Genomic DNA, 114,137 nt, shown 5'->3' on the forward strand with positions numbered 1-114,137 from the left:
TTGACTGCCAAGGCCCGCGAACAGTTGTTCGCGGACATTCTGGCCAATGCCCATGTCGCCATCGCTTCGGTCTCGGCGAAGGAGATCGACGCCATCGATATTCGGCAGGCGACCCTCACGGCAATGACCAAAGCTCTCGCGCAACTCGTGATCCGGCCCTGCCATGCCCTCTTCGATGGGCGTGACGTCCCTCCAGCTTGGACTGCGAACGGCACTGCAATAGTGAAAGGCGATTCGATCAGTGTTTCGATCGCGGCAGCATCAATCGTCGCCAAGGTCCAGCGCGACCGTATGATGCAGCATGCCTGTGGGCTCTATCCCGGCTACGGCTTCACGACGAATGTTGGCTACGGCTGTGCCGCTCATCTGGCTGCGATTGCGGCACTCGGCCCGACCCCCATCCACCGCATGAGCTTCAAGCCTTTGCGCTTACACGACTACCGCGGAAGCGACCACGGTCGCAGGACTCACCACGTAATGAAACAATCGTCGCGCCCGAACTTCAGTCTATACCGAGACTGAGGAGACATTCATGACCCGGCTTCGCAGATCCACTGTAGCTGTTGCCGCATTCGCTGCCGCGTTCTTCGCGACATCGGCTTTCGCCGAAAGCGCCTCCGGCCGATTTACCGGCGCTGGCGGCCATGTCGCATCCGGCACGGTAACAGTCGTGACCGAGAACGGCAGAACACGCGTCGTCTTCGGTAACGACTTCAGCCTCGATAGCGCTCCCGATGCCTATGTGGCATTCGGTTCTGCCCGGAGCTACGCTGAGGGCACCGCGTTCGCCGAACTGAAGAGCCTGAGTGGCGGTCAAACCTATTCGGCTCCGGCAAGCATCGACGGCTCCGACTACGACGCAGTCTGGCTTTGGTGCCGTCGCTTCTCGGTCCCGCTCGGCGTTGCCCGCCTTCGCTGAGCGTCAAGCATGAAAAAGGGCCCGGCGAAATCGTCCGAGCCCTCACTGCTTGATAATTCGGTGTCGCCGCTCAGTTAAGACGCTGACGCACTGCCGCGATCGAATCCGACATCGACTGGCCGGTTCCTTCCCGCTGCGAGATTACCTTCGCTGCAGCAGCGACGGCAATATCGACGGCGGTCGTGCGAATGTCCTTGCGAGCATCGGCTTCGGCCTGGGCAATCTGATCTTCGGCCATCGCCGTGCGCCGCTCGACGAATTCTTTGTTCTTCTTCGCCGTCTCGGCCAGCATCTGCTGGGCTTCGCGCTTGGCCGCCTCGATGATGTCCTGGGCTTCCTGTTCGGCTTCCCGGCGACGGCGCTGGTATTCGGCCAGCTGCTGCTTGGCTTCTTCCTTCAGCTCCCGCGCTTCTTCGAGTTCCGTCCGTATGCGCTTGGACCGCTCGTCGAGTGACTGATTGATACGCCGGAAGCCTTTGACGTAGAAGACCACTCCGAAAAAGACGAGAAGGGCGATCAGTGTCCAGAATGAATTGTCCATTCTCTTCTCCTCAGCCTCGCGTCTCGGCGACGGCGGACGCCACCTCGGTGCGCGAGACATCGACCTTCACGACATCACGCAGGATCGTTTCGGCCACATCGGTCGCCATTTCATTCATCTCGCCCATCGCCGCAGTCTTCGCCGCCACGATCCGAGCACGCGATTCATCGATACGGGCATCGAGTTCGGCCTCCAGCTTCTCGCGCTGAGCGTCGGCTTCGCTGCGGGCGTCGTTGCGCGCATCCTGACCTATGCTGTGGGCACGTTCGCGAGCCTCGGCGAGTTCCTGCTCGTAAGCCGCCTGGGCCTCGTCAGCGTCCTGCTTGGCCCGCTCGGCCGCCTCCATATCAAGGGCGATCCGATCACGGCGGTTCTCAAGTATGCCGCCGACGCGTGGAACCAGAACGTTCTTCAGGACCCAGTAAAAGACCCCGAAGGTGACAGCCAGCCACAGGAGCTGGGATGGAAAATATTCGGAATTGAACGGCGGGAATCCGGCCTCATGGCCGCCCGCACCGCCCGAGGTCTCGCTGTGCGTGCCTTCGGTAGGATCGCCATGGCCTTCGCCGGCCGATCCCGCTTCCTGAGCGAAGGCTTCGGTCATGAACATCAAATCACTCCGCCGAATTCCAAAGACCGGCGGTCGATGCCGCCGGCCGTTTCATGCCTCAAATCTGCTCTTCTCGTCCGGATCAGACGGCGAAGAGGAGAAGCAGGGCGACGAGGAGCGAGAAAATGCCGAGCGCTTCCGTCACGGCGAAGCCGAAGATGAGGCGGCCGAACTGGCCGTCGGCTGCCGACGGGTTGCGCAGGGCGCCGGCCAGATACTGGCCGAAGATGGTGCCGAGGCCGATGCCCGCGCCGCCCATTCCGAGGCACGCAAGACCGGCGCCGATGAACTTCGCTGCTTCCGCTTCCATGTGAGGACTCCTTTTGAATAATGTCTCGTGTGCGGATTGTTGCGGCGGCTGACGCCGCCCGGGTTTTCCTGGATGAAGCTGTGACCCTAGTGTGCGCCCGGATGGACAGCATCATTGAGGTAGAGGCAGGTCAGCACCGCAAAGACATAAGCCTGCAGGGCGGCGACCAGGAATTCGAGAGCCGTCAGTGCGACAGCCATGAGGAAGGGCAGGATCGAGCCGATGACGCCCAGCGCGCCGAACGCGCTCAAGGAGACGACGAAGCCTGCGAACACCTTCAGCGTGATGTGACCGGCGAGCATGTTCGCGAAAAGACGAACGGAAAGCGAGACCGGCCGCGACAGAAAGGAGATAATCTCGATCAGAACGACAAGCGGCATCAGGACCGCCGGCACCCCTTCGGGCACGAAGACATTGAAGAACTTCACCCCGTGCTTCTTAATGCCGTAGCCCACGACCACCGACATCACCATCATCGCCAGGGCAAACGTGACGATGAGATGGCTCGTCACGGTAAAGAAGTACGGGAACATTCCGATCAGGTTGGCGACCAGGATGAAGGTGAAAATCGAGAACACGAAGGGGAAGAAGCGCATGCCGGCCGTGCCGGCCGCGTCCCGCAGCATGTTGGCGGTGAATTCGTAGGTCAGCTCCGTCATCGACTGCAGGCGGCTTGGAACGAGGCCCCGGCCGCGCGTCGAGTAGTAGATGAATCCCGCCGTCACGCCAGCCGTCGCCACCATGAAGAGCGCCGAGTTCGTGAACGAGAAATCAAGACCGCCGATCTGGATAGGAACCAGCGGAAAGATGTCGAATTGGTGAATCGGATCGGTCGGGTCTGTCGCCAAACTCTGGGGTCCTTATCGAAACGTCTATCGCGTCCTTGCGAGCCGGCCATGGCAATAGCCGCTGAATTTCGTCTTCGCAACACCCCATCTGGACCGATAAGGCGCGATATCTAGGAATCCTTGGCGTTTTCCGGCGGGCGTCCGGAATTCTCGCGGCCTTCCAGAGGATTGGCCGGCTTGGGCCCCACGGACCGCAGGACGTTTCGAATGCCGGCCGCGAATCCGAACATCAGGAACACGATCAGGCCGAAGGGGCTCGTTCCGGCGTATTTGTCGATAACGAAGCCTATCCCGCCGCCGACGATGATCCCCGCGGCGAATTCGCTGGCGAGCTTCAACCCCTCGGCAATCCCCTTCATGCTGGAGCCGGACCCGCTCGATCGTTTCGCCTCTAGCTCACGAGTGGCATTGCGCGCCGCGAGCTTTGCCTCAAGCGCGCTACGCCGTTCGGCCCATTCTTCCGGCGTCCTCTTTGTCGCTGGCGGCTCGTAGCCAGTCTCGTGATTCGACTTGCTGTCGTCTTCGTTCGCCGGGCTCATATCGACCTCCAGATTCTCGGGTCGCTCAATGAAGCGACTGGTCTCCCTTTTCCTTGGTGAAGCCCGAGATGCCCGTCCGCATCAAGCTGGCGGCTGTCGTTACGATGAGGATACCGATGATCACACTCAGGGAGAGCTCTGTGGTGATGTGGGGGACCCATTCGATCGGTTGGCCGCCGTTGAGGAAGGAAAGGGTGTTATCCTCCATCGCGTGGAAAACGAGCTTGAGGCCGATGAAGCCGAGGATGAGTGCGAGGCCGAACCCAAGATAAACCAGACGATCGAGAAGTCCGCCCAACAGAAAGTAAAGCTGAAGCAGGCCGAGCAGAGCGAAAGCGTTCGTCGTGAAGACGATGTAGGGTGAGTCGGTCAGTCCGTAGATTGCGGGAATTGAATCAAGCGCAAACAACAGGTCCGTCATGCCCAGCGCTACGATGACGACCATCATCGGTGTCATCAGTCGCTTGCCGTTCTCTACGATGAAGAGCGCATTTCCGTGAAATTCGGAGGTCGATGGAAAGGTCCTATCGAACCACTTCACGATGAAGTTCGGCTCGTATTTCTCGTCGGTCGACTTCTGATGCGTGAAGCTGTCGATAGCGAGCTTGACCGCCGTTGCGAGCAGGAAGAAGCCAAAGAGGTAGAAAATCCACGAGAACTGGTTGATCGCCGCAGCGCCGAGCGCAATGAAAATGCCGCGCATGATCAGAGCCAGGACGATACCGATGAGAAGCGCTTTCTGTTGGTCCTCGCGAGGCACCTGGAAGCTCTTCATGATGATGACGAAGACAAAGAGATTGTCGACCGAAAGGCTCTTCTCCGTGATGAAGCCGGCGAAGAATTCAAGCCCATGCGTGGCGTCCCAGAGGACCCAGAGAACCCCGCCGAAGATCACAGCGAGCCCCACATAGAAAGCGGACCAAATCGCCGCCTCCCTAAAGCTCGGTTCGTGTGCCTTCCGCACGTGGGTCATGAAGTCGAAGACGAAGAGTCCGGCGATGCCGGCTACAGTCGAGAGCCAGATCCAGAGAGGAATAGCGTCCCCGCCGCCTGAACCGGTCGATAGACTTTCCACTTCATCACCCCCTGGCACAATTTCCGACGTGCCGACTGAGCGTCAGCGCAATCTGTTGAAGCGATGAAGGTCCGAACGGGCAGTCGTCGCCGGAGCCGTATCTAATCGTTGATATTTCGACCGCAATGCGATGGCTGCGGAGCGAGTCGATGCAAACGAAAATGTCATCGCCTCGGAGGTCGAGCTTGACCTTCCAGTCGGTGGAAGCCCCATGTTCTGCAACGGCTCCTGATACTACGAGCGAGGTGAGGCATGGACGAGCGCATTGAAAACGCAGACGAGCACCAGCATCACGATCATCCTGAGCCCGGAGACAGCCAAGAAGTAGCCACCGTTCGTGATCCCGTCTGCGGCATGACGGTCGACCCTGAAGCCCGAAAGCCATCGAGCGAACATGACGGCCGGATCTTCCACTTCTGTTGCGAGGGCTGCCGCAAGAAGTTCGAAACCGCGCCACAGGACTATCTCACCGCCAAAGACCCGGTGTGCGGCATGAGCGTCGATCGGGCGAGCGCCGAGCATATGGCCAAGCATGAGGGCCAGCGCTTCTATTTCTGTTCGAGCCACTGCCAAGCCAAGTTCGAGGCTGATCCGGAAGCGCATCTCACCGAGACCGAAAAGCCGAAACCCGCGCCAAAGGGAACTCAGTATACCTGCCCGATGCACCCCGAGATCATTCGGGACGAGCCTGGGGACTGCCCGAAATGCGGCATGGCGCTGGAGCCTATGGGGGCACCTGATCCGAACGAGGGGCCGAATCCCGAGCTCGTCGATTTCACCCGCCGGCTTTGGGTATCCGCCGTCTGCGCGGTGCCGCTACTCGTCATTACCATGGGGCCAATGATCGGCCTGCCCGTGCGCGACTGGTTGGGCGAAAGCCTCGCGGTCTGGATCGAATTCGCGCTAGCAACGCCCGTCGTTCTCTGGGCCGCCCTTCCCTTCTTCAAGCGGGGCTGGGCTTCGATCCTCAACAAATCGCCGAACATGTGGACGCTGATCGCCATCGGCGTCGGCGCAGCCTACGCCTATTCGGTCGTCGCGACGATCCTGCCGGGCCTCTTCCCACCTTCCTTCCGCGAGAACGGCGTCGTGCCTGTCTATTTCGAGGCGGCAGCCGTCATCGTGGCACTGGTCTTCGTCGGCCAGGTGCTGGAACTGAAGGCTCGCGAGCGCACCGGCTCGGCCATCCGCGCCCTGATGGACCTCGCCCCAAAAACGGCGCGCCGGATCAAATCCGATGGCAGCGAGGAAGACGTCGAACTCGATGCCCTCAAGGAAGGCGATCACCTGCGTGTTCGGCCGGGCGAGAGCGTTCCGGTCGACGGTACTTTGATCGAGGGCGGCTCGTCGATCGACGAATCGATGATCACCGGCGAACCAATCCCGGTCGCCAAGGAAAAGGGCGACACCGTCACCGGCGGCACGCTGAACAAGTCGGGCTCCTTCGTGATGGAGGCGCACGCCGTCGGCGAGGACACGACCCTCTCGCGCATCGTCGAAATGGTGGCGGCCGCCCAGCGCTCGCGTGCACCGATTCAGGGCCTCGCGGACAAGGTGGCGAGTTACTTCGTGCCGGCCGTGGTCGGCGTCGCGGTGCTCGCGTTCATCGCATGGGGGCTACTCGGCCCGCAGCCGGCCCTTGCCCACGCGCTGGTCGCAGCCGTTTCGGTGCTCATCATCGCCTGCCCTTGCGCGCTGGGGCTCGCGACACCCATGTCGATCATGACGGCGACGGGGCGTGGCGCTTCGGCCGGCGTCCTCATCAAGGATGCCGAGGCGCTGGAGCGCTTCGAGAAGATCGACACGCTGGTCGTCGACAAGACCGGCACGCTGACGGAGGGCAAGCCGAAGCTGACCGATGTCGTGACGGCCGAAGGTGTCGAGGAGGCGAAGCTTCTCACTGCAGCGGCCTCGCTGGAACGCGGCTCCGAACATCCGCTTGCTGAGGCGATCGTTTCGGGCGCGAAAGAGCGGGACGCGCCGCTCGAGGCCGCGAGCGACTTCGACTCCGTCACCGGCAAGGGCGTGAAGGGGTCAGTCGGGATCGAGAAGGTCGTGCTCGGCAATAAGGCAATGATGGATGAAGAGGGCGTCGACATCGCGACCCTCTCCGACAAGGCCGAGGCGCTTCAGTCCGAGGGCAAGACAGCGATGTTTGTCGCGATCGGCGGAAAGCTGGCCGGTGTCATCGCCGTGGCCGATCCGGTGAAGTCGTCGAGCGCAGAGGCGATCCGCTCGCTGCATGACAGCGGCATCCGCATCGTGATGGCGACCGGCGACAACGAGCGCACGGCTAAGGCCGTCGCCAAGGAACTCGGCATCGACGAGGTCCGCGCCGGGCTCTCGCCGGAGGACAAGCAGGCGCTGGTCGAGGAATTGCGCTCGAAGGGGGGCAAGGTCGCGGTGGCCGGCGACGGCATCAACGACGCGCCCGCTCTCGCGGCGGCCGATGTAGGCATCGCCATGGGAACCGGGGCAGACGTCGCGGTGGAAAGCGCCGGCATGACGCTGGTGAAGGGCGATCTCCGCGGCATCGTTCGCGCCCGACATCTCGCCGAGGCGACGATCCGAAACATCAAGCAGAACCTTTTCTTCGCCTTCGCCTACAATGCGCTCGGCGTGCCGATCGCGGCGGGCATCCTTTACCCGGTCTTCGGCCTGCTGCTCTCCCCGATGATTGCGGCAGCGGCGATGAGCCTGTCCTCGGTCTCCGTGATCGGAAACGCACTGAGACTGCGGTCGGTGAAACTTTGAGCTTTCTGATGGAAACGCGAAGAATGCAGACGGTCGGCACGCGGTCGAAGATTAGTCCGGCGAAACCTCAGCTACAAGCCTCGCGGATCGCCTTCATGTTTGCCGCGTAGCTCTTCGGCGTGCCGCCCTTGAACACCGCCGAGCCGGCGACGAGCACGTCGGCTCCGGCCGCGACGACAAGCGGTGCCGTTTCGGTCGTAACGCCGCCGTCGATCTCGATGCGGATGTCGCGGTCGCCGATCATCCGCTTCACGCGGCGTACCTTCTCGACCACCGGATGGATGAACTTCTGTCCGCCGAAGCCGGGGTTGACGGTCATTAGGAGGATCAGGTCCACCTGATCGATCACATATTCGATGACGCTTTCCGGCGTCGACGGATTGAGCGACACGCCCGCCTTCACGCCAAGATCGCGGATCGCGGCGAGCGAGCGCGCGAGATGCGTCGTCGCTTCGGCATGCACGGTAATCACGTCGCAGCCCGCTTCGGCAAAGGCTTGGAGATACGGGTCGCAGGGCTCGATCATCAGATGGCAGTCGAACACCTTCTTGGAGGCGCCGCGCACCGCCTTGATGATCGGCGGTCCGAAGGTGATGTTCGGCACGTAGTGCCCGTCCATCACGTCGAGATGAATCCAGTCGGCGCCCGCCTCGTCGACGGCACGGATCTCCTCGCCGAGCCGCGCGAAATCAGCCGAAAGGATCGAAGGTGCAATCAGGACTTCACTCATCTCTCACCTTTCGTCCGGCTCCATGAAAAGGGGCGAACGCTTGCCGCGATCGCCCCGAATTTTGGTATGGCGCGCGCCTCAGGCGGCAGCGTCCTTCGCGGCCTGGACCACCTTGTCCGGCGTGATGCCGAAGTGCTCGAAGAGCTTCGGCCCGGGCCCGGATGCGCCAAAGCCGGTCATGCCGACGAAACGGCCGCGATCGCCGAGCCAGCGATCCCAACTCATCCGGACGCCGGCCTCGATCGCGACACGCGGCACCGAGCCCAGCACCGAGGCGCGATAGGTGTCGTCCTGTTCGGCGAAGAGCTCCATGCAGGGCATGGAGACAACGGCGGCGTTGAGCCCCTCGCCCTTCAACGCTTCAGCCGCCTTCAGGGCGACCTCGACTTCGGAGCCCGAGGCGATCAGCGTCACGTCCCGCTCGCCGGCTGCTTCCTTCAGAACGTAACCGCCCTTCAGGCTGAGGTTCTCAGAGATGTCCTCGCGCACCGTCGGCAGGCCTTGTCGCGTCAGCGCGAGAACCGAAGGCCGGTCGTGTTCGAGCAGCGCGGCCTCCCAGACCTCCACCGTCTCGATCACGTCACAGGGACGGAAGACCAGCAGATTCGGTGTTGCGCGCAGCATGGTCAGGTGTTCGACCGGCTGATGGGTCGGTCCGTCCTCGCCAAGGCCGATCGAATCGTGGGTCAGCACGTATATGACCCGCGTCCCCATTAGAGCGGAAAGTCGCATCGCTCCACGTGCATAATCGGAGAAGACCAGGAACGTGCCGCCGTAGGGGATCAGCCCGCCATAGAGCGAGAGCCCGTTCATGGCGGCCGACATACCGTGCTCGCGCACGCCATAATGGATGTAGCGGCCGGAGAAATCTTCCGCCGTTACCGGCTGCAGTCCTTTGGTCTTCGTATTGTTCGAGCCGGTGAGGTCGGCTGAGCCGCCGATCGTCGTTTCGATCACATGATTCACGACCTCTAGCGTCATCTCCGAAGCTTTGCGTGTCGCGACCTTCGGCTTGTCTTGAATAAGCGCGGCGCGGAAGTTCAGCATTTCGCCCTTGAAACCCGCCGGCAGCGTACCGGAAGAGAACACCTCGTATCGATCGCGCTCGGGATGGTCCGCGAGTTTGCGCTCCCAGGTCTCACGTGAATCTCTGCCCTTGGCCGCGACCTCGCGCCAGCCCTTTACGACCGCTTCTGGCAGTTCGAAGGGTTCAGACTTCCAGACCAGTTTCTGTCGGGCGAGCGCGATCTCGTCGTCGCCGAGTGCCTCGCCGTGCACCTTGTGGGTGCCGGCCTTGTTGGGTGCACCGTAGCCGATCACTGTCTTGCAGGCGATGAAAGCCGGCCGGTCGCTCTGGCGCGCGTCTTCGATCGCCTTTTCGACGGCGTCCGCGTCATGACCATCGACCGAGAATGTCTTCCAGCCGGCAGCTTCGAAGCGTGCGACCTGGTCGGTCTTGGAAGCGATTTCCACCTTACCGTCGATCGAGATGCCATTGTCGTCCCACAGAACGATCAGCTTTTTCAGCTTCAGCGTGCCTGCAAGATCGATCGCTTCGTGGCTGATCCCCTCCATCAGGCAACCGTCGCCGGCGATCACATAGGTGTAGTGATCGACGAGATCGTCGCCGAACCGCGCGTTCATCAGCCGTTCGCCGATCGCCATCCCGACGGAGGTCGCAAGGCCCTGTCCCAGCGGACCTGTTGTCGTCTCGATGCCGGCGGCATGTCCGTATTCCGGATGCCCGGCCGTGCGGCTCCCCAGTTGGCGGAAATTCTTGATCTGCTCGATCGGCATGTCCTCGTAACCGAGCAGGTGATGGATTGCATAAAGCAACATCGAACCATGGCCTGCCGAGAGCACAAACCGATCCCGATTGGGCCAGTTGGGCTTCGAAGGATCCACCCGCATGAACTTCTGGAATAGAACGGTCGCGACATCGGCCATACCCATGGGCATGCCGGGATGTCCGGAGTTCGCCTTCTGCACGGCGTCCATAGCGAGCGCGCGGATGGCGTTCGCCATGTCCCGCGGATTGCGATCGGTAGTCTCGGGCGATGGTTTATCCAGCATGGCGGTCAGCTTTCTCGGCAAGCGCAAAGGTCATCAGGATGCGCGTCGTTTGCGCTCCATCAGCTTGAGAATCAATGGGGTCAGGATCAATTGCATCGCGATATCGAGCTTTGCGCCCGGCGCGACGATCGAATTGGCACGGGACATGAAGCTGTGCGGGATCATCGACAACAAATAAGGGAAGTCGATGCCGCGGGGGTTTGCGAAGCGGATGACGATCATGGACTCGTCCGGCGTCGGTATCCAACGCGCGATGAAGGGGTTCGACGTATCGACGATCGGAACACGTTGGAAATTGATATCCGTCTGGCCAAATTGCGGGCAGATATATTTCACGTAATCCGGCATACGCCTGAGGATCGTGTCCATCACTGCTTCAGTCGAATACCCTCTTGTCGACTTGTCGCGGTGAATTTTCTGAATCCATTCGAGATTGATCACTGGCACGACGCCGATCTTCAAGTCCGGATATCGTGCTAGGTCGATCGTATCTGTCTTAACGCAGCCGTGAAGGCCTTCGTAGAAGAGCAAGTCCGAGTTCTCGTGCAGCGGCTTCCACTCGGTGAACTTGCCTTCTGGCAAGCCGTAGCGTTCCATTTCCCGATCGTCGTGGATGTAGTGCCGGGTGCGGCCCGTGCCCTTCCGGCCATATTCGTCGAACACGTCACGCAGGTCTTCGAGAAGGTTCGCTTCCGGCGAGAAATGCGAAAACGTCGTATTCCCGCTGGCCGTCTCGGTCGCCATCTTCACCCGCATCGCGTCACGGTCGTAGCGGTGGAACGCGTCGCCCTCGATGAAGGCGGCGTCGACATTCTCACGCCGAAAGATCTGGTCGAAGATATCTTTGACCGACGTCGTTCCGGCGCCGGACGAGCCCGTTGTCGCAATGATTGGGTGTTTGGCGGACATGGGTTACGTGGTCTTACACTTCCCGGATTAAGGCCTGAAGAGGGTTCGTTTTCCAAACAGCGGCGAGCGTTCGGCCAGCGCGTCGGGGTCGGCGATATAGCGCCCGATCCGCTCGACCTCGCGCTTGGACCCGAAGACGAGCGGCGTTCGCACATGCAGCCCTTCAGGCTCGATATCGAGAATGCGTGTCGTACCATCGGTCGCCGCACCGCCGGCTTGTTCCACCAGCATCGCTACCGGATTGGCCTCGTACATCAGCCGGAGCCGGCCGTTCTGATAGCCCTTGCGTCCGTCCGACGGATAGAGGAACACCCCGCCGCGCTGCAGGATACGATAGGCGTCCGCAACAAGTGAACCGACATAGCGCATGCCGAAGTCGCGCTCGCGCGGGCCTTCTTCGCCGGCCAGCAGGTCGTCGACATAGTTCCGAATATGCGTGTCCCAGTGTCGATAATTCGACATGTTCACCGAGAACTCTTTCGCTTTGTCAGCGATCGTCACGGACGCAGTCTGTTCGACGAAACCGCCGAACTTGGGTGAGAACAGGAAGACATGCGTGCCATCGCCGACGGTCAGAACCAGTTGAAGCTGTGGTCCGTAGACGAAGAAGCCCGCAGCCAGCTGGTTCGCGCCCTTCTGCATGAATACGGTCTTCGGGTCGGCCCGGTTCGCGTCGGAAACCGGCAGAATTGAGAAGATGGTGCCGATCGAGACATTGGTCGAGATGTTGGAAGAGCCGTCGAGCGGATCGATGGCGATGGCGAAATCGCCATTCTCGTCGAGCGTGACCGGGCCTTCCTGTTCCTCTGACCCGAAGAACATAAAGCCGGAGTCCTTCGCGGCCTGAAGGAACGCCCTGTCCGCCAGAACATCGAGCTCCTTCTGAACATCACCGTCCGTGTTGGTGTCGCCGCGCTGCTCCCCGAGATTGCTGCCGCCCTCGATGATCTGGTTCCGCACCTTCACCGACGCCGTGCAGAGGTGCCGGATCGCTTCGGCGATGCGGCGCTGGCCCTCGTCCGCATCGAGGGCGGATCTCAGGTGAGCGTCGAGCGACGATGGCATGATGGTTCCTCCCGAAGCAGCACGGACCTAGTCGAGGCCTCCATACACTATGAGGAGGGCGGGAGGGCAAGGTCCGGATAACGCTACTTGGATGATCAACCGGACGGCGCGGAACCGAGCCGAATTCGAAGATCGAATTATTTGCCGGCGAGAAAGTTCGGCGGATCGACAAGAGTCGCCGTCTTCAAAGCTTCGATGGAGGCGGACCCGGTACAGAAGCAGACGATCCGAAGCGTTCGGATCACATCCTCGAAATGGGCGATGACCGCCTCGGTTGAAGTTTCCGCAGCCTTCAGCGTCGCTGCCGCCTGCCCCGCGAGATCGGCACCGCAGCGAATCGCCTGCGCGACCTCGATTCCGTTGCGGATACCGCCAGAGGCTATGATCGGCGTTTCTGGACAGGCCAACCTCGCATCCGCCACCGCCCGCGCAGTCCCTATTCCCCAACCCGCGAAAAGTTCGGCGATCGCCTTCTGTCGAGGATCAGGTGCGCGTGCCGCTTCGACCTGCGCCCAACTCGTGCCTCCGGCCCCCGCGACGTCGATGACGGAAACGCCGGCCTCGACCAGCCTTCTCGCGACGGGGCCTGATATCCCCGCCCCGACCTCCTTCACGACGACCGGCACGGTCAGGTTCGCACAGAGACGCTCGATCGCGGAAAGGACGCCGCGCCAATCGGTGTCGCCGCCGGTCTGCACCGCCTCCTGCAACGGATTGAGATGGATGATCAGCGCGTCCGCCCCGATCATCTCGACTGCTCGCATCGCCTCGTCCTCGCCGTAGCCGAGCACGAATTGCGCCCCGCCGATATTCGACAGAATCGGCACGGACGGCGCCCGCTGGCGTAGCGTGAGATCGAGCCCTCTGCCGCCGCGCCCTTCCAGAGCGACCCGCTGGGAACCAACCGCTAATGCGATGTTCAATGCCTCGGCTGCTTCAGCAAGATGGTCATTGATGCGCGCTGACCGTTCCGGACCGCCGGTCATCGAAGAGATCAGCAGCGGCGCCCTCAGCGTGCGACCGAGAAAAGGCACGGACAGGTCGATCTCGTCTAGCGCGAGTTCGGGCAGCGCAACATGCTCAAAAATGACCCGATCGAGTCCGGTCGCCGCAAATCTCGCGCGCTCGTCCTGCGCAAGTACGATATCCAGATGGTCGATCTTGCGTGACCCGATGTCGCTCACTTGAGACTCCGCACTATCGGCTGCCAATGCTATACGCCCGGTGCTTTCGTCGGTCACTCAAGCAGGTTTTCCATTTCCCGGTCGAATTTCGCTGTAACCGTGTTAGCATTGGATTTGAACAGGCCGCCAGCAGCCAAGGCCGGAAGCTCAAGGGAACGAGATCAACTTGTCTCTGCGTATAATGGACGACGCCGCATGAGCCCGACGCGCTTGGAGGAAACTACCCGTCTTCAGAAGCGGATCGAGCAGCGCCTCGGAGAAGTTCTGCCAGCCTGCCTCGAAGGCCAGGAGCAACTGCGCGATGCCATTGCTACCAGCGTGCTGGCGCCCGGAAAGCGGCTACGTCCATTGCTCGCTGTGCTGACGGCGATCGACCTCAATGGCGATGTCGAGGCAGCGATCGAGGGCGGCTGCGCGATCGAACTCATCCACACCGCCTCGCTCGTGCTCGACGATCTGCCGTGCATGGACGATGCGACCCTTCGGCGCGGACAGCCCCCGACCCATGTCGCGTATGGCGAGGACACAGCGCTCCTTGCGGTCATCGCCATGATCTCACGCGCTTTCGAACTGCTGGCTGCGGCGCCGTCGCTCAATCCTGAGCAGCGCACGCGTTCGGTCGCCGCACTCGGCAAGGCCGTCGGGACCAGCGGCCTTGTCGCTGGTCAATTCGCCGATCTCAAGGGCGGCAGCGGCTCGACCGATGCCGCCGCCCGCACGAATGCTCTCAAGACCGGAGCTCTGTTCCTTGCGGCAGTCGAGATCGGGATGATCGGCAGCGGAGCGCCACGGGAGACCCGGCGCGAGCTCGAAGCCTTCGCACGCGAACTGGGCCTTGCCTTCCAGCTTCTCGACGATCTCCTCGATGGCAGCCAGACCGCGGTTTCCATCGGCAAGGACATCGGCCAGGACGCCGGCAAATCGACGATCGTATCGATGATCGGCCGAGCCTCGACTGAGGACCAGATCGACCGTCACATGCGCACCGCCCTCGCGCATGTCGAAGCAGGTCTCGGTCCCGACAGTCGCCTCGCAGCACTCCTTCACGTCATCTGGAAGACGGCCCGGCACCGCACCGCCGAACACAGGGCTGGCAAGGTCATTAGCGAGGGCCGCGTCGACGAACCGGCAGGCATGCAGTGATGTCGCGCGCCATCTGTTGATAGCCGCAATCTCGCAGTTCAGCAGCGGTTGATTCGCGGCGCGACTCGGCCCAAGGCTTGTTGCATGGCCGAACCGATCTACAAGATCCTGACCCACGAAGAATGGAATGCGTTCGCGTCTGCAGGGCGCTTCGAAGGCGCAGCTGTCGATCTTCGCGACGGCTATATCCATTTCTCGACTGCCGATCAGGTCCGGGAGACCGCGGCGAAACATTTTTCGGGGCAGGACGAACTCCGTCTGGTCGCCATCGATCCGAACGTGCTCGGCAATGCGCTAAAATGGGAGCCGTCACGCGGGGGTGCGCTCTTTCCACATCTCTATGCTGCGCTTTCGATTGATGCGGTTCTTTGGGAGAGGCCCCTCACCCTAGACGATAACGGCCGCCATGTCTTTCCGGTCGAATTTACCGGAACCGCCTCGTGACGACGCTTTACCGTCTCGCCCGGCCTGCGCTCTTCCGCATGGGCCCGGAACGGGCGCACGATCTGTCGATCAAGGCCCTCAAGCTCGGGCTTGCTAGAGGCGGGCGCATTCCCGTCGACGACCGCCTTCGGGTGAAGATTTCCGGCCTCTCCTTTCCCAATCCGCTCGGCCTCGCCGCCGGCTACGACAAGAACGCCGAAGTCCCGGATCGCCTTCTGCGTCTCGGCTTCGGTTTCGTCGAGGTCGGCACGCTCACACCCCAGCCCCAGGACGGCAATCCCAAACCCCGGCTCTTCCGCCTGAAGCGTCACGGCGCGGTCATCAACCGCTTCGGTTTTAACAATTGCGGCCATGCCGATGCGGTGGAGCGGCTCGCCGAGCGCCAGCGTAAGGCCGGCATCGTCGGTGCCAATATCGGCGCCAACAAGAACGCCGCGGACCGTGTCGCCGACTATGTGGAAGGCGTCGCGAGCTTCGCGCCGCTGGCCTCCTATCTCACGGTCAACGTCTCCTCGCCGAACACGCCGGGCTTGCGAGACCTGCAGGCGACGAAGGAGCTCGACCGACTGCTTGAGCATGTCATCGCTGCGCGCAACGGCGAGGCTGCGGTTTCGGCATCCGCCCGAGTTCCGGTCTTTCTCAAGGTCGCACCCGATCTCACCAAGACGCAGATCGCGGAGATCGCCGGGACCGCGAAGAAACGAAAGGTCGATGGGCTCGTCGTCTCCAACACCACCCTCTCCCGCACTGGTGTCGAAGGCCATCGGTCGGCGCACGAGACGGGTGGCCTCTCCGGCAGGCCTCTCCGCGCCCGCGCCACCAGCGTCCTTGCGCATTTTCGCAAAGCGCTCGGCCCCGAGATGGCGCTCATCGGCGTCGGCGGGGTCTCCGACACGGCGAGCTTGATCGAAAAGGTCGAGGCCGGCGCCGATCTCGTCCAGATCTACACGGCCCTCGTCTACGGCGGCCCAAATTTGCCGAGCACCATTCTCAACGGCCTCCTCGATCACCTGAAACGAAACGAGATCGAGACCATAACAGCCCTTCGCGACCGACGCGTCGAGGAACTTGCCGACAGTTTTCCGCTGGAAGACTGAAAACCGTTCGGCTGGGTTCAGTAATGGTCGCCGCTGCTGCTGAGAGCCGCTCGAGAATCGTCGGCACGAGCCAAACGCACGCAGCAGAGCCCAGGGGTGCACCAGTCTCCGCGCTAGCACCTCACGCTCGGTCGAGAAAAGCGTCCCGGCCCGACGGCTGCCACCATGGAGAACATCGTCGGGAAGGTGCGGCCAGAATTCCTATGAGCAGGCTGCCTCATAGATCGGTCGACGCTCGAGAAATGGCTTCCGCGGCCTCTCTGAGCTCGGATTCAGCAGGGTCAGACGCAACAAAGTCCAGTTTTCGGTTGTAATTGCAAAAGATTCAGCGCGGACATACCGCATTTGGGTGATGCGGCGCGTTCTCGAAAGCGCTTTGATCGACATTGCCTTCGGGCTCCCTCCCGAGGACCGGACGGATCGAACCGCGCCCAAAACGCCCCAACGGCCGCGTCTTCGAGCCATGGTACATATTGCTCTTCGGCAAGTTCACCTCGGGAGGGACCGAAGGCAGTGCTTTCGACAAAGATTTTGTTTCGAATGCATTTTCACATCTGACTTTGAGAAAGAGCCGGCGTCGCTCCCAAGGCGCCGGCTCTTTTGACTCGCCTTCGTTGGCAGTCGATCTGATGTGGATGCTGCCAGCCCCGCCACGTCCGAATCTTAAAAAGGCAGATGCGATTTGCTGCACGACCTGCGTATGCCCGGGTCAGCCGAACGCAACTTGGCTTTCTCGTGCGCGCCGCACCTCACGGCGCTTGTTCACCAACGTCGCACTCAAAACCCCGACGGTGACAATCGCGATCAGTATCGTGCAAACGGCATTGATCTCTGGCGTCACGCCGAGCCGCACCGCGCTGTAGATCTTCATGGGCAGCGTCGTCGCCGCCGGACCGGTCGTGAAGCTCGCCACCACCAGATCGTCGAGCGAAAGGGTGAAGGCCAGCAGCCAGCCGGCCGCAACGGCAGGCCAGATCACCGGCAGGGTGATCGAAAGAAACGTCTTGGCCGGCGTCGCTCCGAGGTCCATTGCCGCCTCTTCCAGCGAGCGGTCAAAGGACAACAGCTTCGACTGAACGATCACGGCGACAAAACACATCGAGAACGTGATGTGCGCCAGCGTCACGGTCCAGAAGCCCCTGTCGAAGTCGATCGCGACGAAGAGGAGAAGCAGCGAGAGACCGGTAATCACCTCTGGCATGACCAGCGGCGCGTAAACCATGCCGGTGAAGAGCACCCGACCGCGAAAGCGCGTGTAGCGGGTTAGTGCTACCGCCGCGAACGTGCCGAGCAGCGTCGCCACCGTCGCCGAGAGAACGCCGACCCGAAGCGTCACCCAGGCCGCGTCTAGCAGGCCCTGATTGTTGAAGAGCTGTACGTACCAGCGCGTGGAAAAACCGGCCCAGACAGTGACGAGCTGCGAAGCGTTGAAGGAATAGATGACAAGAAGGACGATCGGGAGATAGAGGAACGAGAAGCCGATGATCACCGAGACAATGTTGAACGCGGTCCAGCCCTGTCTCATCGCGCAGCTTCCCGGTCCTGAACGCGCTGGAAAATCACGATCGGAACGACGAGGATCAGGAGAAGAATGATCGCAACGGCTGAAGAAACGGGCCAGTCGCGATTGTTGAAGAACTCCATCCACAGCGTCTTGCCGATCATCAGCGTGCCGGAGCCGCCGAGAAGGTCGGGAATGACGAACTCGCCGACCGCCGGAATGAAGACCAGAAAGCAGCCAGCAAGCACGCCGCGGAATGAGAGTGGGAAAGTGATCGTCCAGAAGCTCTTCAGAGGTGTCGAGCCGAGATCGGCTGCCGCTTCCAACAGCCGCTTATCCATCCGATCGAGGTTGGCGAAGATCGGCAACACCATGAAGGGCAGGTACGAATAGACGATGCCGATAAAGATCGCCGTCTCGGTGTTGGTGATGATCAGCGGCTGGTCGATCAGCCCCAATGATATAAGGAACTGGTTGAGCAGCCCTTCGGGCTTCAGGATACCGATCCAAGCGTAGACGCGGATGAGGAAGCTGGTCCAGAACGGCAAAATCACCAGCATCAGAAGGAACGGCTTCCAGCGCTGGGGCGCCTGCGCCATCCCGTAGGCCAGCGGATAGCCGATCAGAAAAGTCAGGACGGTCGAAATCAGCGCGATCCTGACGCTCGTGACGTACGAATTGAAGTAGAGCGAGTCGTTCGCGATCCACAGATAGTTGTCGATCGTCAGCTGCTTGATCGACGCCCACCATGTCGCCGGATCGCCGAAGGTCGGCGTATAGGGAGGCATCGCCGTCGCGATCTGCGAGAACGACAGTTTGAGGACGATCAGGAACGGAACGAGGAAGAGGCACGCAAGCCAGACATAGGGTAGCCCGATGGTGATCGACCGAAACAACCCCTTGCGTGGTTTCGCCATCCTCGCCTCCCGTCAGTTAGCCAAAAGGAGGCCAGCATCCGGATCGAAAGAGACCCACGCGCGATCGTGCCAGGTGAGTTGAACGGGGCTCTCGCGGCTCGCATTCACCATCGAGACCCGGACGATCTTGCCGTCGTCCATCTTCAGGTGGAACGAGGTCATGTCGCCGATATAGGCGATCTCCCAGACCTCGCCGGAGAGGACGTTCGGCCCGGTGAGTTCCTTGGCCGATATTCGCAACTTCTCTGGTCGCACCGCATAGGCGGCCTTCTCTCCTGACCGAGCCCGACTGACGCTCTCCTCGTTCGCATCGACCTCAAGCAGATGGCCGGCACCGGTCTCCAGCTTGAGCCGATCACCATTGCGGGCCGTTACGGTCCCGTCGAAGATGTTCACCGTGCCGATGAAATCCGCAACGAACCGCGAGGTTGGCGCCTCGTAGATCTCCGGCGGCGTGCCGATCTGAAGGATGCGGCCATCTCCCATCACCGCGATCCTGTCCGCCATGGTCATCGCCTCCTCCTGGTCGTGCGTGACCATGATGAAGGTTATGCCGAGTTCGTATTGCAGATCGGTCAGTTCGAACTGCGTCTCCTCCCGCAGCTTCTTGTCGAGGGCTCCGAGCGGTTCGTCGAGAAGCAGAACCTTCGGCCGCTTGACCAGCGAACGCGCCAGCGCCACCCGCTGCTGCTGGCCGCCGGAAAGTTGGTGCGGTTTGCGCCGTCCATAGTTTTCCAGCTTCACAAGCTTGAGCACCTCGGCGATCCGATCGTTGCGCTCGGACTTTGCCATGCCGTCCTGCTTGAGGCCGAAGGCGATGTTCTGCTCCACATTCATATGAGGAAAGAGCGCATATGACTGGAACATCATATTGACCGGCCGCTTGTGCGGCGGAATGCCGGTCATGTCCTCGCCGTCGAGCACGATCCGACCCCTGGTCGGTGTCTCGAAGCCCGCCAGCAGGCGCAGCAGCGTCGACTTGCCGGATCCCGAGGCACCGAGCAGCGCGAAAAACTCCCTCTCATAGACATCCGCAGACAGGTCGTCGATCGCGGCGGTTCCGTCGAACGTCTTCGTCACGTTCTCGAACCGGATGAACGGCTTGGCGTCAGGATCGGTCCAGGGGGAGAAGCTCTTTCGGACGGAGCCAAGGGACTTTGTCTTCATGCGGCGTGTCCCCCGATGCGATGCGGAGGGCCCGCTTTGCGACAGACGCCTTGCCGGTAGCCACGAACGCACCCGTCACCCTCGGCTACCGCACCGAGGATCCAGTGCCGACTCGCCGTATGCGAAATGCCACGACCGTCCCTCAGGTCCGACGGGCCAAAACCCGCCGCCTTCTGGATCCTCGGGACGAGGCCCGAAGATGACGAAGTCGCGAGAACGGATGGAAATCGTCGGCTCCGAGCAATACTCGGGCCGACAACACCAGTACCATCCCGCACGCGCCGAACCACAGCCCGGTTGTCCAACGCCCTACTGGCCGGTCACGACCCGCGTCCAAAGCCTGGTTTCAAGGCGCTGTTCACGCGGCCCCTTACTCTCGACCGCGAACAGGCGTTGGCGGGTTTCCTCATCCGGATAGATGCTCGGATCATTGAGGATTTCCGGCTTGACGAATTCGTCGGCCGCCGCATTGCCGTTGGCATAGTTCACGTAGTTCGTCGCCTTCGCGATCACCTCCGGCCGCATCATGTAGTCCATGAATTCGAGCGCTGCCTCCGGATGCGGCGCGTCGGCCGGGATCGCCATGTTATCGACCCAGATCACCGCGCCTTCCTTCGGGATCACGTACTGGATCTCGACGCCCTGCCCGGCCTCCTTGGCGCGGTCGCGAGACTGGAGGATATCGCCCGACCAGCCATGGGCCATGCAGATATCGCCGTTCGCCAGCGCCGTGATGTATTCGGACGAGTTGAACTTACGGATATGCGGCTTCACCTGGAGAAGCAGGTCTTCTGCCTTCTGCAGATCGTCCGGGTTCGTCGAGTTCGGATCGAGGCCGAGATAATTGAGCGCCGCCGGCACCACCTCTTCCGAGGTGTTCAGCATATAGACGCCGCAATCGGCAAGCTTCGAGACGAGTTCTGGATCGAACAGCAGGTCGTAGGTATTGAGCGGCTGGTCCTCGCCGAGCCGTTCCTTCACCATCTTCGTATTCAGCCCGAGGCCCGTCGTGCCCCACATGTAGTTGACGGCATATTCGTTGCCGGGATCGTAGCGGGCGAGGCGCTCCATCACGTCCGGGTCGAGATTGTCCCAGTTCTCGAGCGCTTCCTTATCGAGCTTCCGGAAGACGCCGGCATTGATCTGGCGCTGTAGGAAGGTGCCCGTGGGCACCACGATGTCGTAGCCCGAACCGCCCGCAAGCAGCTTGGTCTCTAGAATCTCGTTGGAATCGAAGACGTCATAATTGACCTCGATCCCGGTTTCCTCGGTGAAATCCTGAAGGATCGATTCGTCGATATAGTCCGACCAGTTGTAGACGTTGACGACCTCGGCCTGCGCGTTCGCCGATCCGATCATCCCGGCGGTGAATGCTGCGCTTAACGCAAGAAGAAGAGTCCGTTTCATAAAACAGCTGCCCCGTGTTCGTTCACAAGTAAAGGCCCCTCGCGCGAAGACGGATCAAAGGCGCGAAGGCGTTTCTCGCCGTTTTTATATGGATTGCCCACCTGTACGTCCATGGCTGTGACTTTGAAATTATGGACGCAGGACGATCAAATCTTGTGCTGTTATGCGGTCTTAGATGGCTAGGCGAGCGACTGGACCCGCTTCGTCAACAAACCTGTCGGGGTCAAATGTGTAGAACCGCCAAGTGATCAAACTGAAACGTCCGACGCTTTGGTAGCACGTTGCCGGCGAGGTTCGCCGAATACGGCAATCGACATTGGAAAGCGATCTCCTGGCGAAAATCGGTCGAAACAGTCCAGCGGCGGGGATTCCGTCCAGGGAAGCGTCTCAAACGTTGAGCTTCGTATAAGGGGTCGGAAGTTGCTGAAGTGCTGAGCGATGTCGCTTGGACAAGGGGAAACCGTCCAGATCAACTTCGTTGCCCCTCCAGCCGGAAAGGATGCAAGCGTGAGCGTATACGCTCCGCGGCCCGTCACCACTCGCGGACCATTAGAGTTGCGTCGTCCCCATAGCTTGCGAGCTTCTCGCGAGGAACAGCATTCGCAGTCGCTTCGAACCCGTAGCGCGCCCAGAAGACCGTCGTTCCGTACACCGCGACGAGACAGGTCCGCTTCAGATGCGGCGCCCCCAAATGCAGCATGTTCAACGCTTCGCCGGCACGAGAGCGCCCCCGGGCCTCGGGCATCAGCGCGACATCGTGAACGTAGAAGGTGTCGCTATCTTCGCATAGCCGATCCAGCACGCAGCCGAGCGCCGGAAGGTTGGGGAAGCGGATCGGATGCCCGATCGCATAGCCGAGAAGCGTCCGATCACCGTCGAGTACCAGCGCTCCGGCAGGCCAGAGGGCCAATCGGTTGGCAAACACGTCCGGTGGTTCGGGAAGATCGGGGTGAATGCGGTCGGCGATCTCGAGTACGGAAGCAAGATCACCCCTTGTCATCCGTCGCCACTTGGCAGTCAGCCTCACCTCGAATTGTCAGGCACTCGAGGCTTCACTTCGCCTAGCATCAGTGCTCCTGTCCTCGCCGTTCGCAGCAGCCCGCAGGCCCATCAGCCGCTCGCGGATCGTTTCGATTTCCTTCTGCATGTATTCGGCCTCTTCAGCCGAGCGGGCTGCGGACCGGATCCGTTCGCTGAAACGACCGGTATCCGATTTCCAGTCGTCATGGCGGATCGCCACTTCCGCCTCGAGCCCTGAATGGTTATTGCGCGATACGATCGGCTCGGACGCCGGCATGTCATGCGTATCGTCTGCAACATGGTTCGCAAAGCGCCATCCACCAGTTTCGCTGCGCCCCTCTCCCGTGGAGCTCCATGCGCCGCCAGTGGCGTCGCGCCTATGCTCCGGCGTTCGGTGCGTGCCGTCGGACTCTAGCTTCGCGCGCAACGACAGAGGCTCCCGGTCTGTCGCATCGTCGGACCATGCGTAATCGTCGCCTCCACCGGAGCGCTCCGGTAGGCTAGTATCGCTCGTGCGTAGACCGGACAACGGTTCCATCTCAGGCTGCAACGTTTCTGTGCCGCGACGATCGCCAAATCTGCGCCCAGCACTGTTCTCGTCAATCATCATCTTCATCGGCTTCCATAGCGCCCAGGCGAGCGCGATGCCGAAGCCGGCTACGAAGCCAGCGAGGAAGCCGATCAGTACCGCGGAGCGACGCGACAGACTGGAAGGATTGAGCGGCGGGGTCGCCGAAGAGATCACACGGACATTCGCAGTGTTGAGCCGCTCCTGCTCGGCGATCTCGCGGGCTCTGAGAAGAAACGCTTCGTAGACCGCTCGCGACGCTTCGACCTCGCGTTCGAGTTCACGAAGCCGCACGAAGGCTTCGCTGGTTTCCAATTGCTTTGTCTTCAGTGTATCGATCTGGGCAGTCAGGTCGCTGTCGGTGCTCTCGGCACGCGAGAGCTCGGTTTCCGTTGCCGATACGATGCGTCCGACCTCCGAACGAATCGCTGCACGGGCAGAGTTCATCGCCTGCGAATTGGCGATCCGGCGCGGATGACGCGGTCCCAGCGAGGTCGATAGAATGGCTTCCTGCTGCTGCAGTTCCTGATAGGAATCGCGGAGGCGGTTGAGCGCCGTCGACGTCAGCTCCTCGGGGAATGATCCTTCGACAACGTCATCGACGCTCGCCGCGCGCATCTGCTCGACCTTGTTGCGCAGCGCTGTCACATCGCCGCGCGAACGCGCGAGCTGATCGTTGATCCTGAGAATGTAATCGTCGTCGACAAGTCGACCCCCGACGCCGACCAGCCGGTTTTCCTGCTTGTAGGCCTCGACCGCACGCTCTGCCTCGCTCACGCTTGTGCGCAATTCTTCAAGCCGGCTCGAAAGCGCGTCACTGGCGCGGCGCGCCGTCGATGACTGCACACGACCGAGTTCATTGATGAAGGTGTCGGCGAGAAGGTTCGCGAGACGTGCGGACTTCTGCGGCGAGGTCGTCTCGATGCCAAGATGAAGAACGAAGCTCTTCGACTCGCGCGAAACCGACATCTTGCGGCGGAGATTGTCGAGGGTGACAAGCTCGATCCGCGAGAGCGGTGCGCCCTCCGGTGAAGACACTTCCCTCTCGCTCAGTCCGAGATAGTCCTTGACGGTATCGAGTATCGAAAAGCCTCTGCCATTGAATTCCGGGTCGTTGATGAGGTCGGCACTTTCGATCACCGTCATCAGGACATCGTTGGAATCAATGACGGCGGTCTGGCTTTCGATCAACGCAAGCGTCGCATCGCTCGGCAGGCCGTTCGGCGTGACCTCGTTCTGCACCACCTTGATATCGCGTGGGTCGACGAGCACCTGCGTCGTCGCCTCGTAGAGCTTCGGGGTCATCAGCGCGTAGCCGGCCGCGAGCCCGGCGCCTGCGAGAGCACAGAACAGGATGAACCACTTCGCCTTGAAAAGCTTGCCTACCAAGTAGATCGGATCAACGAGTGAGGGCCCTTTGAGCGCCTGCTCTTCGAACCCTTCCCGCTGGTTCCGGGAGGGCGCCAGACTTTCACGTTGATCGGAATGCGAAGTGAACATGGTTTGCAGCACAATCATCGAATACGCCGCGCCACCCCGGACGAGCGGCACTTCCCGAGCCCGAAATCTGAACAGACATGCTCAATATTTCGTTAATTTCGTGCTGGAATGAGCGCTGACTGCCGAGGTTTCTAACGCTCCGAGCCCGTTTCCAGCGAAGGTGGTCTGCATCCTTGCATCCGACACCTACAATTCTGACCAGACATTCGCCGCTCTGAAGCGCCAAATGACTTCGACGATGCACGGTACCGTATCCGCTGGACGCCTCTTTGGCGGCGGAACAATTCATGCGATATTTTTAACATAGATGCAAAAAACGCTAGAAATATAGTGGAATTCGCAACGACGTATATTTGAGAATATTCCACGCAAAAAATTTGTTTCGCACATGCATTTTATTATTAAACTAATTATTTTGCGGATCACACGCATGTATTAAGCAGAAAGTGAGCCGGCTATATTCATCTGTGACTGTGCTTAGAAAGGCGAAGTGCACCTCAACCGAACGCGGAACCGAATTAGATTATTGCGCAGCTTGCTAAAGAATTGAACGACCGATTAGCCTCTATGGCGCCATTCGCCGCTTCAGCATCACCATCCAGTCCTTTTCCGCATAATCCCTTGTCAGCGGCAACGGGCGATGGGGTGAGCCGTCATCGCGGGGCATGACGTCCGGAATCCACGTGTACCTGTCGGTGATGCCCCAGACGACGACCATTTCTGGCCTCTTCCAGGCGAAGATGCCGTCGAGGAAATCCTTGACTATGGAATACGCCGCCTCGTCCATGATCGCGGGGTCGGTGGAGCTTTCAAGGTCGATGACGTCCAGTTCTGTTACCAGCAGCGCTACGCCCAATCGGTCGAGTTCGCGGTGAAACGCTTCAAGTCCCTCTTTGTCGATCTCGCGGCCGACATAGAGATGGCCCTGGATGCCTACGCCGCGAATATCGATGCCGCCGTCCTGGAGCTGTCGTACGAGTTGCAGCATGACCTTGCGGCGTTCGGTGTAAAGCTCTCCCTTCCATTCGAGATCGAAGTCGTTGATCACGAGCCGCGCGCTTGGGTCGGTTCGTGCCACTGTTTGATAGGCGAGCGGAATGTGCAGGGGTCCAAGCATTCGCAGCCAGTAAGTGTCACGCAGCGGTCCATCCTCGCGCGGGTCATAGGCGATCACCTCGTTGACGACATCCCAGCCAGTAAGCCGGCCGCGATAGCGATCCGTCACCCGTTCGATATGTTCGATCAGCACACTCTCGGCCTCACGGCGGCTTGAGATCTCCTCTACCCAATCCGGCATGGCGCCCCACCAGACGTGGGTGTGGCCTCGCGTCAGTTTGCCGTTCGTTGTAGCGAAATCGACCAGCCGGTCCGCAGGCTCGAAATTCCACCGATCGCGCTCGGGATGTATCATGCTGAACTTGAGTTCGTTCATCGGCATGACGAGGTCGTAGTGGTCGAGAAATGCTTTGCCGTAACGTGGATCGGAGTCGAAATAATCGCTCTGGATTGCGCCTCCGAGCGCGACACGGCCGTCCCGCGCTACGGCTCCGGTGGCGCCTCCGAACGTCGCCGCCGTGATAGCCATACCAAGCCCCGCCTTGATGGCAGAACGACGCGTTAACGGCTGACGCGTAGAATTCGCGGGACGGAACTTGCCGATCGCCATGGATCGCAGTTGCTTCTTTGCGTCCTCAGTCATCGTCGACGTATCCCGGAAACGACGGAGCGTAGAGCCCCATGAAAAGGATCTCAGTGTTGCGCCGAACTCTTAAGGCCAACCTAAGTATCCTTCGCGACTACGCCTCGCTGATCTCCGGATCACTGGGCAGGCTCGTTCTGTCGCTCGGTTATTTCGTCTGCATCGCCAACGGTCTGTCGATCGGCGATTTCGGCCTCTTCGCCACGGCCTCCGCTACTGGGGTCATGCTCTCGCGAATTGCAAGCCTCGGATTTTACTCACCGCTCTACCGGGCAGCCACGGTCAAGCCGCATCTGATCGGCACGTACACTGCAGGTTACATTGCCGCCTCTGTACTTTCCCTGCCGCTCGTCCTGTTGGCGGCTTCGATCCTGTATCTGATGATCTTCGCGGGCGAGATGAGCCTTGCCGCCTTCGGTCTGGTTATCGCTGCGGAAATTGTTGGCTGGCGTACGCTGGAGATCGTCATCATCGTCAACAACGGCATCGGTCGGTTCGGGCGAGGTGCCATCGTCACCATATTCGGAGTGGCGGTGAAGGCGCTCGCTGCGATCGGCTTCTGGTTTCTTGCCGACGGAGCGCTCCTAACTTGGGCGATCTACTATCTCGGCGCAAACATGTTCTCCGCCGCTATCGCTGCAGCAATCACCTATCCGCGCCAACGCCTGCGCTTCCAGCCGAAACTCTATGTCGCTCGCTGGCGCGATAGCGTTTCGGTCTCAGGTGCGGACATGGTTTTCTATCTCCAATCCGATCTCGACAAGCTGCTCGTCTTGGCATTCGGCGGCCCGGCCGCGGCCGGAATCTACGCCATCATCATGCGGCTCGTGGACCTCACTGCGCTACCGATGCGCTCCTTCAACACACTGATCGTCCAGAAAATCATGAAGGTGCCGGCCTTTCTCGACAGCTGGGCGCGCCGTGTCGGCATAGAAGCCGCGATTGCCTTTGTTTCGACCACTGGTCTTCTCGCCCTCGGCGGCTTTCTCTGGGTTTTCCCCACTGCCCTCGGAGAGAATGTCGCGGATGCGGCGCCCTTCATCTTGCTCGCTCTGGCCGTGCCGGCCTTTCGTAACCTCGTCGAATACCAAGCTGAACTGCTCTATGCCCGCGGCAAGACCACGATACGGGTGGCAATCCTGGCTCTCTGCGCTCTACTCAAGGCAGGACTTCTCGCGGCCGTGCTCGTCTCGTTGGAGGCAGAAATGACCTGGATTGTCATGCTCAACGGGGTCTTCGCGCTGCTTTGGCTCACCTCCGCGACAGCAAGCTACGCTGCCCTCGACTGGCGCGGTTGGCCCGGCATCGGCGAGCGCCGGACCGAACGCGAAGCGACCGCGCTCTCCTGACGCGTCGAGCGCCTGGTAGAGACAGAAGCCGTTCAGAAAAATGCCTTCTGCCTCAGTTGAGGCCGGCCACCCTTCGAAGAAGCGCGCTGTCTGTCCCGGTGAAAGACTGTATCCCAGCCGCGACGTGATGCGCCTCTAACGACGCGATGAACCGACGGAGGACCGGCTCGGTCATCGCATCGCCGGCCCAATACATCCGGCAGCGCTCAAAGCTGACGGGGTAGTGCCGGTCAGGCCGGTTCTCGATCTCGTCGACGAAGCGCCCATAGATCGTGCATTCAGAAATCAACCTTGTCCGCGCAAGGGCGTCGATCGCTGAGTGACCCGTCACGCTTTCAATCCGAGCGCTCATATCCCGGACTGAGGCGGTGTTCCAGGCTATCAGGGTCCCGATATAGCCTGTGTCCGTCACTTTCGGTTCCGGAATACCGAGGAATTCGCCCGCTTTACGTGACCAGTCGTAGTGAACCTTTTGATATTCCGCGAGAGCTGTGCGCACGCCACCGGGCTTGCGATAGAACGCGACCCGGCCTTTTTCGTCCTCGAAGTTCCCGGTCTCGAAATCGCGCAGAAACACGACGTCGGAGTCGACAGTTATCAATGCGGTCTCTTCGAGTTTCGCCCCAAGCATGATGCGGCGAAGCTGCTGGGTGTGCCAGCCGCGAAGAGGCAAGCCCACAGGTGTCAGCCAGATACGCCGTTTGCCGAGCCGTGTCGGATCAGGGAAGGCGCGAAGCCACCATGGGAACAGGTCTCGCTCATCGACCACTTCCCGCTTTGGTCCTTCAAGGACGCGAAACATCGATACGTCGCGCGACTCGACTGCCAGGATGTGCCTGGTATGCCCACGCACCCGCGCATCGATCGAATCACAGAGCAGGCGGCAACGCTCGAAATCGCCTCGATAGCTGGAAGTGACGATGGCCTGTGACAAGGACGGCCTTCTCGCTGGAATGGTCTCAACCGCTGAAAGCGCGGGGCTATCTGACTGGATACCCTGACGGTGTAAGGGTCGCTCAGATCGCCCCTGTCAAGCCTTAGTGTGCCGCGCGCCGAGCCAGCCTCTCGTGCAGGATGTCGGCGAGGAAGATGGGATTTCCCAAGATGTAACGCCGCCAAAGCCGGGAGGGCTCGAGTGTGAGCCGCCAGATCCATTCGAGCCGGAGCCGGCGTATCGCGAGCGGCGCGCGCGGCACATTCCCGGCGAGGAAGTCGAACAGGGCTCCGACGCCCACCAAGATCCCCCCGTGCCGGGCATCGAGATGCTCGGTCATGAAGCGCTCCTGCGCCGGCACCCCCATGGCGACAAGGACGACGTCAAAACGTTTCACCTCAAGACGCGTCAGCAGATCCGCCCGTCCCGCTTCGCCAAAATAGCCATCGGAGACGGCGATGAACTTGTGCCGCGGTGCGAGGGCGCCGAGCGCTTCGGCAGCCTTCTCTGCGACACCCGGAACGCCACCGACCAGGCCGACCTTCAGTGGCATCATGGCTCGCTTAAAAAAGCGCGGCACAAAATCCGTGCCGTTAAGATTCTCGACAAACATCCGACCATGGAGCAGCTGCGCGCCGAGATCGATTCCCAACCCATCGGGCAGGACGACGCACTGCTCGAGCGCGCGCCGATAAACCTTGTCGCGCCGGGCGACATTGACACAATGCGCGTTGAGAAACGCCAGCCGCAGAAATTTACCGGTCCGATGGGCCTCGCAAAGGCGCTCCATGATTTCATCGCCCGCAGCATTTTCGACGGCGACGCCGGCAAGAGTCATCTGATCCGTCGACCGCTCGACGGGCGCCTGACGCGCCGGTCCACCGCCCGCTTGGATATCTTCATAGCTCGATCGCATCATGCGCTCGCCTTCAGGCCGGTATCCCTCTGCCTCTTACGCGGAAGTTCTGGCTCGGCGGCGATATCCAACCGCGCAAGGCGCGCCAGTCCTGCCCGGACTGATTCCCTCAAAAGCGCCTTCTGGGCAGCGACGAACGCGCGGCCGTCCACGCGACCGATCGTACCGGCCCGCTCTTCTTCCACGAGCTTGATCAGCGCGCGAGCGAAGTCGGAGGCCCGGTCGGCCCGTCTGACATTGTTCGGAACGAAGGAAACGCCGCGCAAAGCCCGGCTCGTCGCGACGGCTGGCATCCCCTCCTCAAAGGTCTCCAGCGTCTTAAGCTGGATGCCCGTCCCGGCTTTCGTGGCCAGTGCAAGTACTCTCGACCCGTGCACGAAGGCCTGCGCGTCGTCCACCCGGCCCAGGAATCGGACCTTGCGCGCTGCCTTCGGCGGCTCACCGTCGAAGCGCCCGGCGATTGCGATCTCAAAGTCGAGTGGCAGGAGCGGTTGGACCTCGCTCAGGAACCAATCGAGCCCGACGCGGTTCGGTGCCCAACTCCAAGTGCCGATCATGCCGATATCCTGCGTACGGCGCCCGTCGTCCGCCAATGGTCGCCGCCCCACCACCAGCGGCAGATTGATCGCGCGCTCGTCGCGGGCGATGTCGAGCCCCACTTTGTCATCCTCGGCGAGCGTATGAATGACGTGGGCCCGAGCCGAGGCGTGCAATTCGGCCCGCTCCAGAAGGTGCGCCTCGCGCCGGTAAAGCATTCGGTCGATCGTACTCTGGGCATTTTCGGCGTTCTCGATCGCCGAGCGGTTCTCGACGTTGTGGGCGACGAAGATCGTCGGATACTCGGCAAAGAGGAAGGGATAGGCCGCAGCCATCGCGATCGAGGAGAAGACGATGCCGTCGATCTTCCCAGCGCTCTTGATTTTCGTCAGGAGATCGGAATTGGCGTAGCGTGCGACCTTTGCCGCCGTCACCGGCAGCTTACGGCGGATCGCGCCGGCAACCCAGGCAGCTTTCTGAAAACCCGATACCGCCGCGTTCTCGATCGCGAACTCGCCCAGGCAGATTGCATTATCGGGCATCGCAGCGCCGGGGCGCCGATAGCCCATGAGCGTCACCTTCACGCCCTCTTCGCGATAGGCGTCCAGGATGGCCTGATTTGCGATCTCATAGCCGGTCGACGGATTACCGTCCGGCAGGATGGAGACGATAACGAGAAGATGCATGGAGACGCCTTCAGGGTATATCGATGGGAGTTTTCCCATCACCTTGCCCTGAAACCGTTGACTGAACGCTAATCCGAAGCCGTTGAGGTTCGCCGTCCTGTTGCCTTGAAAGGCTCCGCTAGCCCTATCGCACCGGAAATTCGACGACGCCGCGATGATAAGGGAAGCGCGCCCTTTGCAACGGATCCGGCCCGGTGAAGATCAATCGCACGCGGAAGGCCGGCGGCGCGACGGCAACGAGAAAACGCCGGACTGTCGGGTCGTCCGGGTAAAACATCGGCCAGTCGAGATAACGCCGCTCCTGCCGCACCCATTCCGGAATTTCGGGCAGGTGCCAGCGCCTCGCCAGATGCTCGCCGACGCCGCCCAGGAAGGCATCGGCCCGTTCGTCATCGACGAAACCCGGATCCTCCGCGATCATCGAGAACTGCTGATCGAGATCGCCGTCGGCGCCGTAGAATTGATCGAGAAACTCCCTGAGGTGGTGATCCCAGTCCGGATCGCCCCGCGTTCGCTCGGCCACTTCTTTAAGGCTGTGTGGCCGCATCCAGTCAGCCTCCGAGAACCTGCGGTAGCCGCGACGTGATCTCGTAAGGCGGCTCTTCGTCGTGGATTGCAGAATAAAGGCCGAGCAACTCGTCTTCAGTCCGAATGTCGAGATGGAGCGCCAGTTCCCGCGCATCATCGAGATCGCGCTCGCCTCGATCGAGGCTTTTCAGCGCTGCGAGCTTCATGGCGAGCATATAACGCGGTTTGGCGACCAAGACCCGCAGTCCGGGCTGTTCGCCGATCGGATAGTTGCCTGAGAATTCGAAGAGATCGTCCGGCTCTTCCAGCGGTGTGAACATGCCTACGGCGTCGTTCAGCCAATCCGGTTGCAGCCCCATCTCTTGCGCGACGGCGGCAACGGACGATGCAAGCTTGCCCTCCCCGTGACCCGCACGCACCAGCGCATCGACATCCTGCGTCATGCGTCGCCAGTCGAATTGGAGGATGAGCGCGCTGCCGCCGTAGACGGCGAGTTCAACAAGAAGCCCGCGACGCGAGAGATCGGCTCCTAGCAAAGTCAATGCCTCGACCAGCCTACCCCTGTCCAGCATCAGCCCACAACCTCGTTCAATCTGCCGAGCAAAAACATTGCAGACGCCAACTCGCGCTGCTTCACCGAAGCTTACGCGCCCGGAGCCATACCGCCAAACCGTCCGGAGAAATCGCCGACTAGCAACTCCTCCGCATCTGAGCGCCGCCGACTTTTCGACTTCACGAGACAGGCCTCGGAGCGCAGGATCGGCTCGTCGTTCAGTACCTTCAGATGGTTGGCCTTGAGCGTCGAACCGGTGGAAGTGATGTCGACGATCACATCCGCAGAGCCCGCTGCCGGCGCCCCTTCCGTCGCGCCGAGGCTTTCGACGATCCGGTAGCTCTGGATACCATGCAGCCGGGTGAAATGGCTTTGAGTGAGCCGCCAGTATTTCGTTGCAATTCTCAAACGGCGACCGTGCCTCGCGCGGAAGGCGCCTGCGACATCGCCGAGATCGTCCATCGTCTCGACATCCACCCAGCTATCCGGCACCGCGACCACCACGTCGGCATGACCGAAGCCGAGCCTCGCAACGATCTCGACAGCCCTCCCCGGGCTCGGGATCGATTCGCGAATCAAGTCCTCGCCCGTCACCCCGAAGTCGATCGCCCCGTCTCGCAGCTCGCGTGCGATCTCGGAGGCCGAGAGAAGCAACACTTCCAGCCCGTCGAAGCCGGTCACGCTGGTGCGGTAGGATCGTGCGTTCGCCGCCGGCTCAACGGTGATCCCGGCGCCTGCCAGCGTTTCGATCGTCTTGTCCTTGAGCCGGCCTTTGGAGGGAATTCCGAGCGTAATCGTCATGCCGCCGCTCCCTCGTTAGCCACGCGAACATGCTCCTTCAACCGGGCGAGCCAAAGCGAGAAGCCGACGGCCGGTATCCGCTCCTCGGCCCCAAGCAGCGTCATCAGCCGGTCGTATCGCCCGCCGCCCGCCAGCGTCACGCCGCCGCCCTTGGGGCGCACCTCAAAGACCATGCCGGTGTAATAGTCGATCGGCCGCCCGAAGGCCGCGCGATAGGTGATCGCCGAAAGATCGACACCGGCTGCCTGAAGCGCGAGATTGCGCGTCTCGAAGAAGCCGATCGCCCGGTCGAGCACGAGGCCCGCCCCCTCGGCGAGCGCGCGCACGGCATCGGCCGCCTCTGCCAGCGGACAGTCGATCGCAAGAAACCGTTTCAGGAGATCGATCGAGCCGCCGCTCAACCGCCCTTCGGCCGTCGCCACCTTCTCAATCAGCCGTTGCGCGACCTCCTGCGGCGTGCGCCCTGAATGGGGCGGCAGACCCGCTTCCTCCATGCGGTCACGGATCGCGCGGATCAGCGCGCCCTCCTCCCGCTCGCGAGCGAGTTCCAGAAGCCCGTCCGGAACGTTATCCAGCGAGGTCGAGCCAGGATTGGCGAGCGCAGCCATCACATTGTCGAGCTGCCGGTCCTCGCCGAAGGTGCGGATCAGCCGGCGCTGCCAGCCGTCCGGCAGGCCGAGCGCCGACAGAAACGCCTCGAACAGCCCCTGATCGCCGAGCACGACATCGATGCTGTCCGCCTCGACACCCAGCACCTCACAGGAGGCGAGCGCATCGGCGAGCGCGCGCGCATCGGCCGTCGCAAGGTTCGGCTCGCCCAGATCCTCGATCCCCGCTTGCTCGAGTTCGCGCGGTCCCTCCCCACCTCGCGGCTGGCGGAAGACGAGGCCTCGATAGGAATAGCGGCAGGGCAACGGCTCGCGCCGCTCGATATGGTGCAGGCAGACGGGAATTGTGAAATCCGGCCTGAGGCAAAGATTGATGCCCGCCTCGCCGCGCGTCAGATAGATGCGCCGACGCAGCGCCTCCCCCGCCGTGTCGAGATAGGGCTCGGCCGGCTGGAGCAGATCCATGGTGATCGCGCTCGCCCCGCGGGTCTCGAAGAGCGAAGCCAGCGCCTCGGCCGATGGGCTTTGAAGGCTCATGCCGAGCGGCTCTCCGCCTGCCGGGCGAGGATCGCGGCGACGGCCGCGACCAGTTCGCTCTCGTCCACCGTCTCCTGCCCCGCGCGCGCCTCGCGCCATTCGGCATTGTCGGTGATTCCCGCCGACATCTCCTTGCCGAGCGCCAGGTCCTTCACCTGCACCTTGCCGGCCGCCTTCTCGTCCGCGCCCTGGATGACGACGCAAGGCGAGTTGCGGCGATCGGCATATTGTAGCTGATTGCCGAACTTCTTCGGATTGCCCTGGAAGACCTCGACGGGCACCGGCGGTTTGCCCGGATCGGCGTTGAGCGCGGCTCGCAGGGTGGTCGCCATCGCCTGATAATCGGCCATCCGGTCGCGATCCATCACCGTCACTACGACGGGCCCGGTCCGCTGTTCGGTCTCGAGCCGGCCGAGATTCTTGAGCGCGGTCATCAGGCGCGAGACGCCGATGGAAAAGCCCGTTGCCGGAACCGGCTGGCTCATGAAGCGCGAGACTAGCCCGTCATAGCGCCCGCCGCCGCCGACCGAGCCGAACTGCACCTTCTGGCCTTTTTCATTGACGACATCGAAGAGCAGCTCGGCTTCGAAGACCGGTCCGGTGTAGTATTCGAGGCCCCGGACGCACGAAAGATCTAGCTTAATCCGGTTTCTCTCGTATCCAGCGGCACGCCAATGCGCCGCTGCATCAAACAGTTGCCAAACGCCTTCGACGCCAACGCTGCTGCCACTGACGTATTCTAGCAGATACACGATCGCATTAAGATCGTCGTGATCTAGTGCTGCAGCTGCGTTCGCTGCGCCGATCTTACTGCTTATTACGTTAAGTGCGCGGCTTCGATGCTCGTTATCTGAAAGGACCGATTTTTCAGTCGTAAAAAGCACACCGTCACGTACACCAAATTCTACGCCGACTGCGGCCGTATTAATGAAAACCGGTATTAGCGTGTTGACTTGATCGTCAGTAAGATTTTGGCCTGGCGTAAAGTCGCCGCTCTCATCTTTACGGCCGTTTGTCACCAAACTGATGAACCCTTCAACGCCAACTCGATCCACTTTATCGATTGCTCTTAAGACACCTAATCGCCGGCCCGCATTCTCCTCGCCACCAAGCCCGATCGCCTCCAGCACCCCGTCGAGCACCTTCCGGTTGTTGACCCGGATCACGTACTGGCCGCGCGGAATGCCCAGCGCCTCCATCGTGTCGGCCATCATCATGGCCATCTCGGCATCGGCCGAAACGTTCGGCGCGCCGACGATATCGGCGTCGAACTGCATGAACTGGCGGAACCGCCCCGGCCCCGGCTTCTCGTTGCGGAATACATAGCCCGCCCGATAGGAGCGATAAGGCTTCGGCAGGCTCTCGTAATTCTCGGCGACGAAGCGTGCGAGCGGCGCGGTGAGATCGTAACGGAGCGACATCCACTGCTCGTCGTCGTCCTGCAGCGAGAAGACGCCCTCGTTCGGCCGGTCGCTGTCGGGAAGGAACTTGCCCAGCGCGTCGGTGAACTCGAAAACCGGCGTCTCGACGGGCTCGAACCCGTAAGACTCGTAGACCCGGCGAATGGTCGCCAGCATATCCTCCTGCGCCCGCAGATCCTGAGCCTCGCGATCGACGAAACCCCGCGGCAATCGCGGGGCAACGCGCTTGGGCTTCTTGTCCTTGACCATTCTCGCAGGGGTCCTGTCTCGTCTGTTCAGCGGGCGCGGCCGCGCCCTCGAACGCGCAACCTCGGTCGCTCTAGCGGATGCGTTTCAGGCGGACAAGGCGAGACGAATTCGGAGCAGAGACTCGCATCGTTTCCGTCCGAGCAAGGACCAACGGCCGCCGATGGTTTGGGCAGTTCCGAAGGAAACATCGTGGAGGGAACGCTTCTGAGAAAAACCTAGGCCGTTCAAGCTTCCATGAATCGTCGCTTCCAAGCCCCTTTAACCCTGATTTTCATAGCCGGGGAACGGCTCGCAAGGATCGGCGTTCGCAGTCCGATATCGAAAATTTGCGAAAAGGCCATCCCATGAGCAACACGACCCCGCCCAACGAACCCCGCGATCGCACGGTCATCGTCAACAATGATCGCGGCTCGGGGGGCGGTGGCGGAGGTGGTGGTGGTTGGCTGATCGCCGGCGTTCTTCTCGTGGTGATCCTGATCGGCGCATTCTTCGCCTTCGGCGGTGGCCTTTTCGGCGGCGGCTCGTCCGGCGGTGGCGGTGGAGACGTCAGCATCGAAGCGCCCGACGTGAACATAGATGCGGGCGGTGGCGGCGAGTCCGGTGGCGGTGGCGGTGGAGAAAGCTCCGGCGGCGGAGATGCGGGTGGTGGCGGTGGCGGCGAAGGCTCGTCCGGCGGCAACTGATCGATCGACGCTGTGCTCCGGGCGTGCATTTTCGCCGGGGCGCATGTCCTGGCCTGGTTCGCTGCTCGGCCAAATGGGGGCCGTGGCCAATAAGGCGGCCACAGCCTAACCCGCCTTCCATTCGAGATGATCATCGGCCATATAGCGGCCATGAGCGGAGAGACCGACCCAGACGCCAGGATGAGTGTGCCTTTCGCGAGGATGAACGGCCTTGGCAACGAGATCGTCGTCGCCGATCTGCGCGGGTCGAAGACGCGTATCTCGCCCCAGGCCGCGCGCGCGCTGGCCGGCCATGAAGCGACGCGTTTCGACCAGATCATGGCGATCCACGACCCGCGCCTCGACGGTACGGACGCGCTCATCCGCATCATCAATCGCGACGGTTCGGAGGCCGAGGCCTGCGGAAACGGTACGCGCTGCGTGGTCCAGGCCCTCGGCAGCGAGAACGGTCAGCGAGACTTCACCTTCGAGACGCGCGCAGGCATCATTATCGCGCATGAAGCCGATGATGGCATGATCACCGTCGACATGGGCCGGCCCCGCTTCGGCTGGGAAGACATCCCCCTCGCCGAGGAGTTCCGCGATACCCGCGCGATCGAACTGCAGATCGGCCCGATCGATGCGCCGGTCCTCCATTCGCCCTCGGTCGCCTCCATGGGCAATCCGCACGCCATATTCTGGGTGAAGAACGACGTCTGGAGCTATGATCTGGAGCGGTTCGGCCCAGTTCTCGAACACCATCCGATCTTTCCCGAACGCGCTAACATTTCCATCGCCCAGGTCACCGCGTCCGATTCCCTCACCCTGCGCACCTGGGAGCGCGGCGTCGGACTGACGCTCGCCTGCGGCTCGGCCGCCTGCGCCGCCGCCGTCTCCGCCGCGCGCACCGGGCGAACGGACCGCGCCGTGACCGTCACCGTGCCCGGCGGCGACCTCCTCATCCACTGGCGTGAGGACGACAAGGTGATGATGACCGGCCCCGCGACTTGGATGTGGTCCGGCCGGCTCGACCCCGCGACCGGCGATTTCGTGCGCGACGCCCAAGAGGAAGCGGAGCCCGCCTGATGGGTGTCGACGTCGTCTCCTTCGGCTGCCGCCTTAACACCTACGAGGCGGAGGTGATGAAGCGCGAGGCCAGCGCCGCCGGCCTCGGCGCTGGCGAACGCCCGGCCATCGTCTTCAATACCTGCGCGGTCACCGCCGAGGCCGTGCGTCAGGCCCGCCAGCAGATCCGCAAGGCTCGGCGCGAGAACCCGGACGCGCGCATCGTAGTCACCGGCTGCGCGGCCCAGACGGAGCCGGCGCGATTCGCCGAAATGATCGAGGTCGACGCGGTCATCGGCAACGACGAGAAGCTGAAGGCCGAAAGCTACGCTGCCCTCCCCGATTTCGGCGTCGCAGCGGAAGAAAAGGTCAAGGTCAACGACATCATGAGCGTGACCGAGACCGCCGGCCACATGGTCGATGCGATCGAGGGCCGCGCACGGGCGATCGTCCAGATCCAGAACGGCTGCGACCACCGCTGCACCTTCTGCATCATCCCCTATGGCCGGGGCAATTCGCGTTCCGTGCCCATGGGCGCCGTGGTCGAACAGGTGAAGCGGCTGGTCGCTTCGGGCTACAACGAGGTCGTTCTTTCCGGAGTCGACATGACGAGCTGGGGGGCGGACCTTCCCGGCGCGCCGAAGCTCGGCAAGCTGATCCAGTCGATCCTGAAGAACGTTCCCGACCTGCCGCGCCTCCGCCTGTCGTCGATCGACAGCGTGGAGGCCGACGAGGCGCTGATCGAGGCGATTGCCTCCGATCCCCGCGTCATGCCGCATCTGCATCTTTCGCTCCAGGCCGGGGACGACATGATTTTGAAGCGCATGAAGCGCCGGCATCTGAGGGCTGATTCCATCGCATTCTGCACCGAGATGCGTCGGAAGCGCCCCGACATCGTTTTCGGGGCTGATCTCATCGCCGGCTTCCCGACCGAGACCGAAGCGATGTTCGAGAACACGCTGAAGCTCGTCGAGGAATGCGGACTCACCTTCCTGCACGTCTTCCCGTTCAGCCCCCGCGAAGGCACGCCAGCCGCGCGCATGCCGCAGCTTGAGAAAAGCGTGATCAAGAATCGAGCGGCGCGGCTTCGCGCTGCCGGTGAGAACGCGTTCGCACGGCATCTCACGCGACAAATCGGCACGCAGCGCTCGATCCTTGTCGAGCGCGAAGGTGTCGGCCGGGCCGAGGACTTTACCCTTTGCAGGGTCGCGGACGGGCTTCCCGGATCACTGGTCGCTACTAAGATCATCGGTGCAAGCGGTGGAATGCTCGATACTGCGCCGCTTGCGTTTTGACGGCAGGTCGCCAAGTTCTGGCGCATCCGACGCCGATCGTTGAAAGGATGACGACACGCCATGGCCGAGAAGAAGGGCTTCTTCAAACGCATCTTTTCGTTCGGTTCCGCGAGCGAAGAAGAACGGACGCCTGAGAATGGCCAGATGCCGCGTCCCAACGATACCGAGGTCGGCCGGGACAGCGCGCCCGATCCAGACTTGCGGCCTGTAGCAGCTGCTCATGTCGGTGCCGACGCGGAGGCGGGAGCGGAAAACTCTGATAATGGCGGCATCACGCCGCTCAAGGAAATGGAACGTCAGAGCGAGGAAAGTTCGGCCACGGGCGGCTCTGCTCAAAAAAAAACGGCTCAGAGGAGCCGCTGGAACTAGGCGAACCGACTGAAGACGAAGAAAGCAGCGACTTCAGCTTTCTCGACAGCGACGAAACGCCGGCCGAACGCGAGGCCGACGCGCAAAGCCAAAGCGAAGAGTTCGGCTTTCTCGACGAGCCGGTCGACCCCGCTGCAGATCGTGATCCGGAAGGCGGTGAAGAAGCATCCGCCGACTGGTTGACCGATGCGCCGGAGGAAACGCCGCGCGCCGAGGAGACGCCACCGGTTTCGACGGACGAGACGGGTTCTCCCGCCCCGGTAAAGAGCGCCGGGCATCCGACCTCCGTGCCGGAGGCCGGCGAGCATCATCCGCAACCCGTCGAGAGCCCCGACGAACCCGAATTCCTGCGCAGCGACGCGGTGGAGGACGATCAGGCTGACGACAGCGACTTCTCCTGGCTCGACAGCGACCTTCCGCCGGACGAGGACGAAGATGCTCCACGCTCGAGCGCTGTCGCCCGCGACCGGCCGCTTCCAGAAGTTTCCGACGATGCTGGGTTCCGGTTGCGCGAAGAAGCGCGCCGTGAAGACCAGAGCGTGGCAGCGGCCCCGAAACTCCCGTGGCTGCAACGCCTGCGCGAGGCTCTCGGCCGATCCTCTTCGAACCTCACCGGTTCGATCACTTCGATCTTCACCAAACGCCGACTCGACGACGATGTCCTCCAGGATTTCGAGGACGTTCTGATCCAGGCCGATCTCGGTGTCGAGACCGCGATGCGCATCACCGACCGGCTTTCGGAGGGCCGCTACGGCAAGGAGATCTCAGGCAGCGAGGTGAAGCGCGTGCTCGCCGAAGAGATCGAAAAGACCCTCGATCCCGTGGCCCAGCCGCTGGAGCTCGATCTCGACAAGGTGCCCCACGTCATCCTCGTCGTCGGCGTCAACGGCACCGGCAAGACGACGACCATCGGCAAGCTCGCCGCCAAGCTGACGCGCGCGGGGATTTCCGTAACGCTCGCCGCCGGCGACACGTTTCGCGCTGCGGCCGTCGAACAGCTGAAGATCTGGGGCGAGCGCACCAATTCCGAGGTCGTCGCGCGCCAGATCGGGGCGGACGCCGCGGGGCTCGCCTTCGATGCCTACGACGTCGCGGTCAAGAACAAGTCGGACGTCCTCATCATCGACACGGCCGGCCGCCTCCAGAACAAGGCCGAGCTGATGGCCGAGCTCGAAAAGATCATCCGCGTTCTCCAGAAACGCGATCCCGACTCGCCGCACACCGTGCTACAGACGCTGGACGCGACGACCGGCCAGAACGCCATGAACCAGGTCGACATCTTCCGGAACGTCGCAGGCGTCAACGGCCTCGTCATGACAAAGCTCGACGGCACCGCGCGCGGCGGTATCCTCGTCGCGATCGGCTCCAAGCACAAACTGCCGGTCTATTTCGTCGGCGTAGGGGAAGGCATCGACGATCTCGAGCCCTTCAAGGCGAAGGATTTCGCCAACGCAATCGCAGGCATCGAAGCCGAACGACAGGGCGCAGCGGCTAGCTGAGAACAGCGAAGAAGCATGATTTGCGGCACGTCGCGAAAGGCTTCGGAAAGCCCTCACGTTTCGAGGCGAAATGCGCTTGCGGCACCGGGGGCGAGCGGTTATATGGGCGCTCATCCGGCCGCCTCGTGCGCATGGTCGGAGATGTCGGAGTGTAGCGCAGCCTGGTAGCGCACCTCGTTCGGGACGAGGGGGTCGCAGGTTCAAATCCTGCCACTCCGACCATCGTGCGGCCATCGGCTCCCTTCCGGTCGCGGAACCATCCCAAGAAATCGGTCGGAAAGCCATGGAAAAGATCAAGGTCGGAGTTCTCGGCGCGAGCGGATATACGGGTGCGGATCTCATCCGCCTCGCTTTGCGCCATCCGACGATCGAGCTCACCGTGCTCACGGCGAACGCCCATGCCGGCAAACCGGTGAAGGACGTCTTCCGCCATTTCTCGCATGTCGACCTTCCGGACCTAATTTCGATCGACGACGCCGACTGGGCCGCGGTCGACGCCGTCTTCTGCGGCCTGCCGCACGGCACCACCCAGGCGATTACCAAGCAGATCTTCGAGACCCATCCGAAGGTGAAGATCATCGACATGTCGGCCGATTTCCGGCTGCGCGATCCAGCCGCCTACAAGGAATGGTATGGGCTCGATCATATTGCGGCGGAGATCCAGCCGGAGGCCGCCTACGGCCTCACCGAACTCTACCGCGACGAGATCGAGGCAGCGCGGCTGATCGCCTGCCCGGGGTGTTATCCGACTGCGGTCCTCCTTTCGCTCGTCCCCCTCGCCATTAAGGATCTGATCGACGCGACGGACCTCGTTATCGACGCCAAATCCGGCGTCTCGGGTGCCGGCCGTGGGCTGAAGGAAAATACACTCTTCTGCGAAGCCGGCGAAGGCATCTCGCCCTATGCCGTCGGCAAGCACCGGCACATGGCCGAGATCGAGCAGGAGATCGGCAAGGCCGCCAATCTCGAAGGACTGCGCGTCAATTTCACGCCCCATCTCATCCCCATGAGCCGAGGCGAGCTGACCACCAGCTATGTGCGCATGAAGAACGGCGCGAGCGCGTCGGACCTGAAGGACGCGCTGATAGACGCTTATTCCGGCGAGCCCTTCGTCACCATCCTCGATGGCGAGACCCTGCCGCAGACTCAGATGGTGCGCGGCTCGAACTATGTGGCGATGAACGTCATCCCCGACCGTATTCCGGGCCGCGCCATTGTCATCTCGACGCTGGACAATCTGGTCAAAGGCTCAGCCGGCCAAGCGCTGCAGAACTTCAACCTCGCCTACGGCATGGACGAGACGCTCGGCCTGGAACAGCTGCCGCTGTTTCCCTGATTACGCGCGATCTTGCAAAAGGAGCGCCCTATCGAGGGCTTCGACGCAGCGCTCCCGAGCATATCGGCAGCAAGCTTTATCCCAAGTTCTCGCTCAGGAAGTCTTGGAACACGCTCCAGGATTTCTGGTCCGCGCGCTCCTGATACCGGTCCGAACCCATCACGGTGAAGGCGTGCGGGGCGCCGGAATAGACGTGGAGGCCGTAGGTGATGCCCTGCTCTTCGAGCGTTTGCACGAGATCGTAGGCCTCAGACGGCGGGGTCGAGGTGTCCGCGCCGCCCTGCAGGATGAGGATCGGAGCCGTATCGTCCGGATAGCTCTGCCCCTCCGGCGTCGTCAGGCCGCCGTGGAAGGCTGCCCAGCCGGCGATGTTGTCGGCCTTGCCCGAGCGCGCCGCCTCCATGACCGCAGCTCCCCCGAAGCAATATCCCATTACGACGGTGTTATCGGCCTTGGAGTTTTCGCGAGCCGCAGCGAGGCCGGCCATGATGCGCGTACGCATCGCGTCCCGATCGTCGTAGAGTGCGCCCGTTGCTTCGCGGCGAAGCTCGACAGTTTCGGGCCGATTGCCCGCGCCAAACAGATCGACGGCGAAGGCGTCGTAGCCCATCTCGGCCAGCATGTCGGCGCGCTGGCGTTCGTAGTCGGTAAGGCCGTCCCAGTCGTGGATGATGAGGACCATGCCGGCCGCGCCGCCCTCGCCCGAGGCCGGGGCGTAATAGCCCTCGTAATCGGCGCCGTCGGCCTGATAGGTCACGGCTTCGCCCGCGAATGCGCTGCCGGCAATAAGCGCGATCGACACGGATACGGCAGTCGTCAGAAGCTGTCTGCGGATCGTCATTGAAGTCTCCTCCGGCACGTTCAGTGCGTTTCGCGGCCAGCGTAACGCATGTGACAGGAGGGCAAAGCGCCAGACCGCACCAGGCTGGTCAAGCCGACTTCAAAGCTTCGTGCATCTGGGTGCCGTAAGCGGGTCAAGCGGTGGCGGTGACCCGTCTCGGATACTCGCCCTTTAGCCCCCGCGCGTGAATGATAGCGACAGCGAGAACAACGACCCCGCCGAACTGGTGAAGCAACGCCCAGGAGATCGGTACGACGAGAAGCAGGGTTACGATCCCGATGATCACCTGAACGACGACGGTTCCGAAGAGCAGCCAAGCCGTCCGCGAATGATGCGTGCCGGGCGCCATCATCTGCGCGGCGATTGCGTGAATTAACGTCAAGACGAATATCAGGTAGGCGGTCATCCGGTGCACGAACTGGATCGTCAGGTGATCTTCGAAAAGGCTGAGCCACGCTGGCTGAAGACCGAACAGATTGGCCGGGATGAAGGCTCCGTCTATTAGCGGCCAGGTGTTGTAGATGAGGCCTGCATTGAGGCCAGCGACGATGCCACCGAGATAGATCTGCAGGACGACCAGCGCGACGAGCCCTAGACTGACGGGCAGCGAACCGCGCGTAGGCGGCGGTGAGGCGTCGCGGCGCTTGAGACCTTCCGCAACCCACAGCGAAGCCGCCAGGATCAGAGACGCGATGGTAAGATGAGTTGCGAGGCGATACTGGCTGACATCGGTCCGGTCAACGAGGCCGGAGGCGACCATCCACCAGCCGATACCGCCCTGGATTGCACCGAGCGCCAGAATTCCGGAAAGACGCGGCTTGAGGAATGGCTCAAGACGGCCCGTGGCCCAGAAGAAGACAAGCGGGATCGCGAAGACGAGGCCGATGCCTCTTGCGAGCAGCCGGTGCGCCCATTCCCACCAGAAGATCGTCTTGAACTCGGACAGGCTCATGCCGCGGTTCAGTTCCTGATACTGGGGAATGCGCTTGTAGAGCGAGAATTCCGCTTCCCATTCCGCGGCCGAAAGCGGAGGGACAACGCCGTGGATGGGCTTCCATTCAGTGATGGAAAGGCCCGACTCGGTCAGCCGTGTTGCGCCGCCGACGGTGACAATGGCGAAAACGAAGGCGACTACGACGAGAAGCCAGAGACGCACCCAGAAGCGATTGCGCTCGGCCGAAGGTATGGCCGTTGTTTCGGCCCGATCGAATGTGGCGGTGCTCATGGGCCGTCGTTTGCCTCCGATTATGGGCGGAAACAAGCCGCCTCAGCGTCGCAGCGTCTCAAGACCGAGCAATCGAGCATGGTACAAGCTGGCGGATGCGATAGGCCGCAGCGCCAGCGGCTGGTAATCGAGGTCCAACGTTGCCATTAAGAGCCGGGAGGGCAGCCCGGATTTACGCGCGGTGTCGGGCTCTACCCAGACCGAAAAGGAGCGACATGCCGGTTCGCCTGAAGAAGTTCATCGGAACGATCATCATCATTTTTCTGGTCACCGTTTACGCGCTGATTGCGACGACCGTCGCCGTCGCTTTCTTCGCGGAATCGAGCGGCTGGGTGCACCTTGCCTACTTCTTGCTTACTGGCTTCCTCTGGGTCATTCCAGCGATGTTCGTAATAAAGTGGATGGAGACGCCACCGCGCGAGAGCCGGTAAGGGTCACACCGCTTTCCCAGGGAAGGCTTGCGGGTTCCGCTGCCAGACCGAATAGTTGAGGCAAGCCGCGGCCGTAACCCACGCAAGGTAGGGAACGAGCAGCAGGCCGGCCCACAGATCTATCGGCAGGAAGGCGAAGATGTTCGCGGCGACGAGGAACCAGAGCAAGACGACATCGGCGAATGCCAAATCGGCACGCTTCATTCCGAAGAAGATTGCCGACCACGCGGCATTTGCCAGCAGTTGTGCCGCGTAGATCGCGAATGGCACTGCAACCAAACCGGCTTCTTCGTAAACTCTCCATCCTGCGATTGCGATGAAGAGATAGAGGACCGTCCAAACGGTCGGGAATGCCCAGTCCGGCGGCGTCCAAGAAGGCTTGTTAAGGGTATCGTACCACGGGCCCGGCTTGAAGACCGCGCCGCTCATCGCGACGACGAACACGATCGCCAGAAAAACCAGAAATGTCAGCACAGAACCCGTGAGCATATAACACTCTCATCTGAAGGTCGCGGTCATCCCGCGAGACTCAATCTGTTATGATGTTACGGTCAGCGACACAATGGAGCGGATGGGCGCACGTGTGCCGCTACAGCCATCAAGTGCGACTGACGAACTTGCTGAACTGCGAATTGTCACCGGAATCATCTACGAGAAGCGCAAGATTCTGTTCTTCGAAGATCTCGAAGAAGCGCTCCCATGAGATCGGCTCCAACCCATCGTTGTCCTGACCGTGATCGAATCGTAAGAGGCCTGAACCACCATCTCCCTTCGTGTCCGAGACGACCGACGGCCTGCCTTTGTTTTCAGCAGCCCAGGCCTTGATCGCATCGTGGTCGGTCAACTGTTTGTTGCTGGCCATCTCGGTCCTCCGAATCTTGTTTTACCCGGAGAAAGACGCTCGGGAAGGCTTACCTGTTCCCTTCCGGCCGACCATCGTCAGCATGCAAATCGAGCGAAGCGTCGAGCAAAAGCGGAAGCGGCGTCCAGAACCCGGTCGTGATGCCCGCACGCCTCAACATGTCGCCGGTCCATGTATTGCATCCGAAAAGTGCCTGGAAAGAGCCTTTTGCAGGATAGAAGCGATCGAAGGCGCCGTAGCCCGCAACAGCGAGCGGGGTCGGTGCGGTGCTGTCCCCGGTTCGAAAGCTCTGGAGGATGGCGTCGAGCATGTCTCGGTAGCGGGCGTCGCTAATCGGAACCGCGCGCACGAAGGGCGCCTCCGGATCGATCGCGCCGGTGAGGCCGACGCGCAGGACGGAACGATCGCCGAGAATCGACCGGATCACCGGCATGAATTCGAGATCGCTCCAGGTCGGGGTGTTCACGTAGAACGTCTCGCCGCCCCAACCGATCATGATCCATTCGGCATCGGGGCGGGAAATTGGCAGCCCCGCGGATTCGATGAAGTCGAAAGCCTCACGGGTCATGGGATCGAGCGGCAGGGCGATGTCCGTGTGGATCGCGTTGGACAGGACAAGGACAGCGCGGGTGTGTGGCGCGTTGTGCGGCCCGGGCGCTCCGCCTCTCGGCACGAGGACCCCGAGTGCCAGGCCAAGTGCGACGAGAGCGAGGAGTGCGGCCAGCCCACTGAAACTTCGCTTCACGATTGGACCCGGCCGTCTCACGTCGTGTGCCGGTGCATGGGTCCGCAAAGGGTCGGTCCGGCGCGCACCTATTGCTCGCCGAGCTTCATCTCGGGATCGTAGGTCTTGCCCTCGACCGTCTTCGTCACCGCCTGTCCGCAGCGCATCGTCCCGCTCGCCTGATCGAAGGCATAGGTCGGCGAGCCGTGAAGCTCCCAGCCCTTCGAAAGCGCGAGAGAGACCTTGTGGCAGAATGCGGAATCGTCGGGCCCGCTCAGGAACCGATAGAGCTTCATGGCGATGGATCCTTGGAATGCCGCCGCGCCTCGATCGCGTCGCGCAGCTTTAGTATGCGATCGGCTTCGGCGAGGTGCAGCCGGTCGATGGTGCGGCCGTCCAGCGTCGCGACGCCGGCTTCGATGTCCGGCGACGTCGAAAACGCGTCGACCATTTTCTTGGCCCATTCGATCGCGGCGCGCGGTGGCGAAAAGCGCTCGTTGGCCTCGCCGACCTGCTGGGGATGGATCGTCAGCTTGCCGTCAAAACCGAGACGCTGGCCGCTGCCACATTCGCGCGAAAAACCTTCAGCGTCGTGCACATCCGGGAAGATGCTGTCGATTGCGCTCAGGCCGCGGGATTTGGCAGCGAGAACGATGGTCGCCAGCCAGGGCGTCAGTTCGGTGCGGTCCCGGTCGGGCCTCATGCCGGAAGCAATCTTGAGCGTTCCGATCCCAACGACCAGGGCGGCGAGCCGGCCTGAGCTTTCGCCGGCGATAGCGGTGGCGTTGGCGACGCCGGTCGGCGTCTCGACCATCGCCCAGAGCTTCAGTCCTTCGGGCGCATCGGTCTCGTGAAGTGCGGTGACAATCTGGCGGACCACACTGGGCTCCTCGACCCGAGGGAGGAGGATCGCGTCGACCCCCGCGCCCCGAGCCGCAAGAAAATCCTCCGTGCCCCAGATGGTGTCGAGGCCATTGATGCGGACGATCCGCTCGCCAGCGAAAGTCGAGGTCGCAAGGTGGGCACGCAATTTCTCGCGCGCGTCCGGCTTGTCGGCGGGCGCAACGGTTTCCGAGAGATCGTAGACGATACCGTCGGCCTCGACGCGGTCGGACGCTTCCAGCGCGCGGGCGTTGCTCGCAGGGACGAGGAGTAGCGATCGGCGGGGCGGAACGGTTGTCGGCATGGACGCTGTTTCGCGCGCCAGAATGCGCTTGGCAACCGCCGATTACTCGATCTTGAGCTCGGGATAGAATGCGTGAGCCACGAACGCGAAGGTGACCTCGTGGAGGGCGGGTTGGCCAGAAGCGTCTAGGACTTGGACATTGCCGACGTCTCGGCCCTCAGCGATCCGCTCGGCGTCGAGGGCCGAGGCCTGCCCGGCGCTCCAGTCGAGCCGGTATCCGGCGCGCTCGAGCGAAACGGCCTCGCGGAGCTCATTCATCGGTATGGCAGCCATCGGCTCGCCGGCTTCGTTGCGGACGAGGACGACGCGCTCCATCGCGCCAATTCCGTCTGGCATGTCGCCGTCGTAGAGGAAGGGACGCGGCGCGCTGTCGTAACGAGTATAGGGGTTGCGACCGTAGTCACGCAGCATCGTCTCTGGCGGCCGGAGCACTTGAGCATCCGGATTGCGCTCTTTGAAACCCTGCCAAGCGACCAAGCCCGTCGGGATCATCGCGAGCGTGCGTCCGGCCAGATCTCCAACCAAGGCGCGACCGGTGAACTGCTGCCACCAGGTCTCGGTCTGACGGTCGTACATGACGAGATCCGATCTTCTGAGCTTGCCGGTCGTGCCGAACTCCAGGACTCTTTGATCGAGGCGGCGATCGAAGACGATCGCTGAATTGCAGAGGGGACAATAAGTGACCGCGACCGGCACGTCCGCGATGCGGTCATTGACGATCTCATGGAACATCAGGATGCGCACCGGATAAGCGCGGGTTTCGCTTCCGATCGTCACCGGGATGACGGGCTCGCTCGCTTCAAGGTCGGTCTCTTGCGAAACGGGTATGAAGCGAGGTTCGTCGATCGAGGGGATGCCATCCTTCGGGGGGCCGCCGTCACGGACTTCCGACAGATCGATTTCCGACCGAGAAAAATCGGTCGTCCAGCCTTCGCGCTGAAATTGCTCGACACGGACAGAGGAAGCCTCCTGCGCAAGCCCTGCGGGGGCGCAGAGCATGGTGGCGAGAAGGCACATCAGGAAGAAAGGAACGTGGCGGAACACGGCGGCCTCCTTTTTATTCGTCGGCTCCGATCAATTCTTCGTCCAAGATCTTCCGCGCGTTACCTGCGCTGGAAAGCAAAGCTCGAACCGGAACCGCCGATATGTCGATCTTCTCATGGATCAGCGCGAACAGCAGCGTTCTCAGTGTCTTCATCAACGCTGCGATGCTGTGCGTTTGGGTGGTCTATCTTCAGCTGCTTCTCAACAGCTATCTCCGGCAGCGACGCTCCTCCATCCTGATCACACGGGGCGCCGGGACCGGCCTCAAGGCGCGCTGCCTCATCACGAATATGAGCCAGGAGCCGGTCTACGTGACGAGCCTCATCGCCGAACTCCAAACCGATCAGGACAAAAGCGAGATCCAGCTCACCGACATGCGCGAACTGTCGGAAGACCTCGGCATGGATCCGCGCTCTGCTATGCGTCAGGGCAGTCTGGAGCGAGGGCGGTATCTCGACATCGGCCATTTCGATGCGTTGATCGAGCAACTGGCGAACGATGCGCCGAACATCGAGCGCAAAACAGATATCAAGGCTGTCGAGATGACCGTGGTAGCCCTCTACGGTCCGGAAGAGTTGCCGGTCGGAGCGAAACGCAGGTTCACTGTCGATTGGCAGGCAGACGAGAACACGCGGATCACGCCCAACACAGTCGTCACGCAACAGATCCACAAGAACAGCGAGCGCCGCCGCCTGATGCAAGAACTGGAGCGGTTCCTATAAGTCGGCGCAGCGCAGGACACCAATTCCGTTGGCGCGATTATTCACGCACGAACCTTGCCAGCCTACCTTGAAACGGTTCTAATAAAATCCTGTTTCGGAAGAGGCTTCGCGTCATGTGCCAGATGTTTGCAGGGATCGCGCCGGAGGAAATCGAAGGCGAAACGCGCTCGGTGAGGCTGAGCGGACATTCCACTTCGATCCGACTGGAAGCCGCCTTTTGGCGCACGCTCGAACACCTTGCCGAGAGTCAGGACATGTCGCTGGCGAAGTTTCTGACGAAGCTGCATGACGAGGTTCTGGATCTGCGTGGCGAAGTAAGGAACTTCGCCTCTCACCTGCGCTGCGCCTGCCTCGTCCATCTGGAGCATCAGGGCGCGCAGGCGGCCAAGGCTTGGAATTGCGAAACGGGCAAGCGGACGATCCGTTCGATGAGTGAGAGCCAGCATTTGCCGCTGGCGAGCTGACTTAAACCGAGCCGCCTGCGACAAGTCGGGCGCGACGTAACACCATCCTACTACCTTTGCCGTTCTGCGATCGCCTAAGCTGCTCGAAACGACTTCGCGGGCGGGGACCGGTGCGCCCTCAACAACCTCTTGTCCCCAAGCGAAAGGACCACCCGGATACAAGCGGGTCCTATTGAAAAGACGACAGACGAGGAAACAGCTTGGCGAAAATGATCCATACGATGATCCGCGTTCTCGACGAGGCGCGGTCTGTCGAATTCTACGAAAAGGCCTTTGGACTGAAGGTCGCGGACCGCTTTCCGTTCGACGGGTTCACCCTCGTCTACCTTTCGAACGACGATGCGACGCACGAACTCGAACTGACGATCAACGGCGACCAAAGCGAGCCTTACGACCTTGGAAATGGCTACGGCCACATCGCCTTCTCGGTCGAGGATGTGAAGGCGGAACGCGAGCGCATGGTCGCCGCCGGCCTGTCGCCGAAAGACGTCAAGGAAATTGCTTACAACGGGGCACTGCTCGGCCGGTTCTTCTTCATCGAGGATCCGGACGGCTACAAGATCGAGGTTTTGGAGCGGGCTGGCCGTTTCCAGTAGCTTCACACATACGGTGCCTGCCGGTCTCGGGAGGACCGGGAGGCGCTTCTTTCCATCGCCATCGGGAGGAAACGATATGGCGCTCAGAGACGATACCCTGGTTCAGAACCGCCGCGGCTTTCTGAAGTCCGGCGCGGGCTTGCTGGCCATGACGATCATGCCCTCCGGCCTCATCGTCGGCAATGCCTGGGCACAGATGCCGCAGTCGACGGACCCCGACACCTTCAAGACACTCGTCCAGATGTCGCGCGACTGCTATCCGCACGCCCAGATCGAGGACAAGTACTACGCAAACGCCGTCAATATCCTGGACGAGGCGGCCCGATCCTCCGAGGAAGAACTTGCCTTCCTCGAAGACAACTGCGCCAAACTCGATAAGGCGGCGATGGACGCGCATGGGGTGCGCTATTCCGAAATTCCCTCGGACGACGATCGCACGGCGCTTCTGAAGCTCATCGAGACCGATCCGTTCTTTCAGAAGGTGCGCGGCAACCTGGTCGTCGGACTCTACAACCAGAAAGAGCTCTGGCCCGTCTTCGGCTACGAGGGTGCATCGGCAGACAAGGGCGGTTACATGGACCGCGGTTTCAACGACATCGACTGGATTTCCTGAGGCGCCAGAGCGCCCGCTCCCGGCACGGTCCGGAGTCCGTTCGATGAAACTTCACGCATGAAGAAGCGGTCCGCAGCAAGTCTCGAGGAGGAGACGCGGAAGAGAGGCTTCGGGAGGAGAAATCATGCCAGCACCTTTTGACCACAACGATTCCAATGTCGTCGTCATCGTCGGCTCGGGCGCCGGCGGCGGCACGCTCGGATCCGAACTCGCGCAGAAGGGGATCGACGTCGTCATCCTTGAAGCCGGCTCGCGTCACGAGACCTGGGACTTCATCAACGACGAATGGGATTCCTTCGGCCAGCTCGCCTGGAAGGACAAGCGGATGACCTCCGGCGATTGGCAGGTCGCCAAGGACTTCCCCAACCTGCCGGCCTGGATCGTAAAATCCGTCGGCGGATCGACGGTCCACTGGGCCGGCGCCTCGCTGCGCTTCCAGGAGCATGAATTCAAGGCGCGGACCAATTACGGCGAGGTGGAGGGCGCAAACCTTCTCGACTGGCCGATCGATCTTGCGGAAATGGAGCCATGGTACGCGAAAGCGGAAGACCGGATGGGCGTGACGCGCACCAACGGCATTCCGGGCCTGCCGGGCAACAACAATTTCAAGGTGCTCGAAGCCGGCGCGAAGAAGATCGGCTACAAGGAAGTCCACACCGGACGCATGGCCATCAATTCGGAACCGCGTGACGACCGGGCCTCCTGCATGCAGATCGGCTTTTGCTTCCAAGGCTGCAAGTCCGGCGCGAAGTGGTCGACCCTCGTCTCGGAAATCCCGAAGGGCGAGGCGACCGGGCGGCTGGAGGTTCGTCCGGACAGCCACGTCATGCGGATCGAGCACGACGACTCCGGCAAGGTCACCGGCGTCGTCTATGCGGATGCGGAAGGCCGCGAGCAGCGCCAGAAGGCCCGCGTCGTCTGCGTTGCCGGCAACTCGATCGAAAGCCCGCGCCTGCTTCTCAACTCGAACTCTTCGATGTTCCCGGACGGTCTCGCCAACTCCTCGGGCCAGGTCGGCCGCAACTACATGCGACACACTACGGGCTCGGTCTACGGGGTGTTCGACAAGCCGGTTCACATGTATCGCGGCACGACGATGGCCGGCATCGTGCAGGACGAGGCCAAGCACGACGACTCGCGCGGCTTCGTCGGTGGATACGAACTGGAGACGCTATCGCTGGGCCTGCCCTTCATGGCGGCCTTCCTCATGCCGGGCGACTGGGGCCGCGACTTCGCCGCCGACATGGAGCAGTATCGCAACATGGCCGGCCTGTGGATCGTCGGCGAGGACATGCCGCGCGAGGACAACCGCATCACGCTCGCGGACGAAACGGACGAATATGGCATGCCGATCCCGAACGTGAATTTCGACGACCACCCGAACGATACGGCGATGCGCGATCACGCCTACAAACAAGGCTCAGCGATCTACGACGCGGTGGGCGCGATGCGGACCATTCACACGCCGCCCTACCCCTCGACGCACAATCTTGGCACGAACCGCATGAGCGAGCGGCCGGAGGACGGCGTTGTCAACCGCTTCGGACAGGCGCACGATGTGCCGAACCTCTTCGTTTCGGACGGCTCGCAGTTCACGACTGGTGCTGCCGAGAACCCGACCCTTACGATCGTTTCGTTGGCGCTACGCCAAGCCGATCATATCGCGAACCGGATGGGCAAGGGCGAGCTCTGATTCGGGCTTTTACTTTAAGGAAGGAGGCCCTCGTCGATCGGCGAGGGCCTTTTCGCATGCTGGGACTAACGAGTCATGGCTCGTCCCCAAGGAATGAACATCGGCGTATAATTACCGACGCTTCTGCACACGAAACGCGCTCCTCGAGCTCCGCAAACCGAGGCAACTTCAGTCTTGCACCCCCCGCGAAATCTGTAAAACGCCTCGCGGTATTCTGACGGAGGTCTTTTTTACACCAAGTTGATTTTCGCCCGCAGTCGGCCGGAAACCTCACATTTTGACTTTTGCAGTGCCGAATGGAGGGTGCTACGCTCGCGCGAAAGCACAATCACTCTCTTCTAACGGCGCATGGCCATGGCGACTAAGCTCAGCATCAAAGCTCTCTATAAAATCTTCGGTGAACGCGGCGACGAGGCGATGCGCCTGATCGAAAGCGGCAAGACGAAGGACGAGATCCTCGCAGAGACCGGCGCGACCGTGGGTGTCAACGATGTCAGCGTCGACATCGAGGAAGGCGAGATCTTCGTCGTGATGGGGCTTTCGGGATCGGGCAAGTCGACCCTGATCAGAATGCTCAACGGCCTCATCGCGCCGACCTCCGGGACGATCACTATCGACGGCGACGACATCGCCCATTGCAGCGACGAGAAGATTCGCGAGATCCGTCGTCAGAAGATCTCGATGGTTTTTCAGCACTTCGCCCTGTTCCCCCATAAGACGATCCTCGAAAACGCGGCCTTCGGGCTGAAGATCAAGGGCGTGGGCGTTGCGGAGCGGAACGAGCGGGCACGCAAGTCTCTGGCCCAGGTCGGGCTCGAACAATACGCCGACAGCTATCCCGAACAGCTCTCGGGCGGCATGCAGCAGCGTGTCGGCCTTGCCCGTGGTCTCGCTGCGGAACCGCAGGTCCTCCTGATGGACGAACCCTTCGGCGCGCTCGATCCGCTGATCCGCCGGGACATGCAGGAGGAGCTCCTCGAACTGCAGCGCTCGCTCGGCAAGACCATCGTCTTCATCACCCACGACCTCAACGAGGCGCTCATCCTCGGCGACAAGATTGCGATCATGAAGGGCGGCCGCTTCGTGCAGGTCGGTACGGCCGAAGAGATCGTGGGCAGCCCAGCCGACGCCTATGTCGAGGCCTTCACCAAAGATATCGACCGCTCTCGCGTCTTCCCGGCCCAGCGTGTCGCAAAGCCGGCGGAGGCGCTGCAGAAGGCCGATCTCGTCGCTCCGTCTGCGTTGTCCGCAATGGAGCGTCTCGGCCGCGATGCGATCTACGTCGTAGAGAACGGCAAACCGGTGGGCGTGCTACGCTACCGGGATGCCCAGGGCGCGCTCCAGAACGCAGGCGGCGACTGCTTGTCGGCGCTGGTGACGAGCTTCCCGAAGGCCGATCGCAAGAAACCGATCTTCGAACTCTACCCGCTTGCTCGCAAAGGCCTGCCGATCGCGATCGTCGACGATGCGGACCAACTGATCGGGGTGGTCGAACCGGAGACCATCTTCGCCGAACTCGCTGGCGACGACGAAACGGTGGAAGAAGAGGCCGCGCTCAAGACCGCGGCCGAGTGACGCAAGTTTGACATTCCGACTGGCGCACTGACGGCCGGACGGCCCGGCGCCCGAACCCGCACCTGGTGACCCATAATGTACAGTCCCGCAGACATGCTCGAGATTCCCTTCGCCGACTGGGTCGACGACTTCGTTCGCGGCTTTCTAGTGCCGACCTTCAGGCCGGTGTTCCGCGCCATGCAGGAGCCCGTCGACTTCCTCATGCAGAATCTAGACGCATTCCTGAACGCGGTGCCCTGGCTGATCTTCGCTGCCGTCCTCGGCTTGATCGCCTGGCGCACCGCAGGTCGTGGTATGGCGATCTTCACGGTCCTCGCGCTCGCCTTCATCGACATGATCGGCCTGTGGTCGGAGACGATGACGACGCTCTCGATGATCATCACCGCGGTGGTCTTCTGTATCGTCCTCGGCGTGCCGCTCGGGATCGCTGCGGCGCGCAGCGACAAGTTCCTGTCGATCCTGAGGCCGATCCTCGACATCATGCAGACGATCCCGAGCTTCGTCTATCTCGTGCCGATCGTGATGCTCTTCGGCGTCGGCACGGTGCCGGGCGTCATCGCGACCATCATCTTCGCGCTTCCGCCGATCATCCGCCTCACCAATCTCGGCATTCGCAATGTCCGTGGCGATCTCATCGAAGCGGCCAAAGCGTTCGGTTCGACGCCGCGGCAGATCCTCTGGGAGGTGCAACTGCCGCTCGCGTTGCGCACCATCATGGCCGGTCTCAACCAGACCCTGATGCTCGCCCTCTCGATGGTCGTCATCGCGGCTCTGATCGGCGCGGGCGGGCTCGGGCTGACGGTGAACACCGGACTCGGACGCCTTGCGGTTGGGACGGCGACGGCCGGAGGCGTCGGCATCGTGCTCCTCGCCATCATTCTCGATCGCATCACACAGGGTCTCGGCGAGGCCAAGAAGCGGACAGACGAGTCGAAGTCGGTCAAAGGCACTGTCAGCCGACTGCTCAAGCCGATCTTCGGCGGAAGCCGTTCGACCGAGCCGGCGGAATAACCCCGATTCTCGAACGCCGCGCCGTGATTGCAGCGGCGTTCCGATATCGAGCCTCGCGCTAGATCATAAAGTGCGCGGTTTGACAGGGATGTGCCCGAGTTGCGAGACTCCGGCACGAAATAGGTGCGGCAATCCAAGTGGATCGCCACATCCTGCCAATAAGAACCAATCATAGGGAGTTTGAATACGAATGATGCATAAGTCCACGAAGGCTCTTCTCGTCGGCGCGACGGCACTGTCCATGGCTTTTGTCGGCACCTTGCCGGCCGCCGCTCAGGACGGAGCCTCGATGCCGGGTGAAGGCACCACCGTCACCATGGCCCGCCCAACTTGGGACACCGGCTGGTTCTCCACCGAAATCTATCGCCAGCTCCTGCAGGAACTCGGCTACGAAGTCGGCCAGCCGACGACGCTCGATGCGCCGGCTTTCTATCAGGCCGTCAGCCAGGGCGACGTGACCGGTTGGGTCGAGGGCTGGTTCCCGCTGCACAACACGTATGAAAGCACGTTCAGCAACGGCGCCGAGCAGATCGGCTATGTCGCTCGCGGCGGAGCCCTGCAGGGTTACCTCGTCGACAAAAAGTCGGCCGACGAACTCGGAATTACCCAGATCACCGACTTCACCAAGGATGAAGTCAAACAGGCATTCGACCGCAATGGCGACGGCAAGGCCGATCTCGTTGCGTGTCCTCCGGGCTGGGGCTGTGAGGAGACCATCACCTTCCAGCTGGACGCCTTCGAGCTGAACGATCACGTCAACGCCATCCAGGCGAACTATTCCGCCGCCATGGCCGACGCGATCGCTGCCTATCAGCAGGGCAACCCGATCTTCTTTTACACCTGGACGCCGAACTGGACCGTCAACGAGCTCTCTCCGGGTGAAGACGTCGTCTGGATCCAGACCCCTGAAGTTCGTCTGCCGGAAGAGCAGATGAACCTCGCCGACGCTGCGACTGTCGAGGGCGTCGAGGGCTGCGTTGCCGATCCCTGCGAAATGGGCTGGCCGGCCAACGACATTCGGCCTGTCGTCAACTCGGAGTTTCTTGAAGCCAATCCCGCCGCACGCGTGATCTTCGAGAATGCCTCTATCCCGCTGAAAGACATTTTCGCGCAGAACGCCGAGATGAACAACGGAGCCGACAGCGAAGAGGACATCGTCCAGCAGGCTTCGACCTGGATCGAGAACAATCAGGAGACGGTCGATCAGTGGCTGTCCGATGCCCGCTCCGCCGCTGAAGGTGGTTCGGAAGGCGAAGCTGCCAACTAAGCATCTATCGGTAAAGGCCGTACGTCGCGGCCGGCGCTGATGAAGGGGCGGGTCCGATCGGGCCCGCCTTTTTCGTTCGCGGCAAGGGAGTGCGTTCGATCCCTCCCTGTAGCGATCGCAATGGACTTAGCGGCGCTCGTTATGAGCGCGAGACTTCTTGAGCGGATCGTGGGAAACGCGGCACCGACACGGCGCTTCCTGTGCGCGTCGAAGGTCGCGATCATGCTCACATTGGAAGGGCTGCGACGCTATCCGCTTCGGGCCTTTCTGTTACCGTTTACCGGTTGAGGAAGCCGGAAATTCCACCGCTGCCGCCGATGCGGTTGCCGTTGCGGTCATAGCCAGGCCGGCGATGTTGCTCGGCGGCGTAGGCCTTTTCGCTGATCGGCTGGCCGGTCCTATAGCTGAAGGAGGATTGGGTCGCGAATTCGCTCGCGCTCATGCGCGACTTCAGTTCCTCGACCTTCACTTGATCCTGCATATGCTTGGAGATCACGAGGTCCGGAACGTTCGTCTGTGGACAGGGGCCCGTAGGCGAGAGCTGCGCGATCGTCTCGGCCGACTGGTCGAAGATGTAGCGGCGGTCGCAGACCCCTACATGCGGCGGCTTGCGGGTCTGCTCGAAATAGTCCGAACCCTTCTTCAGCATCGTCCAGAATGCGTAATGTTCCGAATTGCTGTGACGCGCCATGTTCTGCGGCGTCATGCGGAAGGGATAGGCCTGGATCTGGAAGTTTCGCTGTCCGCCCTCGAAGGAGTGGCGCGCGAGGCCGTAGATTTCCTGCACCTGCACGTCGTCCATCGCGTAGCAGCCGGAGGAGTTGCACGAACCGTGGATCATCAGATGGCTGCCGGTGCGGCCGTTCGCCCGATCATAGGTGTTCGGGTAACCCATGTTGATCGCGAGATGATAGCTGGAATTCGGGTTCAACTGGGTCGGATTGACGTTGTAGAAGCCTTCGGGAGCCTGGCGATCGCCTTCAGCGAATTTCGGCCCGAGCTTCCCGGACCAGGCGCAGATCGGATAGGTCTTGAGGTGCGCGTAGGTCCCATCCGTACGCTGCTTCCAGACCTCGAGTTCCGATTCTTCCTTGAAGAGGCGCACCAGCATCGGCGAATTGACGCCCATGCTGTTCGCCCGTATCTGCGCGACGAGTGCGGCCGGTAACGGCGCTTCCGCGGGCAACAGATCGGCGTATTTGCAACTGGTTGCTGTGAACAGCGCGGTAGCCAGGAAAGCTCCGGTCAAGAGGCGGCGGACAATCATGATCCCGTGGCTTCCCCCAATTGAGGAGCGCGGGACGACCATCCCCATAGCCGGACCCCGCGCTCTGTCTTATCCGCGACCCGGGGCGGCGTGCCCGGCGGATCGCATCACGCGGGAAGCTTGAGCCGAATGCCGAACCTTCGCGCGTTTCCCCTCATCCTCGTAGAAGCAAATTAAGGTGTCGTTAAACAGCCCTATTTTGCTTCGGCCTGCTCACTCGCCGCAAGCGCGACGGGGGCGAGCCCAGCCGAGTGTCAGATGGTCGCATAACAGCGGCGAGATTTAGGCAGAATAACCCGACGGAAGACAACTGCGCTGCGTTGCGGCAGGGCAACAACGACTAAAGATTGCGACCGATCGATAGAAACTTTTCCCGTCGCTGAGTCTTCAAGGTCGCACCATCGAGGCCGGACAGTTCCGAAAAGCCCGCACGGACGTGACTTGCGGCGGCTTCGATCGCACTGTCCGGATCGCGATGGGCGCCGCCGATCGGCTCTTCCACAATCGCGTCGATGATCCCGAACTCCTTAAGATCCTGCGCCGTAATTTTCATTGCCTGTGCAACATCTCTGGCGCGGGTCGCGTCACGCCAGAGAATCGATGCGCCTGCTTCGGGCGAAATCACCGAATAGATTGCGTGTTCGAGCATGTAGACCCGATTCGCCGTGGCGATGGCGATGGCCCCGCCGGAGCCGCCCTCGCCGAGGACCACCGATACGAGCGGCACGGTGAGATTGAGACAGGTCTCGATCGAGCGGGCGATAGCCTCGGCCTGACCGCGCTCTTCTGCACCAATGCCAGGATAGGCGCCGGCTGTATCGACAAGCGTGACAACCGGGATATCAAACCGGGCGGCCAGCTCCATTACGCGGACGGCCTTGCGGTAGCCCTCGGGCCGCGCCATGCCGAAATTGTGCTTCAGCCGCGTCTGGGTGTCGTTGCCTTTCTCCTGACCGATCACCGCGACGGACTGGCCGTCGAACCGGCCAAAGCCGGCGATCATCGCGTAATCCTCGGCGTAGTAGCGGTCGCCGGCAAGCGGCGTGAAGTCGGTGATCAAACGCTTGATGTAGTCGTTACAGTGCGGCCGGTCCGGATGGCGCGCGACCTGCGTCTTCTGCCAGGGGGTCAGCTTCTGATAGAGGCTGGCGAGCGCGTCCCGGGAGCGCGTCTCCAACCGGTCGATCTCTTCGTGCACATCGACTGCACCGTCCTCGGCCTCGATCTTCCTGAGTTCGAGAATCTGTCCCTCGAGGTCGGCGACTGGTCGTTCGAAATCCAGGTAGTTGTACATTCGTTTCCGTTTCTCGCCCGAGAACTCCTCACGCCTCGCCGGCTGCTTCGGTAACGTCAAGGGGATCCATGGAGTTCGATTTGCGCGTCTGTTATCAGGGCCCGCGCCCTACCGAAAGGGGATGATGCTCGGTGACGAGCTTGTGCAGACGCTCTTCCAGCACGTGAGTATAGATCTGGGTCGTCGAAATATCGGCATGGCCAAGAAGCTCTTGAACGGCGCGCAGATCGGCGCCGTTCTGCAGGAGATGGCTCGCAAAGGCATGCCGCAGAACGTGCGGCGAGATTTTGGCGGCGGATATGCCGGTGCGCGCGGCAAGACCCTTCAACTCGCGCGCAAAGACCTGGCGGCTGAGATGGCCGCTCTCGGAATCGGCGGGGAAGAGCCAAGGCCCTTCGTTGTTCAAACCAGCCGCCTTTAGCGCCTGACCATAGGCGTCGAGCGACTCACGGGCCGCCGCGCCGATCGGCACCAGACGCTCCTTGTTGCCTTTACCGAGAACTGTGATCGTACGCGCCCGGTTGACGAGCATGCTCTTCGGCAAAGAAACGAGTTCCGATACACGGAGACCGGTGGCGTAGAGAAGTTCGACGAGGACGCGGAGACGGATCGCGCGGACGCGCGAAGACGGCGAGAGCTCGGCGTCGTTCGTTTCGGCCTCAGCAAGATCCAGAAGCCGGTCGACCTCGTCTTCGCTCATGACCTTCGGCAGGGGTCGCTTCTTGCGGGCGCCCTCGATCGGACTTGTCGGATCGTCGGTCCGCCGACCTTCGGTATAGAGAAAGCGATAGAGCTGGCGGAGCGCCGACAGCCGCCGAGAGCGTGTCGACTCAGACAGCCCTTCGGCGGAAAGCGAAGTGAGATAGGCGCGGATCGCATCGCTGTCCGCCCGCATCAGGCCACCATGGGGTTTCAGGAAGCTGCGCGCGGCGTCTAGATCGCGGGCATAGGCCTGGAGCGTGTTGTCGGCGGCTCCGCGCTCCACGGCCATCATCTCCAGAAAGGCCTCGATCACCGCACCATCGCCAGGTCCGATGCTCGAACCACCATCCTGTGGCGCGTTCATCGAGCGCTCTCAGCGGCGGCTTCGGCGCCGCCAGTCGCTTCCGCCGCTTCGTCCGGAGCCGGTGGGGCAGGCTCAGACTCCGGCTCCGGCTCGACAGGCGTCAGCGGCGGCAAGGGGACTTCGATCGTGAGTTCACTGCGCGTCGGCTCTACGAAGTAGACGAGCGCAGCCATGATGCCGTAGATGATGCCGGCAATGATCGCGAGGATCGTGAGGAGACGGAAAAGGGTCGGCATCGCGGCGTTCGGCGGATTTCGTGATGCGGCCTCTGGGGAAAAGGCGTCTTCGCGAAAAGGGCGGCGGTTCTTGGAAAGGCTTTTATCTTGGCGCGCCGATATTGCAAAGCAAAACTCGGCGCAATCCCTTTTGTTGGCGTAGTTTTCGAGGGACGACTCGCCTGAAAGGCCGGCCCGACAACGCGGCCCTCGGCAACTTGCGACGAGTGAGGAAAGACGCAACTTAATGACATCGACCACGGCAGCGCTCGATTATTCGGATGTCCGGGAGAAACTCCAGGACCGATCGGTCGCGCTCGTCGGTCTGATGGGAGCAGGCAAGACAACCGTTGGGCGCAGACTTGCAGCACTCCTTGGACTTCCTTTTTCCGACAGCGACCAGGAGATCGAACAGGTCTCGCGGATGTCGATCCCGGAGCTTTTCGAAGCCTATGGCGAACCCGAATTCAGGGCACTCGAAGCCCGCGTCGTCTCACGGCTCGTGCAGGAGGGACCGCGCGTCTTGGGCACCGGCGGCGGCGCCTACCTCAATCCGGAGACCCGGAGTCATCTTAAAGATCACGCTGTGACCCTCTGGCTGAAGGCCGACCTCGACACGCTGATGGCGCGTGTCATGAAGCGCAACAATCGTCCTCTCCTGAAGACCGGCGATCCGCGTAAGATCATGTCGAAACTGATGGGCGAGCGCTATCCGGTTTACGGCAGTGCGGACATCATCATCCAATCGCGCGACGTAAAGCGCGAGGTCATCGCGGCCGAGGCGGCAGAGGCGATTCGAGCCTATCTGTGCAGGAGAGATCCATCGTGAATGCGGAGCGAAACGAGGGCGAATCTGCGCCCCGTGGACCGAAGACGATCACTGTCCCACTTGGCGAGCGATCCTACGACATCGTCATCGGGCCGGGCTTGATCGACGAAGCGGGAACGCGGATCAAGAACGTGCTGCCGCACGCACGGGTCGCGATCGTGACCGACGAGAACGTTGCGAGGCTGCATCTCGACAGGCTTCGTATAGCGCTGGATTCGGAAGGGATTGACCACAACGCGATCGTGCTACCGGCTGGCGAAAAGACAAAATCCTACGGCAGTCTCGAACAGGTGGTCGAAGCAATTATCGAGGGCCGGTTCGAGCGTGGCGACATCGTTCTCGCGTTCGGTGGCGGCGTCATCGGCGACGTCGCAGGTTTTGCCAGCGCGATTGTCCGGCGCGGCATGGCGCTCGTGCAGATGCCCACAAGTCTTCTCGCCCAGGTCGATTCCTCTGTAGGCGGCAAGACCGGCATCAATTCGCCTCAGGGCAAGAACCTCGTGGGCGCGTTCCACCAGCCGAGCCTGGTCCTCGCCGATACCGCCCTCCTCGATACGCTATTGCCGCGGGAATTTGCAGCCGGCTACGCGGAAGTTGTGAAATATGGACTGATCGACCGGCCGGACTTCTTCGAGTGGCTGGACGAGAACCACCGCGAGATCTTCGCTGGCGGAACCGCGCGTATCGACGCGATCGCTGCCGCCTGCGAAGCCAAGGCCGAAGTGGTCGCGCGTGACGAGATGGAGGAAGCCTCTCGCGCGTTGCTCAATCTCGGCCACACCTTCGGCCATGCATTGGAGAAGGTCTGCCGATACGACGCGGCCCGGCTCGTCCATGGCGAGGGCGTCGCGATCGGCGTCTGCCTTGCCCACCGTTTCTGTGCTCATCTCGGCCTTGCCCCGGATGAGGATGCGCGGCGTATCGAGATTCATCTTTCGGCTGTCGGCCTGCCGACCCGCATCCAAGACATTCCCGGCGAAGAGCCGAAAGTCGATGATCTGCTAGATGCCATCGCCCAAGACAAGAAGGTCTCTCGCGGCGCGCTTACCTTCATTCTTACCCGAGGCATCGGCAAAGCCTATGTCGAGAACGGCGTCGATCCTCAAACGGTCCGTGGCTTTCTGGAACAGGAGCTTTCGCAATGACGCTGGCGCTTGGGGTCCTGATCTTCTTTATCGTTCTCCTGATCTGCTGTTCTGCCTTTTTCTCGGGCTCGGAGACCGCCCTCACCGCAGTCTCGCGGGCGCGGCTCATGAGCTATGAACGGAACGGAGACAAGCGGGCGACGATCGTCCAGAAGCTGGTCGAGAAGAACGACCGTCTTATCGGCGCGCTCCTCATCGGCAACAATCTCGTCAACATCCTAGCCTCCTCGCTGGCGACGACCGCCTTTCTCGGTATCTTCGGCCAGTCGGGCGTCGTCTACGCGACGGTCGCGATGACCATCCTCGTCGTCATCTTCGCGGAGGTGCTGCCGAAATCAGCGGCGATCGCCTCGCCGGACGGCTTTGCTCTAAAGGTCGCGCGGGCGGTCTCGATCGTCGTCGCGACGCTCGGTCCCCTCACCCGCATCGTCAACTGGATCGTCCGCAAGCTGCTGTTTCTTCTGGGCGCCGGCCGCGATTCCTCAGCTTCGCTGCTGACCGCCCACGAAGAGTTGCGCGGCGCTGTCGAGGTACTCCACCGCGAGGGCTCGCTGGTGAACGCCGACCGGAATCGGCTGGGTGGATTGCTCGATCTGCATGAACTCGAAGTTTCCGACGTCATGGTCCACCGTACCGGCATGCGGCAGGTCAACGCCGAGGATCCGCCGGCCGAGATCGTCAAGCAGATCCTCGAAAGCCCCTATACGCGCATGCCTATCTGGCGCGGGCACTACGACAACATCGTCGGCATCGTGCATGCCAAAGATCTGCTTCGGGCGCTCCACGACGTGGAAAACGATCCAGGAAAGATCGACATTCTCAAGGTCTGTACCAGCCCGTGGTTCGTTCCGGAGACGACGACACTGCAGGACCAGCTCAATGCGTTTCTGCGTCGCAAGACCCACTTCGCCATCGTCGTCGACGAATATGGCGAGGTCGAAGGGCTCATCACGCTGGAAGACATTCTGGAAGAGATCGTCGGCAATATCGCCGATGAGCATGATCTGGAGATGCAGGGCGTCACGACCGAGGCCGATGGCTCAGTCGTGGTCGACGGCCAAGTGCCGATCCGCGATCTCAACCGCGCCCTCGACTGGAATCTGCCGGACGAGGAGGCTGTAACGATCGCCGGCCTCGTCATCCACGAGACGGGCACAATTCCCGAGGAACGTCAGGCTTTCACCTTTTTCCAGAAGCGTTTTACGGTGCTTAAACGCGACAAGAACCGCATCGCCAAGCTCCGCATCCGCCCGGCTCAAGTGCTCGTGCCTCCGAAGAAAGGCGCACTCGCCGCGCTCGCTGTCGGCGCGGCGCAGTCGCCCGAACAAAGCAAACTCGAAGAGGCCGACATGTTCGAAGCCGACAGCTTCGACGATGCGGATGACGAGGCAGCAGCGAACGCGCCTGAAGAGGCTAGGCACGAGGCAGACGTGGAGCGCGATCGCCGCTCAGACGTGCCCAGGGAACGCGGCGGCGATTAGACCGCGACTTTGCGCTCGCCGTATTCCGGCTCGCCGAAAATCTTCAAGTAACGCTCGACTTCGCGCGGATCGCCAGTCGCTTTCGCCGCATTGTCCGAGAGCTTTACGGCAGGGTGTCCGTTGGCGCTGACGACCTTGCAAACGAGCGAGATGGCTTCGAGACCGTCGACTGGTTCCGGCGCGACGCCGCGGAAGTCGTTGGTGAGATTCGTGCCCCATCCGAAGCTCATGCGAACACGCCCGTGGAAATGGCGATAGACCTCTTCGATGGTATCGGAGTCGAGACCGTCGGAAAAGACGAGCAAGCGTTCTTTCGGGTCGACCCCCCTTCTCGCCCACCATGCGATGATCTCTTCCCCGCCAGCGATCGGCGGGGCGGAGTCCGGGCGGAAGCCAGTCCAACGGGCCAACCAGTGCGGCGCATCCTTCAGGAAACTGCCCGTCCCGAAGGTATCGGGGAGGACGATTAGAAGATTACCGCCGTAATAGCTCTGCCAGTCCTCCAGAACCTTATAAGGCGCAGCACGGAGTTCGGTCTCGCTCTGGGCAAGAGCGGCGAGGACCATCGGCAGTTCGTGCGCGTTGGTACCGATCGCTTCGAGATCGGTCTCCATGGCCAGGAGCACGTTGGAAGAGCCAATCAACCTGTTGCCAAGGCCCTCTTTCAAAGCTTCGACGCACCAGCGCTGCCAAAGGAAGGAATGCCGGCGCCTCGTACCGAAATCGGAGATCTTGAGGTCCGACAGAGCCTTCAGCCGCTCCACCTTTTCCCACATTTTGGTTTTTGCGCGGGCATAGGCGATATCGAGCTCGAAGCGCTCGAAATCGCGCAAGGCGGCGCGGGAACGCAGTTCGTTGACAATGGCGAGCGCCGGGATCTCCCACATCATCGTGTGTTTCCAACGACCTTCAAAGGTTAGCTCGAACTGTCCGTCGACTGTTCGTAACTCATAGGGAGGCAGTTGGAAGCCGGCGAGCCATTCGAGATAGTCCGGCCGGAAGATTTGGCTGTTGCCGTAGAAAGTGTTGCCGGCGAGCCAGATCATCTCGCGCTTGGTAAATTTCAGCGTGCGCGCATAGTCGAGTTGCGCTCGCAATTCAGCCTCGTCGATCTCGACAGCGAGCTTGACCGACTTCGTCCGGTTGATCAACTTGAAGGTAGCGTCGACGTCCGAATAGAGGCCGAAAACCATCTGCTGCATCAGGAGCTTGTAAAAGTCCGTGTCGAGCAGCGAGCGGACTATCGGATCAAGCTTGAAGGTGTGATTCCAAACCCGCGTCGCGATGTCGGTGGCCACCATGATCGAACGATCCTGCTTTGGCGTCTTCGGCGCGGCGTGAACGATCGATGTCGCACACGTCGGTCAACCCGCAATAGGTGATGGTACGGGAGAAGGCTAGACTGGCGGTCCGGACAGGTTCGCAGCTTAGCGAACGAAGCCGGTCACTTGCTCGGTTTGCGCTGGCTTTCGAGACGCTCGGCGACGCGCTTAAGGCTCTTCATCGACTGGGAAACATTGGCGCAGTCGTGGACCGCCGTCTTGAGGGCCTGTTCGTCGACCGGCTTGCCGGAATCGAGTTCATGAAGGAACTCGCAGATCCCCTCGACACGTTCGCTCACAGAGTCGATCGCGCTATCGATCCCCTTCGCCATCTGCCGCCCCCGAACCCCAAAACCCTCATACCGCATTATGCGAAGGAGCGTGCGAAACGCTAGAGCAATTCCGCATCAGCGTTACGAGAAGCACGAGAAAGTATGCAAAAATGAGAAAAGGCGGTCGATCGCTCGCCCGCCTTACTCCCTAATCAGTATGCACTCACCGCGATGCTTTACAGCTTGCGAGCCACATGCTCGACGCGGAAGCACTCGATTACGTCGCCCTGGCGAATGTCCTCGTAGTTCTGAAACGCCATACCGCATTCCTGACCGCTCTGGACTTTCGATACTTCGTCCTTGTAGCGCTTGAGCGTCTTGAGCGTGCCTTCGTGGATGACGACGTCTTCGCGCAGGAGGCGCACACCCGCGCCACGCTCGACCTCGCCTTCCGTAACGAGACAGCCTGCGACCTTGCCGACCTTGGTGATCTGGAAGACCTCCTTGATCTCCGCATAGCCGATGAAGGTCTCGCGACGTTCCGGCGCCAGAAGGCCCGACATTGCATCCTTCACGTCGTCCACAAGGTCGTAGATGACGTTGTAGTAACGGATCTCGATGCCCTCTTGGGCGGCAGCATCCCGCGCCTGCTTGTTGGCGCGCACGTTGAAGCCGATGATCGAGGCATTCGAGGCCTTGGCAAGCGCGATGTCCGACTCGGTGATCGCGCCGGCGCCGGAATGGATTATACGTGCCTGCACCTCGTCCGTGCCAAGCTTTTCCAGCGCACCGTCGATCGCCTCGATCGAACCTTGGACGTCGCCCTTGATGAGAAGCGGGAACGTCTTAAGGCCCGAGTCGGTCAGCTGACTCATCATCTGCTCGAGCGAGCCGCGTTGGCCGGCCGACTTGGCGACCTGCTTCTCGCGCGTCAGACGCTGGCGATAGTCGGAAATTTCGCGCGCCTTTGCCTCCGATTCGACAACGGCGAAGCGATCACCGGCCATCGGCGTACCCTGCATGCCGAGTACCTCGACGGGCATGGAAGGCGGTGCCTCCGACATTTGTTCGCCGCGGTCGTTGACGAGCGCACGTACGCGGCCCCACTCGTCGCCGGCGACGACGATGTCGCCCCGCTTGAGCGTTCCGGTCTGAATGAGGACGGTCGCAACCGAACCGCGACCCTTGTCGAGTTGGGCTTCGATGACGACACCCTCGGCCGTCCGGTCAGGGTCGGCTTTCAGGTCGAGGATCTCGGCCTGTAGAAGGATCGCTTCGAGGAGCTTGTCGAGATTGGTGCCGTTCTTGGCCGACACCTCGACGTCGAGCACCTCGCCGCCCATGGATTCGACGAAAACCTCATGCTGAAGAAGGCCGTTGCGGACCTTCGCGGCATCAGCGTCCGGCTTGTCCATCTTATTGATCGCCACGATGATCGGCACACCGGCCGCCTTCGCGTGATTGATGGATTCAACAGTCTGCGGCATCACGCTGTCGTCTGCCGCGACCACGAGAACGGCGATATCCGTTGCCTGTGCACCGCGGGCACGCATCGAAGTAAAGGCAGCGTGACCCGGCGTGTCGATGAACGACACCTTCTGTCCGCCCTGCTCCACCTGATAAGCGCCGATGTGCTGGGTAATACCGCCGGACTCTCCGGAGGCAACCTTGGTCTTGCGGATAGCGTCGAGCAGGCTGGTCTTGCCGTGGTCGACATGGCCCATGATCGTGACGACTGGCGGACGGGACTGGAGGTTCTCCTCCTTGTCCTCGACGTTGAAGATACCTTCCTCAACATCAGACTCCGCGACGCGCTTGATCGTATGGCCGAATTCAGACGCAATCAGTTCGGCGAGATCCTGGTCGATGATGTCGCCCGGCTTCATCATCTGCCCCTCTTTCATGAGGTACTTGATGACGTCGACGGATCGCTCCGACATGCGGTTGGCGAGTTCCTGGATCGTGATCGTTTCGGGAATAATCACTTCGCGCGAAATCTTCTCTCTCGGAACGCTTTGCTGCGACCGTTTGAATTTTTCCTGACGGCGACGGATCGACGAAAGCGAACGCCCGCGACCGCCCTCGTCGCCCGAAAGGGCCTTATCGAGCGTCAGCTTACCACGGCGACGATCGCCCGAGGACTTCGCACCGCCACGCGGCGCCTCGGCTCCACCCTTGCGTGAACGCGAGCGGCTGGAATCGTCCTCGTCGGCACCCTTTCGGCGAGCATCGGTCTTCCCACCGCGGGCGAGCGCGATTTCGGCGTCGGCCGGCGACATCGGATCGGGTTCCGCGGGGCCTGGCCGCCCCTTCGCGACAGCAGGTTTGCGCCGTGCATTCTCTTCGGCTTTGCGGCGTTCTTCAGCTTCGCGCTCGCGGCGTTCAGCCTCTTCTGCTGCACGTTGTTCGGCCTCGGCACGCTCGCGCTGGCGGCGCTCGTCCTCGGACTTACGGCGAGCTTCGTCTTCCTGGAAGATGCGGCGCGCCTCGGCCTCACGCTGCTTGGCGATTTCGAGCGCACGTTTGCGCGCGTCCATTTCGCGCGAGGAAAGATCGGAAAGGACTGCGCCGCGCGGCGAGCGCTGCTGGCTGGTGCCACCGCCACCTGTAGAATCACGACGATCAGGACGCCCGCTGCCTGGCCTGCGGTCGTCGCGACCGCGCGCGCCATTTTGTCCGCCGCGGCCCTGAGGGGCAGTCGCTCCAGCGGAAGGCTTCGGAGCTGGGGCAGCGCTTTCGGTCTTGGCAGGCGTTGCTTTGGCTGGTTCCTCGACCTTTACCTCAGGCTTTGGAGCCTCGACTTCCGCCTGTGGCAGCGTCTCGGCTTCAGCCGTCGGGGTTTCGACCGGTTCAGGCTTTGCCGGTTGCGGCTTGGCGAATTCGATATTCCGCGGCTTGCCTGAGGGCGCCTGTGGGCGCGGCGGCGGCGGAGCGACCGTGCGATTGTCCGACGCGGGCGCCTTCGTCTCGGCGGGCTTGGCCGGTTCAGGAGCAGCCGGCTTCGGCTGGCGCGGCTTCAGGCCCTCGGTAACAGCCGAAGATGCGCCCGTTTCGCCCGGCTTGGTGATCCGACGCTTCTTCGTCTCGACCACGACGTTCTTCGAGCGCCCATGGGAAAAATTCTGCCTGACCGTGGACTGCTCGTTGCCGCCACGCTTCAGGGACAGGGTCTTCTTCTGGTTCACGCTCAGCGTCTTGTCGTCGCCGGACTTGGTATCGCTCATCTATAATTCCGTTTCTCGGCACAGCGTCCGCGCCGCGCCCGTTCCGTGTTGGGAATGCCGCCTTGCAAGGGTGCGTTCCCGAATTCGACTCAATTCATCGCTGGACCTCGCCATGCGCGTTTCGTTCCGGATCCGCAATATCGGCCCCGACGCTCTCGCCTCGGTATTCCAGCAGCGCCCAAAGGCGTCTTGCGGCGGCCGTTCCCGCGTCTCCGGAAAGGATCGCCGCATGTATCACATTTCCACCCCCGAGCGCCAAATCCATTTCCTCTCCCGAAAACGGTGCGACGGCCGGGACCGCGTTCTCCATCATTCCATCGGCGCCCGCATAGCGCGCCGCCGTAATCCGACGTCGGCCGTCTTCGCTCGCGTCCTGCGCATGTAGGACGAGGAGCGCTGCACCGGAACGGGCCGCCGCCTCGACCTTCGCGGAGCCGGTGACCAGTTGCCCCGCCTTCTTAGCGAGGCCCATGGAGCCGAGCGCGGATTTGGCGAGCAGCCGGTCTAGATCGGCTCCTAAATCAAACGGACCCTTCACTTCCGCCCGGAAAGCGCGGGCGAAAAGTTTACGGCGAACCGCCTCCTCGACCGCTGCCCTATCACACCGGACATGCGCGCCGCGCCCCGGCAGGCGCCGCTTCAGGTCCGGTACCACATTCCCGTCCGGCGAGAGGACGAAGCGGACAAGGCGATCGGCATCCATCGTCTCGCGGCTCACGATGCAGGTCCGGTCGTTCAGAACCATCTCCTCTTCGTCAGCCGGATCGCCCACGAGCGCGTCCGTCGTCACCAATCCTCGTTCCCTCGCTCGTTCGAAGCCAGGCATCGGGGAGCGTCCCTGAACGCCGGACACCGGATGATCGCTCCCGGCACCGCCTACGCGGTCTCTGCCTCGATTTCCTCCTCGGCCTCTTCGTCGCCGGCGAGGTCTTCCTCGGTGATCCAGCCCGCCTTCAGCCGGGCGTTGAGAACCATCTGCTCGGCATCGGCTCGGCTGACGTCGAACTTGCTCAGCGTGCCCTCGAAGCGCTTGGTCTCGCCCTTGGAACGCTCCGTCCAGCCACAAAGATCGTCGACCGCGTAGCCCGCGAAATCCTCGATCGTCTTGGTGCCGTCCTCGCCGAGCGCAACGAGCATCTCGGTGGTTAGACCCGGGATCTGCTTGAGTTCGTCGGCGACACCGAGTTCGACCCGTTTCGCGTCGAATTCGGCTTCACGCCGTTCGAGAAATTCGCGCGCACGGCTCTGAAGCTCTTCGGCGGTGTCCTCGTCGAAACCTTCGATCGAAGAGACCTCTTCCGCGTCTACATAGGCGACCTCTTCAACAGTCGCAAAGCCTTCGGACGCGAGAAGCTGACCGACCATCTCGTCGACGTTGAGCGCCTCCATGAAGATTTCCGATCGCTCGTTGAATTCCTTCTGCCGACGCTCGGATTCTTCCTCCTCGGTGAGGATGTCGATATCCCAGCCGGTCAGCTGCGAAGCGAGACGCACGTTCTGCCCACGCCGGCCGATGGCCAGCGACAGCTGATCGTCTGGCACAACGACCTCTATGCGCTCGGCGTCCTCATCGAGAACGACCTTGGCGACTTCCGCCGGCTGCAGTGCGTTGACGATGAAGGAGGCCGCATCTGGCGACCAGGGAATGATATCGATCTTCTCGCCCTGGAGTTCGCCGACGACTGCCTGAACGCGGGAGCCGCGCATACCGACGCAGGCGCCAACTGGATCGACGGACGAATCGGACGAGACGACGGCGATCTTGGCACGCGAGCCCGGATCGCGGGCGACCGATTTCAGCGTGATGATGCCGTCGTAAATCTCCGGCACTTCCATCGTAAAGAGCTTCGCCATGAACTGCGGATGGGTGCGCGACAGGAAAATCTGCGGACCCCGCGGTTCGCGGCGCACGTCGTAAACATAGGCGCGCACCCGATCACCCGGACGATAGAGTTCGCGCGGGATCTGCTCGTCGCGACGGATGATGGCTTCGCCCTTGCCGAGATCGACGATGACATTGCCGTATTCGACGCGCTTGACCTGGCCGTTGATGATCTCGCCGACGCGATCCTTGTACTCGTCGTACTGCATGTCGCGTTCGGCTTCGCGCACCTTCTGCACGATGACCTGCTTGGCCGACTGTGCCGCAATGCGGCCGAAATCCATCGGAGGAAGCTGCTCAGCGATGAAATCGCCGGGCTCGGCGTCGGGGTTCTTGTCGCGGGCGAGCTCCAGATAAATTTGCGTCGCCGGATCCTCGACATCTTCGACGACCTCGAGCAACCGCTGCAGCTTCATCTCACCGGTCTTGGTGTTGATATCACAGCGGATGTTGGTTTCCTGGCCGTAACGGCTGCGGGCCGCCTTCTGAATAGCGTCGGCCATCGCCTCGATGACGATCTCGCGGTCGATCGTCTTTTCACGGGCGACGGCATCCGCGATCTGCAGAAGTTCCAGCCTGTTCGCACTCACTGCCATGTCTTCAGTCCTCCGATCAGGATCGCCCCGGCGCGTGAGCGCGGACACGATCTCGAAATATTATCACGTTGCCGGCGTACGGACCGGTCTGGCGTCGAAGCGCGGAAGGACCCCGCATCCCGACGGATGGATCAATGCGGGCGGCTGGTCTCGCCGCCGCCATCGGCATCTGAAGCCGCAGCGTTGCCGCGCCCCTTGCGCCGGGCTTTGTCGGCCTTCAGCGAGGCTTCGATCAGGTCATCGGTAAGAACGAGCCGCGCGTCAGCGACGGCGTCGAGCGGGATCTCCACCGATGCCGGCTCGCCATAGGCCGGCTGGTCCCGCTCGATGGTGATCGTGCCGTTCTCGACCTTCACTATTTTGCCCCGATAGCGCTTGCGATCAGCGACGAGACGTGAGGTCTCCAGCTTCATCAAGAAGCCGGCCCATGTTTCGAAGTCGGACACACGCACGAGCGGCCGGTCTATGCCGGGCGAGGAAAGCTCCAGATGATAGGCGCCGTCGACCGGATCCTCAGTCTCGAGCACCGGCGAGATAGCGCGACTCACTTCCTCGCAGCCCTCGACGTCCATCGTGCCGTCAGGCCGCTCCGCCATGATCTGCACCGTCTTGCCGTTCATTCCAGACACGCGCACCCGCACCAGCCGATAGCCGGTCTGTTCGATCGCGGGTTCGACGATGGATGCGATCTTCGCCTCCAACCCGTCCTCGGTGACGATGCGCGTTTCCTTTTCGGTCAATGTCGCTCCGGTGGTTTCGCTGCAGCCGCGATGCCGCGCGCTTTCAATGTCGCGTCATGTCTACGCCGTCCCGAACAGGCTTTCGGCGCTCACCGAAAACAAAAAAGAGCGGGACCGGGGGGACCCACTCTCTCGAAACGACCGTAGAGAATATGACTTCGATATACGCTGATCGGGCAGCGGGTTCAAGAGCGATATTGAATGCAACTTGCCGGAGTGACCGTATACTCATGCGATGGATGGCGTGCATCAAAACATCTCTCGATACACATTGTATCTTTGTGCATCGAAAGAAGCCTTATGCTCATGCTCGAAGTCCCGACTCACCTATCTTCCTTCATTCGAGGGAGGTCGACCTAACGCCGAACGAAGGTCAGATAGGCCGGCGTTCGTTTCTCTCGCTTCGCCTTTGCTTCGTAGCGCGTACCCGGCCAGCCTTCATAAGGAGTCCGCCAGTCGAACGGACCTTCTGCGATCCACGAGAAGGCAGGATGATCGCGGCAATGGACGAGCGTCCAGTTCACATAGGTGTCGATGTCGGAGGCGAAGCGGAAGTGGCCGCCCGGCTTCAAGACGCGGGCCAGCCGGTCAAGATTGGTCGCGTTCACGAACCGGCGCTTGAAATGCCGCTTCTTAGGCCATGGGTCCGGATAGAAGAGATCGACGCCCGAAAGACTGGCCGTCGGGAGCCAGTCGAGCAGGGTGACGGCGTCTTCGTCGAAGAGCAGAAGATTGTCCCGCGGCGCATCGTCGAGGGCGCCGAGCAACTTGGCCATACCGTTGATGAAGGGTTCGACGCCGATGAACCCCGTCTCGGGGTATCGCCCGGTCTCGTGATGCAGATGCTCCCCACCGCCGAAGCCAATCTCAAGCCGGATCTCATCGACAGTGACGGGGAAGAGGTCTCTCAGCTGGGATGGTGGACCCTTGGCCAGATCGATCCGGCGCTGCGGCAGGACTTCCTCGATAAGCCGGCGCTGGCGCTCGCGCAGCTTGGGGCCCTTCAGCCGTCCGAAGAAAGCCTCGCGCTGGCGCGTCGGGTGGGATGGTTTCGTCTCGCCGCTCATCTCTCGTTCGGCTTTCTCGTCTGGCGCCCGGACCGGCCCCGCTGTCTCGTGAATGCAAAGAAGCCGCGCCCGGGCGGCGCGGCTTCCACTGTTCGGGAGGCGCTTGTCGCCTCCGTGCGCGTTCGGCCTCAGCCTTCCTTGATCGCCGCCTTCAGCTTCGTACCGAGATCGGTCTTCTCCCAGGAGAACGAGCCGTCGCGGCCCGGCTTGCGACCGAAATGGCCGTAGGCTGCCGTCTTGCCGTAGATCGGCTTGTTGAGGTCGAGATGCTTGCGGATGCCGGTCGGCGACAGGTCGACCGTCGCGCGGATCGCTTTTTCTACCTGCTCCTCGGTCACCTTGTTCCCGGTGCCGTGCATGTTGACGTAGACCGAGACCGGCTGGGCGACGCCGATGGCGTAGGCCAGCTGGATCGTGCACTTGTCGGCGAGCTTGGCCGCGACGACGTTCTTGGCGAGATAGCGGGCCATATACGCCGCCGAACGGTCGACCTTGGTCGTGTCCTTGCCCGAGAATGCGCCGCCGCCATGGGGCGCCATGCCACCATAGGTGTCGACGATGATCTTGCGGCCGGTGAGGCCAGCATCGCCGTCTGGTCCGCCGATCACGAACTTGCCGGTCGGGTTGATGTACCAGATGCAGTCCTTGGCGATCGGAAGCTCGCCCATGGCCTCGCGGATATAGGGCTCGCAGACCGAGCGGACCTTCTTCGAATCCCATGTCGGATCGACATGCTGGGTCGAAAGGACGATCGAGGTCACCTCGACCGGCTCGTCGTTCTCGTAGCGGATCGAGACCTGGCTCTTGGCATCCGGTCCGAGCTGGGCGACCTCACCCTCGCCCTTCTTGCGCGCTGCCGAGAGCAGTTCGAGGATCTTGTGCGAGTAGTAGATCGGCGCCGGCATCATGTCCGGCGTCTCGCGGCAGGCGTAACCGAACATGATGCCCTGATCGCCCGCGCCCTCGTCGGTGTCTGCGCTCTTGGTGTCCCGCGTCTCGTGCGACTTGTCCACGCCCTGCGCGATGTCGGCGGACTGGGAGTGCAGCAGCACGTCGATCTTGGCGGTCTTCCAGTGGAAACCGTCCTGCTCGTAGCCGATATCCCGGATCGCCCGGCGTGCCGCGGAACGGATGCGGCCTGCGTTGATGACCTCTTCACCGGCTTTGTTGGTTTTCATCAGTGATTTCGGGAGGCGAACCTCACCGGCGATTACGACGCGATTGGTGGTCGCGAGGGTCTCACATGCGATACGAACGTCCCACAGATCGGCATCAGTCTTCCGCGCCTCGCGATAGATGAGATCGACGATCTCATCCGAAATGCGGTCGCAGACCTTGTCAGGATGGCCTTCCGAAACGCTTTCGCTCGTAAAGATGTAATTGGCATGCGCCATTCAATAGCACTCCTGTCTTCCTAAAAATCAAAGACCGGCCGCCACCGCGCTTTCACAAACAGCAGGGAAATTCGACCGTTCGGGGGTGCGTTTGAAGCGATTGCGACGCGAAGGTCAAGGCGAAGGGGGTAATATATCGCGAGAGCAGACTACGCCGTTGGGTCATCAAAAAGTACACAAAAGTGCAATTTCATGCGATTTCGGGTCCTTTGGAACGAAGGGCGCCGCCCATCGCAAGACGAGCATGCAGTTGTCAGTCGTCCTCGTCATTTTCCGCCAGAGAGCGCACGAGATCGACGACTCGGCGTCTGACTTTCTGGTTTCCGATCTTTATGAAAGCCTTGTTGAGCTGCAGTCCCTCGGAGGTCGAGAGGAAATCGACCATGTAGTCCCCGCCATGGGGCTCGCTCATTCCAGTAACGGTATTGCCGTTCGTTGGGGCATCCTCGAAAAAGAACGCAACTGGTACCTTCAGAACCTCCGATATTCGTTGCAGTCTACTGGCGCCGATCCGGTTCGTGCCCTTCTCGTATTTCTGGACCTGCTGAAACGTTATTCCGAGCGCTTCACCGAGCTTTTCCTGGCTGAGACTGAGCATGGTGCGCCGAAGCCTAACGCGCGAGCCGACATGAATGTCGATTGGGTTTGGCATTTTCTTGTTCACCGGCATCGCACGCCCTTGAGTTGCACATTCGTCTTCGCAGAACCTTTAAATCCGTTCAAGTGCAAACTGGCAACCGAAAGACGAAAGCGGTTGCGCCGGCTCTAGACTTTAGAGTCCTTTAGACTGGACTTGCAGCCATGCGATCAATCTGAAAGCAGCTGCGGAAGTCAAATCGCTTCTTCTCGCCTTATGCTGCAGTGAAGCATAAATTCGTAACTTGCGGCGCTCACACCCTTTATAGCCGTTCCAATCGGCGCTAAGTGAACCGTGCAAACCATGCCAGCGACCGGCGTGGATCGTCATCAGAGCCGATACTGCGGCACTTCCATCTCCCGAGGGTGCCCGGGGCGGACAACGCGGAAATGGTCGTACCCGCATCTTCGACGCGCGTTTTCCGCCGCGCGAAGGCTGTCCGCCCTTCGGCCGTCGTCTCGGTTCGAGAAGGAACGACACGCTCCATGTCCAATCATCCCGACAGCTTCAATTGCCGCAAGACGCTCGATGTCGACGGCAAGCCCTACGTATATTTTGACCTTAAGGAAGCTGAGAAGAACGGTCTCGAAGGCATTTCCCGCCTGCCATTCTCGATGAAAGTGCTCCTTGAGAATCTGCTGCGCAACGAGGACGGGCGCACTGTGACCAAGGAGGACATCCACGCCGTCTCGAAATGGCTCGATGACAAGGGCAAGGCCGGCTACGAGATTGCCTATCGCCCGGCGCGAGTCCTGATGCAGGACTTCACCGGCGTTCCCGCCGTCGTCGACCTCGCCGCCATGCGCGACGCAACCAAGCAGCTCGGTGCAGATCCCAAGAAGGTGAACCCACTGGTGCCTGTCGACCTCGTGATTGACCACTCGGTCATGGTCGACTTTTTCGCCTCGCCGGACGCATTCGAAAAGAACGTCGACGCCGAATACGGACGTAACAAGGAGCGCTATCAGTTTCTGCGCTGGGGTTCGGAAGCCTTCCAGAACTTCCGCGTCGTGCCGCCGGGTACCGGAATCTGCCACCAGGTCAACCTCGAATATCTCGGCCAGACCGTTTGGACCCGGGACGAGAACGGCGAGACGATCGCATATCCGGATACGCTGGTCGGTACCGACTCTCACACCACGATGATCAACGGCCTGTCGGTTCTCGGCTGGGGCGTCGGCGGCATCGAGGCCGAGGCAGCTATGCTCGGTCAACCAATCTCGATGATGATCCCGGAGGTCATCGGCTTCAGGCTGGACGGCGCGCTGCCAGACGGCACGACCGCGACCGACCTCGTGCTGACGGTTACGGAGATGCTTCGTAAGAAAGGTGTCGTCGGCAAGTTCGTCGAGTTCTTTGGCCCGGGTCTTTCGAACCTCACGCTCGAGGATCAGGCGACCATCGCAAACATGGCGCCGGAGTACGGCGCTACATGCGGTTTCTTCCCGATCGACAAGGATACGATCGCCTATCTTGAGGCAACGGGCCGTCAGAAGGACCGCATCGCGCTCGTTGAAGCCTACGGCAAGGCGCAAGGTATGTACCGCGAGGATTCGACGCCCGATCCCGTATTCACAGACACACTCGAACTGGACCTCGCGACGGTCGTGCCGTCGCTCGCCGGGCCGAAGCGCCCGCAGGACCGCGTGGCGCTGACCGATGCCGCTCCGGCGTTTCATAAGGCGCTACACGAAATCAAAGGCGGCCGTAAGAAAGACGACAACCCGCAGTCGCAGGGCGATTCGCGTTTCATGGATGAAGGCGCGACCCTTCCCAACGAGGTGCCGAGCGACGTGGCCTATCGCCATGAAGTCGAAGGCGCAGCGCACGGCCTCTCCCATGGCGACGTGGTGATCGCAGCGATCACCTCCTGCACCAACACCTCGAACCCGAACGTTCTCGTCGCGGCCGGGCTTGTCGCCCGCAAGGCGCATGAGAAGGGTCTGACAGTAAAGCCGTGGGTGAAAACCTCACTCGCCCCCGGCTCGCAGGTGGTGACGGAATATCTCGAGAAGTCCGGGCTCCAAACAGACCTCGACAAGATGGGGTTCAATCTCGTCGGCTATGGCTGCACCACCTGTATCGGCAATTCGGGACCGCTCCCGGAGCCGATTTCGGATGCGATCAACGCGAACGATCTCGTCGCTGCATCGGTGCTTTCAGGTAACCGCAACTTCGAGGGCCGGGTCAATCCGGACGTCCGGGCGAACTATCTCGCCTCTCCGCCGCTCGTCGTCGCCTACGCGATCGCTGGTACGATGTTCAAGGACATCACCAAGGAGCCGCTCGGCCAGGACAAGGACGGCAACGACGTCTATCTCAGCGATATCTGGCCTTCGACGCACGAGATCGCCGAAATCGTCCGCGAGACGGTCACCCGCGACATGTTCGAGAACCGCTATGCCGATGTCTTCAAAGGCGACGAGCACTGGCGCAAGATCGACGTGTCCGGCGGCCTCACCTACGATTGGGACGACACTTCCACCTATGTCCAGAACCCGCCCTATTTCGACGGGATGGATCAGGAGCCGGAGCCGGTCGAAGATATTAAAGGCGCCCGCATCCTCGGCCTCTTCGCCGACTCGATCACAACGGACCACATCTCACCAGCCGGTTCGATCAAGAAGGATGGCCCGGCGGGCGAATATCTCGTCAGCCATCAGGTGCGTCCGGTTGACTTCAACTCCTATGGCGCCCGTCGCGGCAACCATCAGGTGATGATGCGAGGCACTTTCGCGAATATCCGCATCAAGAACCAGATGGTGCCGGGCGTCGAAGGCGGCGTGACGGTCCACCATCCGTCGGGCGAGCAGATGCCGATCTACGACGCGGCGATGAAGTACAAGGACGAGGGCGTGCCGCTCGTCGTCTTCGCCGGCAAGGAATACGGTACCGGCTCCTCTCGCGATTGGGCTGCGAAGGGCACGATCCTTCTCGGCGTCAAGGCGGTGATCGCCGAGAGTTTCGAGCGCATTCACCGCTCGAACCTCGTCGGTATGGGCGTTGTACCGTTCGTCTTTGCTGAGGAAGGTCAGTCCTGGGAGAAGCTCGGTCTCAAGGGTGACGAGAAGGTTACCATCGAGGGCCTTACTGACATCCGGCCACGCCGGGAAATGGAAGCGGTGATCGAGAGCGCCGATGGATCGAAGCAGACGGTCAAGATCAAGACGCGCATCGATACCGATGACGAGCTGTCCTACTATAAGAACGGCGGTATTCTTCACTACGTGCTGCGCCAACTCGCAGCTTAGGTGATGATTCCGAAATAGCTGACACTCAGGGCCGCCGGGTTTTCGCCTGGCGGCCTTTTTGTATCGCCAGGGTTGCCGCGCTCGTCGCTCACAACTTCATCACGAGCGCTTCGCGCGATCGTTTTCCATCTCACCCCCACGTGACTGGTTAGCCAACGCGCAGACCTTTAATCTCATCAAAACAGGATCATTTGACTTATATCATTGATTGATCGAGGTTAAGCGAGCACCTTGCATGTCTCCGGCATTCTAGAATCGGTAGAAATTGCCCGATCCAAGGTGAAGCACACCGCCAGGACGCCGGTCTCCATTTCGATGCTCGCATTGATGTTGACATTGACGGGCCCTGGACGTGCGGAGGGCATCGATCAGACGATCGCCTCGACCAAGGTCGATCACGTCGTCGAGCTCTTCACAAGCCAAGGCTGCAGTTCCTGTCCACAGGCCGAAACGGTACTCTCCAAACTGTCTGAAGAAGCCGACGTACTCGCGCTCGCCTATCACGTCGACTACTGGGACTATATCGGCTGGCGTGACACTTACGGCTCGTCTCAGAACACAGCGCGGCAGCAGGCGTACGGCAAGAGGTTCAATCTTTCTACGTTGTTCACACCGCAGATGGTGATTGATGGCCAACAGCAGATGGTGGGCGCGGAGTACGAAAGCGTTGCGGAAGTCCTAGACGATCTCGGGCCGATCGGCAGCGGGGGAAGCGCATCGCTCTCCGCAAGGATCGCTGGCGACAATCTGAAGATCCGTGCCAGCATGAAGGAGCCTGTGGACAACGGATCGCTACCGGTGCTGATAGTCGTCACCTACGACAAGAGTTCGAAAACGCAGATCACTCAGGGCGAGAACCTGGGAGAGACGTTAACCGAGACGAACCCCGTCCGCGACTGGCGAATTCTCAGCGCGTGGTCTGGCGAACCGATGAAGATCAGCCTGCCGATCTCGACGCTGACGAATGGCGCCAGCGGGGAGAATGGTTGTGCCGTTTTCATCCAGGTTATGTCGCGGACCGGTGAGCCAGGTCCGATCCTTTCGGCAGCGCGCGTCGACCTCGACCAGTGAAACCAAATTCGAAAAATCGAGCTTGAGCGGCACAATCATGGATCTCGCTTTCTCAAGCGAAACTGGCTTTGAAAGCGATTGTCGCGATGCCCACTTCCGTGTCACGTTAAAGTACGGGCTGTTCCGTCCTAGGGTCTTCGGAACGACGGTGGCATAGATCTAAGCCACGGATATCGAGGAAAAGGGGTAATCGATCCGAATGACCATCGCGAGCGCCACCGACTCACCCAACCTCATCGCCTTTCCTGGTCAGAGAGGGTCGGACGCACAAGTGGTCTTCGACCGCAAAGAGCTTTCCGAAATCCTGAGAGTGTACGGCCGAATGGTCGCCGCCGGCGAATGGCGCGATTACGGGATCGACATGCTGAAAGATCGCGCCGTGTTCTCGATCTTCCGACGCAGCAGCGAGATGCCGATCTACCGCGTCGAGAAGAACCCCAAGCTCGCCCGGAAACAGGGCGCTTACCAGGTGATTAACTCCGGTGGCATGATCATGAAGCGCGGCCATGATCTCGGGATTGTGCTCGGCGTGTTCGACAAGCATTTGAAGATAGTCGACGCGGACTGAGCGCGACGATTTCCGCTCTTTGAGTCTTGGGTCGATTGGGGAGTTTGCTCACGGCGTCGTTTAGCCGTCCCGTGAGCTATTCTACGAGACCGGCAACCGCGCGACCGATCTCCGCCAGAGCTTCGTTACGCGACTCCATCGGAATCTCTCGGCCGGTGAGATAGGCGGCGACCACGAACGGCGCATGTTCGGGCGGCCAGAGGACGGCGGTCACGCCACGCGTCCCAAAACCGCCCGCCCCGCTGCGGTCTGCGGCAATCCATGTGTCCGGAATGCCGGCTCTCAGCAACGGACCAGCGACCTCGTTCGAGCGCATCCAGTTGCCCAGCAATTGCCGATCCGATGCTCCCAAGCCATCATCCAAGAGAAGTGTCCGCAAACTTTCGGCGGCCGCGCGCGGTGTCGTTGTATCGCGCGCGTCGCCAGGTCGGGCCTCGTTCAGAGCGGTCTCGTAGCGGTCCAGGCGGGTAGCGTCGTCTCCGATCGAACGCATGAAGTCGGTGACGGCCTGCGGCCCGCCGAGGGCTTCGAGGACGATGTTCGCGGCGGTGTTGTCGCTGGTGCGCAGCGTCGCTTCGCAAGCCTCGCGAAGGCTAAGGCGGCTCCCGACGCGTTTCTCCGTGACCGGTGAATAGGTCACGAGATCGGAGACTTCCACGGCCACCGTATCGTCGAGCGCAAGGGAACCCTTCGCAGCCTTATCGAGCAATGCCGAACAGGCGAAGGACTTGAACGTGCTCGCCATCGGGAACCGTTCATCGGCACGATGCTCCCAGGTCTCCCCGGTGCCCGTGTCGAGAACGAAGACACCGACGCGGGTCTCCAATCGATCTTCCAGTTTCGCGGCCACCTCGTCCGGCGCACGTGCGCCGACTTGCACGCATGCGATGCCGGTCGAAAGCGCGACGAGCGCGATTGCATGGGCCGTAGCACTAAACGTGGTCTGCATGAACTCGATTATTCCAAATTTTCCAAACGATGAGCCGTAAGGGCTCGACGCGACGACTACCGCCCGATGGTTCCGGGATAAGCGTCCTTGTCAGGGATCGTATCCATCCCCTCCCCCAGGCTGCGTTGCATCAGAACCGTGTCGATCCAGCGGCCGAACTTGAGACCGGTTGCCTTCATCGTCCCGATCATCTCGAAGCCTTGGCGGGCATGAACGCGGATCGACCCATTGTTGTCGGCGCCGCCGATGACTGCAATCATCTGCCGAAAGCCGAGGGCCTCGGAGCGGGCAATGAGATCGGCGAGAAGCAGCGTCCCGAGGCCCTGTCCGCGCGCCTCTCGGGCAAGATAAATCGTGTCCTCGACCATCCAATTATAGGCCGGACGCGGCCGATACGGGCCCGCATAGGCGTAGCCAAGCAGGGCGCCGTCAGGCGTTTGTGCGACAGTATAGGGATAGTCGTTATCCAGTAGGGTCTGGAACCGCCGTTGCATCTCGGCTGCTTCAGGCGGCACCAGTTCGTAGGTCGCCGTACCGTTGAGCACCTCGTCCTGGTAGATGGCGGTAATGGCGGGAATGTCGGCTTCGGTGGCAGCGCGGATGGCGGCGTTGGACTGCACGATTTGCAGCGTCCTCTTTCTTCGTGACGGGAATGTCGTAAGGGACGGATAGCTCGAAACACCATCCCTCAAAATGCAAAAAGGGCAGCCCGAAGGCCGCCCTTCCACAAGTCGTTGGAACTGTCCGGAACCGTCCGGCTCTTTGTTCCCGCTTACTCGCGGTTGCCGAAGAGCTGCAGCAGGAAGAGGAACATGTTCAGGAAGTCGAGGTAGAGGCGCAGCGCGCCCATGATCGCCTTGCGGCCCATGACCGCCGAACCATCGCCCTCGTAGTACATTTCCTTGATCTGCTGCGTATCGTAGGCCGTCAGGCCCGCGAAGACGAGAACGCCGATGACGGAGATCGCGAACTGCAGAGCCGGCGAGGCCAGGAAGATGTTCACGATCATCGCGATCACGATGCCGATCACGCCCATGAACAGGAACGAACCCCAGCCCGAGATGTCTCGCTTGGTGGTGTAGCCCCAGAGGGACAGGGCACCGAAGGAAGCTGCCGTGATGAAGAACACCTGGGTGATCGACTCGCCCGTGAAGACTGCGAAAATCGACGCGAGAGAGACGCCGACCATCGCCGCATAAACCCAGAAGGTCGTCTGCGCAGCTGCGACGCTCATCTTGTGGATGCGGAACGAGAGAAAGAACACCATGCCGAGCGGGGCAAGCATCACGACCCACTTGAGCGGTGTATTGAAGAGCGTGTTGCCGAGTTGCGTGAGTCCGACGACCTGACCGGCGTCGTTTGTCACGAACGACAGCATATACATTACGTAGGCCGCGACGCCGGTCAGAGCGACACCGCCTGCCATCAGGTTGTAGACCTTCAGCATGTAGCTGCGCAGGCCCTGGTCGATGTCCGCTCTTGTACCGGCAGCAGGCACCGTGCGCGCGCTGGTATTCCGATAGTCAGCCATATTCGTTTGAATCCTTATACGAGTGTCCCGTCGGGTGCTCGATGTTGGCTCTCTAGGACGAGAGCGGGTTGATCAAGGGCCGCTGGCGGGACGCCCAGCGATGGTCATAATATGCGGTGTTGAGAGGCCGGACACAAGAGTTTCCGGTCCCTTCGCGAATGTTTGCGCTTCTCTCCGGCTGAAATCAGCGTGAACAATTCGTAAGTCATCTTCGAAACTCTGCGTCCAAGCAGTCTATCGTCATGCGAGCAGCAGTCTATGCGGCTCGTGCGACCATTGATCGCTTCCTAAATCGTCGAACGAAGATCGGAAGGCGATATCCGGAACGGCTTCGAGCTCTGCCGAGATCTCAACCGAAATTACGGATGACATCACCGACGGCGTCAGAGATTGCGCAAGACCGGCGCCGCTTTCTGCCCGAGGATGCGCCACGTGCCAGCCAAGCCAAAACCCACCGTGAGTACGAGCGACACGACGAGCGTCGTCAGGGCGACCGTCCAGTCGAAGACATACGGCAACGTCATGATCTGATCGACGACGAACCAGGAAGCGATCGCCCCGGCGCCGATGGCGAAAATTCCTGTCGCGAGCCCGAGGAGCGCGTATTCGGTTGCGAACGCCTTGATGAGAGTCACCCGCGTCGCTCCGAGCGTCTTCAGCACGACGGCATCGTGCACCCGCGCCCTATTGCCTGCCGCGAGCGCGCCGGCGAGCACCAGCACGGAAGCGATCAGTGCCACACCCGCCGCGACGCGGATCGCCAACGCGAGTTGCGCGATCAGCGAATTGACGGCGTCGAGCGCATCCTTGACGCGGACCGACGTCACGGCCGGAAAGGCATTGGTGATTGTGTTGACGATCTCTTTTTCGCGGGCGGCAACAACCGCGTTCGAGCGGTCGGCCCCGCCGTCGTCGAGGGTCAGTGTCGAGAGCCAGGCATGGGGCGCGCCTTCGAAAGTGTTGGGCGAGAAAACCATCACAAAGTTAATCGAGAGGTTTTCCCATTCGATCACCCGGAAATTGGCGAGTTCCGCTGTGATCGAGCGGCCTAACACGTTGACGGTGATCGTCTCGCCGACTTCGAGACCAAGCTCGCGCGCCTCCTCGTCTGCAAAGGAGACGAGCGGCGGGCCGTCGTAGTCCTCCGCCCACCATTCGCCGGCCGAAAGCGAGGCATTTTCTGGAGCTTCTGCCGAATAGGTAATGCCGCGGTCGCCGCGCAGAACCCAGCCGCCCTCTTCCGGAATCTCCATCGTCGCAACATCCTGATCCCCGAGATGAGTGATCCGCCCGCGAAGCATAGGAACTGCTTCCAGATCCGAGCCGGGTGCGGCCTCTTCGACGGCCTGGCGGAACTGGTCGATCTCGTTGTTCTGGATGTCGACGAAGAAAAAGTTCGGTGCACGGCTGGCAAGCCCCGTCCCGACCTCCTGCCTGAGGTCATAGTCGATGATTGCCAGCGTCACGAGCAGCGTCAGACCAAGACCCAGAGAGAGGACGACCGACGGCGTCAGCGCGCCGGGACGGTGGATATTGCCGAGCGCGAGCCTCAACGGCGTCGAATGCACCTTCGGCGCGCGCCGGGCAAGCGCCATTACGCCGACGGCAACGCCGCGTAAAATGATGAAAGCTGCCGCCGTGCCACCGAGGAAAACGAGCGCGATTTGCTTGTCACGCGCCATGAAGAGCGCGAGGCCGGCGATGCAGAGGGCGAGCACGCCCGTCCCGATGGCGTAAGTCCAGCGTAGTCGGCCCGTTGCGGTTGCACCGGCATCGCGGAAAAGGGCCGTCGCGGCGACGTCCCGCGTCTGGCCGAGCGGCAGGAGTGCGAAGGTCAATGCAGTAAGAAACCCGAAGACTGCAGCGATCAACAGCGCTCCCGGGTAGAATGAGGCGTCCGCCGCGACCGGAATCACGCTTTCGAGGAAGTTCGCCGTCAAGAAGGGTGCGATCGCGCCAAGGACGAGGCCCATCGCAACGCCGACGGCGGCGAGTGCCATGATCTGGAAAAGATAGACGAGAACGACGAGACGCCCTGCCGCGCCGAGGCTTTTGAAGGCGGCGATGACCGGACGCTTGCCGTCAAGATAGGCGCGCACCGCATTGGCGACACCGACTCCACCGACGATGAGCGCAGTAAGGCCGACGAGCGTCAGAAATTGCGAAAAGCGCTCGATATTCCGCTGGAGCGAGGGGGCGGCGTCCTCGGCGGTGCGGACACGGAAGCCGGCGGTCGGGAACTGGTCGCGCGCCTCGTCCGCCATAACCTCGGCGTCGCTGCCGGCCGGCAGGCGCACACGCCAGTCGTATTCAACCAGACTGCCCGGCTGGATAAGACCGCTCGCATCGAGACCGGCACGCGACATCATCAGGCGCGGCGCGAATGCGAAGCCGTCCGAAAGAATGTCAGGCTCGCGATTGATGACACCGGTCAGTTCTATCTCGGCGTCGCCGAGTCGTACGATTGCGCCGGGTTCGACATCCAGGCGGTCATAGAGTTCCTGCGCAGCGATCGCGCCGTACCGTCCATCTCGCTGTTCGAAGAGGGTTTCGAGAGCAATCGGCGGAGTGGTCTCGACCGAGCCGTAAAGTGGATAAGCGCTATCGACCGCCTTCACCTCGGCAAGTGATTGGTCCGAACCATCTTCCAAACGAACCATCGAGCGCAGGCCCGCGGTCTCGGAAACCTCGCCCAGGCTGTTGATGTAGCTCGCCTCCTCCGGTGTGCGCTCACGCTGGACCAACTGGAAACGCAGATCACCACCAAGGATCGCCCTCCCCTCGCGCGCTATGCCATCGCTCATCATCGACGCGACAGAATTCACTGCAGCGATCGCGCCGACCCCGAGCGTGATGCAGAGGAGAAAAATGATGAAGCCGTTGAGACCACCGCGCATCTCGCGCAGAGCAAAGCGCCAAGCGAGCCGGATGGTCGGCAGAAGCCCTGCGTCTGCGGTTCCGGCCTTGGGGGCGAGTGAGGTGTCGACGTCAATAGCAGTCATTCGGCGGCGTCGCGGGTTTCTTCAGCGCTTTCGCCCTCGATGCGCCCGGAACGGACGCCGACCTCACGCTCACAGCGATGGGCCAAATTCGGATCGTGGGTAACAAGAACCAGGGTCATATTGCGGCGCTTGCGCTCAGCAAAGAGCAGATCGGCGATTTGCCGACCGGTCGTTTGGTCGAGATTGCCGGTCGGCTCGTCGGCAATGAGGATAGCAGGCTCCGGCGCAAGCGCACGTGCCATTGCGACACGCTGCTGTTCGCCGCCTGAGAGCTCGCCAGGATAGTGCGTGGCGCGATCCTTCAGGCCGACATTCTCGAGTTCTCTCAAAGCTCGATCGAACGGGTCGGGAGAGCCGGCAAGCTCCAGCGGAACCGCAACGTTTTCGAGCGCGGTCATGTTTGGGATGAGATGGAAGGACTGAAAGACGATGCCGACATTCTTACCGCGAAAGGCGGCAAGCTCATCTTCGGTGAGGCCGACCAGCGATCTGCCGGCGATCTCGACCTCCCCCTCATCTGCCCGCTCAAGACCCGCAAGCACCATCAAGAGTGTCGACTTGCCCGAACCCGAGGGGCCGACGATGCCCACCGAGTGGCCCTTCTCGACGTCAAGATCAATGCCTTTGAGGACGTGGACGGAACTTGCCCCGCTTCCCAGCGTCAAATGGACGTTTCGTAATCGGATCGCCGGTTCCGCCAAATCGTAATCAACCTATATGAACGTCGTCTAGGGCGCGGGTCCGCGCTGATGTGTCGATATGGGGTTCGTTGTGCAGCGCTTCCAACCGGTTCTCGCTTTACTGACGCTTCTGTTACCACTCGTTATCTCTTCACCTGCGCCAGCACAGGAGGAGACGGGTGCACCGCAGCGACAGATCGTCGCCTTCGGCGACAGTCTGTCTGCCGGCTACGGCGTTGGGCCTGGCGAGAGCTTTCCCGAGCAGTTGCAAGCCGCGCTTCGCGAAGAAGGCTACGACGTCACCGTCACCAATGCGGGGGTCTCCGGCGATACAACGAGCGGCGGTCTGTCTCGCCTGGACTGGTCGGTGCCAGAGAATGCCGACCTCGTGATAGTCGAACTCGGTGCGAACGATGCGCTACGAGGTGTGGACCCGAAGATCACCCGCGAGAATCTGTCGAAGATTCTCGAGCAGCTGAACGAACGTGGTCAAACGGTCATTCTCGCCGGGATGCTCGCCCCGCCGAATATGGGCGAGGACTATGCGGAGCGCTTCAATCCGATCTTCCCGGAGCTAGCCGAAAAATACGACGTCACTTTCTACCCGTTCTTTCTCGAAGGCGTAGCGGCAGAGGCCGATCTCAACCAGGCCGACAAGATGCATCCGAACGCCGAGGGTGTCGGTGTTATCGTGGACAACATCATGCCGACGGTGACCGAGGCTCTGGACAGCCAACCGACTGAGGGCTGAAGCGAGAACACGGTCCTAGGTGTTTGCGCCGAAGATCTGGCGCATTGATCTGGCCACGCCGCTCACGCCGAAAAGGGGCGCCGTCCAGCGTTTCCAGTTCGCCAGCCGCCATTCGAAAAAGGCGTAGGCCATTGCTTCGGCCTCCTGGCGCCATTCGCCGCGCAGACTGGCGAGATCGGCCGGGCGTGCAGGCAATTCGGCGACGATATCCTGATCGGTCGCGAGCAGCTTGGCGCCATGCTTGAGCGCGAGCGCCCGGATGCGATGGTTCTCGCGCAGGCACGTAAGGTGCAGCCTATTTACACCGCGATTGCGGGCCGCACCGACGACACGCTCGAAAAGCCGGCCGCCATGCCCTTTACCCTGAAAATGCCGCTCGATCGAAAACGCGGCCTCGGCCTCGTGGCGGTCCTCTTCAGAGAATCGCAGTTCCGCAACACCTCGAAGGACACCGTCGACGAAGAGGCCCTCTATCACGGCGTCGCCGGAGAGCGAGCGGGCCGCATAGGATTTCAGAAAAGCCTCGCCGACGAGGTGACCGAAGCGGGACCGCCGTGACTCGGGATCAAGCCGCTCGAGATGTGCAAGGAAAAGTTCATTCTCACCAGGATGCAGTCGCCGCACCGTCGTCCATTCCCGCTTTTCAGAGTGCATTTCATCCGAAACCACAGGGGTCGGATGCTCCGGAGAAAAACCAGCATTGATCGCCATGAGGAAGGCCTTTCTTTATGCCAATGCCGTCACTGCAGACCGTAAATCCCGCTGCGATTGTGACGACGAACGCCTCCCGACCGTTCGTTTACAACTCCGAATATGGTACCGCGCCGAGGCTGATGGCATGGGCCTGTGTGCAAAGCCGATACCCTCTTGCGGCATATCTCGAAGGATGAAAGCCTGAGGCGTGGCCGCGAGGCGCCCCCGATGAGTTCGAAGGGAGACGATTCATGCCCCGCTTGTTTGCTGCGCTCGAAATCCCGCAAGACGTCGCGACGACACTGACCTTTCTGACCGGTGGACTGCCGTCGGCGCGATGGATCGACCGCGAGAACTACCATCTGACATTGCGTTTCTTCGGCGACATCGAAGCGCGCTCTGCCGACGAGCTGGTCGAGGCACTCGATCGGATAGACCGGCCGCAGTTTCCTCTGACACTGCAGGGCCTTGGCGCCTTCACGCCAAAGAAGCCGCACTCGATCTATGCCGGTGTGGGCGCTTCGCCCGAGCTCATTGAACTGCAAGCCGAAATCGACCGGATCGCCAAGCGGCTTGATTTGCCGAGCGACGGGCGCAAGTTCATGCCGCACGTCACCATCGCCCGTCTGCGCCAGCCGAAAGACCGGGACGTCGCGAAGTATCTGGCCGAAAAGGGTGGCTATCGCTCGCCCTCGTTTCTGGTGAAGCGGTTCGGGCTCTATTCGTCGAAGGCTTCGATCGGCGGCGGTCCCTACATTCTCGAGGAACCATTCGAGTTGAAGGACCGTGCGGTGGCACTCCCGCGAAAGCCGTTCGAGGAGGCGGGAGCCTACGGGTCCTCAGGCAGATAGTCCGGATGGGGGACGGCGCAGCTTTATCACGCGCCCCTTGAGGCAGCCTTCAAGATGTCCCATCTCGATAGGCTGAACGACCCGGAGGATGGCTATGGCGCTGGACAGAATCCGCATTCAGGAAATCTTGCAGCCCGGTGGCGCGGACGAGCAGAGCGAGAAAGAAGAGACGGTCCGCGCATCGTTCTTCGAGAAGGTGCGTAAGAACCTGAAGCGCGTCCCATTCATGGAAGACGTCGTCGCCTCCTATTACTGTGCGCTGGACACCGAGACGCCTGCGGCCAGCCGGGCCATTCTGTTCTCAGCGCTGTTCTACTTCATCCTGCCCTTCGACATCATCCCGGACATGTTCCTCGGCCTCGGCTTCACTGACGACATCGCAGTGTTGCTAGCTGCCTTCAACGCGGTACGATCGAACATCCGGCCAGAGCATTATCATCAGGCACGAAAGACATTGGACGACCTCTAACGGGGTCCTGAAACGCGGCACGATTGTCGCAACCATAAGACAGCTCACAAAGATTCGGCAGCAGCTTACGCAATTTGCGTCGGTTGATGCTCCGATGCCGCACTGTCGCCAGATTCTTTCAGTTCTTCACGAAACGTGATCGGTCCGCACCATCCCGGGGTATGATGGAGCTTCTTTACGAAGCGCGGACCGCGATGGAATACCGTAGCGCCATAGGGCCCGGGAGCCCGAGACACGTCAGCGTTAACCCGCGGTAAAGGCGAAGCGTGCAACTGTCTCGGTCAGGCGAGGTCTTCGGCAGATCGGCCACGGTCAGAAGACGCGCGGGGCCCGTTAAGGCCATACGATGACGCAATCGAAGTGGGGAACCATGACCTTCAAAAAACTCCTGACGGCGACGGCGGCGATACTGATTGTGTCGAGCGCCGCAAGCGCAGCTCAGACGCCGACCCGCATGAACCAGTACAACGACTGGGGCACCTACGCCTACAACGATTCGAGCGGAAAGGTCTGCTACATCCTTTCCACGCCGAAGCAGATGCAGCCGTCCAATGTCGACCATGGCGACATCTTCTTCCTCGTGTCGCAAAAGCCGGGCCAGGGCATCGCCTACGAACCGCAGGTCGTCATGGGCTACGACCTGAAAGAAGGCGAGAAGGTCGAAGTGGACGTCGACGGTACGAAGTATGCGATGTTCTCCAAGAACGATTCGGCCTGGATGGAGAACGCGGCCCAGGAGCCGCAGCTCGTTTCAGCCCTTCGCGCGGGCCGCTCGATGACGATCTCGGCGACTTCGAAGCGCGGCACCAATACAAGTTACACCTATTCACTGTCCGGCGTGACAGCAGCATTGAACTCGATCGCGGACTGCAAATAGGTCCGAAGCGTGCTTCCCTGCTGCCGAATGTGTTGGCAGGGACTGTCGATCGATCGCCAACGAGCGCCCGGCCTTGCCGCGGCGCTCTTTCGCGTTGCCGGGACGCTTCGATCCTCGTGTCCGGCTTGAAGAAACGCCGTCGACACGGCATTTAGCGAACGAACAAACCGTATTGTCCTCTTAACTGCACCGCACGGTGTGTCCCATGTGCCGTGCGCAAAGCCGTTGATCCGTCCGCCTGAAGGTTCCTGTACAATGTCCGTCTCTCTCGACCTCGCCGATCCGAAAACCCGGCCCGCCGTCGATGCTGCCGGGCTGTCTCCGGTCGATGTAGACGAAAGAACGTCGCTGATCGGAATGAGCCGTGAGGAGCTCGGAGAAGCTCTCGCCGCTGTCGGCGTGCCGGCCAAGCAGGTGCGGATGCGCACCGCGCAGCTCTGGCATTGGCTTTATGTGCGCGGCGTTTCCGATTTCGCGCACATGGCGAACGTCTCGAAGGATCTCCGCAACAAGCTTGACGCCGCCTATACGATAGCGCGGCCCGAAATCGTCACCGAACAGGTCTCGGTCGACGGCACGCGTAAATGGGTCTTTCGCTTCCCGCCGCGCGGCGCAGGCCGGCCGGTGGAGATCGAGACGGTCTATATCCCGGAGGAAGGTCGCGGCACGCTTTGCGTCTCTTCCCAGGTCGGCTGCACGCTGACCTGCACCTTCTGCCATACGGGCACCCAGCGCCTCGTGCGCAATCTGACGGCCGGCGAGATCGTCTCGCAGGTGCTGCTCGCCCGCGAGCGTCTCGGCGACTTTCCCGACGTCGACACCCCGGCGGGCGCGATCGTGCCGTCCGAGGGGCGCCTCGTATCGAACGTCGTCATGATGGGCATGGGCGAGCCGCTCTACAATTTCGACAACGTCGCGACCGCCCTCGGCGTCATCTCGGACGGCGAGGGCCTGTCGGTCTCCAAGCGCCGGATCACGCTCTCGACGTCCGGCGTCGTGCCGGAGATCGTGCGCGCCGGCGAGGAAACCGGCGTGATGCTCGCGATCTCGCTCCACGCCGTGAACGACGAACTGCGCGACGAACTCGTGCCGATCAACAAGAAGTATCCGCTGGCAACACTTCTCGAGGCCTGCCGCAATTATCCGGGCCTCTCCAACGCCAAGCGCATTACCTTCGAATATGTGATGCTGAAGGGCGTCAACGACAGTATGGAGGATGCGAGGAACCTCGTGCGAATGCTCAAGGGCATTCCCGCCAAGATCAATCTGATTCCCTTCAACCCTTGGCCGGGATCAAGATACGAATGCTCCGACTGGGACCAGATTGAACGCTTCGCCGACTACGTCAACCAGGCCGGCTACGCCTCACCGATACGCACGCCTCGCGGCCGCGACATCTTTGCCGCCTGTGGGCAATTGAAGTCTGAGTCGGAACGTATGCGGAAGAAAGATCGTGACCGCATAGAGCTGCTGAACTAAACAGAGTAACAGCGGCTATTGTTTCTAGTAAGCCTTATGGGCTCTGCAGACTCCGGCGACGGTGTTTCATCTTTCGGCTCTTTCGACCTACGTTGGCGGCGCGAGGTTGTGAGAGATAAAAGAGCCACTCTTCTTCCGGGCACTCGCGGCGGCTCAGAAAAAACAAACCCGTCATTCGTTCAATCCGGAAACGACTTGCGAGTAATGAAAGCGGTAGATCCGGCGTTTACTGGTTTTGGTGATACCAACCGGTTTGCTCTTCCATTTCGACCCGCCACGCCTCCAGCGCGACGGGTCGCTCATTTATCTCGATCGAGTTAAGCCGCTAGCTTGCCACGAACCGGATAGTCATTCTCGATAATGAATTGGAGGCCCTGAAGCAGCCCATCGATCGTTGGGCGCGCGAACGGCACATTCTGCAGATGGAGCGAGTAAAGCGTTCCATCAGGTTTGATAGCTGCAATTCCGGGCTCGCTGAACTTCTCAGGCTCCGGATCTTTCGCCTTTTCGGAAATGAAGAGTCCCCATTCGCGAGCACTTGCCTCTGAAAGGCCGAAACCGATGTCCAGATTTCCGATCGCCCACTCGTCCTTTTGACGCTTAGCTCTTTCTTCACCGTCCATCGAAACCGTGTGGACGATGACGCCGAGGTCTTCGAACTTATTAAGCTTCCCGTTCAACTCTTCGAGTTCTTTCCGACAGATCGGGCAGTGCAGGCCGCGATAGAAGAATACGATCGAAAAATTCTCAGGATTGTCTTGCGAGAGATCGATGGATGAACCGCCGAGCGTGTTTACTCGGAGCGTTGGAGCTTTCTGCCCCGGAAGTGGTGTTTCGTGGGTCATGTATGCATCCATTTTTGTTGTTTTCGTCTTCGGGCCGACACATGGGTGCTTTGCTTTGCCAAACAAGACCACCGTTAGGATGCAAAAATAGGGTTTCAGGCCGTCAACGAGATCGGCTCCTACCGACAACCCAGATAGGTTCTCTAAGTTGCCCAAAGTCCGGCCTTTGAAGGTCAGGCGCTGCGTTAGTTTGTCTGAAGCTACGAACCAACATCGAAATCACAGCGTGAGTGCTTACGTTGCTATCAATGAAACGCTGCTCGTCCTCATTGTGTCGGTTCGTCGTTTGTTGACAATTGCATTCCAGCCCGACTCCCTTTCATCCTTGAACCGCTCAGAGTCCGCCGGTCCATGGCAACGGTCTTCCGCTTCATCTTTGTTATTCCCGTCGCCTTCGTGACAGCTTGCCTGACGAGTGCCTTTACAGTCCTTTGGCCCTATCTTGGGTTGACCGATGTAGAGAACGCGTTCAGCCCGGTGGTCTACGTGCATTCGGCGGTCGCCTTCTGGGCGCAGAGTGCGCAGATAGGCTCAACGCTGCTGATCCCTTGGGCGGTCTTCATGGCGGTGAGCGAGATCCTCGGGCTGTCCTCGCTGGTTCTCCACATTGCGGCCGGCATTGCCGGCTCGGTCGCGATCATCATCCTCGCCTATGGAGACCCCGCGCCGAGTGGCTCGATCCAGGCGGCGATCGTGATCTCCGGGATCGTCTTTGCCCTCACCTACTGGGTGGTCGCCGGACGAAAAGCAGGCACATGGCGTCCGCGCCGCCGTGCCGATCCACTGGACACCACCCCCGCGACACATGACTGATTTCGTAGACGCCCGAGACTCCGTCAGGACCAGCGAGGTGCACCTCGTCCCGATCGAGAACCTTCCGGCCGATCGGCTGGCCGCCTACCCGTCTCTCCTAGATGCCGGCGAAGCTGCCAGACATGAACGCTTTCGAGTAAACAGTGCGCGCGAAGAATTTCTCGTCGGCCGCGCGCTCCTGCGCACACGTCTGAGTGCGCTCAGACCCGACATCGCCCCAGAAGACTGGCGGTTTGCTCTGAACGCCTATGGCAGGCCAGCAATCGACTGGTCGGCGATGGCAACGGCGCCCGCGCCACTCTTCTTCAATCTCTCCCACACGCGCGGTCTCGTCGCCCTCGTCGTCGGCGGGATGGAAGACATCGGGGTCGATGTCGAGACGATCGCGCGGGGCGCGCCGGAACGTGATGTCGCTCGGCGCTTCTTTACCGAAGGCGAGGCTGACTGGATCGATGCTGGTACCGGTGAGATCGACCGGACCGAACGCTTCTTCGCATTGTGGACGCTGAAGGAAGCCTACATCAAGGCGCGCGGCATGGGGCTCTCTCTGCCGCTCGACGGCTTCTTCTTCGATTGTTCGCTAAACCCGCCTTCGATTTCGTTCACTGGGGCGATCGAGGATGAGCCGTCGCGCTGGCGCTTCGAACGACGCTGGATCGACGACGGCCACCGGCTGGCGCTCGCAGTCCCGGCAGGGTCCCCGCCGAGCCGCTTCTTCGAGACCGAACCGCTCGGCGCAGCCCCGCGAGCCATCGCCCCCAATGTCGCGGATGCGGTCTTGTGAGGCTGTTCGCGCTGTCCGACCTCCATCTCGGCCATCGGGCCAACCGGGAAGCGATTGCCGAGATCGCGGCGCGTCCCGACGACTGGTTAATCCTTGCCGGCGACGTTGCGGAAAAGAACGAGCATATCCGCTTCGCCTTCGAGCATTTCGCCGAAAAGTTCGCACAGCTCGTCTGGGTACCGGGAAACCACGAACTCTGGACCCGACCAGGCACCGCTACGGTCCGCGGCGTCGCTCGATACGAGGAGTTGATCGCGCTCTGCCGAGAATACGGCGTGCTGACCCCCGAGGACGACTATCCAGTCATCGAACTCGAAAGCGGGACGGTCCGGATCTGCCCGCTTTTCATGCTCTACGATTATTCCTTCCGCCCCCCGGAGATCGCCTTCGAAGACGCGATCGACTGGGCGCGGCAGAGCGGGGTTCTCTGTTCTGACGAATTCTTTCTGTCGCCGCACCCTTACGCTTCGCGAACCGAGTGGTGCCACGCGCGCTACGCCGCGACCAGGACACGCCTCGATACATTGACTGGCAACTACCCGACGGTCCTCGTCAACCATTGGCCGCTCCGAGAGGACGTTGCTTCCACCCCACGCATTCCCCGCTTCTCCGTCTGGTGCGGCACCAGGCTCACCGATGACTGGCACTGGCGTTATCGCGCAAAGGCCGTCATATCCGGCCACATCCACATTCCGTCTTCGAGATGCGTCGACGGCGTCGCCTTTGAAGAGGTGTCGTTTGGTTATCCGAAACAATGGCAAGGCCGCCGGCCACACCCCGATATGGCGGTGCGGGAAGTGTTGGCGTCCTAAGCCGCGACTCCCCTCCCGATCCGCTCGATGATCCGGGCCCAAGATCGTTGGCCTTTATGAAAAGAGGTCATCTCGTACTTCTCGTTCGGCGAGTGGATAGCATCGTCGCCATTGCCGAATCCGACGAGGAGCGTTTCCATGCCGAGTTGGTTCTTGAACTCACCGGCAATCGGGATCGAACCGCCCATGCCGATCATCGCGGCCTTGTTCGGCCATTCTTCGGAGAGGGCCTCGCTTGCAGCAGCGATCCAGGGGCTGTCGAAGGGAAGCTGGATCGCGGGCGATCCGCCATGCGGGTGGAACTCGGCGCTGCAGTCGGCCGGCAAGCGCTCGCGCACGAAACGGCGGAAATTCTCGCGCAGCTTCTCCGGATCCTGCTGGAAAACGAGGCGAAACGAGACCTTCGCACGGGCTTCTGCCGGGATGACGGTCTTGAAGCCTGCGCCGGTATACCCGCCGATAATCCCATTCACCTCTGCCGTTGGGCGTGACCAGGTCTGCTCCAGCACCGAGCGGCCTTTCTCCCCGGCCGCAAGCCAAAGCCCCACATCGCCGAGAAAATCTTCTTCGGAGAAATTGAGCTCGTCCCACTGTGCCTTCACGTCGGCTGGTACCTCGTCGACGCCTTCGTAGAAATCAGGGATCGTCACCCGGCCAGTCTCGTCATGCAGCGCGCCAAGAATGCGCGAAAGGACATGCAGTGGGTTTGCGGCCGCGCCCCCATAATAGCCAGAATGGAGATCACGGCTCGCCGCCTTGATCACAACCTCCTCGCCGACCAGCCCACGTAGCCCGGTCGAGATGGCAGGCGTTTCGCGGTCCCACATGTTGGTGTCGCAAACGAGCGCAGCGTCGGCCTTCAACTCGTCCTTGTGCCCTTCGAGGAAGGGCAGCAGCGAGGGAGATCCGGATTCCTCTTCCCCCTCGAAGAGAATCGTGACGCCGCAGGGCAGGCCGCCAGTCTCCGCTTTATATGCACGACAGGCCTCGACGAAGGTCATCAACTGGCCCTTGTCGTCCGCAGCACCGCGCGCAACGATCCGCTTGGCGCCATCGGGCCCCTCCGTTACCACAGGTTCGAAAGGATCGGAGTTCCAGAGCTCGATCGGATCGACCGGCTGAACATCGTAGTGGCCATAGAAGAGGACATGCGGCGCGCCTTCCGGTCCCTCGTGCCGAGCGAGGACCATGGGATGGCCGTTCGTGTCGCGAACGGATGCCTCGAACCCGATCGCGGCCAGATCGCCGGCCAAGTAGTCGGCCGCTCTTCGGCATTCACTCCTGTATTTGGGATCGGTCGAAATCGACGGAATGCGTAAGAGTTCGAAAAGCCGGCCGAGCGACTGATCGAGATTAAGGTCGATACAGGTCAAGACACTGTCGAGAGAGGCCATGGGAACGTCCTGATCGAAGGGGGGCAGATGGAGCCAGGGAGCCGGAAAAACGGCTTGGGCTCGGGGTTACTCAATCTTCCTTGGTCAGTTCAAGATCGTGCTTCTTGAACCAGGCGGCGAGGTAGTCGACGAAGAGGCGCACGCGGGCAGGCAGGTGGCGCCGATGGGGAAAGACGGCGTAGATGCCGGCCTCGCTCTCCATATACTCCTCGAACAGCTTGACGAGCCGCCCCTCTCTTACGTCGTTCTTGACGACGAATGACGGGGACAGAGCGAGGCCGAGACCGGCCAGCGCTGCCGCGCGGACGGTCACCGGGCTGTTCGCAGTAAATTGTCCCGACACCTGCACCGGAAGCGACTGACCGGTCTCGGGGTCCCTGAATTGCCACGAGGTGAAGATCCGGGCATTGGAGTCGATCACTACGGGATAGTTCGTCACCTGCGAGGGATGGCTCGGCTTGCCGAGACGCTTGAGCAGTTCGGGGCTGGCGACGATGCAGAAATCGAGAGAAGCGAGGCGCCGGGCGATGAGCGCCGAATCCGCGAGTCTCGTCATGCGGATGGCAACGTCGAATCCCTCGTTGACGAGATCGACGAACCCGTCGTCGAGATGGATATCGAGGCTGATGTCGGGATGATCAACCGCGAAATCGACCAGGCTGTGGCCGAGATGGGCATCGCCGAAGGTGCGCGCGGCGCTCACGCGAATCATACCCTTGGCCTCGCCGGTCGCCTCACGCGCGGCGTCGTTTAGGCTCTCGATATCATTCAGCAACTGGCCCGCGCGGGTCATGTAGACCTCGCCTGCCGCCGTAAGGGCCACCTGCCGCGTCGTTCGGTTGATCAAGAGGACGCCGATCTCGTCCTCGAGTTCACGCACGTATTTGGACAGAAGCGCCTTGGAACGCCCGGTCTTGCGCGCCGCCGCGGAGAAGCCTTCGTTCTCGACGACGGCCATGAAAGCGCGCATTCGGGTCAACGTATCCATGCGATCGTCCTTTGCTTGCAGTCCCGTGTGGCTATGGCGCTTTTGCCACTGAAATCAACTCGATCCCAAAATTTCGGTACAAGCCGATTTTTGTCTTGCGTATGACAGATACCGTCTCTATTTCATTCCCTGCCCAATGTCGCACGTGCCGATGGGCGTCCCCCGGTCCTCACGATAGCGAGGATGAACCGGGACGGTACCTGGACGTAACACACCCAGTCGGTTTCGCGAGCCGCGCGACAACCGAGGACGCTTGAAGCAACGACGGTTCGGGCCTTTCTGGTCTCTCCCGGTGTCCAAAACCGGGAATACTGAAGAGGCACACCTTCCTTGCCTGAAGTGCGGCGGGTTCAAGCCCTCTAATCCATGGCAGACCGATACCCGGAGCCGGTGCACGAGTCGTGCCGTTTTCGGACCCATCGCGTCGCGCGAGCGATTCCTATCCGGCCAGGGCGTCGCGCCTGAACCGGAATGGTATGTTCGCGTTTCGCTCCTCGTCGACCTGCCCGATCAACATCGGGCTGACTGGTTTATGGGAGAGCCACCATGGCCTCACAGCGCATCACCGACTTCCTCGCCACCAACCCGGTCGAAGGCCCCTGCCTCGTCGTTGATCTCGACGTCGTCAAGGAGAACTTCAACGCCTTCCGCAAGGCGCTGCCGGACTCTGCGATCTTCTACGCGGTGAAGGCCAATCCCGCACCCGAAATCCTTAAGCTGCTCGCCTCGCTCGGCTCGAACTTCGACTGCGCCTCAGTCGCCGAGATCAAGATGGCGCTTGCCGCTGGCGTTGGTCCCGACCGCATCTCATTCGGCAACACGATCAAGAAGGAGCGCGACGTCGCCGCAGCTGACGCTCTCGGCGTCTCGCTCTTCGCAGTCGATTGCATCGAAGAGGTCGAGAAGGTGGCGCGCGCCGCCCCGGCCGCCAGGGTGTTCTGCCGCGTCCTCACCGACGGCGAGGGTGCCGAATGGCCGCTCAGCCGCAAGTTCGGCTGCATGCCGGCGATGGCGATCGACGTCCTCACCCATGCTCGCGACCTCGGTCTTCGCGCCACCGGAATCTCCTTCCATGTCGGCTCTCAGCAGACCGATACGAACGCCTGGGATGCGGCAATCGGCGATGCCAAGTTCGTCTTCGAGGCGCTGGAGCGCCGCGGCATCAACCTGACGCTCGTCAACATGGGCGGCGGCTTCCCGACCCGCTACCTGAAGGATGTCCCGACCGCGCAGGCCTACGGCCACGCGATCTTCGAGAGCCTCAAGAAGCACTTCGGCAACCGCCTGCCCGAAACGATCATCGAGCCGGGCCGCGGCATGGTCGGCGATGCCGGCGTCATCAAGGCCGAGGTGGTCCTCGTCTCGAAGAAGTCGGACACCGACGAGAACCGCTGGGTCTATCTCGACATCGGCAAGTTCGGCGGTCTCGCCGAGACGATGGACGAGGCGATCCGCTATCCGATCCGCACACGCCACGACGGCGGTGCGACCGAGCCCTGCGTCCTCGCCGGCCCGACCTGCGATTCTGCCGACGTCCTCTACGAGAAGAAGCCCTATCCGCTGCCGCTCGCACTGACGATCGGCGACGAAGTGCTGATCGAGGGCACGGGCGCCTACACGACGACCTATGCCTCGGTCGCCTTCAACGGCTTCGAGCCGTTGGCGAGCTACGTGATCTAAGGGGCCGTATGAGACCGGTGAGAGCCTCCCTGCTTCGACGACGAAGCCACTGATCCGGCGCGAACGGTGCGCCGGCTCCTTCTGCCCGCGCGCCGCTTCTCGAAAGGACGGCTCCCCTTAACCGCCTGTTATGAAGGTGGTCCGTTATGCTTCAAGTTCCGTTCACCGATTTGCCCGCCTCCCCGGTCTGGCCAGCTGCACTTGGCGTTCCGGCGATCACCCTCCTCCCTGCTTCGACGCCGGCCGCGTTTGCCATCGTCTCCGAGACGCCCGCGCATGTCCCTGCTCGCGAGACGCTGCTCGACCGGGCTATGGGGCCGGGCCGGACGCGCAAATCGTCCGAAGCGATCCGCCGCAATCGTCGGCCGGCCGAAGGGCTTGCTTTCTCCGCTACGGCTCCGGACGGCGCACTGCTTGGAACGCTTCGCCTGTGGCACATCGCAGCCGGCCAGTGCGACGGCGAGGCGGTCTCCGCGCTGCTGCTTGGCCCGCTGGCAGTCGAGCCGACAGCGCAGGGTCTCGGCGTTGGTGGTGCGCTAGTCCGCCACGCGGTTGCAACCGCGAAGGTAGCCGGCCATGGCGCGATCGTCCTCGTTGGCGATCCGGAATATTACGCCCGGTTCGGCTTCTCCGCGGCCCAAACGACAGGACTCGCAATGCCCGGACCATTCGAGCCCCGCCGGCTTCTGGCGCTCGAACTCATCGCGAATACCCTTCGCGGCGCGGCCGGCCTGATCCGGCCGACCGGCGCACTTTGCGACGAGATCGACGCATCCAGAAGTGGCAATGATTTAGGGTCGAGCGAGGCAATCTCTGCTGCCGCTTAAGTGTTTGGAAGGCAACAGCAAACACCGCGCCTAGCCTTACTCTCTTGCCTATCGCAAGATATGCTATCAAATGGTTGTGTCTGATTGGGCGTCGTGCCTTCGGGCAACAACCGATGGGCTCACGCCACGGATGCGGGGGACAATGATTCTGACGCAGGACCACCGTCTTGTCTCGCTGCAAGCTGAGAACGAGGATCTGCGTCTGCGACTATCGCGTGCCGAATCTGAGCTCGGTGCAGCACGACGCGAGAGCCGTGAACATGACCGCGATCGGAAGCCGATCAGACGAGCCATGCGCGGCTCGGAAGACGTCTACAGGATGATCGTCGAGAGTGCTGTCGACTACGCGATAATAGCCACTGATCTCGATGGCACGATCACCACCTGGAACGAAGCCGCCGAAGAGATTCTCGGCTGGTCGGAGCTCCAGATCGTTGGGCGGCCGATCGAAACCATCTTCACGCCCGGCGATGTCCAGAACGGCATTCACCTGAAGGAAATGCGCCTTTCGCTCACCGATGGCCAGGCGCGCGATCAGCGCTGGCACATGAAGGCCAACGGCTCGCGCTTCTTCGCCTCCAGCGAAATGATGCCGCTTTACGACGATGACGACGAAGCAGTCGGGTATATCAAGATTCTTCGCGACCGGACCCGCGAGATCTTGGCAGAGAAGGAATTGAAGACCAGTCGCGAACGATTGCAACTCGCTCTCGACGCCTCGGCCATCGTCGGCACATTCGACTGGGACGTCGAGAGCGATATCATTTGGGCAGACATCCGCTTCGCGTCCGTGTTCGGCCTTCCACCCGAAACGGCCGAAATCGGGGCTTCTCTGGAAGCCTTCGTCGAGGGTATCCATCCGGACGACCGTGAGCGTGTGACGGAGAAGATTCGCAGTGCGTGCGAGACCGGCGAGCCGTTCATCGAGGAATATCGCACAATCGACGCCGATGGCCGGCTGCGCTGGATCTTTTGCCGTGGGCGCTGTTTCCTCGACGAGAACAAGAAGCCTGTTCGATTCCCGGGCGCCATCGTCGACATCACGGCGGAGAAGGAGCGCACGCTGCGTCAAGCGGGGCTTCTGCGCCTTGGCGACGACCTCCTTAAGGAGATGGAGCCGAACGAGTATGCGATGAACGCGCTGAGGATTCTCGGCGAGACGCTCGACGTGTCCCGCGTCGGCTATGCGAGCGTCAGCAGGGACGGCCGGACGGCGACGATCGTCAACGAATGGACCGCAGACGACGTCGAAGCCTTGAGAGGCGATTTCGATCTTGAGAAATTCGGCGAGGAATTCCGCTTCGCCCTCGGCGGTGGCCTCGTCACCATCAACGACATGGCTACCGACACCCGCACGGCTGCCCATGCCGAACGCTTCGCTGAAATCTCGGTCCGCTCGCTCGTCAACATTACGGTGATCGAGCGCGGCGAGTTGAAGATGATCTTCTACGTCCACGACGATCGGCCGCGCCCATGGTCGTCAGACGACATCGCCTTCATCCGCGAAATCCTCTCGCGAGCCTGGACCTACACACGTCGGCGACGAGCCGAACTGGCGCTTGTCGAAACAGAAACCCGCTTGAGGTTGGCACACGAGGCCGCCGAGATCGGCACGTTCGACTATGACATCGTGAACGGCAAACTCATCTGGGATGCGCGATGCCGGGCGATGTTCGGTATCTTTGGAGGCGAAAACGTCACTTATGACGACACTTTCGTCAACGGCGTTCATCCAGAAGATCGCGAACGTGTGACTGCGGCCGTCGACGCGACGCTCGATCCGAACAAGGCAGCCGACTACGACATCGTCTACCGAACCGTAGGACTGGAAGATGGCGTCGTACGCCATGTGCAGGCAAAGGGTCAGACGTTAATCGAAAACGGCAAGACCGTTCGTTTCGTCGGCGCAGTCCGCGACATCACGGAGGAAAAGCTCGCAGAGGAGCGTCAGTCCCTGCTCACACGCGAGCTACAGCACCGGGTCAAGAACACACTCGCAATGGTTACGGCCATTGCCAATCAAACGATCCGCCGGGCTACCAACACAGAGGACGGGTTGGAGGCTTTCACCGGCCGCATCGCTGCCCTCTCAAAGGCTCACGATATTCTAGTCGAGACGAGTTGGACTTCCGCCCCCATAGCCGAAGTGGTCGAGCGCACGCTCGTCATTCATCATCCCGGCAGGGCCGAGAGGCTGGTCTGGAGCGGCCCGCAGATCATGCTGACTGCGCGACAGGCCCTTGCCCTCTCGCTCGCCCTGCACGAACTTGCGACCAACGCGACCAAGTACGGCGCCCTGTCCAACGAGGACGGCAAAGTCGAGATCCGCTGGACTCTGAAGTCACGCCGGCCGGACGGCCAGGGCATGAGCTTCGAATGGCGTGAAAGCGGCGGGCCGCCGGTGAAGGAACCCGAAAGGCGCGGCTTCGGCTCGCGTCTGATCAAGCAGTCGCTCGCTGCCGAGTTCGGAGGAGAACTCGAACTGCATTATCGCCCGGACGGCCTCGTCTGCGCGATGGACGCGACCCTCGGCGACTGAGGCGAAGCATTCGGCGAGCGATTGCCGATGGAAGAACGAAGACAAGACCCCATCTTTATTTGGCGCTCCGCGCACTTGGTCCTGCGAGCCTATACGCTTGTCGGCCGCTTTCCTTCTAAAACAGGATATCGTCATGGACGACACTCGGGAGATCGCCCGCATCTCTTCCTCGACTGGTTTCTCGGAGGACGCCGTGCGCGCCATGGCCGAAGCGCTACGCGCCGGCAACGGTACGATGGCCCAGTTCAACCATTTCGAACTCGGTGGTTTCGGCCAATGGTCGGCCGGCGGTATGCTGATGATCGGCGACATGTTCAACAACGCGCTGAAGGGCCGAGTTGGCGCCCTCGCCGACATTGTCTCGGCCTCGCTTGCTCGTGGCGATCTGCCGATGCGCACCGCACGAGGCTTTGGGGCGACCAACCATTGGTGGCCGGAAGAACTGGGACAGCCCTCTTCCAGCGGAGCACAGAATGGAATTCGTTATGCCGTCTTCCCAGGTACGGCGCGACTCGCGGTTGAGACCGGTGGCAGGGTGACAATCTACGATACCGGCGAACACCGGATCGGCGGCGTCTCTCAGCAGCAAAGCGGAACCTCCACGCTGCGTTTTTCCAGCCAACTCGGATCGGTAGAGCCGGGTGATCTCGAGATAGTCGATTGCGGCCCGGTCGAGGACGCGAACAACACTGAAGGGGCGACCGCCGAGCACCCTTACCAAAGTACAACGCGGGAGTCAGGTCGACAGTCGCAAACCTCGTCGGCGCAAGCGGCGGCAGTCGGAAGCTTCCAGTCCCAGAGCCAGGGTTCTTCGTTCCCGCCCTTCCGGGCACCCGTCGAAGAGACTGCAGCTCGGGGCGCTCCCCGAACCACTCAGTTCGATCCCGAGCCCGCGATCGGCGCGGAAAAACCAGCGGCATCGGACGTGTCGCCTGCGGCGCGTGGTTTGGACTCGATCACCCCGGAGCCACCCGTATCGGCGTCGGTGCAGGCATCGACGCCTTCAACGCCCACCAGCGCTGAAAAACCGACCGGCGATCCGCTCGCCCTCCTGCGCGGCCTCGCCGAACTGAAGAACGAAGGCATCCTCACCGAGGAAGAGTTCGCGGCCAAGAAGGCGGAGCTTCTGTCCCGCCTGTAAATCACCAGCGTCAATTGATCCATATTTGGCTGGATCGGCTCCAATGCCTTTCTTCCGAAAAGAAGGTCAAACCCCGCATCTGTATTTAGGCTTTCGTTATATCCGTTATGGTTGCGTGACACAGTCTGCCTGTCCTCGTTTCCCAACGGATAATTCAGCCATGACCCACGCTGTCCTGATTTCATTCTCGGAGTTTTTCAGCAATCTCACTCCGGGTCGCGAGGCGACAGAGTGGCGCCAGAAAGCCGAACAGTTCGCCTTTTCGACCCGCTTTCTGGAGGAGATCAGCCGGGACGCCAATGGCGTGATCGATCCATCGGTCGCCGAGACCATCGTGCGCACTGGGCATTCGCTCGGCGGCGCTCTGACAGGTCCGCCGAAAAGCGAGCGGGAGAGGGTTGCGCAATGAGCAAGATCTCCAGGTGCATTCTTGTCATAGCCGCCATTCTGTGCGGCTCGTTGCCCGCACTTCCGACGGAGATAGACCCCTGCTTTGCGTTCACACCGGATGCGGACTACGCCACGAATATCATCGTGATGCGGAAGGAAAACAGGCGGGTCGGGCTTCGCGTGCCTGTGCAGTATTGGGAGGACTACTGGGACAAGCGCGGCGGCTTCGAGGATTACGCCCAGCTCTTCCGTGTGGACATGGACGATTTCACCCCGGTCACGCGCAAGCAGACGAGTGAAAGGCTGCGGAGCGGCCGCGACAACTACATGAATTTCGTGGCTGGGGACGACAATGGGCCCGAGAGTTGGGCGCTCAACTTCGCCACGCCTCGGGATCGAACAACGCGGCTGACTGACCTCCCGCCTGGCCAGCTGAGCCCTGCCGGATTGACGTGGCTGGACACCGAATTCTCATCGGTTTCGAGATTTCCCGAGGAAGATTTGTTCGTCGCTTACAACGCTACCGACGAAGTGGATTCGACCATTCGATGCACCTCACCGAAAGCGCCGCAGACGAAAAAACCGATGTGTAGTCAATACTTCCGAGGTGGCGGTCTCGATGTTCAGATGGACTATCCTCGAATATTCATTCACCGCTGGGCCGAACTTCAGCATAACACCGCGCGTTTTCTTCAATGCTCGGCCGTCGAATTGCCCGCCAGCGAAAAGGATTGATCCTTCGCTTCCTTCATAGGTTAGTTATCGGTGCCTTCATTCAAGCGAAGGTTGGACAATCGCCATGAAGGTGACCGGCGAATCTTCAGCCCTTGCCGGCCCGCGCCTTGGCTCCCTTCGGCTTCGACTGGCGCGGCTTGCCGCGTGAGGGCGCGCCGCTGCTGAAATCCTTCTTGAATTTCGGCTTGCCGCCGGGTTTCGGTCCCTTCCCGCCCTTGCGGTCGGGGCCGGGTGCGGCGTCCGCGAGGGTGATGGTGATGTCGTCACCGTCGCTCACCTCGGCATCCCTGGCGAAGCGCTTGGCGACGCTTTCGGAGATCTCGAACTTGGTCTCGCGGTCGAAGATGCGGATCGCGCCGATGTCGTCGCGGGTGATCTTGCCGCGGCGGCACAGAAGCGGCAGCAGCCATTTGGGATCGGCGTTGTTCTTGCGGCCGACATCCATGTGGAACCAGACGCTCGGACCGCCGCGTTCATGCTTCTTCGGCTTCCCTTCTCCGCGCTCGGCGGAACGCCCGCCCTTCGGATCGGGACCGAAGTTAGGATCGAAAACGTCTTCCGGCGACGGCATACGTGCGCGCCACTGGCGCACGAAGGCGGCCGCGAGCGCTTCTGCCGAATGGCTTTCCAGCAAGCGCGCAGCAGTCGCGGCATCCTCCTCGCTCGGCGGTTCGGCAAGAACGGGATCCGCTACAAGACGGGCTTCGTCCGCCTGACGGATTTCGTCGGCGGAAGGCGCCGCGCCCCAGGCCGCATTGATCCGCGCTTCGGCGAGAAGTCGCTCGGCCTTGCGACGACGCGAGATCGGCACCAGAAGAACTGACACGCCCTTGCGCCCTGCCCGGCCCGTACGCCCGGAGCGATGCTGCAGGGTTTCGGCGTCGGACGGCAGATCAGCATGGATGACGAGGCCAAGGCTCGGCAGGTCTAGACCGCGCGCGGCGACATCGGTCGCAACGCAGACACGCGCCCGACCATCACGCAAAGCTTGGATCGCCTGATTTCGCTCGGCCTGTCCGAGTTCGCCCGAAAGCGTGACGGCAGCAAAGCCGCGCTCGATCAACCCGGAGGAGAGATGGCGCACCGTTTCCCGCGTGTTGCAGAAGACGATCGCGCTCGGCTGTTCGGCATGACGCAACACGTTCGTCACCGCATGCTCGACCTCGTTCGGTGCGATGCGCACGGCGCGGTACTCGATATCGGCGTGGCCACTCTGGCCCTTCGCGATCTCGATCCGGTGCGCGTTGCGCTGGTAGTTGCGGGTCATCTGGATGATCGGCTTCGGCAGGGTCGCCGAGAACAAGAGCGTCCGGCGTTCAGCCGGGGTCGCCTGAAGCAGGAATTCCAGATCCTCGCGGAAACCGAGATTGAGCATCTCGTCAGCCTCGTCGAGAACGAGCGTCTTCAGATTGCCGATCTGCAAGGCGCCGCGCGTCAGGTGATCTCGTAACCGGCCCGGCGTGCCGACGACGATATGCACGCCGTCACCAAGCCGGCGGCGCTCTGCGCGTGGATCCATGCCGCCGACGAGGGTCGCCAGCTTGGCGCCCGTGCCGGCATAGAGCCACCCAAGTTCGTTGGTCACTTGCATGGCGAGTTCGCGCGTCGGCGCGACGATCAGCGCGACCGGCTCGTCAGCTGGCCCGAAACGCTCGGCCTCACCAAGCAGCGTCCCGGCCATCGCGAGACCGTATGCAATCGTCTTGCCGGAACCGGTCTGAGCCGACACAAGGAGATCGCGTTCGACAAGGGGCTCTTCCAGGACTGCGGTCTGGACGTCGGTGAGCTGGGTATAGCCGCGCTGAGACAAGGCGTCCGCGAGCGGCTTGCTCGTGGTGGGAAGGGACATGACGTATCCTTGGAGGCAGGAAAAGTGCCTCGTGTCGCGGGCGAAGATTGCCGCGTCGTATCAAGGCTTGCTGCAGCGCGATATGTCATATCCGGCGCTCCGGCTCAATGCCGTGCGGCGCTTTTGTGTTCTGCAGACTGCTTCGGTTTCGCCGCTCAGCCCGTCGAGGCTACCTTTCCACTGTCGATCTGCTTGATCGCGCCAGCATTGACACCCCGCAGCGTCTCGACGGCGATGCGCGTCGAGCAGTCGATCGCCGGTTCCGGGCGGCCGAAAAGATAGCCCTGACCGCGATTACAGCCGGCCTTGCGCACGAGTTCCAGGTGATCGAGGCTCTCGATGCCCTCGGCCACCGTGTCGAGGCCGAGACGAGCCGCGAGATCGCAGATCGAGGAGATGACCACGTCGGCGTTGTTGTTCCGGCTCGCCTCACGCACGAAACTCTGGTCGATCTTCACAACGTCGAAGGGAAACTTGGTCAGATAGCTCAGCGACGCGAAGCCCGTGCCGAAATCGTCGAGAGCAATCTTTACACCCTCCGATCGGAGCTTCCGCAACGCTGCAAGCGCCTTCCCGTCGTGCTCGATGATTGCGGTCTCCGTAAGCTCTACGGTCAGCCGTGCCGGGCCCACGCCATTCTTTTCGAGAGCACCGAGAACGGTCGGTATGAGCCGCTCGTCGCTGAACTGACGCGGCGACAGGTTGATCGCAAAGCGGATATGCTCGGGCCATGTCGCCGCAACCGAGCAGGCCTCCTCGATCACCCAGAGACCGATCGGCAGAATGAGCCCACTCTCCTCGGCGATCGGAATGAACTCGCCGGGCGACACGAAGCCACGGGAGGGATGGCGCCACCGCAGAAGAGCCTCGAAGGAGACGAGTTTCGAATCGGCGAGATCGACGATCGGCTGGAAGTGCAGCACCAGCTCGCCCTTCTCCACGGCGTGGCGCAGGTCACGCATCAGGGCAGCGCGCTTGGTGACGACGAGCTCCATGGATTCGTCGTAGAAGCAAGCGGCGCTGCGCTTGTTTTCCTTCGCATTGTAGAGCGCGATATCTGCGCGACGCATGATCGCTGGCACATCGGCGAGATTGCCGCCGCAGGCAACGCCGCCAATGCTGCTTGTCGCAACGAGTGTGCGACCGGCGCATTCATAGGGCTTCTTGCTGAGTACTGAAAGGCGACTTGCCATCTCGCGCGACCGTTCTTCCGCCTCTTCGCCAAACATGGCGATGGCGAACTCGTCGCCCCCTAGGCGCGCGAACAGGCATTCGGGACCGACGGCCTCCAGAATTCGTTCGGAAAAGGCTCGGAGCAGCTGATCGCCGCCTTCGTGGCCATGTTCGTCATTCACGAGTTTGAAGTTGTCGATATCGAACAGAAGCATTGCGACCTTAGTCTCCGCCTTACTTCCACTGTCACGAAAATACTGCTCGATATGGCCGCTGAAGGCCCGCCTGTTCGGGAGTCCCGTCAATTCGTCCGTCAGCGCGCTCTTACGCGCCTTTCGCCGGGTTTCGGCCAAGAGACCAAGCAATGCGAGACCGCAGGTCAAAAGCGCTGCGACAAGCCAGAACAGAATTTTCAGATTGGTATCGAGCCGCGAGGCCGTGATCGGCGGCAAAGCCGTCTCTCGATGCGCCACAGCTTTCTGAAGTGCAGGGCGATTCCCCTGCCCCGTTACGGTTGGCGGATGTTCTACCGTGGCTTCCGGTTGGCCGGCGGTGCGCTCTCCCGAAATAAGCCCATGTAACTGGCTTGGCGACGCCGGTTCGCTGGGCAGGAAGCGTCCGCTATCGAGCATGGCACAGAGGATTGCCATCGCTCCGAATGAAAGGCCGCCAGCGGCAGCGATCAGTGGCGTTTCACGCCTGTCCTCTGTTCTGAACACGATGTTTCCATCTCACGCTGCCTCCCGCCAATCGCGGGCGAAATTCAGCGGAACGGTATCGGCAAGCCCTGTCTAAAGTTTTAAGATCATTGCCTTCAACGCAACCGATCGCAAAGAATGCATTCGGGTAAGACAATGATTTTTTGACCGTCTTTGCTTGACGCATGGTAAGAAGATAAAGGCGAAATCCTTACCGATCTCGATTGTTACGACCGATCAAACCAAGTCGCTGCGCAAGTTCAACCGGCGATGTCGACGACCCCGGCTTCCCCGTCTTCCGAGCCAAACGCCAGGAGCCGGCCGCGCCGGTCCCAGGCCATGGTGCGTAGGGGCCCCTTGCCGCCCCGGCGCAGGAGCGCCTCCTTGGAATCCTGAAAGCGCACCGCCAGGATCATGCCGTCGGAATAGCCGATCGCCAACATGTCCTCGCTCGGGTGGCAGGCGACCGACGTCACCATCACGTTTCCGCGCGTACCGAGCTCGAGTGGCGCTTTGCCCATCGGCCCATCCTTGCCCGAGAACGGCCAGAGAATCGCGGCCGGCGCCCCCGTGGTCGCGAGGAACTTGCCCTTGGCCGACCACGACCAGTCCTTCACTTTCGACGGATAGCCGGTCATGCGCATGTGCTTGCCGTCGGCGATGCGCCAGCCGTGCAGCGCGTTCTCCTGCATGGTGGTGACGAGGAACTTGCCGTCCGGCGAGAAGGCGACGCCGAGATGCGCGCCCTTCCATTCCAGAAAGAGCGGTTCGGCATCGGTGGCGGGGAAGAAGAGCGAGGCGCCGTCATAACGCGCGACGGCGCAGCGCAGCCCCTTCGGCGCGAAGGCGATGCCCTCGACAGTCCGCGAAAACTGCTTTTCCAGCACCTTTCCGTCATTGGTCCACGTGTAGGCTGTCCGTCCCGATGCGAAACCGACGGCGCCACTGGGTCCGCCGGCGACGACGGAAACCCACTTCTTGCCGATGGAGGCGACTTCGCCCATCGCACCCTTCGCGTCCACGGCCACGACGCGCCCATCTTCGCCGCCTGTTAGAAGACGGTTCGAATATTCGTCCAAGCAGGCCGTCAGAAGCCCGCCGTCATGGGCCGTCAGCACCGAGCCTCCGCCGGCCGGCAGGTGGACGGTTCCGTCGGCGAGCGCGAAAGCAGGCGCATCGCCGAGAAAGACGGCGCGCTCGACGAACTCGCCGAGATCGTAAGGGGCGATGGACGGCATGAAGCGGGTCAGGCCTCGGCGTGAGCGCGCACGCGCGCCGCGCAGGCGGCAAAGCCCGCCTCCAGTTCTTCGCGGTCGAGATTGCGCCCGATAAAGACGAGACGGCTCTCGCGCTTCTCGTCGACCCGCCAGGCTCGCTGGTGGTCGCCTTCGATGATCATGTGGACGCCCTGGACGACGTACCGATCCGGGTCGCCGTCGAAGGCGATGATGCCCTTGAGACGCAGGATGTTCGGCCCCTCCTCCTGGGTCAGAGCCTGGATCCAGGGAAAGAACTTCTTGCTGTCGAGCTCGCCCGCCTTCAACGAGATCGAGGTCACCGTCACGTCGTGGATTGCGGACGCTTCGCCATGGGCATGGTGATGGTGATCGTGGTCATGATCATGGTGGTTATGTTGGTGATCGCAGTCCGGCCCGCAGACATGGTCGTCATGGGCATGGCTCGCTTCCTCGAGGAAGTCCGGATCGCTGTCGAGCACCTTCTTCAGGTCGAAGGCCTTCTGGCCGAGCACCTTGGCGAGATCGATTCCGGCCCGCTCGGTCCGGTGGATGACCGCATGGGGATTGATCGCCCGGATCGTCGCCTCGACCTTGGAGAGATCATCGGCTGATACGAGGTCGGTCTTGTTGAGAAGGACGACGTCCGCAAAGGCGATCTGGTCCTCGGCCTCGCGGGAATCTTTCAGGCGAAGCGGCAGATGCTTGGCGTCGACGAGGGCGACGACGGCGTCGAGTTCGGTCTTCGCCCGCACGTCCTCGTCCATGAAGAAGGTCTGGGCGACCGGCACCGGATCGGCAAGCCCCGTTGTCTCTACGAGGATCGCGTCGAAGCGGCCCTTGCGCCGGGTCAGGCCCTCGACGACGCGGACCAGATCGCCGCGCACGGTGCAGCAGACGCAGCCATTGTTCATCTCGTAGATCTCTTCATCGCTCTCGACGATGAGATCGTTGTCGATGCCGATCTCGCCGAATTCGTTGACGATCACCGCATATTTGCGACCGTGATCCTCCGACAGAATGCGGTTGAGGAGCGTCGTCTTGCCAGAGCCGAGATAGCCGGTGAGGACCGTGACGGGAATTGGGTTGTTTTCTGTGGCAGGCGTCGCGACGTTCTGGCTGACGGCATCGGACATGGACGGCTCCTTCTTCCAGCTTCCGCGCGCATATAGGCTTGTTCTATCCGGAATGCACGAACCGAGTGTCGATGGCTCGGTTCCGAACTTTTCCCAAGAATACTATGGTCTGTTGCCGTTATCGTCGTTGCCGGCTTTGTGTGCGAAGTTAGACGGAGGCTATCTAAAAGGCTCTATCTCAAGTTCTGAGAAGATTGGCATCGTCACTCTTCGGAGTAGTCCGTTGATCGTTTAACAGGTGCCCCATGCACCGGCGCCGGCCGAAAGCGTTCTCGGTATCTCAAGCCAGTTGGCGCGCGAGTTCAACGAGAGCCGCATCGTCGGAGGGTGCGAGTTGTGTCCCTCTGCGGGCGAGGCCGATATAAGCGTCGAGCAGTTCACTCTGAGCCTCGTCTAGTTCGGCGATTTGATCCGCGTGTGCGAGCCGATTACGGATCGCCATCAGATCGGAGCGAATCTGCGGATAGATGTTCGGCTGCGCCAATGCCGACGCGACCAGCGTGCGCGCGGCCTCCAGCGTCCTTTCACCAGCGATCCGTCTCATGGCTGGTCCCCGATCCGCCGCGCGACGTCGAAGGCCGCGACCTCGTCGATGAAGGTTATAAAGGCGTCCGCTTGATGCTCGGCGATCGCCCGGCCGATCTCGGGCTCGGCAAGCGAACTATCGCCGACGACGCCGGCCGGGTTGAGGTCGTCGGACATCCAGCCGAAACCGAGGCGCCCATGCGCGGTGAGATAACGGTTTTCCTCACGCATCTCGGCCTGCCGAGAATGGAAGACGCCCATTCTCTCAAAATGGACGAGATCCGGCCGGAAGTGCAGCATGAGACTGGTCTCGACGGCACCACCGTGAATGCCGTCTGATATCTCGCCTGCTGGCAGAAGGCCGTCCGGAAAACCGAACCGCAGCCAAGAACAGGTGGCGGCGAGGAGGCCTGTCTTCGCTCGCAGATCGACGGAGATCTGCCCCATCATCGCGGCATTCCCGCCATGAGCGTTGACCAGTGCCATCTTCGTGAAGCCAGCGCGCTCGAGGCTCCGTCCGATCGCGAAGATCGTCTCACCCATTGTGCGCCAGCCAAGATCGATCGTCCCGGCGAAATGGGTGTGCTCGGTCGAGACGCCGAAGTTCTGGACCGGGAGAAACACGCCGGGCCAGTCATCGTCGGCACGCTCGTCTACAAGATAGACCATTTCGCGCGCCAGAATCGCATCAGTGCCAAGCGGAAGATGCGGGCCGTGACTCTCCATGGCCGCAAGAGGGAGGATCGGCACCACGCCGGGCAAGTCAGCCCTCGCCTCGGCCATTTTCTCCGTCGTCCAGTCTTCGAAAAAGCGCTGCATTGCGGCTCGTCCTCGCACCTTTTCCTTCGTGCACGGGCCCGGTGGACAAGAGGCGATCCTTTCCACATGGTCAAGAGACCAAGGGGCATGAGAGGGCAGCATGGCGCAGGGCAAGAAGGACGTGATGGCCCAGCTGGCGCGGACATCGCGGGCGATGCGGGCTGCGAGCGGGCAGGAACTCGGAGCGCTCGGCCTTCACCCAGGCCAGGATACGGTCCTGACCGCGATCAGCGAGAACGAAGGCATCACGCTGAAGGATCTCGCGATCCTGCTCTCGGTTCGCCCGCCGACGGTGACGAAAACGATCGCCCGCCTTTCGGCGCAAGGCTTCGTCGAAAAGCGGCTCGCCTCGAGCGATACGCGTCAGAGCTGCGCATTTCTGACGGTTGAAGGGCGCATGGCGGCGAAGAAGCTGAAGTCGTTGAGGAAGCAGCTTCGCCGTACAGCTCTCCGAGGTCTCTCCGAGAAGCAACAGAAAACCTTCTTGAAACTGTTGAAACGGGTCGAAACCAATCTCGGCTTGATGCCCGAGAATACTTCTGAAGAGACCTGATCAGATCGCTCGAACACCAAAGATGGGCACCGCTTTGCGCTTTCTGCCGGCTTTTGCCATAGATTGATGAGGGAACACGACCGAAGCGTGACGAGGGCCGGTGGCGCAAAAAGTCAAATTATCGACAATCGCGGAGGAACTGGGTGTCTCGACCGCGACTGTATCGCTTGCCTTGCGGGACAGCCCTCTCGTCGCCGACATTACGCGCGACAGGATCAAAACGGCGGCGCGAGAACTCGGCTACATCTACAACCGGCGGGCTGCGTCCCTGCGCACTTCGCGTTCGGGGATCGTCGGCGTTTGCGTTCACGACGTGATGAACCCCTTCTTCGGGGAGATTCTGAAATATGTCGAACACGAGCTCGATCGGCGGCGCCAGACCTTCATTCTCTCGAACCACTACGACGATCTCTCTAAGCAAAGGGCCTTCGTCGACACGTTACTTCAGCTCGGCGCCGACGGCCTGATCCTTTCACCGGCTATCGGCACGCCGGCCGAGGACATCAGGCTGGCCGAAGGCAACGACTTGCCCACCGTACTGATAGCTCGGACAATCGAGGGATCCGGCGTTTGTGGCTTTCGCGGCGACGACGCCTTCGGCATGGCGCTCGCAGTCGACCACCTAATCGCCGAAGGACATCGGGAAATCGCGATGGTGGGGGGTACGCCGCTTACCTCGACCGGGAGAGATCGGGCTGCAGGTTGGCGTTCCGCGCTCCGAAAGGCCGGGATCGAGCCGAAGCCCGAATGGCGCATCGAAGGCCCTCGCAGCCGTGACACTGGCTTTGAGGCTGGCCAGAGCTTCGCTCAGATGAACAACCGTCCTTCTGCAGTCGTCTGTTTCTCCGATATGGTTGCACTCGGCTTCATGTACGGCCTTGCGCGCTCTGGCCTTACCCCCGGGGTCGACGTCGCCGTGGTCGGATATGACGACATCGCTGAGGCCAAGATCGCAATGCCTTCACTAACGACGGTTTCGAACGGACAGGCCGAGGTCGGCCACCGCGCGGCCGGCGCCCTGCTGGACCGCTTGGCGGGAAATCCTGCGAGCGATGAAACGGTGCTGATCAAGCCGGTGCTCAAGGTCCGGGACTCAAGTCATTTCGCCGGAGAGTTGAGGAAGCGTATCGAGGCCTGAACCGGTCCGATCCACTCAATCCTGCGCCATCGTTCGCGCGAGACTGCGGCTGACGTCGACGAGCGACTCCAGAAGCGCGTCGAAACGCATCCTGATCCGGTCGTCCGCGAGCGCACCCTCTTCGTCGAAGGCCTCCCGGGCTCGCGGTACAGAGCATTGGGCCGTGATCACCTCGGCGCCGACCGAACGCAAAATAGGACGCCAAGCCTCCAGACCCTTCATGCCCCCGTTCTGACCGGTCGAGATGGAAGCGAGGCCGACGACGAGGCCCTTGAATGGCAAAACCGGCCTATCGTCGATGCGGCGGACACGACTAACCCAGTCCACCGCGTTCTTCAGAAGCGGTGGAACTGACGAATTGTACTCCGGCGAGACCAGGAGGAGGCCGTCCTGCCTTGCAATTTGTCGGGCGAGGTCGAGCGCATGATTTGGAACACCGTTCTCGTCTTCGGTATCAGCGTCGTAGATGGGCAGTGGATAATCGGCCAAGTCGAGGATCGTCAATTTGACGTCAGTCTTTGCCAGATGTCTGGCCAATTCCATTGCGAGCCGGCGGTTGAAGGATCCGGTCCGGCTGGATCCTGCGACGATCGCGATCTTTGGATTCAAGCGTCGATCTCCGAAAAGGCTAGATCGGGCTCATATATCCAGACCCTCGCAGGCGGTATGTTGTTCCAGACGATATCGCTCGAGTGAACAGAGAAAATGCCCGGAACCGCCGGTACTGGGGGCTTCCACATATAGGAAAGCTGGGTGATGTTTCCGCCAGAGCGCAGGCGTCCAAAATAGTTGCGGAAAAGGTCCTGACGCCAACTCGCCTTCTGCGAGGTGATGGGAATGGCGAAAAGAATAGCCGCGAACTTCTCGTCCTTGCGCTCGCCCAGCGTCTCATCGAGATCGAAGGCATCGCCCTGGATAACATTGATCTCCGGAAACCGCTTCTTCAGCGCCGAAGCAAAATTCTGCTCGAATTCGATGGATGTGATTCGGCCAGGATCGATGCCCCGCTCGAGCATGGCGCGTGTGACGGCTCCAAGACCCGGACCGAGTTCGAGAATTGGACCATCGAGATCTACGCTGGAATGCTCGACCATCGTCCGGCAGTAGTCGCGGCTCGATGGGGCGACCGCGCCCATCGAGATCGGGTGGCGGACCCAGTTCGCCAGGAATGGTCCGAAATCGCCATGCTTGGCGTCCCGTTCCAGAATTTTCGAATTGTCTGCCATATCGACATCCATTTCCGATTGACCGGACAAGTGCGGCACAATGCCAGCCGCTTTCCCCGTTCTAGCTGCGGCGCTGCATGGGACAAGGGCCAACGCATAGGTCGGACGTACCGCGGCAGCGGTATGAGACCGCTCAGGCTGCCCGATAGACGATGACGCGGGCTGGCGGCAGATTTCGCTTGATCCACGGGCTTGTTTCGACCCGCGCTTCGACCGCGGCCGGCTTGACCGGTAGAGTGAGTGAATACGAAAACTGGATGAAAGGCGCGCCGTCAGCCATGATGCTGAGCGGATGGCGCACGACCTCCTCGCGCATCTGATCAGGCTTCGTCAGGAGCGGCAAACCCGAGACGACGGCCTCGAGGCGTCTTCCGACCAAAATCGACTTAAGATCGGCGGCAATCGCGTAAGCGTCGCCCTGAATGACCGTCGCTCGGGGAAAACGCCTTCTCAGGAGAGCGCAGAACTCAGCGGAATATTCAACGAGAATGAGCGAACTTTCCGGGACGCCACGTTCGATGAGGCATTCGGTGACGACGCCGGTCCCGGGACCGAGTTCGAGGACCGCTGAGCTCTCCTCGAAGTTCATGGGGTTTGGCACATAGGAGGCCATTG

General features: G+C 61.5%; 109 protein-coding genes and 1 tRNA gene (2 of these 110 running past the window's edge). 45 read left to right on the plus strand and 65 right to left on the minus strand.

Annotated elements, in window-relative coordinates:
- Positions 1–522 carry the 3' portion of a ribonuclease HII gene (locus FP2506_RS09110; RefSeq protein ID WP_007067164.1) on the plus strand. 216 nt of this gene lie to the left of the window's left edge, so the window shows 522 of its 738 coding nt (coding positions 217–738); the start codon falls outside the window, past its left edge; its stop codon occupies positions 520–522.
- Positions 523–532: 10 nt separating this feature from the next.
- Positions 533–919 (plus strand): DM13 domain-containing protein, encoded by a 387-nt coding sequence (locus FP2506_RS09115; RefSeq protein WP_007067165.1) that lies wholly within the window; start codon positions 533–535, stop codon positions 917–919.
- Between the two features lie 70 nt (positions 920–989).
- Here the strand turns inward: FP2506_RS09115 and FP2506_RS09120 are convergent, their stop codons facing one another.
- From FP2506_RS09120 to FP2506_RS09145, 6 genes are all read right to left on the minus strand, one after another.
- On the minus strand, positions 990–1,460 hold the full coding sequence (locus tag FP2506_RS09120; protein ID WP_007067166.1) for a F0F1 ATP synthase subunit B family protein: 471 nt from the start codon (positions 1,458–1,460) through the stop codon (positions 990–992).
- Positions 1,461–1,470: 10 nt separating this feature from the next.
- On the minus strand, positions 1,471–2,070 hold the full coding sequence (locus FP2506_RS09125) for a F0F1 ATP synthase subunit B (protein ID WP_007067167.1): 600 nt from the start codon (positions 2,068–2,070) through the stop codon (positions 1,471–1,473).
- Between the two features lie 82 nt (positions 2,071–2,152).
- Positions 2,153–2,380 carry a F0F1 ATP synthase subunit C gene (locus tag FP2506_RS09130; protein ID WP_007067168.1) on the minus strand — a complete coding sequence of 76 codons (228 nt, stop codon included), beginning with the start codon at positions 2,378–2,380 and terminating at the stop codon, positions 2,153–2,155.
- Positions 2,381–2,466: 86 nt separating this feature from the next.
- On the minus strand, positions 2,467–3,228 hold the full coding sequence (locus tag FP2506_RS09135; protein WP_007067169.1) for a F0F1 ATP synthase subunit A: 762 nt from the start codon (positions 3,226–3,228) through the stop codon (positions 2,467–2,469).
- Between the two features lie 110 nt (positions 3,229–3,338).
- On the minus strand, positions 3,339–3,767 hold the full coding sequence (locus tag FP2506_RS09140; protein ID WP_007067170.1) for an AtpZ/AtpI family protein: 429 nt from the start codon (positions 3,765–3,767) through the stop codon (positions 3,339–3,341).
- A 25-nt stretch (positions 3,768–3,792) separates the two neighbouring features.
- A complete protein-coding gene (locus FP2506_RS09145; RefSeq protein WP_007067171.1) occupies positions 3,793–4,842 on the minus strand; it encodes a TerC/Alx family metal homeostasis membrane protein in 1,050 nt (349 codons plus the stop codon).
- Between the two features lie 252 nt (positions 4,843–5,094).
- Here FP2506_RS09145 and FP2506_RS09150 point away from each other — a divergent pair, with 252 nt between their 5' ends.
- Positions 5,095–7,596, plus strand: coding sequence for a heavy metal translocating P-type ATPase (locus FP2506_RS09150; RefSeq protein ID WP_040489054.1), 2,502 nt, complete (start codon positions 5,095–5,097; stop codon positions 7,594–7,596).
- A gap of 67 nt (positions 7,597–7,663) precedes the next feature.
- Here FP2506_RS09150 and rpe read toward each other — a convergent pair whose 3' ends face one another.
- From rpe to fni, 5 genes are all read right to left on the minus strand, one after another.
- The gene (rpe, locus tag FP2506_RS09155) at positions 7,664–8,326 is read right to left on the minus strand and encodes a ribulose-phosphate 3-epimerase (RefSeq protein ID WP_007067175.1); all 663 of its coding nucleotides are present in this window, start codon (positions 8,324–8,326) and stop codon (positions 7,664–7,666) included.
- A 78-nt stretch (positions 8,327–8,404) separates the two neighbouring features.
- Positions 8,405–10,399 carry a transketolase gene (gene tkt / locus FP2506_RS09160; protein ID WP_040489055.1) on the minus strand — a complete coding sequence of 665 codons (1,995 nt, stop codon included), beginning with the start codon at positions 10,397–10,399 and terminating at the stop codon, positions 8,405–8,407.
- Between the two features lie 33 nt (positions 10,400–10,432).
- Complete coding sequence (locus FP2506_RS09165) at positions 10,433–11,308, minus strand: phosphoribulokinase (RefSeq protein WP_007067177.1); 876 nt, start codon at positions 11,306–11,308, stop codon at positions 10,433–10,435.
- Between the two features lie 27 nt (positions 11,309–11,335).
- Positions 11,336–12,376: a class 1 fructose-bisphosphatase gene (locus tag FP2506_RS09170; protein WP_187289076.1), complete on the minus strand. Its 1,041-nt coding sequence runs from the start codon at positions 12,374–12,376 to the stop codon at positions 11,336–11,338.
- A 134-nt stretch (positions 12,377–12,510) separates the two neighbouring features.
- Entirely contained in the window at positions 12,511–13,557 is a 1,047-nt protein-coding gene (gene fni / locus FP2506_RS09175) for a type 2 isopentenyl-diphosphate Delta-isomerase (protein ID WP_040489056.1), read from the minus strand.
- Positions 13,558–13,752: 195 nt separating this feature from the next.
- Here fni and FP2506_RS09180 point away from each other — a divergent pair, with 195 nt between their 5' ends.
- The 3 genes from FP2506_RS09180 to FP2506_RS09190 all read left to right on the plus strand — a co-directional run bounded on the left by FP2506_RS09180 (position 13,753) and on the right by FP2506_RS09190 (position 16,241).
- Positions 13,753–14,700, plus strand: a complete 948-nt coding sequence (locus FP2506_RS09180; RefSeq protein ID WP_007067180.1) for a polyprenyl synthetase family protein — start codon at positions 13,753–13,755, stop codon at positions 14,698–14,700.
- Positions 14,701–14,784: 84 nt separating this feature from the next.
- Positions 14,785–15,144, plus strand: coding sequence for a DUF952 domain-containing protein (locus FP2506_RS09185; protein ID WP_007067181.1), 360 nt, complete (start codon positions 14,785–14,787; stop codon positions 15,142–15,144).
- Positions 15,141–16,241 carry a quinone-dependent dihydroorotate dehydrogenase gene (locus FP2506_RS09190; RefSeq protein WP_007067182.1) on the plus strand — a complete coding sequence of 367 codons (1,101 nt, stop codon included), beginning with the start codon at positions 15,141–15,143 and terminating at the stop codon, positions 16,239–16,241. The genes FP2506_RS09185 and FP2506_RS09190 overlap by 4 nt, the downstream gene beginning before the upstream one ends.
- Before the next feature lie 709 nt (positions 16,242–16,950).
- On the opposite strand, the gene FP2506_RS09200 is transcribed toward FP2506_RS09190, so the two are convergent.
- From FP2506_RS09200 to FP2506_RS09230, 7 genes are all read right to left on the minus strand, one after another.
- Positions 16,951–17,766 carry an ABC transporter permease gene (locus tag FP2506_RS09200; protein ID WP_007067184.1) on the minus strand — a complete coding sequence of 272 codons (816 nt, stop codon included), beginning with the start codon at positions 17,764–17,766 and terminating at the stop codon, positions 16,951–16,953.
- Positions 17,763–18,659 (minus strand): ABC transporter permease subunit, encoded by an 897-nt coding sequence (locus tag FP2506_RS09205; protein WP_007067185.1) that lies wholly within the window; start codon positions 18,657–18,659, stop codon positions 17,763–17,765. Before FP2506_RS09205 ends, FP2506_RS09200 begins: the two co-directional genes overlap by 4 nt.
- 12 nt (positions 18,660–18,671) lie before the next feature.
- A complete protein-coding gene (locus FP2506_RS09210; protein ID WP_007067186.1) occupies positions 18,672–19,826 on the minus strand; it encodes an ABC transporter ATP-binding protein in 1,155 nt (384 codons plus the stop codon).
- A 309-nt stretch (positions 19,827–20,135) separates the two neighbouring features.
- Complete coding sequence (locus tag FP2506_RS09215; RefSeq protein WP_007067187.1) at positions 20,136–21,233, minus strand: polyamine ABC transporter substrate-binding protein; 1,098 nt, start codon at positions 21,231–21,233, stop codon at positions 20,136–20,138.
- Between the two features lie 532 nt (positions 21,234–21,765).
- A complete protein-coding gene (locus FP2506_RS09220; RefSeq protein ID WP_007067188.1) occupies positions 21,766–22,233 on the minus strand; it encodes a hypothetical protein in 468 nt (155 codons plus the stop codon).
- Positions 22,234–22,269: 36 nt separating this feature from the next.
- Complete coding sequence (locus FP2506_RS17990; RefSeq protein WP_007067189.1) at positions 22,270–24,321, minus strand: GumC family protein; 2,052 nt, start codon at positions 24,319–24,321, stop codon at positions 22,270–22,272.
- 565 nt (positions 24,322–24,886) lie between these two features.
- Entirely contained in the window at positions 24,887–26,020 is a 1,134-nt protein-coding gene (locus FP2506_RS09230) for an endo-1,4-beta-xylanase (RefSeq protein ID WP_244404154.1), read from the minus strand.
- A 38-nt stretch (positions 26,021–26,058) separates the two neighbouring features.
- Between FP2506_RS09230 and FP2506_RS09235 the strand changes: the two genes are divergently transcribed.
- Positions 26,059–27,369 carry a lipopolysaccharide biosynthesis protein gene (locus FP2506_RS09235; RefSeq protein WP_007067191.1) on the plus strand — a complete coding sequence of 437 codons (1,311 nt, stop codon included), beginning with the start codon at positions 26,059–26,061 and terminating at the stop codon, positions 27,367–27,369.
- Positions 27,370–27,421: 52 nt separating this feature from the next.
- On the opposite strand, the gene FP2506_RS09240 is transcribed toward FP2506_RS09235, so the two are convergent.
- The 8 genes from FP2506_RS09240 to hisS all read right to left on the minus strand — a co-directional run bounded on the left by FP2506_RS09240 (position 27,422) and on the right by hisS (position 35,139).
- Positions 27,422–28,303 (minus strand): DUF6492 family protein, encoded by an 882-nt coding sequence (locus FP2506_RS09240; protein WP_007067192.1) that lies wholly within the window; start codon positions 28,301–28,303, stop codon positions 27,422–27,424.
- Positions 28,304–28,406: 103 nt separating this feature from the next.
- Positions 28,407–29,222: a WecB/TagA/CpsF family glycosyltransferase gene (locus FP2506_RS09245; RefSeq protein WP_007067193.1), complete on the minus strand. Its 816-nt coding sequence runs from the start codon at positions 29,220–29,222 to the stop codon at positions 28,407–28,409.
- A complete protein-coding gene (locus FP2506_RS09250; RefSeq protein ID WP_007067194.1) occupies positions 29,219–30,442 on the minus strand; it encodes a glycosyltransferase in 1,224 nt (407 codons plus the stop codon). The genes FP2506_RS09245 and FP2506_RS09250 overlap by 4 nt, the downstream gene beginning before the upstream one ends.
- 124 nt (positions 30,443–30,566) lie before the next feature.
- Positions 30,567–30,989 carry a hypothetical protein gene (locus tag FP2506_RS09255; RefSeq protein WP_040489058.1) on the minus strand — a complete coding sequence of 141 codons (423 nt, stop codon included), beginning with the start codon at positions 30,987–30,989 and terminating at the stop codon, positions 30,567–30,569.
- A gap of 4 nt (positions 30,990–30,993) precedes the next feature.
- Complete coding sequence (locus FP2506_RS09260) at positions 30,994–31,542, minus strand: hypothetical protein (RefSeq protein ID WP_007067196.1); 549 nt, start codon at positions 31,540–31,542, stop codon at positions 30,994–30,996.
- Between the two features lie 71 nt (positions 31,543–31,613).
- Entirely contained in the window at positions 31,614–32,324 is a 711-nt protein-coding gene (gene hisG / locus FP2506_RS09265; RefSeq protein ID WP_007067197.1) for an ATP phosphoribosyltransferase, read from the minus strand.
- On the minus strand, positions 32,321–33,469 hold the full coding sequence (locus FP2506_RS09270) for an ATP phosphoribosyltransferase regulatory subunit (RefSeq protein ID WP_007067198.1): 1,149 nt from the start codon (positions 33,467–33,469) through the stop codon (positions 32,321–32,323). The genes hisG and FP2506_RS09270 overlap by 4 nt, the downstream gene beginning before the upstream one ends.
- Positions 33,466–35,139, minus strand: coding sequence for a histidine--tRNA ligase (gene hisS, locus FP2506_RS09275; RefSeq protein ID WP_007067199.1), 1,674 nt, complete (start codon positions 35,137–35,139; stop codon positions 33,466–33,468). Before hisS ends, FP2506_RS09270 begins: the two co-directional genes overlap by 4 nt.
- Before the next feature lie 344 nt (positions 35,140–35,483).
- Here hisS and FP2506_RS18965 point away from each other — a divergent pair, with 344 nt between their 5' ends.
- The 7 genes from FP2506_RS18965 to argC all read left to right on the plus strand — a co-directional run bounded on the left by FP2506_RS18965 (position 35,484) and on the right by argC (position 41,365).
- Entirely contained in the window at positions 35,484–35,822 is a 339-nt protein-coding gene (locus FP2506_RS18965) for a hypothetical protein (protein WP_007067200.1), read from the plus strand.
- A 180-nt stretch (positions 35,823–36,002) separates the two neighbouring features.
- On the plus strand, positions 36,003–36,887 hold the full coding sequence (gene dapF / locus FP2506_RS09285) for a diaminopimelate epimerase (RefSeq protein ID WP_040489656.1): 885 nt from the start codon (positions 36,003–36,005) through the stop codon (positions 36,885–36,887).
- A complete protein-coding gene (gene mtaB, locus FP2506_RS09290; RefSeq protein WP_007067202.1) occupies positions 36,887–38,161 on the plus strand; it encodes a tRNA (N(6)-L-threonylcarbamoyladenosine(37)-C(2))-methylthiotransferase MtaB in 1,275 nt (424 codons plus the stop codon). The genes dapF and mtaB overlap by 1 nt, the downstream gene beginning before the upstream one ends.
- A 60-nt stretch (positions 38,162–38,221) precedes the next feature.
- The gene (locus FP2506_RS09295) at positions 38,222–38,530 is read left to right on the plus strand and encodes a hypothetical protein (protein WP_007067203.1); all 309 of its coding nucleotides are present in this window, start codon (positions 38,222–38,224) and stop codon (positions 38,528–38,530) included.
- The gene (gene ftsY, locus FP2506_RS19500; protein WP_081448307.1) at positions 38,521–40,029 is read left to right on the plus strand and encodes a signal recognition particle-docking protein FtsY; all 1,509 of its coding nucleotides are present in this window, start codon (positions 38,521–38,523) and stop codon (positions 40,027–40,029) included. The genes FP2506_RS09295 and ftsY overlap by 10 nt, the downstream gene beginning before the upstream one ends.
- Before the next feature lie 145 nt (positions 40,030–40,174).
- Positions 40,175–40,251 (plus strand) — tRNA-Pro (locus FP2506_RS09305).
- 61 nt (positions 40,252–40,312) lie between these two features.
- Positions 40,313–41,365 carry an N-acetyl-gamma-glutamyl-phosphate reductase gene (gene argC, locus FP2506_RS09310; RefSeq protein WP_007067206.1) on the plus strand — a complete coding sequence of 351 codons (1,053 nt, stop codon included), beginning with the start codon at positions 40,313–40,315 and terminating at the stop codon, positions 41,363–41,365.
- A 76-nt stretch (positions 41,366–41,441) separates the two neighbouring features.
- Here the strand turns inward: argC and FP2506_RS09315 are convergent, their stop codons facing one another.
- Positions 41,442–42,206, minus strand: a complete 765-nt coding sequence (locus FP2506_RS09315; RefSeq protein WP_007067207.1) for a dienelactone hydrolase family protein — start codon at positions 42,204–42,206, stop codon at positions 41,442–41,444.
- A 133-nt stretch (positions 42,207–42,339) separates the two neighbouring features.
- On the minus strand, positions 42,340–43,431 hold the full coding sequence (locus FP2506_RS09320) for a COX15/CtaA family protein (protein ID WP_007067208.1): 1,092 nt from the start codon (positions 43,429–43,431) through the stop codon (positions 42,340–42,342).
- Between the two features lie 215 nt (positions 43,432–43,646).
- Here FP2506_RS09320 and FP2506_RS09325 point away from each other — a divergent pair, with 215 nt between their 5' ends.
- Complete coding sequence (locus FP2506_RS09325; protein ID WP_007067209.1) at positions 43,647–43,862, plus strand: DUF2842 domain-containing protein; 216 nt, start codon at positions 43,647–43,649, stop codon at positions 43,860–43,862.
- Between the two features lie 3 nt (positions 43,863–43,865).
- Here FP2506_RS09325 and FP2506_RS09330 read toward each other — a convergent pair whose 3' ends face one another.
- The 6 genes from FP2506_RS09330 to FP2506_RS09355 all read right to left on the minus strand — a co-directional run bounded on the left by FP2506_RS09330 (position 43,866) and on the right by FP2506_RS09355 (position 47,678).
- Positions 43,866–44,351, minus strand: coding sequence for a TspO/MBR family protein (locus FP2506_RS09330; protein WP_007067210.1), 486 nt, complete (start codon positions 44,349–44,351; stop codon positions 43,866–43,868).
- 109 nt (positions 44,352–44,460) lie between these two features.
- Positions 44,461–44,724, minus strand: coding sequence for a hypothetical protein (locus FP2506_RS09335; protein ID WP_007067212.1), 264 nt, complete (start codon positions 44,722–44,724; stop codon positions 44,461–44,463).
- 49 nt (positions 44,725–44,773) lie between these two features.
- Positions 44,774–45,469: a TIGR02117 family protein gene (locus tag FP2506_RS09340; protein WP_007067213.1), complete on the minus strand. Its 696-nt coding sequence runs from the start codon at positions 45,467–45,469 to the stop codon at positions 44,774–44,776.
- A 68-nt stretch (positions 45,470–45,537) separates the two neighbouring features.
- Positions 45,538–45,744 (minus strand): DUF1737 domain-containing protein, encoded by a 207-nt coding sequence (locus FP2506_RS09345; RefSeq protein ID WP_007067214.1) that lies wholly within the window; start codon positions 45,742–45,744, stop codon positions 45,538–45,540.
- On the minus strand, positions 45,741–46,634 hold the full coding sequence (locus tag FP2506_RS09350) for an HpcH/HpaI aldolase/citrate lyase family protein (RefSeq protein ID WP_007067215.1): 894 nt from the start codon (positions 46,632–46,634) through the stop codon (positions 45,741–45,743). The genes FP2506_RS09345 and FP2506_RS09350 overlap by 4 nt, the downstream gene beginning before the upstream one ends.
- Before the next feature lie 42 nt (positions 46,635–46,676).
- Positions 46,677–47,678, minus strand: coding sequence for a DUF3179 domain-containing protein (locus tag FP2506_RS09355; RefSeq protein ID WP_007067216.1), 1,002 nt, complete (start codon positions 47,676–47,678; stop codon positions 46,677–46,679).
- Between the two features lie 101 nt (positions 47,679–47,779).
- Here FP2506_RS09355 and FP2506_RS09360 point away from each other — a divergent pair, with 101 nt between their 5' ends.
- The 8 genes from FP2506_RS09360 to proX all read left to right on the plus strand — a co-directional run bounded on the left by FP2506_RS09360 (position 47,780) and on the right by proX (position 55,619).
- Positions 47,780–48,400, plus strand: coding sequence for a hypothetical protein (locus FP2506_RS09360; RefSeq protein WP_050765060.1), 621 nt, complete (start codon positions 47,780–47,782; stop codon positions 48,398–48,400).
- 113 nt (positions 48,401–48,513) lie between these two features.
- Positions 48,514–48,864, plus strand: coding sequence for a ribbon-helix-helix domain-containing protein (locus FP2506_RS09365; protein ID WP_007067219.1), 351 nt, complete (start codon positions 48,514–48,516; stop codon positions 48,862–48,864).
- Between the two features lie 200 nt (positions 48,865–49,064).
- Positions 49,065–49,460 carry a VOC family protein gene (locus FP2506_RS09370; protein WP_040489062.1) on the plus strand — a complete coding sequence of 132 codons (396 nt, stop codon included), beginning with the start codon at positions 49,065–49,067 and terminating at the stop codon, positions 49,458–49,460.
- Positions 49,461–49,536: 76 nt separating this feature from the next.
- On the plus strand, positions 49,537–50,073 hold the full coding sequence (locus tag FP2506_RS09375; RefSeq protein WP_007067221.1) for a hypothetical protein: 537 nt from the start codon (positions 49,537–49,539) through the stop codon (positions 50,071–50,073).
- Between the two features lie 124 nt (positions 50,074–50,197).
- Complete coding sequence (locus FP2506_RS09380) at positions 50,198–51,766, plus strand: GMC family oxidoreductase (RefSeq protein WP_007067222.1); 1,569 nt, start codon at positions 50,198–50,200, stop codon at positions 51,764–51,766.
- A gap of 354 nt (positions 51,767–52,120) precedes the next feature.
- The gene (locus tag FP2506_RS09385) at positions 52,121–53,341 is read left to right on the plus strand and encodes a quaternary amine ABC transporter ATP-binding protein (RefSeq protein WP_040489659.1); all 1,221 of its coding nucleotides are present in this window, start codon (positions 52,121–52,123) and stop codon (positions 53,339–53,341) included.
- 75 nt (positions 53,342–53,416) lie between these two features.
- Positions 53,417–54,352 carry an ABC transporter permease gene (locus tag FP2506_RS09390; protein WP_040489064.1) on the plus strand — a complete coding sequence of 312 codons (936 nt, stop codon included), beginning with the start codon at positions 53,417–53,419 and terminating at the stop codon, positions 54,350–54,352.
- 190 nt (positions 54,353–54,542) lie between these two features.
- Complete coding sequence (gene proX / locus FP2506_RS09395) at positions 54,543–55,619, plus strand: glycine betaine/L-proline ABC transporter substrate-binding protein ProX (RefSeq protein WP_007067225.1); 1,077 nt, start codon at positions 54,543–54,545, stop codon at positions 55,617–55,619.
- A 277-nt stretch (positions 55,620–55,896) separates the two neighbouring features.
- Here the strand turns inward: proX and FP2506_RS09405 are convergent, their stop codons facing one another.
- The 4 genes from FP2506_RS09405 to FP2506_RS09420 all read right to left on the minus strand — a co-directional run bounded on the left by FP2506_RS09405 (position 55,897) and on the right by FP2506_RS09420 (position 59,482).
- Positions 55,897–56,886: a L,D-transpeptidase family protein gene (locus tag FP2506_RS09405; protein WP_007067227.1), complete on the minus strand. Its 990-nt coding sequence runs from the start codon at positions 56,884–56,886 to the stop codon at positions 55,897–55,899.
- A 340-nt stretch (positions 56,887–57,226) separates the two neighbouring features.
- Complete coding sequence (locus tag FP2506_RS09410; protein ID WP_007067228.1) at positions 57,227–58,180, minus strand: acetyl-CoA carboxylase carboxyltransferase subunit alpha; 954 nt, start codon at positions 58,178–58,180, stop codon at positions 57,227–57,229.
- A gap of 94 nt (positions 58,181–58,274) precedes the next feature.
- Positions 58,275–59,246 (minus strand): site-specific tyrosine recombinase XerD, encoded by a 972-nt coding sequence (locus tag FP2506_RS09415; RefSeq protein WP_007067229.1) that lies wholly within the window; start codon positions 59,244–59,246, stop codon positions 58,275–58,277.
- Positions 59,243–59,482: a hypothetical protein gene (locus FP2506_RS09420; RefSeq protein ID WP_040489068.1), complete on the minus strand. Its 240-nt coding sequence runs from the start codon at positions 59,480–59,482 to the stop codon at positions 59,243–59,245. The genes FP2506_RS09415 and FP2506_RS09420 overlap by 4 nt, the downstream gene beginning before the upstream one ends.
- Positions 59,483–59,708: 226 nt before the next feature.
- On the opposite strand from FP2506_RS09420, the gene FP2506_RS09425 reads away from it, so the two are divergent.
- Genes FP2506_RS09425 through FP2506_RS09435 form a run of 3 tightly spaced genes read left to right on the plus strand, consistent with a single transcriptional unit; the run spans position 59,709 to position 62,916 of the window.
- Positions 59,709–60,290, plus strand: coding sequence for a shikimate kinase (locus FP2506_RS09425; RefSeq protein ID WP_007067231.1), 582 nt, complete (start codon positions 59,709–59,711; stop codon positions 60,288–60,290).
- A complete protein-coding gene (gene aroB / locus FP2506_RS09430; RefSeq protein WP_007067232.1) occupies positions 60,287–61,435 on the plus strand; it encodes a 3-dehydroquinate synthase in 1,149 nt (382 codons plus the stop codon). Before FP2506_RS09425 ends, aroB begins: the two co-directional genes overlap by 4 nt.
- Positions 61,432–62,916 (plus strand): HlyC/CorC family transporter, encoded by a 1,485-nt coding sequence (locus tag FP2506_RS09435; protein ID WP_007067233.1) that lies wholly within the window; start codon positions 61,432–61,434, stop codon positions 62,914–62,916. Before aroB ends, FP2506_RS09435 begins: the two co-directional genes overlap by 4 nt.
- Here FP2506_RS09435 and pncB read toward each other — a convergent pair.
- From pncB to FP2506_RS09480, 9 genes are all read right to left on the minus strand, one after another.
- Positions 62,913–64,217 carry a nicotinate phosphoribosyltransferase gene (gene pncB, locus FP2506_RS09440; protein WP_007067234.1) on the minus strand — a complete coding sequence of 435 codons (1,305 nt, stop codon included), beginning with the start codon at positions 64,215–64,217 and terminating at the stop codon, positions 62,913–62,915. The genes FP2506_RS09435 and pncB overlap by 4 nt on opposite strands.
- Positions 64,218–64,360: 143 nt before the next feature.
- On the minus strand, positions 64,361–64,570 hold the full coding sequence (locus FP2506_RS09445) for a hypothetical protein (RefSeq protein ID WP_007067235.1): 210 nt from the start codon (positions 64,568–64,570) through the stop codon (positions 64,361–64,363).
- A 176-nt stretch (positions 64,571–64,746) separates the two neighbouring features.
- Positions 64,747–67,734 (minus strand): translation initiation factor IF-2, encoded by a 2,988-nt coding sequence (gene infB / locus FP2506_RS09450; protein WP_007067236.1) that lies wholly within the window; start codon positions 67,732–67,734, stop codon positions 64,747–64,749.
- Positions 67,735–67,828: 94 nt separating this feature from the next.
- On the minus strand, positions 67,829–68,527 hold the full coding sequence (locus FP2506_RS09455; RefSeq protein ID WP_007067237.1) for an RNA-binding protein: 699 nt from the start codon (positions 68,525–68,527) through the stop codon (positions 67,829–67,831).
- A gap of 83 nt (positions 68,528–68,610) precedes the next feature.
- Positions 68,611–70,212: a transcription termination factor NusA gene (gene nusA / locus FP2506_RS09460; protein ID WP_007067238.1), complete on the minus strand. Its 1,602-nt coding sequence runs from the start codon at positions 70,210–70,212 to the stop codon at positions 68,611–68,613.
- Between the two features lie 131 nt (positions 70,213–70,343).
- Positions 70,344–70,952, minus strand: coding sequence for a ribosome maturation factor RimP (gene rimP, locus FP2506_RS09465; protein ID WP_007067240.1), 609 nt, complete (start codon positions 70,950–70,952; stop codon positions 70,344–70,346).
- A 356-nt stretch (positions 70,953–71,308) separates the two neighbouring features.
- Positions 71,309–72,019 carry a tRNA (guanine(46)-N(7))-methyltransferase TrmB gene (trmB, locus tag FP2506_RS09470; protein WP_007067241.1) on the minus strand — a complete coding sequence of 237 codons (711 nt, stop codon included), beginning with the start codon at positions 72,017–72,019 and terminating at the stop codon, positions 71,309–71,311.
- Positions 72,020–72,147: 128 nt separating this feature from the next.
- The gene (gene metK, locus FP2506_RS09475; protein WP_007067242.1) at positions 72,148–73,413 is read right to left on the minus strand and encodes a methionine adenosyltransferase; all 1,266 of its coding nucleotides are present in this window, start codon (positions 73,411–73,413) and stop codon (positions 72,148–72,150) included.
- A gap of 253 nt (positions 73,414–73,666) precedes the next feature.
- Complete coding sequence (locus FP2506_RS09480; RefSeq protein WP_007067243.1) at positions 73,667–74,083, minus strand: helix-turn-helix domain-containing protein; 417 nt, start codon at positions 74,081–74,083, stop codon at positions 73,667–73,669.
- 452 nt (positions 74,084–74,535) lie between these two features.
- Between FP2506_RS09480 and acnA the strand changes: the two genes are divergently transcribed.
- From acnA to FP2506_RS09495, 3 genes are all read left to right on the plus strand, one after another.
- Positions 74,536–77,301 carry an aconitate hydratase AcnA gene (acnA, locus tag FP2506_RS09485; RefSeq protein ID WP_040489665.1) on the plus strand — a complete coding sequence of 922 codons (2,766 nt, stop codon included), beginning with the start codon at positions 74,536–74,538 and terminating at the stop codon, positions 77,299–77,301.
- Between the two features lie 327 nt (positions 77,302–77,628).
- Positions 77,629–78,372: a DUF1223 domain-containing protein gene (locus tag FP2506_RS09490; protein ID WP_187289036.1), complete on the plus strand. Its 744-nt coding sequence runs from the start codon at positions 77,629–77,631 to the stop codon at positions 78,370–78,372.
- 199 nt (positions 78,373–78,571) lie between these two features.
- On the plus strand, positions 78,572–78,940 hold the full coding sequence (locus tag FP2506_RS09495) for a DUF2794 domain-containing protein (RefSeq protein ID WP_007067246.1): 369 nt from the start codon (positions 78,572–78,574) through the stop codon (positions 78,938–78,940).
- A 76-nt stretch (positions 78,941–79,016) separates the two neighbouring features.
- Here FP2506_RS09495 and bla read toward each other — a convergent pair whose 3' ends face one another.
- The 5 genes from bla to FP2506_RS09520 form a co-directional block, all read right to left on the minus strand.
- Positions 79,017–79,889: a class A beta-lactamase gene (gene bla / locus FP2506_RS09500; protein ID WP_007067247.1), complete on the minus strand. Its 873-nt coding sequence runs from the start codon at positions 79,887–79,889 to the stop codon at positions 79,017–79,019.
- Positions 79,890–79,945: 56 nt separating this feature from the next.
- Positions 79,946–80,509 carry a GNAT family N-acetyltransferase gene (locus FP2506_RS09505; RefSeq protein WP_007067248.1) on the minus strand — a complete coding sequence of 188 codons (564 nt, stop codon included), beginning with the start codon at positions 80,507–80,509 and terminating at the stop codon, positions 79,946–79,948.
- A gap of 152 nt (positions 80,510–80,661) precedes the next feature.
- Entirely contained in the window at positions 80,662–81,420 is a 759-nt protein-coding gene (locus tag FP2506_RS09510; protein WP_007067249.1) for a Bax inhibitor-1/YccA family protein, read from the minus strand.
- Between the two features lie 383 nt (positions 81,421–81,803).
- Positions 81,804–84,422 (minus strand): ABC transporter permease, encoded by a 2,619-nt coding sequence (locus tag FP2506_RS09515; protein ID WP_007067250.1) that lies wholly within the window; start codon positions 84,420–84,422, stop codon positions 81,804–81,806.
- On the minus strand, positions 84,419–85,123 hold the full coding sequence (locus FP2506_RS09520; protein ID WP_040489071.1) for an ABC transporter ATP-binding protein: 705 nt from the start codon (positions 85,121–85,123) through the stop codon (positions 84,419–84,421). Before FP2506_RS09520 ends, FP2506_RS09515 begins: the two co-directional genes overlap by 4 nt.
- Before the next feature lie 58 nt (positions 85,124–85,181).
- Here FP2506_RS09520 and FP2506_RS09525 point away from each other — a divergent pair, with 58 nt between their 5' ends.
- Complete coding sequence (locus FP2506_RS09525) at positions 85,182–85,853, plus strand: arylesterase (RefSeq protein ID WP_007067252.1); 672 nt, start codon at positions 85,182–85,184, stop codon at positions 85,851–85,853.
- A 15-nt stretch (positions 85,854–85,868) separates the two neighbouring features.
- Here the strand turns inward: FP2506_RS09525 and FP2506_RS09530 are convergent, their stop codons facing one another.
- Positions 85,869–86,564, minus strand: a complete 696-nt coding sequence (locus tag FP2506_RS09530) for a GNAT family N-acetyltransferase (RefSeq protein WP_007067253.1) — start codon at positions 86,562–86,564, stop codon at positions 85,869–85,871.
- Positions 86,565–86,797: 233 nt separating this feature from the next.
- Here FP2506_RS09530 and thpR point away from each other — a divergent pair, with 233 nt between their 5' ends.
- From thpR to rlmN, 4 genes are all read left to right on the plus strand, one after another.
- Complete coding sequence (gene thpR, locus FP2506_RS09535) at positions 86,798–87,397, plus strand: RNA 2',3'-cyclic phosphodiesterase (protein ID WP_007067254.1); 600 nt, start codon at positions 86,798–86,800, stop codon at positions 87,395–87,397.
- Positions 87,398–87,491: 94 nt separating this feature from the next.
- Complete coding sequence (locus FP2506_RS09540) at positions 87,492–87,866, plus strand: YkvA family protein (protein ID WP_007067255.1); 375 nt, start codon at positions 87,492–87,494, stop codon at positions 87,864–87,866.
- A 370-nt stretch (positions 87,867–88,236) separates the two neighbouring features.
- Entirely contained in the window at positions 88,237–88,743 is a 507-nt protein-coding gene (locus FP2506_RS09545) for an invasion associated locus B family protein (RefSeq protein ID WP_007067256.1), read from the plus strand.
- A gap of 255 nt (positions 88,744–88,998) precedes the next feature.
- Complete coding sequence (gene rlmN, locus FP2506_RS09550) at positions 88,999–90,222, plus strand: dual-specificity RNA methyltransferase RlmN (RefSeq protein ID WP_007067257.1); 1,224 nt, start codon at positions 88,999–89,001, stop codon at positions 90,220–90,222.
- Between the two features lie 317 nt (positions 90,223–90,539).
- On the opposite strand, the gene FP2506_RS09555 is transcribed toward rlmN, so the two are convergent.
- A complete protein-coding gene (locus FP2506_RS09555) occupies positions 90,540–91,196 on the minus strand; it encodes a redoxin domain-containing protein (protein WP_244404157.1) in 657 nt (218 codons plus the stop codon).
- 222 nt (positions 91,197–91,418) lie between these two features.
- Between FP2506_RS09555 and FP2506_RS09560 the strand changes: the two genes are divergently transcribed.
- The 3 genes from FP2506_RS09560 to FP2506_RS09570 are packed head-to-tail and all read left to right on the plus strand — an operon-like array spanning position 91,419 to position 93,476.
- Positions 91,419–91,880: a hypothetical protein gene (locus FP2506_RS09560; RefSeq protein WP_007067259.1), complete on the plus strand. Its 462-nt coding sequence runs from the start codon at positions 91,419–91,421 to the stop codon at positions 91,878–91,880.
- A complete protein-coding gene (locus FP2506_RS19350; protein ID WP_050765061.1) occupies positions 91,873–92,664 on the plus strand; it encodes a 4'-phosphopantetheinyl transferase family protein in 792 nt (263 codons plus the stop codon). Before FP2506_RS09560 ends, FP2506_RS19350 begins: the two co-directional genes overlap by 8 nt.
- A complete protein-coding gene (locus FP2506_RS09570) occupies positions 92,661–93,476 on the plus strand; it encodes a metallophosphoesterase family protein (RefSeq protein WP_007067261.1) in 816 nt (271 codons plus the stop codon). The genes FP2506_RS19350 and FP2506_RS09570 overlap by 4 nt, the downstream gene beginning before the upstream one ends.
- Here FP2506_RS09570 and FP2506_RS09575 read toward each other — a convergent pair.
- Both FP2506_RS09575 and FP2506_RS09580 read right to left on the minus strand, forming a co-directional pair.
- Entirely contained in the window at positions 93,473–94,870 is a 1,398-nt protein-coding gene (locus tag FP2506_RS09575) for a M20/M25/M40 family metallo-hydrolase (RefSeq protein ID WP_007067262.1), read from the minus strand. The genes FP2506_RS09570 and FP2506_RS09575 overlap by 4 nt on opposite strands.
- A 70-nt stretch (positions 94,871–94,940) precedes the next feature.
- On the minus strand, positions 94,941–95,858 hold the full coding sequence (locus tag FP2506_RS09580; protein ID WP_040489073.1) for a LysR family transcriptional regulator: 918 nt from the start codon (positions 95,856–95,858) through the stop codon (positions 94,941–94,943).
- A gap of 546 nt (positions 95,859–96,404) precedes the next feature.
- On the opposite strand from FP2506_RS09580, the gene FP2506_RS09585 reads away from it, so the two are divergent.
- From FP2506_RS09585 to FP2506_RS09610, 6 genes are all read left to right on the plus strand, one after another.
- On the plus strand, positions 96,405–97,538 hold the full coding sequence (locus tag FP2506_RS09585; protein ID WP_007067264.1) for a type III PLP-dependent enzyme: 1,134 nt from the start codon (positions 96,405–96,407) through the stop codon (positions 97,536–97,538).
- Between the two features lie 146 nt (positions 97,539–97,684).
- Positions 97,685–98,365: a GNAT family N-acetyltransferase gene (locus FP2506_RS09590; RefSeq protein ID WP_007067265.1), complete on the plus strand. Its 681-nt coding sequence runs from the start codon at positions 97,685–97,687 to the stop codon at positions 98,363–98,365.
- Between the two features lie 142 nt (positions 98,366–98,507).
- Positions 98,508–100,904, plus strand: a complete 2,397-nt coding sequence (locus FP2506_RS09595) for a PAS domain-containing sensor histidine kinase (RefSeq protein ID WP_007067266.1) — start codon at positions 98,508–98,510, stop codon at positions 100,902–100,904.
- 133 nt (positions 100,905–101,037) lie between these two features.
- Positions 101,038–102,045, plus strand: a complete 1,008-nt coding sequence (locus tag FP2506_RS19180) for an SHOCT domain-containing protein (RefSeq protein ID WP_007067267.1) — start codon at positions 101,038–101,040, stop codon at positions 102,043–102,045.
- Positions 102,046–102,205: 160 nt separating this feature from the next.
- The gene (locus tag FP2506_RS09605; RefSeq protein WP_007067268.1) at positions 102,206–102,454 is read left to right on the plus strand and encodes a hypothetical protein; all 249 of its coding nucleotides are present in this window, start codon (positions 102,206–102,208) and stop codon (positions 102,452–102,454) included.
- Positions 102,451–103,170 (plus strand): hypothetical protein, encoded by a 720-nt coding sequence (locus tag FP2506_RS09610; protein ID WP_007067269.1) that lies wholly within the window; start codon positions 102,451–102,453, stop codon positions 103,168–103,170. Before FP2506_RS09605 ends, FP2506_RS09610 begins: the two co-directional genes overlap by 4 nt.
- Positions 103,171–103,255: 85 nt before the next feature.
- Here FP2506_RS09610 and FP2506_RS09615 read toward each other — a convergent pair whose 3' ends face one another.
- From FP2506_RS09615 to FP2506_RS09640, 6 genes are all read right to left on the minus strand, one after another.
- Positions 103,256–105,019, minus strand: a complete 1,764-nt coding sequence (locus tag FP2506_RS09615; protein ID WP_007067270.1) for a DEAD/DEAH box helicase — start codon at positions 105,017–105,019, stop codon at positions 103,256–103,258.
- A 155-nt stretch (positions 105,020–105,174) separates the two neighbouring features.
- On the minus strand, positions 105,175–106,911 hold the full coding sequence (locus FP2506_RS09620) for a putative bifunctional diguanylate cyclase/phosphodiesterase (protein ID WP_081448309.1): 1,737 nt from the start codon (positions 106,909–106,911) through the stop codon (positions 105,175–105,177).
- 239 nt (positions 106,912–107,150) lie between these two features.
- Positions 107,151–108,128, minus strand: a complete 978-nt coding sequence (locus tag FP2506_RS09625; protein ID WP_007067272.1) for a WD40 repeat domain-containing protein — start codon at positions 108,126–108,128, stop codon at positions 107,151–107,153.
- Positions 108,129–108,136: 8 nt separating this feature from the next.
- On the minus strand, positions 108,137–109,261 hold the full coding sequence (locus FP2506_RS09630; protein WP_007067273.1) for a CobW family GTP-binding protein: 1,125 nt from the start codon (positions 109,259–109,261) through the stop codon (positions 108,137–108,139).
- Between the two features lie 280 nt (positions 109,262–109,541).
- Positions 109,542–109,805, minus strand: a complete 264-nt coding sequence (locus FP2506_RS09635) for a hypothetical protein (protein WP_007067274.1) — start codon at positions 109,803–109,805, stop codon at positions 109,542–109,544.
- Positions 109,802–110,605: a creatininase family protein gene (locus FP2506_RS09640; protein ID WP_007067275.1), complete on the minus strand. Its 804-nt coding sequence runs from the start codon at positions 110,603–110,605 to the stop codon at positions 109,802–109,804. Before FP2506_RS09640 ends, FP2506_RS09635 begins: the two co-directional genes overlap by 4 nt.
- A gap of 100 nt (positions 110,606–110,705) precedes the next feature.
- On the opposite strand from FP2506_RS09640, the gene FP2506_RS09645 reads away from it, so the two are divergent.
- Both FP2506_RS09645 and FP2506_RS09650 read left to right on the plus strand, forming a co-directional pair.
- Entirely contained in the window at positions 110,706–111,158 is a 453-nt protein-coding gene (locus tag FP2506_RS09645) for a MarR family winged helix-turn-helix transcriptional regulator (RefSeq protein WP_007067276.1), read from the plus strand.
- Between the two features lie 100 nt (positions 111,159–111,258).
- Positions 111,259–112,296, plus strand: coding sequence for a LacI family DNA-binding transcriptional regulator (locus tag FP2506_RS09650; protein WP_007067277.1), 1,038 nt, complete (start codon positions 111,259–111,261; stop codon positions 112,294–112,296).
- A 15-nt stretch (positions 112,297–112,311) separates the two neighbouring features.
- On the opposite strand, the gene FP2506_RS09655 is transcribed toward FP2506_RS09650, so the two are convergent.
- The 3 genes from FP2506_RS09655 to FP2506_RS09665 form a co-directional block, all read right to left on the minus strand.
- A complete protein-coding gene (locus FP2506_RS09655) occupies positions 112,312–112,905 on the minus strand; it encodes an NADPH-dependent FMN reductase (RefSeq protein ID WP_007067278.1) in 594 nt (197 codons plus the stop codon).
- Positions 112,902–113,522: a class I SAM-dependent methyltransferase gene (locus FP2506_RS09660; RefSeq protein ID WP_040489682.1), complete on the minus strand. Its 621-nt coding sequence runs from the start codon at positions 113,520–113,522 to the stop codon at positions 112,902–112,904. Before FP2506_RS09660 ends, FP2506_RS09655 begins: the two co-directional genes overlap by 4 nt.
- A gap of 133 nt (positions 113,523–113,655) precedes the next feature.
- Positions 113,656–114,137 carry the 3' portion of a class I SAM-dependent methyltransferase gene (locus FP2506_RS09665; protein WP_007067280.1) on the minus strand. Its footprint extends 97 nt past the window's final position, so 482 of the gene's 579 nt are visible here — the last part of the coding sequence; its start codon lies beyond the right edge, outside the window; the stop codon is at positions 113,656–113,658.

Source organism: Fulvimarina pelagi HTCC2506 (genome assembly GCF_000153705.1).
GTDB lineage: Bacteria > Pseudomonadota > Alphaproteobacteria > Rhizobiales > Rhizobiaceae > Fulvimarina > Fulvimarina pelagi.

Bases quoted from the DNA above. Each gene is read 5' to 3' on its own strand.
- FP2506_RS09115 (WP_007067165.1), top strand. From the start codon at position 533: ATGACCCGGCTTCGCAGATCCACTGTAGCTGTTGCCGCATTCGCTGCC.
- FP2506_RS09120 (WP_007067166.1), bottom strand. From the start codon at position 1,460: ATGGACAATTCATTCTGGACACTGATCGCCCTTCTCGTCTTTTTCGGA.
- FP2506_RS09125 (WP_007067167.1), bottom strand. From the start codon at position 2,070: ATGTTCATGACCGAAGCCTTCGCTCAGGAAGCGGGATCGGCCGGCGAA.
- FP2506_RS09130 (WP_007067168.1), bottom strand. From the start codon at position 2,380: ATGGAAGCGGAAGCAGCGAAGTTCATCGGCGCCGGTCTTGCGTGCCTC.
- FP2506_RS09140 (WP_007067170.1), bottom strand. From the start codon at position 3,767: ATGAGCCCGGCGAACGAAGACGACAGCAAGTCGAATCACGAGACTGGC.
- FP2506_RS09150 (WP_040489054.1), top strand. From the start codon at position 5,095: ATGGACGAGCGCATTGAAAACGCAGACGAGCACCAGCATCACGATCAT.
- rpe (WP_007067175.1), bottom strand. From the start codon at position 8,326: ATGAGTGAAGTCCTGATTGCACCTTCGATCCTTTCGGCTGATTTCGCG.
- tkt (WP_040489055.1), bottom strand. From the start codon at position 10,399: ATGCTGGATAAACCATCGCCCGAGACTACCGATCGCAATCCGCGGGAC.
- FP2506_RS09165 (WP_007067177.1), bottom strand. From the start codon at position 11,308: ATGTCCGCCAAACACCCAATCATTGCGACAACGGGCTCGTCCGGCGCC.
- FP2506_RS09180 (WP_007067180.1), top strand. From the start codon at position 13,753: ATGAGCCCGACGCGCTTGGAGGAAACTACCCGTCTTCAGAAGCGGATC.
- FP2506_RS09185 (WP_007067181.1), top strand. From the start codon at position 14,785: ATGGCCGAACCGATCTACAAGATCCTGACCCACGAAGAATGGAATGCG.
- FP2506_RS09200 (WP_007067184.1), bottom strand. From the start codon at position 17,766: ATGAGACAGGGCTGGACCGCGTTCAACATTGTCTCGGTGATCATCGGC.
- FP2506_RS09205 (WP_007067185.1), bottom strand. From the start codon at position 18,659: ATGGCGAAACCACGCAAGGGGTTGTTTCGGTCGATCACCATCGGGCTA.
- FP2506_RS09210 (WP_007067186.1), bottom strand. From the start codon at position 19,826: ATGAAGACAAAGTCCCTTGGCTCCGTCCGAAAGAGCTTCTCCCCCTGG.
- FP2506_RS09215 (WP_007067187.1), bottom strand. From the start codon at position 21,233: ATGAAACGGACTCTTCTTCTTGCGTTAAGCGCAGCATTCACCGCCGGG.
- FP2506_RS09220 (WP_007067188.1), bottom strand. From the start codon at position 22,233: ATGACAAGGGGTGATCTTGCTTCCGTACTCGAGATCGCCGACCGCATT.
- FP2506_RS17990 (WP_007067189.1), bottom strand. From the start codon at position 24,321: ATGTTCACTTCGCATTCCGATCAACGTGAAAGTCTGGCGCCCTCCCGG.
- FP2506_RS09230 (WP_244404154.1), bottom strand. From the start codon at position 26,020: ATGACTGAGGACGCAAAGAAGCAACTGCGATCCATGGCGATCGGCAAG.
- FP2506_RS09235 (WP_007067191.1), top strand. From the start codon at position 26,059: ATGAAAAGGATCTCAGTGTTGCGCCGAACTCTTAAGGCCAACCTAAGT.
- FP2506_RS09245 (WP_007067193.1), bottom strand. From the start codon at position 29,222: ATGATGCGATCGAGCTATGAAGATATCCAAGCGGGCGGTGGACCGGCG.
- FP2506_RS09250 (WP_007067194.1), bottom strand. From the start codon at position 30,442: ATGCATCTTCTCGTTATCGTCTCCATCCTGCCGGACGGTAATCCGTCG.
- FP2506_RS09255 (WP_040489058.1), bottom strand. From the start codon at position 30,989: ATGCGGCCACACAGCCTTAAAGAAGTGGCCGAGCGAACGCGGGGCGAT.
- FP2506_RS09260 (WP_007067196.1), bottom strand. From the start codon at position 31,542: ATGCTGGACAGGGGTAGGCTGGTCGAGGCATTGACTTTGCTAGGAGCC.
- hisG (WP_007067197.1), bottom strand. From the start codon at position 32,324: ATGACGATTACGCTCGGAATTCCCTCCAAAGGCCGGCTCAAGGACAAG.
- FP2506_RS09270 (WP_007067198.1), bottom strand. From the start codon at position 33,469: ATGAGCCTTCAAAGCCCATCGGCCGAGGCGCTGGCTTCGCTCTTCGAG.
- hisS (WP_007067199.1), bottom strand. From the start codon at position 35,139: ATGGTCAAGGACAAGAAGCCCAAGCGCGTTGCCCCGCGATTGCCGCGG.
- FP2506_RS18965 (WP_007067200.1), top strand. From the start codon at position 35,484: ATGAGCAACACGACCCCGCCCAACGAACCCCGCGATCGCACGGTCATC.
- dapF (WP_040489656.1), top strand. From the start codon at position 36,003: ATGAGTGTGCCTTTCGCGAGGATGAACGGCCTTGGCAACGAGATCGTC.
- mtaB (WP_007067202.1), top strand. From the start codon at position 36,887: ATGGGTGTCGACGTCGTCTCCTTCGGCTGCCGCCTTAACACCTACGAG.
- FP2506_RS09295 (WP_007067203.1), top strand. From the start codon at position 38,222: ATGGCCGAGAAGAAGGGCTTCTTCAAACGCATCTTTTCGTTCGGTTCC.
- argC (WP_007067206.1), top strand. From the start codon at position 40,313: ATGGAAAAGATCAAGGTCGGAGTTCTCGGCGCGAGCGGATATACGGGT.
- FP2506_RS09315 (WP_007067207.1), bottom strand. From the start codon at position 42,206: ATGACGATCCGCAGACAGCTTCTGACGACTGCCGTATCCGTGTCGATC.
- FP2506_RS09320 (WP_007067208.1), bottom strand. From the start codon at position 43,431: ATGAGCACCGCCACATTCGATCGGGCCGAAACAACGGCCATACCTTCG.
- FP2506_RS09325 (WP_007067209.1), top strand. From the start codon at position 43,647: ATGCCGGTTCGCCTGAAGAAGTTCATCGGAACGATCATCATCATTTTT.
- FP2506_RS09330 (WP_007067210.1), bottom strand. From the start codon at position 44,351: ATGCTCACGGGTTCTGTGCTGACATTTCTGGTTTTTCTGGCGATCGTG.
- FP2506_RS09335 (WP_007067212.1), bottom strand. From the start codon at position 44,724: ATGGCCAGCAACAAACAGTTGACCGACCACGATGCGATCAAGGCCTGG.
- FP2506_RS09345 (WP_007067214.1), bottom strand. From the start codon at position 45,744: ATGAAGCTCTATCGGTTCCTGAGCGGGCCCGACGATTCCGCATTCTGC.
- FP2506_RS09350 (WP_007067215.1), bottom strand. From the start codon at position 46,634: ATGCCGACAACCGTTCCGCCCCGCCGATCGCTACTCCTCGTCCCTGCG.
- FP2506_RS09360 (WP_050765060.1), top strand. From the start codon at position 47,780: ATGTCGATCTTCTCATGGATCAGCGCGAACAGCAGCGTTCTCAGTGTC.
- FP2506_RS09365 (WP_007067219.1), top strand. From the start codon at position 48,514: ATGTGCCAGATGTTTGCAGGGATCGCGCCGGAGGAAATCGAAGGCGAA.
- FP2506_RS09375 (WP_007067221.1), top strand. From the start codon at position 49,537: ATGGCGCTCAGAGACGATACCCTGGTTCAGAACCGCCGCGGCTTTCTG.
- FP2506_RS09380 (WP_007067222.1), top strand. From the start codon at position 50,198: ATGCCAGCACCTTTTGACCACAACGATTCCAATGTCGTCGTCATCGTC.
- FP2506_RS09385 (WP_040489659.1), top strand. From the start codon at position 52,121: ATGGCGACTAAGCTCAGCATCAAAGCTCTCTATAAAATCTTCGGTGAA.
- FP2506_RS09390 (WP_040489064.1), top strand. From the start codon at position 53,417: ATGTACAGTCCCGCAGACATGCTCGAGATTCCCTTCGCCGACTGGGTC.
- proX (WP_007067225.1), top strand. From the start codon at position 54,543: ATGATGCATAAGTCCACGAAGGCTCTTCTCGTCGGCGCGACGGCACTG.
- FP2506_RS09405 (WP_007067227.1), bottom strand. From the start codon at position 56,886: ATGATTGTCCGCCGCCTCTTGACCGGAGCTTTCCTGGCTACCGCGCTG.
- FP2506_RS09410 (WP_007067228.1), bottom strand. From the start codon at position 58,180: ATGTACAACTACCTGGATTTCGAACGACCAGTCGCCGACCTCGAGGGA.
- FP2506_RS09415 (WP_007067229.1), bottom strand. From the start codon at position 59,246: ATGAACGCGCCACAGGATGGTGGTTCGAGCATCGGACCTGGCGATGGT.
- FP2506_RS09420 (WP_040489068.1), bottom strand. From the start codon at position 59,482: ATGCCGACCCTTTTCCGTCTCCTCACGATCCTCGCGATCATTGCCGGC.
- FP2506_RS09425 (WP_007067231.1), top strand. From the start codon at position 59,709: ATGACATCGACCACGGCAGCGCTCGATTATTCGGATGTCCGGGAGAAA.
- FP2506_RS09435 (WP_007067233.1), top strand. From the start codon at position 61,432: ATGACGCTGGCGCTTGGGGTCCTGATCTTCTTTATCGTTCTCCTGATC.
- pncB (WP_007067234.1), bottom strand. From the start codon at position 64,217: ATGGTGGCCACCGACATCGCGACGCGGGTTTGGAATCACACCTTCAAG.
- FP2506_RS09445 (WP_007067235.1), bottom strand. From the start codon at position 64,570: ATGGCGAAGGGGATCGATAGCGCGATCGACTCTGTGAGCGAACGTGTC.
- infB (WP_007067236.1), bottom strand. From the start codon at position 67,734: ATGAGCGATACCAAGTCCGGCGACGACAAGACGCTGAGCGTGAACCAG.
- nusA (WP_007067238.1), bottom strand. From the start codon at position 70,212: ATGGCAGTGAGTGCGAACAGGCTGGAACTTCTGCAGATCGCGGATGCC.
- trmB (WP_007067241.1), bottom strand. From the start codon at position 72,019: ATGAGCGGCGAGACGAAACCATCCCACCCGACGCGCCAGCGCGAGGCT.
- metK (WP_007067242.1), bottom strand. From the start codon at position 73,413: ATGGCGCATGCCAATTACATCTTTACGAGCGAAAGCGTTTCGGAAGGC.
- FP2506_RS09480 (WP_007067243.1), bottom strand. From the start codon at position 74,083: ATGCCGGTGAACAAGAAAATGCCAAACCCAATCGACATTCATGTCGGC.
- acnA (WP_040489665.1), top strand. From the start codon at position 74,536: ATGTCCAATCATCCCGACAGCTTCAATTGCCGCAAGACGCTCGATGTC.
- FP2506_RS09490 (WP_187289036.1), top strand. From the start codon at position 77,629: ATGTTGACATTGACGGGCCCTGGACGTGCGGAGGGCATCGATCAGACG.
- FP2506_RS09495 (WP_007067246.1), top strand. From the start codon at position 78,572: ATGACCATCGCGAGCGCCACCGACTCACCCAACCTCATCGCCTTTCCT.
- bla (WP_007067247.1), bottom strand. From the start codon at position 79,889: ATGCAGACCACGTTTAGTGCTACGGCCCATGCAATCGCGCTCGTCGCG.
- FP2506_RS09510 (WP_007067249.1), bottom strand. From the start codon at position 81,420: ATGGCTGACTATCGGAATACCAGCGCGCGCACGGTGCCTGCTGCCGGT.
- FP2506_RS09515 (WP_007067250.1), bottom strand. From the start codon at position 84,422: ATGACTGCTATTGACGTCGACACCTCACTCGCCCCCAAGGCCGGAACC.
- FP2506_RS09525 (WP_007067252.1), top strand. From the start codon at position 85,182: ATGGGGTTCGTTGTGCAGCGCTTCCAACCGGTTCTCGCTTTACTGACG.
- FP2506_RS09530 (WP_007067253.1), bottom strand. From the start codon at position 86,564: ATGGCGATCAATGCTGGTTTTTCTCCGGAGCATCCGACCCCTGTGGTT.
- thpR (WP_007067254.1), top strand. From the start codon at position 86,798: ATGCCCCGCTTGTTTGCTGCGCTCGAAATCCCGCAAGACGTCGCGACG.
- FP2506_RS09540 (WP_007067255.1), top strand. From the start codon at position 87,492: ATGGCGCTGGACAGAATCCGCATTCAGGAAATCTTGCAGCCCGGTGGC.
- FP2506_RS09545 (WP_007067256.1), top strand. From the start codon at position 88,237: ATGACCTTCAAAAAACTCCTGACGGCGACGGCGGCGATACTGATTGTG.
- rlmN (WP_007067257.1), top strand. From the start codon at position 88,999: ATGTCCGTCTCTCTCGACCTCGCCGATCCGAAAACCCGGCCCGCCGTC.
- FP2506_RS09560 (WP_007067259.1), top strand. From the start codon at position 91,419: ATGGCAACGGTCTTCCGCTTCATCTTTGTTATTCCCGTCGCCTTCGTG.
- FP2506_RS19350 (WP_050765061.1), top strand. From the start codon at position 91,873: ATGACTGATTTCGTAGACGCCCGAGACTCCGTCAGGACCAGCGAGGTG.
- FP2506_RS09575 (WP_007067262.1), bottom strand. From the start codon at position 94,870: ATGGCCTCTCTCGACAGTGTCTTGACCTGTATCGACCTTAATCTCGAT.
- FP2506_RS09580 (WP_040489073.1), bottom strand. From the start codon at position 95,858: ATGGATACGTTGACCCGAATGCGCGCTTTCATGGCCGTCGTCGAGAAC.
- FP2506_RS09585 (WP_007067264.1), top strand. From the start codon at position 96,405: ATGGCCTCACAGCGCATCACCGACTTCCTCGCCACCAACCCGGTCGAA.
- FP2506_RS09590 (WP_007067265.1), top strand. From the start codon at position 97,685: ATGCTTCAAGTTCCGTTCACCGATTTGCCCGCCTCCCCGGTCTGGCCA.
- FP2506_RS09595 (WP_007067266.1), top strand. From the start codon at position 98,508: ATGATTCTGACGCAGGACCACCGTCTTGTCTCGCTGCAAGCTGAGAAC.
- FP2506_RS19180 (WP_007067267.1), top strand. From the start codon at position 101,038: ATGGACGACACTCGGGAGATCGCCCGCATCTCTTCCTCGACTGGTTTC.
- FP2506_RS09605 (WP_007067268.1), top strand. From the start codon at position 102,206: ATGACCCACGCTGTCCTGATTTCATTCTCGGAGTTTTTCAGCAATCTC.
- FP2506_RS09610 (WP_007067269.1), top strand. From the start codon at position 102,451: ATGAGCAAGATCTCCAGGTGCATTCTTGTCATAGCCGCCATTCTGTGC.
- FP2506_RS09615 (WP_007067270.1), bottom strand. From the start codon at position 105,019: ATGTCCCTTCCCACCACGAGCAAGCCGCTCGCGGACGCCTTGTCTCAG.
- FP2506_RS09625 (WP_007067272.1), bottom strand. From the start codon at position 108,128: ATGCCGTCCATCGCCCCTTACGATCTCGGCGAGTTCGTCGAGCGCGCC.
- FP2506_RS09630 (WP_007067273.1), bottom strand. From the start codon at position 109,261: ATGTCCGATGCCGTCAGCCAGAACGTCGCGACGCCTGCCACAGAAAAC.
- FP2506_RS09635 (WP_007067274.1), bottom strand. From the start codon at position 109,805: ATGAGACGGATCGCTGGTGAAAGGACGCTGGAGGCCGCGCGCACGCTG.
- FP2506_RS09640 (WP_007067275.1), bottom strand. From the start codon at position 110,605: ATGCAGCGCTTTTTCGAAGACTGGACGACGGAGAAAATGGCCGAGGCG.
- FP2506_RS09645 (WP_007067276.1), top strand. From the start codon at position 110,706: ATGGCGCAGGGCAAGAAGGACGTGATGGCCCAGCTGGCGCGGACATCG.
- FP2506_RS09660 (WP_040489682.1), bottom strand. From the start codon at position 113,522: ATGGCAGACAATTCGAAAATTCTGGAACGGGACGCCAAGCATGGCGAT.